Origin of the sequence: Chitinophaga sp. YIM B06452, assembly GCF_039655965.1 — a bacterium.
GTDB lineage: Bacteria > Bacteroidota > Bacteroidia > Chitinophagales > Chitinophagaceae > Chitinophaga.
This window is the reverse complement of the sequence record NZ_JAWLKY010000003.1, coordinates 634386-749728: the sequence shown is the minus strand read 5'-3', so window position 1 is coordinate 749728 and position 115343 is coordinate 634386. Positions and strand designations below refer to the sequence as shown.

Genomic DNA, 115343 nt, shown 5'->3' with positions numbered 1-115343 from the left:
GCTCAGCAAAGTGTCATTAGGTTTGATAGCGCCCTGGTCGAGGAACATTACATAGCTGTAATACCCCTCGCTCTTGCGGTTGCTGCGGGTGAGGTTGGTTTGCGAGGTCCATTTACCGGATATCCTGTAGTTCACCTGGCCATACAGGTTCACGGTGGGTGTACGGTTGGTAAGATCGTTGCTGGTAAAGGAACGGTTGAAGTCTATGCCCGTCTCAGCCGGCGTACGGTATATCAGCTGGCGGGTCCTGTTGAGGAACACCATCAGCGTGTTGGTGCTTTCGCCGTTGTAGAACTCGGCGTTCACGTTAAAGGAAAGCCGGTCGTTCACCTGGTAAGAGAAACTTGGCGCAAGAAATACCGATTTACGGAACCCTGCGTCCTGGAAGGAGCTTTCGTTGTGGTAAGCGCCATTCACCCTCAGCAGGGCGGTTTTGTCTTCATTCAGCGGGGCATTGAGGTCCGCCGTGATGCGGGTAAGGCCAAAGCCGCCGCCGGTATAGGACAATTCACCGCCAAAGTGATCGTAAGGTTTTTTGGTCACGATATTGATAAGCCCGCCGAAAGAGATCAGGCTGCTGCCGAACAATGTGCCCGAAGGGCCTTTGATGGTTTCGATGTGTTCGATATTGGCAGGGTCTATGGAGCCATTGGTAAGACCGGCAATGCCGTTGATCATGGAAGGCTGTACAGAAAAACCGCGCATGGTAAAGAACCCTGCGCCGTCGCCGGGGCGGCCGGTGGAGCTCCAGAGCCTGGTAACGCCGGGCGCATTCCTCATCGCATCGTCGAAGGTGGAGATCACCTGTTCCTTCATCAGTTCCTGCCCTACCGTGTTATATACCTGTGGATTTTCCAGGTTTTTGATGGGCAGGCGGGCGATGTAGTCGCTTTCCCTTTTGCCTTTCAGCTGGGTGCCTTTAATGGTCACTTCTTCCAGCTGCGTGTTGGACAATTTTAAACTGATGGCGATCTCCGCAGTACGGTTAGCAGAAACCTCCACTGTTTGTTCCGTAGTCTCAAAGCCCAGCAAGGATACCTGGAGAGTATAAGAGCCTGGCTGCAGGCGGCGGATATTGAATTCGCCTTTCACATCGGTCACCGCGCCGCGGTTCTTGTTTTTGATCTGTACGCTTACCATCGGAGCAGGCTGGCCATCGCTGGTAGATACCGCGCCTTTGATATTCCCCGTATTGGCCTGGGCAAACGCAGCGCCGGAGAAGCCCGCGATCATCATCAAAATAATCAGTAGTCGTTTCATCATATGAGTTTAAATAGCAAGGATCATCGGTTCCCGGTCATTAAGCATAAAAAAGGCCCTTGCGGGAAACAAAGGGCCAATACAGATGCGGAAATCCGCCGCAAAGTTGCGATACGGGGAATGGTAATTGATGTCGGAAAAGGAATAATGTTTACGCAATCGGGAAAAATATGATCGCCAGGATGTATGACGTTCCCGATCATACGTCTCTATAAATAAATAATTTTCAGTAACTTAGAATGCACCCCATGTTTCATTCATCATTATTGTTATTAATCCTATGAGGAATCTTTACCTTTCACTGATCGTCGTTCTGGCCCTCCCCGCGCAGCTTTCTGCGCAGGACGCCAATTACTGGTCTTCCAGCTACGGCCCCGCCGGCTTCTTCATGCCGGGTTCTGTGATCGCGCAGAACAGGGATACCGGCGTCATGTTCTACAACCCCGCGCTGCTCGTAAACACGCAGGGCAGCACCACTTCGCTCAGCGGCACTATTTACCAGTGGCAATCCATCCTGTTCAAGAACGGTCTGGGCACCGGGCTGAACCTCCGCTCGTCGGGCACCAGCATCGTTCCGATGGTGGCTTCGCATGCGGTTCCTATTATCAAAAAAAGGCTGCCTTTCACGCTTGCCTACGCTATTGTGCACACTCCCATTATCGACTACAGCGTTACGCAACAAAAAGACGTGCTGCAGGATGTGCTGGACAATTCCTACAGTCCCGGCACTGAAACCTATATCGGGCAATACAAAGCGGCGAACAGGATAGACCAGACCTCCCTTCAGCTGGCCGCGGGTATGCGGCTGGGAAAAAAGATAGCCGTTGGCGTTACTGCGGAAGGCATTCTTCAAAAACAATCTGTGACGGTCGACTTTACTTCCCGTACCATGATGAATCCCGCCGGGCCGGATACCATACTGGCGCCCATCACCACTGTGTCAGAAGATTATACGGCCAGTTACAGGCAGATGGGCGTAAGAGCGAAAGTCGGGATGGCATGGGAGCTTTCGGACAATCATCACGCAGGCCTCCTGGTGACAACACCCGTTTTGAGGCTGGGCGGCAAAGGCACCGTTGTCTCCAACCTCGAGGTAAGCAACTTATACCTGGCAGGAACGGGTATCAATTTACTGGCAAGCACGCGGCAGACCGGCCTGCGGTCCGGCTGGAAGAACCCGCTGAGCATTGCTCTTGGCTACACTTATCTTCATAAAAGGGGACAGATATATATCGTAGCGGAATATTTCGCGCCCGTCAAAGCATACGACGTTCTCACCCCTAAACCGGCAGCCTTTATCAGGCCGGACACGGGCAGCAATAATGCAAGCGCCGGTTTCCTGCGGCTCAGCGACGAGCGCCGCGGCGTGCTGAACGCGGGCGTAGGTGCCAGTTACAGGATGTCGAACGCTGTGATGCTATTCGCTTCTCTACGGACGGATTTTACTTATGATAAAGGGGAAGGCCGCTCTCTTACTGAAGGGTATAATATCAACGTTACGGATTGGAATTTGTACCACGCGCAGGTTGGCGTGAACCTGCGGCACCGGCGCTATAACATCCGCACAGGGCTGATGCTGGCCTATGGCAGCACGAATGACTACCCGCAAAGCATCAACCTAGACCATCCTGATGAAAGCAATTTTCTTCTCGGCGATGCAGGCCTAAGCAAAGGGCGCACCCTGCATGCGGGCCTGCTGGTTTCGTATATCCATAACTTTTAGTACCAGCCGGAAAGTTGCGCTACAGGGCATTTAAAGCTCAGCCGACAACGGCGGCAGGTAATACTGCTCCCGGTATTTGTTATATTTCCTGCGATAGGCGCGGTCCCGCTTTAAGCCTACGGCAGACATGACGCCGCTCTTCTGCACGATGATCCAGTAATTGAAGATAAATTTCCCGCGGTTCCGTTCGGTAAAAATGAAAGAGGGACGAGTGATGCGGGAAGGAAGAATAAGGTTTGCCAGCCAGGTTTTCACCGCGGGCATCAGGCGCCATTTATCCGGGTGATGTTTGTCCCTGATCCGAAGCCGCAGGTCGCTGTAATAAAAATGCATCTGGCCGTAAGCCGCATAGGTATTGCCTTCCCAGGTGCTGAAAACGGTATCTATCCGGCCTTTCGTGATACTGACGTTTCCCTGCGGCATGGCGTCGCGGCCCAGTTCGGGCAGTTGGATGGGCGACACATCCAGGCGGGCGCTGAAGCCGGAAAGGCTGTCGGCATACGACTCCCTGTACATCAGCCGGCGGATGCTGCCGTTGAATACAGTGCCGGAAGCGTATACCAGCAGGGAATCGTTTTTGCCGAAGCGGTTACCCAGGTTCAGGATGGTGCCCTGCACGTTTTTCAGTGGTATTTCATTCCAGCGGTCTGTTTTCGCGGGGCGTTCCGCGTAAACGATCGTGCTGTTGGAAATGGCCACCGTATCGATCCTGAACGGCGCGGCGATCTTCTTCAGCAGCGCCGTTGGCATTTCCTTTGTAACGCCTTGTTGTAGTGGCATATGCTTGTCCCGCGAAACGGTCATTGCCAGGCTGTCGAGGGTCATTTTACCGGCGTGCGGCATGGTATCGCCAATGCGGGCGGGATCGAAGCCGGTGATGGTGATCGCGCCGCCGTTGACGGTGATATAATCCTGCTGCCATTTTTCTTTCCTGAATGTTTCCTCGCGGCTGAGGCGGGGTTGCATGGATATGTCCCGGATATGGAGTGTATTGCCCGCCCATTGGAAACTTCCGGCGCCTGCATGCAGCTGGTCGTTACTGAAATTCAACTTCCCTCCTTCCGCAGACAAAGCGGGCAGCAGGTTCTTCCAATTGAATTTTTCACCGTGATGCAGCCGGATGGCGGTGGAAGGCAGTTTCCCGGCAAGCTGTTCCCCTGAAATCGCCGCGGCACCTTTCTCAAACTGAAATCCGCCACCTTTCCAGGAAAGCGCTGCCAAGGCGGAAAAGGTCTTGTCATTTATTTCAACAGCCGATAATTGAAAATGGCTGTATGGCACTGCCAGGTTTAATCCCGGCCGGGTTACCTGGCTATTTTCCAGCAAGACCTCTGTAGTGGATAATTCCAGGCCATCTCCCTTCGTCTTCACATCTTTTACTTTCACCTGTAAGCCGGTATGCAATTGCATTGTATCCTCCTGCCCTATGCCGGTATAATTCACCTTTGCATGATCAATATTGATTTCACCGATATGCAGGGAAAGCGGGATCTTCATCGGAGACGGAGTTTTTTTGACCGTGTTGCTTTTCTTTGAAAGTAATTCCACCTCCGCATTATCTGCATCGAGGTATGGCATTTCCAGCCTGCTGAAATCACTTGAATGAACCGGCAGCCTGAATTTCAACGCGGGCAAGGCAACTTTCGCAGTACCTGAAACGAACCGGATGTTGCTGACATTACTTTCCTTCCCGCTGAAAATAGCCGCAGCGCCCGTTTCCAGCGAAAAACCGGGTTTCTTCAATTGTACCGCAGATAGCTTTAGCTGTACATCTTTCCAGGCAAAGAAATGTTCTTTAGTATGCAATTGTTCAACCAGCAACCCACCTCCCTGCGCCTGCAAGCTACCATCCGGCGCAGCCTGGAACAGCCAGAACTGATCCGCCTCCAGCTTTGCCACGCGGATAACCGGCAGTGGATGTTTCGGTGGTGGTTGTTTTTCTTTTTTACCTTTCCCCGGCAAATTAACAGTGATGCTGCCTGCCCTGAAATAATCCACCTGGATATCCCTTGTTTGCTGGAACACGTCCCAGTCAAACACCTCCCAGTAAATATCATCCGCGCGCAAATGCATACCGCCGGGCAACTTCACATCCAGCCGCTCGTTCCAGTTGCGACGCAGTGTGCCGTTGAAGCGGTAATTGTGCGCGGCTATGTTTGTCCCTTTCAGTGAAAGCTGCAAGCTGCCGATGCGCAGGTCTGGAATGGCATGTTTAATATCTACCAGCGAATCGCTGAGAAAAAGTTTATCCAGCAAAATATGCGCATCGATGGCCCCGGCTTTCAGCGCTGTGCCATGTTCCCCGCCCGCTTTATAGTTCAGCTCGCCATTGCGAAGGTGAAAATGCTCCACATGCACCATTTCCCTGATGCCATGCAGTGTTTCGTAAAAAACGTCCAGGTTTTTGGGAGGCGCTTTAATAGAAGCCGCACGCACAGGGCGGCTGCGCTGCTGGTGCACCGTGATCACGGGGTGGATCAGCTCGGCTTCATCGGCCTTGAGATGCTTTCGCATCAACGATTCCAGGTCCACGTTCTTCAGCCGCAGCGCCGGCGCGGTGGCCGTCACCGTTTTGCCGGCACGATTTTTTTCCGTGGGCATATACGCCACGCCTTTGAATAAAATACCGTCGCGCTCAATGGAAAACTCATCAATGCGCATCTGGTAGAGGCTGTCCCGCGAATAAAAGACCATCTCCCGTAGGTCCATCCGCACGCTGTCTATGCTAAGCGGGCGCTGCATCTGCGGGTTTACACGGAGATTATAGATACGGAGGTTGCTGTTGCGGCTGGCCGCCTGGCGGCCTTGGAGATGCACATCCGCGCTCACCACATTGATGAACCCGATCTGCAGAAAACCGAAAGGCATGCGGTTGACCGCTTGTAACGTATCGCGCCTGCCGCCGCTTTTACGACCGGGTGGAACTGTCAGCACGGGGTTCAGGCAGGTGAGCGTGTCTATCAGCAAGCGGTTGTGCTGGTAAAGCGCAGGCAGGTGGCGGGAATTGAAAAATATTTTGTCTGCCTGCAGGCTAAGCCCTGTACCGCCCGTTGAATCCTGTTCAGTGTAATTGATGCTATCAAGCTCAAGCCGCTGCCCCCGGCTGTCGAACCGAAGGGAGCTGAAACTCACGTCCTGCTTTCGTTTGGGCAGTATCCAATGCTGGCGGCCCAGGGAAAACACTACCCTGTCTGACCCGAAAAGATGATCATCTTTATTATTGATCTCCGTGAAGTTCTGCAGGTAGAGGTTAATGTCGTTCACATGCAATGCCAGGCTGTCTTCCACGAGGTAATCATATGAACCGTTGCGCATGCTGAAGGAATGCGCGTTGAAATGCATGAGCGTTTTTTGCAGGATGTCCAGGATGTCTGTCCCTTTGAAGCCGGCACGCTGTTTTGCCGGTTGCGGCCTGGTATTCATTTTCACATGCGGGGAAATAAAGGCCAGGCTGTCTACGACGATCTTCCGGTTCAGCAGCAGGTCTTTCCAGGAAGCGAGCGAAAAATACAGTTCCGGCATTTCGATATCATAGGCCGTAGGCGCATGCTGCCGGTCGATGCAATGCACCGAGGAATGCCGCAGGGTAATGGCCCTTTTCCCGAAAGACACTTCGGCGCTGCCTGCATCGAACACGTATTGCCCTTTCGTCTGCATTTTTACCGCGTACCGCAGGCTTTCCTTGAACCGGTAAGTGATAAGGTAATACAACACGGCGATGCACACGAGGATGGCAACTACCAGGAAGATAAATATCCGTTTGAGGGCTTTTTTCAAAAAAAAATGATTTATATGAACTCACCCGCACCTGGTTCCGGGGACAGTTTGGGTTGATCCTTCCGTGCCAGCCAGGAGGTGAAGATCGTATAAAAAACCGCGAGAATGATGGCGCCTTTGAACATGCCGGTAAATCCCCATGCCGCAAGCCCGCCTATCACGCCGAGGAACAGCACGAGGAAAGGGAGCCTTCCCCCGCTTTTCGCGATCAGTATTGGCTTCAGCACTGCGTCGATCAGCAGTACGAAGAGGCCGTATACCGCGGCAAAAACCGCCGTGCCGGTATGCCCCTCCACCGCGAGGATCACGACCAGCGGCAGCCACACCAGCAAAGGCCCTACCTGTATGAGCACGAGGAAGAACACGAGCGCGCACAGCAATATCTTGAAGTGCAGCCCCGCGATCACAAACCCGATCCATGAAATAAAAGCCGCTACAAAGGCAGTGCCCATCACGCCAATGGAAACGCCTTTGATGGCGTGGGTGGTAGCATCCAGCAGGGCCAGGCCGTCGCGGCGGCCCAGCAGGTGCTGCAGTGTGGTCTTGACCGGTTTCATCACTTTGTCGCCGCTTGCCAGCAGGATCGCTGAAATGATAATACCTAGAACGAATTGCAGCGCGGTGCCTACTACGCCCGCCCCTCCTGTCAGGATGCGGTGCAGCACATGACGGATCTGCTGCTCGTACCCCATGAGGGCTTCCTGCGGGTTTTCCTGTAAATGCTGCCAGAACGAAACCACCGAATCGCCCACCACCGGCATCTGCGTGACCTGCGCCGGCAAAGGCGGCAGCCCATGGGCCTGGATGTCTGCATAAAATCCCAGGATGTCCTTCATGTGTTTTCCCATTGCGCTCACGATATACACGACCGGGAGGGCCACGATAATGATGAGGATCACAGCATACAGGGTGGAAGCGAGCTTACGCCTTCCCCCCATTGCATTTGCGAGCCTTTCGTAAGGCGCCGCAAAGGAAACGGAAAAGATCAATGCGAACGTGAATACGCCGAAGAACACCTTCAATACGTCGTACAACGCGAAAAGCAGGGCCAGCAGGAGCAGCAACACCAGGATCGTTTCGATGATGCCGCGGGAATTGGGGAGGTTAATGCGCATGCGGTTAGGATTGGTAACTAAATATAATAAATTTGGGCATACGCTGTATGGGAAGATGTTTATTACCAGGTATTTAAAGACAAAACGCTTCCCGGTGATAATCCGGAAAGCGCTTTGAGAAATGTCCGTTATAATTTGACGACCAGTGTATGGAGTGCTTCTTTCACCGAAGGGATAGATGTGCACACCCGCGGGTCCATGATGTTTCCACCAAAGTCGTTGCTTTCTTCCGAGGCGGATGCGACTGCTTTCTGCAGCTGGTCTTTCAGTTCAGCCGGCTGGTATTCCGCCAGCGACCAGATACAGATGACCTGGAGAAATGTTGTCTGTTTTGGATCGTTGATGATCTTCAGCAGCGCTTGTTTGCTGGTGCCGGTATTGGCGGCGGCCAGGGCCCTGGCTGCTGAAATGTTATTATGGGAATTCTCCGGGTCGTTGAGGAACGGTAGCAGCAGGTTTTCATCCACCTTCAGCCGGAGGTGATAAACGCATTCCATGGCAACATGCTGCAAAAAGAAAGTGCTGATCTCTTCTTCGCCGAACCCCGCGGGAGCTTTGCTTAATTGTTCGCTGACAAACTTCGAAAGGTAATCTTTATCGAAAGGCAAGCCGTGGTAATGGTTAAAGACAGCCGTCATAGTTTTTTCGTAGACCTCAAAAGGCACCAGGGCCTGGTGGTAACTGTGCCTGTAGCTGGCCCTCACTTTCCCGTCCCGCACATAATCGAAACCGGTGGTAGGTGTGGCGATGCAATATTTCCCGTCTTTAGCCTGGCTGATGAAAAAGAAGCAGCTGTCTGCCTCAGCGATGCGGAACTCCGGGCCATGCTCGCCGGATATGCTGCAAATTTCCAGCAGGGAGAAGCCGGTGATCACCAGGCTGTCTTTTAACGTTTTCCCGCCGAGTGCGCGGATCACGCTGATCTTTACGCCTTTTTCCGGGTCCGAGGAAATAACTTTGGCAAGTACAAAGGAAGTGGAAGACCGGATCACTTTATCCACCCATGGTTCATTCCATGTGGTGGCATGAGCGCGGGCAACGGTGAGGGTAAGGAAGAGAAGTAATAGGGATACCGGCTTTTTCATGGAATTTTATTTTCATATAAATATACATTTTTCCGGTTGGCAGTGGTATATTTATGCACCAACAAAATATATGATCCCTACCGATAGTTTCCGTAAAAACTGGCCGCTGGTATTTAGCAAACGTAACAGTTTCTCTGAAAAAGGGCTTATTCCATTCAGGTTACCTCTCTCGATCAGCCAGTTCCTCCTTGAATTCGGCCTGCCGGACAGCGCTGCGCCGTGCTTATCTTTCGTGGGGAACCGGCAGGAAAATGAGTATGGGTACGGTGCTATCTGCCTATTGAATGAGCGGTATGATTTCCTCAGCGACAAATACAATACTTATATTGTCATTGGCAGCGATGGCAGTGGCAATCCAGTCGTTTTAGATACAACTAGGGATAACTTGGTTGAAGTACTGGATCATGAAGACTTGTTTGAGTCAGCTTATTTCGTAAACTCCTCGCTTCCACAGATGGCGGCCTGCCTATTAGTCTACCAGCAATTTATAAATATTGCCAACGAGGAAAACAATTTTGAAGGACCGGACAATTTCACAGATTCGCAGTATAAAAAACTGAAAGCTGCATTAGAAGAGATAGACACTGTATGCATCAGAAGCGGGCTGTGGCATGATGAATTAAACCTCCTCCTTGTTTACAGAGAAGACTCACAAAATAATTCATCGCTTTAACAGATTCTTACTTCCCGCTTGTCTTCTGCAAAGCCCGCCCGCTCCATTTTTCCACGAGCAGGAAACCTTTGATGCTGATAAAGATCACCGGGGCGAATAACAATGCGATCAGAATGTGTTGCCAGAAATGCGGGAAGAGGCGGAATAAATAGAACAGACCAACCACCATTGCCAGGCTGACAGCGCCCCAGGTATAATTCATGATCTTAAAGCGGCCGGGCGTTTTCACCACGGCAATATCTTTAAGTTGCATGCGCGCTTCCGGGAAATTGCGGTAAAACGAGGAGGAAGCAGCAAAGAACTTGTCGCGGGTGCCGTCCCAGCCGGAGGTTTCAGGCAATGTACTTTCAAACGAAGGCTGAAATTGCGCTACGTCGGTATAAAACGCCGCCAGCTTGTCCAGGAATGCATCCGGGGTATCATAAAAACCGGTTAACTGTAAAAGGTCAATGAAAAGCGTATCGTCTTCGCTGGGCTGCTTTCTAAGATAAGCCAGCCATTCATCGTAATAGTCCAGCAGGTCAGGGTATACCTCTGCTATGTATTCCCTTCTGCGCCGTCCGTTCTCCAGGGCCCGGGGCCTGCTGACGCGGATATCCGTATCGATCTCTTCGTCTTCATGCTCCGGCTGGTAAACTTTCCTGTAAACGTTGCGCACGCTTTCCAGGTCTTTTTTTTCCAGCAGCAGCAACCAGAAATGCGCCAGGGAATTGTTTCCTTCGAAAAGGACTTCCTGCTGCCGGCCGGGTTTATTGATGCTGAGATATGATCTGTTTCCCATGCAACGGGTTAAAATTGTTTTACTAAAACTGCCACCACTTTTTCTTCGGCGCCGCCGGTTCTTCCCTGAGGCTGTCGGGCGCGGGAGGCGGTTCCACAGGCGCTTCCGGCGTGCCGGGCGGATCGCCGTGGAGCATGTCGTAAGGATAATAGGGACTGCCTTTCAGCTTTGCATCATCCAGGTTCATCACTTTGGCGATGGCGGCGCTTTCGAAGCTCCAGTATCCCAGGTATGCATTCCCCGGTTTTTTATGTGTGCCGTAATCGTCTTCCAGGTTATCACGTGTATAGTAGAGTTTGTGAAGATATTCATACAGATCTTCCGCGGCTTCGGCCTTATTGGATTTCGTTGCTTCCTTCAGTTTTTCGAGGGCGGGATCTTCCGGCCACAGCAGTTCCCCCGGCAGTTCGTAAGTGGGCTGAACATACCGCAGCAGGAAACTTACGAGGTAATCTTTATACCCGACATCAGCCAGTACGCTGCCAAGCCCCTGCAGCGCTTCCTTTGCGTCCAGCAGCACGCCCATGGAAATCATGCTTAAAAGCTGCGAGTAGATCAGGCCGCCGCCGTCCGAATAATCCGCATCCGGCTCAACGCAGTGCGCATAAGCGTCCAGCATTTCCTTGCAGGGCGCAACGAGGCTCCTCACCGGGATTCCCTGGGAATATGCCATTGAAATATACGCGCTCAACCCGTCAGCCAGCACATAGTACTCCATCCGGTAAGGCTGCGCTTTGGAAAGCAGGTCTTTCTTTTTCCCGTCCAGCGTTACTTTTAGCCTGGCTGTCGCTTCCCTGAAATACTGTTCATCTTTGAAATGATCCCTCAACATATCTTTCATTTAATTTAAAACAAGCTCCCGATCCAGCCACCAATGCTGCTGCCCGCAATGCCGCCGATGATCCCCCCGACGACCCCTCCCACAATGATCCCAACCGGCCCCCCGAGCGCGCCCACGGCAGCGCCTATCTTTGCTCCTACCAAAGCCCCGCCCAGTGCGCCAACAGCCGAGCCGGTAGCTTCTTTCGTCTTTTCCCCGAAATGGCCTTCTTCCTGGTATGCTGAATAAATATTGTATCCTTCCATCACGATCCCTACCACGATGGCGCCACGCCCCACTACCTTGCCCACTTTGCTGACCGTGGAAGCATTCCGCACCAGGAAGTCGTTGGCGGCGCTCACCGCCTTGGTTCCCTGGATGCTGCGCGATACACTGTTGATCGTATTGGCTGCTTTGGAGCCGCCTCTCACCACGTTCGCCGGTTCCAGGTTTACTTTATTCCCTACATTGCCGTTCCGGTCTACCTCATGATACGAAATTTTCCCTTCAGGGTCAACACCCGCTGCCAGTCGTTTCAGGCTGGGATCGTTGGTGTTCACTTTGTCGAGCACGCGGGCCGCGTCGTCGGCCGGCAGCGATTGCTGCACCCTGCTGGTACCGGTAGTTTGCCCTTTGGACAGCCAGTGATCGCCCAGCTGCTTGCCGCTTCTTTTGGTGCCGGCCAGTTTAGGCTTACCTCCACGGGTGGCGAACTTCCCATCGGCAACGATATCCGTAGTACCTTTCACATCTTTCGCGCCGATGTCGAGACCATTCTGGCCGCGGCCCATGTCTGTGGAGTTGATCACATAACCCTTTGCCTTCAGGTCCATTTTAACCCGCTCCTCGCCATACATGCGTTTGAAGTCGCCTTTACTCGCAGCGATCTCGTCTACCGTCTTACCTCTAAAATATTCTTTTTCTATGTCTTTTAACGCTTTCGCGCTTTCCGCGAAATTCTCACCGAGGAACATGCCGCCGCTGTTCATCCCGAAACCCAAACCGGTAGTGGCCGCGGCTGCCGTGCTTCCGCCTGAAGGCACGTCAAAATCCACTTTCACTTTCCCGCCTTGTTTGCAAAGCAGGCAGGCGTCTTCGAACACCAGTTTATAACCGTTCACTTTCACGCCTTCGTTGCATTTATCCCAATAAATTGGATCCGGCTTGCAGGCGCCGCCGGTAACGGAGCAGGAGCCCATCGGGAAAATGTTCTCTCCCGGCACCATGTCCATTTCACTGGCCAGGTTCTCCCCGTAGATGCGGGTATTGTTGTGATGGGTCACCAGCAGGCGGGAAGGGGCACTCCCTTTGTCGCAGGTGAGCCAGCTGTTTGCAGGAATATATTTTTTTGAGCCCATGTTTGAAAATTTTTGACCAGGTCAGGCTTCAGCCTCCGCCTGGAATAATTTTTCCGGATGCCGCGCTTCCGCCTCCGATACCTGTGCCAATGTATGCGCGCCCGTGATACTGTACCAGTCGGATACTTTCGTTTCCAGGAACATTTCCGCCTGCGTCAGCCAGTGTGCGCCGTTGTAATGAAACTGCTCTTCCATGGCCACTTCCAGCTCTGCCCTGATATTAAAGACCCCGGTAAGGTCCTTCAGCATACGGGCGAACGCCTTCCTGTCGAACTGCGCAGCGTCCAGCGCTGCATTATTCACCAGGCTGTAGCGGTGATGGTGCAGTTCATATTCTTCCTCCCACCGCGATTCCATCAGCAGGGGCAGGTCTACCTTCCCGAAGTATTGTTTGAGCACAAAAGGCTTGCGTTCCAGCGGTTTCTTCTCTGCATAATTATCCCGGAAAAAGAAACGCCATGCGCTGTATCCTTCAAATGCCTGCATAAACCGCTGTTTATCTTTCAGCAGCCTGGCAGTCTCCGCGATCATGTTATCCGCAGCCTCTTTGAGGTGCTTATATTTTTTTTGCATCCTCGCCGCGAAAAAATCTACCCATTTCTGGTACAACGCGGCAAAGTTGCGTATGTCCTTCAGCTGGCCGTTGTTATCCAGTGCCAGCACCAGCGGCGATTGCAACTCGTCCATGTCTGCCGCCCATTCGTGGATCTGTATGGTACCCTGCATCTGCTGCGACAGCAGAGTGTATTCCAGCAACATTTCTTCGCCGTTCCTTTCCAGCGCCTGCAGCTTTACCAGCTTGTGCTGCACAAACTGCATCACATGCGAACCGATCGCCGTCCTGTTGGCGCTGGTAATGTGATAGTACACATACGAACCGGGCGAAGGCCTGTCTGCGTTGAACTGCATGGCATTTAACATTGATTGATCTCCACTTCGTTCGCGATGATATTGGCCATGGCGCCACCGTTTGCGGTGAACTTGTCCGCCGCCGTAAAGGTGATCTCTTTCGAATCCAGCTTGGTGGTGCCTGCTGCGGAATTGATCTCTACGTTCTTGGCAGTGGCGGTCAGGGAAATGCTTTCCGTATCCGCCGTGCCTGAAATGCTCTTTTTCGCGCTGATGGCCACCGTTCCTTCGCCGCCGCCCTGCTCGCCCGGCTGGGCGTTGATGGCGATGCTGTTGCTGGAATTGACGATAAAGTCTTTCGTATTGATCGTAAACTTCTGCGGTGCATTGAGCGTAATGGAACCGTCGCCATGCATGGTGAGCACATTGCCGCTGGGGTCTTTCACCACCACGCTGCCCTTGCTGTCGTCCAGCATCACGGTAGCTCCGCTGCGGGTGCTCAGGCTTTTCACCGCATTGGATGCTCCGCCGCCGCCGCCACTGTTGCCGTGATATACGCTGCCCAGCACGAGCGGCCGCGCAATATTCCCCTCCTCGAAAGCCACCACCACCTGGTCGCCTTTTTCGGGCACGAAGGTGAAGCCCCTGTTCTTGTTCACTTTATCGGAACTGCCGGCATTCGGCGATACGACGCGCAGCCATTCGCTCACATCGTTGCAGTTGCATTCCCATTTGAATTTCACTTTCACGCGCCCCTGCCCTTTCGGGTCTTCATTATCCTCCACGATTGCCAGCTGCATATCCGCCAGCGGCTTATCGTATTCCTTCACGGGTATCCGTTCCGAATCGGCCAGGATGGCTTCGAAGGTGTGGTAATAATGCCCTACGCCATCCAGGTGGTGATAAATGCCCGTTACCAGGAAACGGCCCAGCTGCTGAAGGCTGAAGCTAAGTGATTCTTTCACGCTCATGCTCACGTCCACTATTTTCCCAAGCCCCACCTGGGGGTTATCGCCGCTGGCCGTTACCTGCAACAGGTCTGCCATATTGGCTTTTTCCTCGTTCTGCACGTAGGAGTCGATCTCCTTTTTCGAATCGATGCGCACCTGCAGCGGTTGTGAATATATTTTGCTGTACAGCTCGTTCGAAGCGTTCACCGCATGCGCCAGGTCTGGCTGGCCACCCGGGGCAGCTTTGGCTTCGGCTTTAAAGAGCTGGTCTTCTTTGGGATTGTAGGCGAACTTGCGGCTCTTGAGGGGAGCCACCTGCATGGCGTATTGCAGGCTATGCAGGTCGCGGCCGTATACCAGCTTTACTTCCTCCTGTTCGTCAGGCTTACCGAAATGCAGCTTTACGCCGTCGTAATAAAACCATTCATGGTATTCGGCAGACAGGCGGTTGAGGAATTCATAGTCGCTTTCCCGGTATTGAATGAGGTAATCCACCGGTTCCTTGCGGGCCGGGTTGAGCTGGATGTTGAGGTCGTTTTCCGGCGCATCTTCCGTGGCCTTGCGGATCACGGCCGTAAGATCCTTATTAAGATAGGAACCAAGGTCCGGCCCGCGGTCTATCAGTATGCTGGGGCTATACCCACTCACGATCAAGGTGCCATGGTAGCCATGACTCTGAGACAGTTCCACGCGCGTCACTTTACCGGTGAAGAGCTGCTCCTGCCCGGCCATTTTACCGAATTGCACGGTAATGCTCTTGCCCATGAAGCTGCGTGATTTCTCCAGCGATATGATGCCGGGCGCGCCCATTTCATCGTGGTTGAAGCGCAGCTCGAAGTAATGATGTGCGTTGAAACGCTGCTCCAGCGTGAAGGATGAGAAATGAAGGATAGGTGTATCCTCTATGTTGATCTGTACATTCAGTTTTCCTTCCATCGGTTAACTTATTAGCTTGATTGTAAAATATCAGCCTTTCGCGGGCCATTTGGCGTAATAGCCAATTACTTTGTACTCGCCGTTTACACGGCCAAATACGAAGGCGAAATAACTCTCCGCGGTCCCGTTCTTTTCCGGGAACTGCATATATACTTCATACATTTTCGAAGCTTTGTCCGTACACTGCCGCAGCGCTTTGTAATAATCTTCCGGGCTCTGTGCGTCTATCTCAGACAATGCTTCCTCCTTTGCCCCCGGCAGCAGGCGGATCACATCCGGGGTAAAAATGTTTTTGTGGTAGCTGTTGAATTCCCTGCGGCTCACTTTGCCGGATTCCTTGTCCACATCCATGTTCTTAAGGTCTTCATTGCTCCATTGCTGCGCCGTTTGCAGCGGGAAGTACAGCAATGTTGCCAGCTGGCCGGGGTTATCCTGCTGTACGGCTTTCTGGAAAACGGCGAAGAAACGGCGGAACTTTTGTTCCTCGGGGTCAGACGATGATTGTTTTACCGCCAGGGCCGCAGCCGCCAGCTGCCGGCCGGTTGCTGATGTTTGCGCTGCTGCGGATGCGGGGACTGCTGTGCCGGCTGATGGCGCGGGAGCCGGTGCAGCCGAGGTGGACGGCGCAGCGGATATGCCTGTTGCAGCGGCTGTATCTGCTTTCACGGAAGCGGCAGCGGCGCCCTGCGGGCTGCGGGAGTTATGGCAGGCCTGCGTGGCAGTGACCAGGCAGCAACATAAAAAAGTGATATATAACCGGTATGATCTCATACTAAAACCTTGAAATATAGATCAGCCCTCTTTCCTCCATCCGTTTCAGGATCACGGCAGCGCCCATTTGCTGGGAAACCGCCTCTGCGTCAAACTTCCCGTCCTTCACATACTTCCCTTTCGTATAGTGGCCGGAAAAGCTCCAGAGATAAGGCGAGTTAATCTTTTTATATTTAAAATAACCGAAACCGTTATATGCTTCCAGTTTTCGAAGCAGGAAAGGCAATATCCAGTTCCGCACTTTATCGAAATTCATGAACCGCAACGCATCCACGGCGCTCTCTTCGAAAGTGAACGGCGGCGGATGCCCTACTTTCGGCCTTCCTGAAGGCACCTGCACTGTATACCCGGTGAGCGGGTCGCCGTTATGCAGATGTTTATTAAAGCTGAAGCTGCACTCCAGGTAATGCACACAGGCGATAAAATACCAGGGGATACGGCCGGAGTTCATCGAAAAGAAATCCGGTATCCCGTCGTTAAAGCCCAGGTCGAAAGGATTGGCCCTGCTCCCGGGTGCCGGCTTGTTGCTGAGCAGGTCCGGCAACCGGAACGGCTTAGGGGAAAAATCCGGCATCTGTATGTCTCCCGGCTGCATCAGGCTCCGGGCGTAACGGAGCGGCTGGAAAGCCGGCGTAATGCTGCTGAACGCCGCACCGGTTAAACCGGGACTGACCGCCGGCCCCTGCACCAGGCGCGATATCTGCTCATAACGTGAACGGTTGGCCAGCACCTTTTCATCGATCACCTTATCTACCTGCGCTACTTTTTCCGTCGCGATCACACAGGTATCGAACAGGTTGAGGTATTCGAGGTCCGAGGGAGTGGAAGGCACCGCGGCCTTCGCGGCCCGGGATTTCGTTTTTGTCTTCGGCCTGGCCTTGGGTTGAACAGTGGCTGAAATATGTTTTTTCTTCTTCATTTCCTCCTGATGCTGGAATATAGTGAGGTGTGCTGCCCGCATGGAGCAACACACCTGCTTTGTGTATTACAGATAGTGATTTACTTCGGCCAGTCGTTCACATGCTCCGCATTGCCCAGCTTCAGGCTTTGCGCAGAGATCACGAAACTGAGCGTCATCGGGTGGTTGCCCACTACGTTGATGCCTTCGTTGTACTGGATGATGTACCCGTTGCTGAAGAACAGCTCTTTCATCTTGGCGTCTTCCTCGGTCTTTTTGATGATCACTTTACCGGAGAAAGGCTTGAACTGGCTGTTCACCATCGACTCGATCACGGATGTATCTTCTGTTGATTCCACTTCCACGTGAATGGTTCCCCCGTAAACGCCGGATGAAGGACGGCCTTTGGCGTCCACATCGCGGTTGAGCGAAAAACTGCATTGCAGTACATCATATTCCTTGCTGCCCAGTTGCAGCGTTGCTTTAAATGCCATAGTGTTTCAAAATTTAAATGCTGCGAAAAAGATTGGTTTCACCGGCCTTTATGCACAGCCAGGCATCACATGCAATGATGTGAACGCGGCGGAGATACATAAGGTAACGGGAAAATTCAGATGGGAGGACTAGGCTTTGGCGTCCGGCCAGTCGTTCACGTGCTCTGCATTGCCCAGCTTCATTTTGCGGGCGGAGATCGTGAATTTTAGCTTCATCGGGTCAGCCCCGATCACGTTGATGCCTTCCGTGTATTTGACGATGTAAGCCCCTTCAAATGCCACTTCCTTCATCTTGGCGTCTTCTTCTGTCTTTTTAATAAGCACAGTGCCGGAGAATGGCTTGAACTGGCTGTTTACCATCGCTTCGATGATAGACGTGTCTTCAGTGGATTCCACTTCAACGTCGATAGTGCCGCCGTAAACGCCTGAGGAAGGGCGGCCTTTGTGGTCAACATCCCTGTTGAGGGTGTAGCTGCAGCTCAGTACATCGTACTGCTTACCTGCCATGTTTAATCTTGCATTGAATGCCATGTTAATTAAAATTTATAGGTCAACGAAAAAAATGAATATGGTTACGATTGATGGTTTCCGTATGATCTCCGTGGTTTCCTTTGGCAGATGTTGAGCTACAATTCTAGAGGTTCTTCCGAGTTTCAAACAATTTATCTGTTGGCTAAAAGTAAGCTAAAATATCACAGCAAGAATTTTAAAGGCGTTAAATTTTACATGAATTTTTGACCGAACGCATGCATCTTTCCTATCCATTTTTTTGCATAATCATTCTCCGGTGAATGTACATACCCGATCGTGCATGTACGCACCGGCATCACCCTGCAACGCTCCATCACATTGCGTTTGATGGAATGATAGGTAGGTTGTTTGTTCACCTGCCACTCCCGCCAGCTTTCTTCATCGAGTACAGACACAATCCGTGCCGATTTGCCCGGGTACCATCCCGGACCTGAAGGATTCCCGCCGCTCATACCCTGAGGCGGCACAAAAAGCCGGTCAAAGAAACCGGACAGCTTTGCCGGTATCGAATCATGGTTCACCGTACAGAAAAGCACCAGGTGCGTAGCCCAGCGTATCTTTTCCAGCGCAGCCTGCAAGTCCGGCTCCAGTGGCGTGATCTGGTTAGAGAATTGTTTATTGCTGTTGAACTTAAGGTCCATAATAAACAACTCCTTCACCATCGCCCCCGCCTCTTCGGCGCCCTGCCGGTACGCTTTGGCAAATTCATGGTTGATGCCCGCCTTGTCTGCATCGCCGTGTAAAATTAACAGTTGCTTCATGTTATATCTTGCAAATATAACATTCAGCCATTCATATCAAAGGCCTAGGCCTGGGCCGCATACTCCGTATTCCAGGTGGTATGCTCGTCCTCCCCTTTATGCCCGTCCAGCTTCACCACAAAGCTTTTCGCCGGAAAATAAGGAGTGATATGTATATCCAGGTGGATGCGGTCTTTCTGCACCTCATCCCGCTCAAAACGCATGATCTTGAACCGCTCTATCAGCCTGTCAGGCCCCTGGATGCTATCCAGGAAACGCACGATCTGCTGGCGCAGGTCGCTCTCGGTTTTCGTGTTCCAGTTCTCAAATGCACGGCGGTTCAGGAAGTCGAACAACACCTTCGTGATGTAATCGAACACGCGCACCACGGAATAGGTCTGCAGCCCGATGTTATCCCCGTTGAACAAGGTCTTCGCCGAGAAGGCCATCACCTTACCGTATTCATTCACCATCGGCACCAGGCCCAGCCTTTCCAGCTGGGATATCTCGCTCTTCTTCAGGTCGAACCGCACCCCGTCTGCCTCGTTCATCCCGCCATGTTTTTTCCCCGCCGTTACCTGGCTCATCAGCGTGTAATACATTTTACCCGCCAGCGCCGCAGAGCCGGGCACATGCAGGTCGTCTTCCTCTCCCGCTTCGTCAACCTTGCCGCGTCCTACCAGCCAGTTGCAGGTCATGATCACGTTGGAACGGAAGGCGTCGCCGCCGGTAAGATTAGCCGCGGTGAAAAGATCTATCACATCATCAGGCTGGTCCAGGTTCACGAAATCCGTTACCAGCATGGTCTTGTTGGCATGCGCGATCTTCGCCCAGCGCTCCAGCACCTTATTGGAACCCAGGTAGCCGGGGATCACCAGCAGGGAATAGTTGTCCCGCAGGTCCAGCCGGTCGTAATTCTGTTTCAGCTCCGCCGCCACATGTTCAATGAAGCGCGGGTTGTCCAGGTCAGCCAGCTGGTCTATGGACGCATTCAGGATGGCCACATTCACCAGCTTATCGCTTTCCGTATTCTTATAAAAAAGATGCACGGTACGGTAAGCCTGCTCCAGGTTGCGCGTAGCGTCCAAAGCCAGGCCGATGTTCTTTTTCAGCAGGCTGTCTGACTCATCCGCCTTTTGCTGGCATTCATCTTTCAGCTCGCTGAGAGCCCCCTGCTTTTGCAGCAGCTCCTGCCATATTTCAATTTTTTTGAGCAGCTCTTTTCTTTCCGTGGCCTTGTCCTGGTCTGTCAGGAATATTTTTTTCCGGGCCTTGCGTTCGGGGTTGAGGTTCTGCAAACCGTCAAGGATGGCTTCCAGGAAGTCGAACCCTCCTGCCTTGACCAGCTTCTGCAAACTTTCGTCGAGCGATAATGCGGTGGTTTCCGTTGGAACGGCATGTTGCAGGGCCGGCTGGTCCTGCCTGGTTTCCTGCATTCTTTCGTTAGATGCTGACATGAAGTACGGTTTTAGCTGTCCAGCAGCGGAACAGCGGGTATTAATTATAGTATATGGTCCTTTTCTAAAAGGTCAAAACAATCGTCGTGTATCAGGTATGCTGCTGTAGTTCTTTAGCAAGGTTTTCCAGCGCTGCCGCGAAGGCCTGGCGGGTCTCCGGGTTCTCGAGCGTCGCTTTCAGCGTTTTATTGGTCTTCAGCTGGCGTATGATGTTCAGGTACATATCGCTTTCCACTTTGAGGTTGCGGAGCGTATCGCTTTGCTGTACCAGGCTCTTCACGGAAAAATCACCGAGGTGCTCAAACCGTAAGGTCTCATCTTTCACTGAACCGTCATTGTTCTCAAAACTTACGCCCACACTGGGTTTGAAGTGCCTGAACACTTCGTCTTCCGTTTTGAGTCCTTCCACTATTTCAGGCTTCACGGGTTCGTTGTCGGTTAACTGCTGAATAAATAAGGTCTTGTTGGGCGATATGTCTACGAATGCTTCCGATGCATCCACTTTACGTTCGTTTCCGCCGATTTCATAATTGAACATATCTGAACTTTTTTGAGATAATAGATTAACAAAATTTACGGGTCTATATAAAAATAAGTTTTTTGTTTCAAAACATTTTCAAAACGACATTAATTTTTTACGATGACGCTATCGTCCATTCCAGTTCCTCACTTCCTTCCCTCAGCCCCACTTTTATTTTCTTCCCCGCGCCCAGTTCGCCTGCGATAATATGGCGCGAGATAGGTCTTCTCAGCTTATTCCGGATCACGCCGGATATCTGCCGCGCGCCGTAACGGGGCGTGAAACCGCTTAGTGCCAGGGCTTTTCCGGCCTCTTCGGTGATCTCCAGCGAAATGTGCTGGCGCGCCAATGCCTCCAGTAAACTCTTCAGCTGTATATGAAATATTTTCACCACGTTTTCTTCGGTGATCGGGCTGAACGGAACGATCTCCGATAACCGCGCCAGGAATTCAGGCCTGAAATGACGCGTCATCAATTCCATCAATTGCACACCAGTGGGAATGTTATTGTTGTTAAACTGTTCGGTGACCCACTCGCTGCCAATGTTTGAAGTGAACAGGATAAGCGCGTTGCTGAAATCTCCCTCCTTCCCCAAACGGTCATGGATAATGCCTTCGTCCATGATCTGGAGAAAAATATCGAACACGGAAGGATGGGCTTTTTCAATTTCATCAAACAACAGTACAGCATAAGGCTGCTGGCGGATCTTGTTCACAAGCAGGCCGCCTTCTTCATACCCCACATATCCCGGCGGAGCGCCATACAGCAACGCGGCCGAATGCTCTTCCTTGAACTCGCTCATGTCGAACCGGATCATGGCCTTTTCGTCGTTGAATAAAAATTCGGCGATAGACTTCGCCAGCTCCGTTTTCCCGGTGCCGGTAGGCCCCAGCAAGAAGAACGAACCAATGGGCTGCCCTTTCTTTCCCAAACCGCTCCGCGATTCAAGAATGGCGGCAGACAATGCTTTCAGCGCATGGTCCTGCCCCACTACCCGCTGCTTCAGGTGCGTTTCCATGTTCATTAGCTTCTCCTTCTCTCCTGCCTGTATCTTGCCGATAGGTATGCCCGTCTTGAATGCCACCACAGCCGCAACGTCCTGCGGGCCGGCGCTTTCCGTTCGTGTGGCGGCAAAACCGCTCAAGGCATCCAGCATGCCGGCGAGATAATCCTTACCGGGCTCCCCATCCGGCGGCGCCGCATCATGGCGGCCCAGCAGCACGGGACTGAGCCGCCGGCGTATATCCGTGTATACTTTGGCGGCATCGGGCTCTTCCTGCAACAACAGCCGTAGCTGTTCCAGTTCCTGCACGGAGGTTTCGTTCATCATCTTGATGGCGGCCATCGTTCTGTCCAGCAGGTCAAACGCTGCATCGGGCAGGCGGCGGTCTTTCATATACCTGCGCGCCAGGCGCACGCATTCCTGCACAGTGCCTTCATCTGCTTTCAGCTGGTGATGCTGCTCGTACAACGGCAGCTGGCATTCCAGCATGCGCGTGGCAGTGGCATCGTCCGGCTCTGCTACCTGCACGATCTCGAAGCGGCGGCTGAACGCTTTTTCAGGCTCTATCAATTTCCTGAATTCTTCGATAGTGGTGGCGCCGATCACGGTGATCTCCCCCCGCGCCAGTTCCGGCTTGAGCAGGTTGCCCGCCCCGCTGCCGATGGAACCTTTCGGGTCCAGCAGGCTGTGTATCTCGTCGATGAAAAGGATCACTTTGCCGGAGCGCTTGATCTCCGCAATGATGCTTTTCAACCGGTCTTCTATTTCCCCTTTGTAAGCCGCCCCGGCGATCAGGCTGCCGGTATCCAGTTCCATCACGACAGCTTCTCTCAGCGCTTCAGGCACATGACCGTTCACGATCTGCTGCGCAAGACCATCCACCAGCGCGGTTTTCCCCACGCCTGCATCACCGGTGATGATCACGTTGGGCTTGGTGCGGCGGCATAATATTTCCATCACCATACGCAGTTCCGCATCGCGGCCAATGATCGGGTCCCGGTGGCCGCGGCGTGCTTCAGCGGTCCTGTCTATGCAATATTTGGCCAGCGCCCCGGTGGGCGCTGCTTCGGGTTCCGCTACTGTTGTTCCGTTCACCGCCGGTGCGGCATCGTCCAGGTAATGACTGATGAGCTCGCGTTCCTTCAGCGGGTACGATTTCATCTGTTCTGCCGGGAAACCCGTATTGGGCTTACTGATAGCGGCCAGCACGCAGATAGGTGTGATCAGGTCCAGCCCCATGCGGAGCCTTACGTCATCGGCTTCTTCCAGCACAACGGACACTTCCGGCGTGCCTTTTACGTCGGATGAAAGCGTTTGCGCGTTCGGATATTCGTCCATCCGCACTTCCGCCCACTCCTGCAGGTAACCCGCATCTTTGTTGATAGCCTGCAGGAAAGGCCGCAGGCCGGTTTCACGGTGCAGCAGCCCTGCCAGCAGATGCGGCGGGCCGTAACTGGCGTGCTTCCGTTCCCGCGCCAGGCCCTGAGCCACGTGCACGGCATGTTTCACGGATTCGCTGAGGTTCAGAAAGTTCATGGTCATTCGTTTTCTTTTGCGGCTGCCACAGACACGGGTTCTTTGCTGCCATATTTCCAATCCTGCTGCACTACATAGAAGTAAGGCCTGCCATTGGAAATAAAATAATCGCCGGTTTGCAGCTGCACTTTCAGCACCTGGTTGCACTTGCGCAGGTAGGTCACCAGCTGTTCAAACTCTTCGCTGCTCATGCCGTTCTTAATGCTCTTCACGGAGAAACCGCCCAATGCGCCTGCGTCTACCGGCATGCCGGTTGCTTTTTCTATGTATGCGGGCAGCTTCATATTTTTTACCAGCGATTTGGTGGTGCTTCCTTTCCATTGACTGCTGCCATAAGCAACGTAAGTGCGGTACAGCATCTTGCGGAAAGCCTTGCTGTCCTGCTCCAGGTTATCGCCGCTCAGCCGCGAAAGCAGGTCCGTCAGCTGCAGCATTTCATCATGGCTCAGCAGGATAGCGAACTGCACGGGCGCGTTTTTCGCCACGATCCCTTCCTTAGCGTTCACGTCAAAATAATATTTGAAAGCATTATGCGGCAGCTGTTCGCCGAAATCCCGCGGCAGTGTGAGGCCGGGTTGATTGATGCTGTTCATCACGGGGTCGGGTATCTTTTCACGGAGACGGCCGGAGGTCATGAACACACTGTCCAGCGAGGTGATGATCTGCCGGTTATCTGTATATACTTCCCCGAGGAAGCGGTCCAGCGCGATCATCATTTCACGGTTCGTTTTCACTTCGCCCCTGGCGGGAAACACGATAGCGCCGGGAATGAGGCTGCCCTCGGGATAGTTGAGATAATACGATACCGAATCTGTGTAAGAGGTGTTGAACTGCTGGGTAACGGCCAGGCCTTCACCTTTCACCATCCGCAGCTTTTTATTCTCCGCCTGTTGCTGGGCAGCCCTTTCAAGCAGCTGCCGCGATTCCAGCACGAAGTTGTTGAACGAGGGATCGAACTTGTTGTATACCTGGAAAATGAGCATGCGCGCGTCTGTTTCGGTAAGCCCGCGCACCAGCTGATCTTCCGTGCTCACGCCTTTCAGGTTGCCTGTGCTGCCCGCCACGATGATGAGGTTCGTTTGCATCTGGTATTTTTTCAGCACGTTGATGGCCTGCTGCAATCCTTCATAATAAGGCTGGTTCGTCACGGTACCGTTGCACTGCTGCGTGAGCGCGGCCTGCTGGTTGATGAAATCCACGATCCTGCTGTAATTGCCCGTGGGCTCAAAGGTGTTCATCCCTTTGCTTTGGTAGCAGCCTTCGCTGCCGCGGTATACCACTGCGCCGAAACGGTATTCGTAACCGGCGTATGATTTTTTGCCGAAGATGTCTGCAAAGTTCTGGATGGTATTGGTGATGCCTGGAAGATAATTTTTCATGCTGCTGCCGCCGTCCACTACAAACATCACGTTCACGCGGTTGCCGAAGCGGCGCAGGCGGAGATAATTGTTGTAATCGATGCGCGTGCCTTTGATATTGATCACCGTGTTGCTGGATTTGTCGAACACATTACCGGCAACGGAGGAAGGAAAAGCATGCGCCATAACGCCCAGCCCCTTGTGCTGCATAACGGGAATGGAACGGAAAACGGGGTTGCCGGGCGGCAGCAACGGGTCGTATTCAAAATTGCCGCCGCTGGGTTTGGCGGGCGTGAGCCTGCTGCTGAAATACCGCGCTGCGGTGGAGTCTTCGTCGTAGGTAGACACCCGTTCGTTGCCCACGTACAACCTGCTGCCCCAGAGGTGCACTACGTCGGCAGATACCCAGCCGGCCACGGAAGCGGCCGCACTGTCTGCCGTCAGCTGGCTGGCATGCCCTACCAGGGCCTTGCGCCGGTCTTCCGAAAATTTATAGATATATACGAGGTCGTGCAGTTTCAGTTTTTCTGTGGCTTTCGCCTGCAATTCGGGCGAGTTGAATACGATCACGGAATCGTGCGCGAAGTAGAACTTCGGGCGGGCAATGGGGTCGCCGCTGCTGATGATGGTAACGGCTTTGATGGGGAAGCCGGTGCGTTCGTCCGTCAGCGCTTTCTGCCACATCAGCACTTTGTGCCGCGGGATCCAGCCGTAGCTCACGGCTTTGCGTTTATCTTTCAGCTTGGTGCCTTTCAGTACGGAAGGATCGTATTTCACCAGGCGCAGGTACCCCTCTTTTTCATCGCTTACGAAAAAGGGCTGCATAAAAGCGAGCTTTTTGAACACCAGTGAACCGCCGGGTGAGGTAGTAGTGTAATTATCTTCCCGGTCGGAAAAAACGATCCAGGCCGTGGGCGCCGCTTTGCCTGACGGGTCTTTGGTTTCGGGCGTAGGGTTGCGGAAATTCCCCGGCATGCGCGTGATCCGCTTGCCGGCGTAGAACTGTGCCTGCGACTGAAGGCAGCATATAACGGTTAATACAAAAAGGATCCCTCTCATTGCTTTACTGGCATTTATATACAATCGTAAATATCATTGGCGGCGATGTTGTTTCACCTGCACCAGGCTCACGCATTTGGAAGGCGAAAGGGTGAGGCTTACTTCATCTATCACCACGTTTTTGCTGAACGTGAGGCCGATGCAGTAGGAATAAAAATCCGTGTTCTTTTTTCCTGTTTCGTCCTGCGCCTGCGCGGTGGTCTTTTCGCCGTTGCACAGGTATTTGCGGACGAGATAATAATAATGCGTATTGAAATTGGCCCCGTTGGCAATGGCCTGGAGCCTTGTTTTAAAATCGTCCATCAGTGCCTGCCCGCCTGCATTCGGGTCCACCAGGCCAATGTCTGTCAGCGGCTCGGTGATGGTGAGCACGGTGTAAACGGGAACGGGACTTTTATCCGTCTGCAGCGACACCGTGTATCTTCCGGGCGAACGGTAGGTGTAATAAGCGTTGCGGCCTTTCGCATCCACGCGGCCTGTTTCCCCGAAAGACCATTCGAAGATATTGGCTTCGCCTTCTGCTTCCAGCCGCAGCTGCATGCCGGTTACGCCGGCGGTGGGCCCTGAAATGCGGATGCTGTCTGTCAGCGCCATCGGCACGGTATCTTTCACCACTACGGCAAACTGCTGCTGCAGCTTCCCGTCTACCGTGAGGCGCACCAGGTAAGTGCCTGATTCCCGGAAGCGGTAGTAGCCGCTTTGTTCCTTCGATTTGCTGCCATCGCCAAATTCCCATTTCCATTCCGATGAGCCGGGCGTATTATCTGTATACACGAGGTTTTCGTTGAGGAAGATCTCGTTGCGCAGCAGGTGGGCGTTGATCTCCCGGTTGCCCATCAGCAGCTTGATGAGCAGGAAAACGACCGCCAGCAGCAGCACAGCGAGGATGATGTAGAGATAGATCCGGTTCCGGTTGTCCGTTTGTACGGCCTTATGCTTCGTAGTTCCTTCCATTGAGTGGTATCAGTTGGGTTGTTGGCGGTTTCGGTTGATGAACGCTTCCTGCAGGCCGCGCTGGGAAAGCTTGCACTGCTCAAGGTCCTGCTCCAGCTTCCGGATATTCCGGTAATTGCCTCTCAGCTCTTTTTTGTCGTAGAAAAGGATCTCCAGCAGCTGCGCTTCCTGATGGAAGGTTTTGTACTTGAGGTCGTGCGCCTTCCGCTGGTAAGCCGCTTTGATGCCCGCGATGGAGTTGAGGATATCTGATTCGAGGAACAGCGCGGTGACCGTGGGATCGAATTCCATGATCCTTTTGTAGGTGGAATCCACGGCCGGCTGCACTTCGGCTACGGCCTGCGCAAATTGTTCTTCTTCCTGTATGCGCTGCGACAGCTTTTCTTTCATGGCTCCGCCGCTGTGGGCGCCTGTTCCGAACAGGAGCCAGGCCAGCAGCCCGGTGGTCAGGATGGTAAGGATGAGCAGGAAGATGAATTGTTCCTGTCTTTCTTTGATGCTCAGATGCGCCATTTCAGACGATGCTTAATGAGGTAATGAATGAAAATCAAAATCAATAACGGTTCAGCTTTTTGATAGCACTTTTCGTGGCAAGGCCGCATGCATCCAGCTGCTGCCGCAGGCTTTCGGTGCTGAAGCGGGTTTGCGACAGCGAATCTTTCAGGCTGGCGAGGGCCACTACCTGCCGGGTCATTTTGCCGTACAATTCATAACCGGGCGCGGGCTCTTCGCGGTTGGCTTCCAGCAGGCCGCGCACGCGGTTGTTCTCCACCTGCACGCCGTTGATCAGCAGCGCCTGGTTGCTCAGTTCGCGGGCGTCGGAATTTACATACTGGCTGAGCGCGCGGAGCTTGTGCAGCACCTGGTCGAAGCGGCCGGTAAGCTCTTCGCGCTGGTAAGCCTGCTGGTCGTACAGGCGGGCCTGCGCGGAAAGCAGCTTCAGCTCCTGGCGGGCGGTGATGAAAAAACAAGCCGCACAACCCACTACAAACAGGATCAGTACTACAAAATGAATGATGAAGTTGAAATATCCCTTATTCAGTTCATGCTGATTGACAGGTTTCATAAATCATGGTTTCAGGCTTTCGGATACGGCCAATGTTTGGGTAACCGGGTTATACACTAATGGCGCTTGGCTCTTCTCTTTTATATGGTCTGTTCCGCTTGGTCTTTCTTTGCGCGTACCGGGCTTTTCATATTAAGGTTAACTAATATGCAATGATTTCCCGTGTGTCCGAAGATACAAACAAATATTATGCTGGAAAATGAATTTATCGCGAATTTATTTAGATTTGAATGAAGTAACCCGTTAACCGCATGAGTGCCATATTCTACAAAAAACCTTTCGACCTCCGCCGGCTGTATGCCCACCAGCCCCTCGAAACCTGCGATACCGGCGTTTCTATCAGCCAGCATATTGAACTGATCATTTTTTCCCGCTTCGGCGAGCACCGCTTCGATCCGGGTTTCGGTTGCGAGATATGGGAGCTTGATTTTGAATTGATCGTAAATGAATCCATGTGGGAAGAGAAGATGGCGCAGAGCATCAAACGCAGCGTGCGCGAACAGGAAAAGCGGCTCACCGGCGTGGATGCGTTCCTGAAAGTGGAAGACGTGGAGAAGGTGTTCCCGCTGCGGCGCATTACCGAGATCAAGAAAAAGGCGGAGGTGACGGTGACCGGAAAACTGGCAGATACGGGAGAAAATTACGTATTCACCACGGCACTCTTTTTGAGCCCGCTCTCATCAGAATAAACCATGCAGTTCCCATTACATTATACATCCAGGGAAGATATCCGGGCGCGCATGCTGCAAAGCGCGGCGGAGTTCTGGGGCATCCGCTCGGCCGCCGAGCTGGACCCGATGGTGCGCCTCCTTATTGAAGCGCTCAGCGCAGAGCTGTACAATCTCGCCAACGACCTCCGCAATACCGAGCAGCGGCTGCTGGGCAAGCTGGCATCCCTGCTCACGCCAGACCTGCTTACTGCTCCCCTGCCCGCACATGCGCTCATGCAGGCCACCCCGCTGGATGCTTCGGAAACTTTGCCTGATCATACCCACTTCGTATATGGCCCGCGCAAGCAGGGTGCTAGCAGCTCGCAGGACGTGTATTTCACCCCTGCCGTGCCCGCACGCATACACGATGCGCAGGTGCAATACGTGGCGACGGGCAACCGGTTGTACCAATACGACCTCAAAAAGGGGAAAATATTGCAGGCCGCCGGTTCCGGCTTTCTCCCCGCCCGCACCATCTGGCTGGGCATCCGCGCTAATGGCGGGATCTCGGGTGAAGAAGCATTCCCGCTGTATTTCAACTGGCCCCATTTTTCCTTCGATCATGAATATTATAAATTACTGGCGCTCAGCGAATGTTCCGTTAACGGGGCTGCGTTGAGCCAGGATGCGGGCTTCCCGCATAACGGGGAGGAATTGCTTAACGCCCGCGGGCTGCTGAACAAAACCATTGCGTTCGACACCATGCCCGTGATCATCCGCGATGTGCTGGAATATTACAAAGATCATTTCCTCACGATTCATATCAATTTCCAGGAGCACGAACCGCTGAAATATCCTGCCGCATTTGAACAGGTGTTCAACACCAACGATCTCGGCAAGCTGCAGGACCCGCTCACCTGGCTGCGCATCACCGTGCCTGCGGCCTTACAGCAGCCGCTGCTGGACAATATGGACGTGTCGCTGAATACCTTTCCTGTATTGAACCGCAGGCTGCATAAGATCAAGCACCGCTTCAGGGGTGTGGGCAGCATCATTCCCATCAAGCCGGAGCCGAATGAATATTTTTTCAGCGTTCACCAGCTGGCAGACAGCCGGGGCAAACAATACCATCCTGTTTCGTACAACGACGGCGCCACGCAGGAAGAAGACTCTTACTCTGTGCGATTGGGCGGCGCCGAGCGGTTCGACAGCCGGAATGCGCGCGAGATGATCGATTACCTGTTCGAGCTGCTGCGCGATGAAAGCGCGGCCTTCTCCGCCTATGGTTACGATTTCCTGACGGACGTGCTCCGCAACCTGCGGCAGAACATTGCCCTCGTGGAGCAGAAGGCCAAGCACAGCCTGACAGACATGACCGAATCTACCCGTTACGTGATCGTGAAGCCGCAGCAGGCGGTGGAAGTGATGTACCTGGAATACTGGACCACCCAGAGCGAAGCGGCCCACCAGTTGAGAAGCGGTTTACCCCTGATACAATTTGAAGGAGCGGGCACACGCGCCGATTCGCTGCAACTGGCCAGCAGACCTGTGGGCGGGCGGAAGGCGGCGGACCAGGGTAATTTATTGCAGGCTTACAAATACGCGCTGATGACGCGGGACAGGATCGTAACCGAAGATGATATCCGCAATTTCTGCCAGCACGAACTGGGGCAGCGCGTAGCTTTCGTGCAGGTAAAACGGGGAGTGATGGTATCGGTTCACCCGAAAGAAGGCCTCAAAAAAACGACAGACATCCACATCACGCAGGCGCCCAACCACCCGTATACGCAGGAGGAATGGGATCTTGCCGGCAGGCAGCTTTTGCACAAGCTGAACACGCGCAGCGGCATACATACCAGTTACCGTATTTTCCTTGATTAACCTGCACACCGCCGGTACGGGGATTCCGGTATCGCGCAATGCAAGATACATGCCGTTACCCTGACGCGTTCCGGTTAATCCAGCAACGTCCAGGAGCTGCGCACACGGGTTTGCTCTACCTGCTTCTGTTCCGCCACTACGATATTCTCTTTCCGCTGGCCGATGAACTCAAGGCTGGCCAGTTTATTCCAAAGCGCCGCCAGCACCTGCATGCAGCCGTTCACCTGTTCCATCGAATGGCGGATATTGTAATGATCGTACACCACATCGATCGTACGCATGAGCAGGTCTTCGAAGTTGCCGGGCGTCACGTCTTTCCATTCGTAGAAATATTTCAGCATCTCTTCTTTTTCCCTGGCCCCGGGATAGTGCAGCGAAGTGTGGAAGATATGCGCGAGGTTGGAGAAACAGTTTACCAGCGCAATGGGCGGCTGCTGATGCACCATGTTGCGGTAAGAAAAAAACACCTGCGCGATATAATCCAGCAAACGCTCCGCCAGCATTTTAATGTTGACGGCCAGCGGCGTCCGGCTGTCGCGCGCGGAAACTTTTTCGATGATGCGCAGGCTGCTGATCTGTATTTCGTTGAGCAGTATGCTGAAGCGCTCATAATATTGGATAAGCCCGGGATGGCTGATGATGGCGGCGGAGGGTGGGATGTAGAGATCGTTCACCGCCGTGCGGCCGTTCTGCCGCGTCAGCTGCCCGATCACCAGGTGATGCAGGCCCATTTCCGCCGCTTCCACCTGCGCTGCCGGCAGCATGTTCAGCTCATATTGATGCACTGCATACGGATGGCGGGGCGGCGTTTCCTCCGGGTCCGGCACGCCGGCGGGTACGTGTTCGTACGGGTTCATGGCCAGTACGATGGCGTATTGCACGGCTACGCCTTCCGCTTCGTCTTCCCCGGAAAAAGTAAATTGTTTCACCAGTTGATGGTCATATTCCTCCGGCATAAAATGGAACCGCACCCCGCCGGATGTAATGGCGTTGCAATGCCGCAGGCGCACTTCCACCTGGCCGGCCATCCGCTCGGTGATCTCGAAATCGCAGGACAGGCGCCTGCCGCGGTAGGGCGGCAGCAACCCGAAATCATAACTGCGGAGAAAAACGGAAGCCTGGTCGCGCAGTGAATCCGTAACGTGGTTGCCGGTATCAACAAACTGGCGGCGGGAAATTTTCATTCCGTCCACCCAATTTACAGCATGGTGTTTTACAGGATATAACATAACAATCCGATCTTGAACTTTTTTCGGTAAATGCGTGTCTCTACAATATCACCACGCGGTCTTCGCCGGCTGCTTCGTGCTGCAGGCGGGTGACCCTCCTGGCAAAAATCGTGTGTTTCTCTTTCACCAGGTTCTTCTCCATGGTGAGCGCCGGGTCTATAAACTGTTTCCTTTTAAAGAAGGAAGGCTTCAGGTAAAAGATCCACCCATAGGCTTCGCCTTCTTCCGAACGGTAATGGATGCCGTTGCGGGGAAACTTCAGGTTATAATCGTCTATGAATTTTTTGAACCACACCCCGAAATTCATGTCGGGCGGGGCTTTTACTTTCACTTTCAGCGGCGACGGGTCTGCCGCGCCTTTGAACAATTCCACTTCCAGCACTTTCAGCTTATCCAGGTCCACATCATACATGTCCAGTTGGGGCGCTTTTTCAGGATAATACCATACGGAATAGATCTCCGAAGGAATGCCCGTCATCGCGATATACGTCCACCAAAACACCGGCGGGACGAAGAACGCCAGCACGGAAGTGCCTGCCAGCCAGCCATAATTGAGCCCGTTGAAGAACCTGAACACCAGCTGGAACAGGTAAACGCCCAGCAGGCCAACGATCAGCCCGAGCAGGATCAGCATGCCTTTGCGTTCGGTAAGGGCCTCGGGCATGTGCCGGCTGAGGAGGATAACGGCAGTAATACCCAGCAACAGGTATGCCACTTGTGCGAGCATATAACCCCAGGGCATAAATTGCAGGCCCAGGGCGCCTAAAAATCCGGGGAGGCCCAGTACCAGGCCGGTTAAAAGCAGCGTGACCACCAGCCGGCGGCTGCCCATGATACGGTTCTTCTTGTTCAGCACCACCATTACCGCAGCCATAATAACAGCAATAAGCGGGAACAAAATATAGCTGACGAAGGTCGATTTTACATCCATAGTCTATGGTCAACAAATTATAACAGGAAAATACGGAATAAACGCAAACATATTCCTGTAAAGGGTTAATTTTCCGGTAAGTTTACCGGCAGCACCTGCGGGATGCAGGATACAAATGTAAGGTTATGGAGAACAAAACGGTGTTTAATCTCAATAATTTTGAAACGGACTACAAAGCTTCCGTACTGGCTGCAGAGCTGGTGGAAGCGGGTTACAGCCTGGAAGACATCTTCATCTGGCCTTCCGGCAACAGCCGCCGCAACTTCGCGAAAGATGTGCTGAGCGTGGACTGGTTCACACCCGCAGCAGGCAACAGGCAACTGCTCTGCATCAGGAGCAGCCGCGAGGGACTGTACGACATGCTGCCTGAAGGGCTCTTCCACAAGCCCGTTCCGTACTCTTCCACGCGCACTACCGAAGAGATCATCGACCAGATCAAACGGCATAAGCAGGAAGAAAAGGATGCGCGGAAATTTTTCCTCCCGCTGGAAGCCGAGATCAACCTGTTCCGCATTCTCATTGAGCTGAGAGAGAATAAGATCGACAAAAAAAATATTTACGACGACCTCATCCGCATCTTCCAGCCTGCCTGGGAGATCTTTGATCTGCTGGACCAGCAGCAGGCCAATATTTTCCTGCACATGATCCCTTACCTGCAAAATACCCGCGGCGATATCAGCAAGCTGGCAAACATCACTTCCCTCCTGCTGCAAATGCCCGCCGCGATCCAGGTCCAGCCTGCCCGTTCCCGCAAAGCGGAGGCTTACCTGGCAGGCAACCGCGCAGGCGAGTGCACGCTTGGCGTAGACATGATCTGCGGCGATTCTTTCCTGGAAGGAGATGAAGAAATACTGATCACCGTAGGACCTGTGTCAGCCCAGGAAGCCCTCCGGCTGCTGCCGGGCAGCCGCCTGGACAAGATCGTGCAGTGGCTGGTGGCATATTTTGTGCCGGCGGATATGGAAGTAAGGCTCGAATCGGTGATCCGTGAAGAAGAAAGGACCATGGTGCTGGGAAGCGAAAGCCCGCTGGGTTATGCGTTGCATCTGGCGGGGTAAAACAACCAGCCTACTTAACCACCACCAGCTCCTTCCCCGGAATATCCACGGTAATGCGCGAGCCCAGCCAGTTGATCCACATGATGCCGTCATAAATAAGCCCATCCACGAACTGCGCGCGGAAGTTTGTAACCTGCACCGAAGGCACATTGGCCACGGCCAGTTTTGTTACCTGCGCGCGGTATGTTTTGGAGGCAAATGCTGTATTGATCTCGCTTTTGCGAACGGTGGAATCCTGGGCTTTCAGGCCCAGCCGTTGCAGGTATTTTGAATTGAAACGGTACACGTCTTTGCCCGCCCCGCTGTCAAGACAAAGCTGCAGCGTAAGCGAATCATTTACCCGGAAATACGCGAAGATGTCCAGCGCTTTGCCGCGGGATTGTTCCAGTTGGAGAGGAATGCGCTCGCCGGCCATGCGGGCGTTGGATAGGGAGCGCTCCGTTTCCAGCACCAGTTCTTTTTTAACGAGGTCTATCGTGAAAGGCTGCTGCTCGAAGAGCTTCAGCGAAAGGATGCCATCCAGCCCGCCGAGATTGATGTCCAGGAAACTCACTTCGTCTTCAGATTTTTGCAGCGCGCCCAGCTGGAAATTATAGACCTTGTACAGGTCGATGTCCAGCCGCTCGCCGGTGGCGCGGAAAGCGGTAAAACCACCGTCTACCGCGGCTTTATGTGGTATCTTCTCAAAGAAGGATTTGGTGAATACAGTTAGTCCCGCCCCGGTGTCCAGTATAAAATTCCCTTCCACCCCATCCACCTTCGCTTTCACCGTGATATGACCCGATTCCATCACCTGGATAGGTACCTGGCTGTGAGCCGCCAGTATGGTAATGATCATGAAGTTGGCCAGGGTAATGATCCTCTTAAGCATGGTCTGATTCGTTTCAATAAAGATAAATAACAAAATAATAACCTGCGCTTTACATAACGGTCACATGCCTTTTCTACTCTTGCGCCATCTAAAAACCTATATGGATCGCGTATGAAATTAAAATTCATGTTACCGCTTGCAGCGATGACTGCATTTGCCGCCTGTTCAAAAGATGACACCAAAAACCCTGAAACCGAGACCAAGGAAGATGCTTCCACCTTCGAAGCAATCGGCACAATAGACATCGGCGACAAAGGCGCAGCCGAGATCAGCGCCTACGACCCCGCCTCCAAACGCCTTTTCGTTGTAAAGAACGACGGCACCAACATGATCAAGATACTGAACCTCGCCGATCCCGCCCACCCCGTGGATCTGAACCTGGACATACTCACCAACAGCGGCGCCGTGAACAGTCTCGCCGTTCACAGCGGTAAACTGGCCGCCGCCATCGAGGCTACAGACAAAACGCAGCCCGGCCGCGTGGTGGTATACAACACCGAAAACCTCAGCGTTATCAAAACAATTGCCACCGGCGCTTTGCCGGATATGGTAACGTTCTCGCCTGATGGAAAATTCATCCTCACCGCCAACGAAGGCGAACCCGCTACCGACTATTCAGTGGATCCTGTAGGTTCCGTTTCCATCATCAGCGTAGACAACAATTACAGCGTAACGAACATTGATTTCAGCAGCTTCGAAAGCCAGAAAGACGCGCTCCGTCAAAAGGGCTTCCGCATATTCGGCCCCAACGCCAGCTTTGCGCAGGACATAGAGCCGGAATACATCACCGTTTCCCCGGATTCCAAAACAGCCTGGGTAACGCTCCAGGAAAACAACGCCATCGCGAAGATCGACCTGGCTACCAAAACCGCCACCGATATTTTCCCCCTCGGCTTTAAGGACTATAATACAGACGCCAATGCCGTGGACCTCTCCGACAAAGACGGCGCCATTACCTTCTCCAAATCACCGGTGAAAGGCATGTACCAGCCAGACGCCATTGCAGTGCTGCAAAACGGCGGCGGCATTCCCCACCTCTTTACCGTAAACGAAGGCGACGTACGCGAGTGGGACGCTTATAAAGAAAACGTCCGCATCAAAGACCTCCAGCTGGATCCCACCGCATTCCCGAACGCAGCCGCACTGAAGGCAGAAGCAGCCCTGGGCCGCCTCAACGTCACAAAGACCCTTGGCGACCTCAACGGCGACGGCCTTTACGAATCCCTTTATTCCTTCGGCGCCCGCTCGTTCTCCGTTTGGAATGGCAACACCGGCGCCCTGCTGTTCGACAGCAAAAACGAGCTGGACGTTAAAGCCAAAGAAGCCGGTAAATACGACGACGCCCGCAGCGACGACAAGAGCATCGAGCCTGAAGGCATTACACTCGGCGTCGTGGGCGATAAGACCATCGCATTTGTAGGCCTGGAAAGAGTGGACGCTGTAGCCCTTTACGACGTGACCAATCCCGCCGCCCCCGTTTTTATAAAGATCCTGGAATGCGGCGACGCTCCTGAAGGCGTGCTGTTCGTGGACGCCAAGAACAGTCCCAACAAAAAGAGCCTGCTGATCGTGAGCAGCGAAGACGATGGCGTGGTGAAGATCTATGCCCCGAAGAACTGACACCCCTTATATTTATTGATGGAACCGGCTTCGCAGCTACGCGGAGCCGGTTTTTCTTTTGGATTTTTGATTACTTTAGCGGCTCACCCGTTCCGCATGCAAAAACTGCTTTTCGTCATACTGCTTACCTTTTCCACGGCTGTTTCCGCGCAATACAACGTCCGCCCGCTGGATTCGCTCATCAACAAAGAAGAGCCGGCCTGGCCCATAGTGAAAGGCTGGATAGATTCCGCCACCAATAAGGTACAGGTGCTCCCAGTGGATACCGCCAAAGCAAAAAAGGCGCTGTACGACACGCAGGTGACCACCCGTTCGCCCATGGGCGCCGTTATCTACGAAACCGGCGGCATCCTGGTAGACGGTGGCTGGATACGCATACTCGGCTCCGGTAGTGCCAAACTTACCCGCTCCGTCCCTGATTGGAACAGGGGTAAATCGTTCCGGGAAAACGGGGAAAGGCCGCTATTCCTGCTGGTGGCAGACGATGCCATCGGCGGCTTCTTCGCCATCAATGGCGGCAAGTTCGGTTTCAACCAGGGCAATGTATTTTACCTGGCGCCGGATAACCTGCAGTGGGAAGACCTGGAGATCAATTACACGGACTTCCTCCTGTTCTGCTTCAGCGGCGATGTGGACGGCTTTTATGAAGGCCAGCGATGGAAAGGCTGGGAAAAGGATGTGCCGAAGCTCGGCGCAGATAAGTCTTTCCTGTTCACCCCTGCCCTCTGGGTAAGGCCCGAACGCGAAGAAGGACAACGCGCCAAAAAAGCGGTTCCCGTGGAAGAACAATATAAAGTGATGATGGACATGCGGAAACAGTTGAAGCTGGAGTAAGTTTCCTAAAATATTTTTGCGAGCCGAATTTGCTGCTGACATACGGCTGTCACACCCCCATATTTTCTTTGTACTATTAAAACCTGACAACATGCAACAAGTAACCTCTCTTTCACCGATGACCTCTTTAATGCAGAATTATGCAAATTACAACCTCTGGGCCAACGACCGCCTGGTGAACTGGCTGCGTACCAAGCCCGAAGAGGTGGTGCAGCGCGAAGTGCCTTCCAGCTTTCCCAGCATCCAGAAAACACTATGGCATATCTGGGAAGCGCAGCAATACTGGCTGTCTATCCTCCGGAAAGAAGAAACGGCGCAAAGCTACAGTGAATGCAATGGCAGCCTGGAAGACACCTATTCCGGCATCCTGGCGCAATCCAAAGAGCTGGCTGACTTCGTGGGCGCTATGTCCGGGGACGACATTCATAATACCACGCTCATTGTGAGCCCCTGGTTCCAATCTGATTTCCAGAATTTCGAATACATCATGCATGTGGTTACGCACAGCACCTATCACAGGGGCCAGATCACGACGATCGGGCGGAACCTCGGGTTTACGGATGCCCCGATGACGGATTATAACTTCTATAATGTAATGGGTAAACAGGAACGCAATTGAATAAATGCAGGACATTGCCCTGCTAAAATGCGACGCCTATTGTGATGTACCAGGATCATTTTTTTGATTTCGACGGCAGTGTCGTGTCCTGCATTTGCTTTTCTGGCCTGACAAATCCTGTTCATCATTTTCCAGTCCCCGTTGGCATACGCCCTCATTTCAACCCGCATCAAATCCCGAAATTGCGGCCATGAACATCACGCGGTACACATCTGCCCACCGCCAGGCCTGCCTGGAGATTTTCGAAAGCAACCAGCCTCGTTATTTCGCGGAGGAAGAAAAACCAGGCTTCATGGAGTGGCTGGATGACCATACAGATGAAAATCCTTATTTCGTCATGAAAGATAAGGATGAAACGGTGGCCTGCGGGGGAATTTTCTTAGACAGCGAACACAACGAAGCCGGCCTCGCCTGGGGGATGGTGCATGGCCGTTATCACAAACAGGGATATGGCAAACAATTCACGTTGTACCGCCTGGCGCTGCTCAGCGAAACCTGGCCGGGCGCGGTACATAAGATCGAAACCTCCCAGCATACCGAAGGCTTCTATGCAAAGATGGGTTTTCAAACCATCAAAATTGAAAAGAACGGTTTTGCGGACGGCATTGATAAATACATCATGCACCTGCTGCCAGCTAAATAATTTCGCCGCGCCATACTACTTCCTTACCGTGCCGGAAATGCCCGGATAGTGAAAAGAGATGTATTTTTGATGGGTGCCCTGGAAACCTATCCCTGATACATTTAATTTTGACGGCAGATGCATCACTCCCCCGCTTTCCTGAAAAATTCGCTGGTTATTTGGCTGATAGCCGCACTGGCATTGCCCTGCGCCGGGCAGCAGGCGAAATACAAATACGACCTGCCCATGCAGCGGCTGCTGCTCAAATTCGCGGGGCTCTATCTCCGGGAAGCCAACCAGGGTTTTATAGACCTGGACAGCGCCATGTACCTTTCCGCCGCAGCTCATCACCTGCCCAAAAGTTATTTTTACGACGAAGGATACAATACCGGCGCGCCGCTGCCGGGGTATAATGACTTAGTTAAGGGTGATCCCGCGCGGGCAGCCGCCCTCCTGCGTACCATCGCAGGGGAAGACCGGCTGAAGCTGCTGGTGCAGCTGGGCGGGTATTACCTGCACAAACCCCGCACCCTGCCTGCAGATATGCAGAATGCGCTGTATTACGCCTCACAGGCCGCCGCCCTCAGCGACTCCCTCCGCATCCCGCTCTGGCGGCAGCAGAGCCGCATCCTGATGGGCTGGTACTACGAGCAGGCAGGCGATGCCGCGCGCAGTCACACTTTTTTCCGCGATGCGGTAGCACAGTGCCGCGAAGTCGGCAATAAGGCCGCGCTGGCCAATGCGCTGGACAACTACGGCTCCGCCCTCCCATTCCGCGACACGATGAAAGGACCGTTGCTGCAGGAAGCCCGCGCTTTGTATACCACGCTGGGCATGCCCACCAAGGCCCTGGAAATGAAAGCGAAAATACTCGCCATCCACTTCTGGCTGGGCCCCTTCATGCAGGCCAGGCAGGAGCTGTATGAAAACCTGGAAGAACAGAAAAAGATCGGCTTCCTGCATACACAATACACCGAAACCACCATCGCTTTCGTAGAAATGATGACCGGCGGCATGAACAGAGCGCATGCCTACGCGCTGCAAAGCATACAGTCTATGGAACGGACCGGCGACACGGCGTTTTCCGATTATTTCTACATCCGCCTGGGCAACATATACGAATACATGGGCCGCTTCAACGAAGCCATCGCACTCTACAACAAAAGCCTGACAAGCAGCCGCCCGCGGAATGCCGCCTGGTTCAAAAGTTTCCTGAGCGTGATCAACACCATGGAAAACCGCGGCCAGGGCAAAGAAGCACTGAAATACCTGGAAGACATGTTGCCCAGGGCCCGGCCGGATAACCTGCTGGACACCATGCTGCTGGAACAGGCGATCCTCACATGCCTGCAGCAGGTCGGCCGGCAGAGCGAAATGGAAACGCACATCCAAAGCATGATCGATGCGGCTGACCGGCTGAAAGACCCGCAAACACAGGCTGAAAGGGCGGTTTCCTATTCAATGGCCGCCTGGCATTATGCCATTGAGGGAAACTTCAGCAAAGCCAGGATAAACCGGGACAAAGTGCTGGCCATGCGGTCTGAGAAAGACCGCATCTTCACCCTCCGTTACATAGAACTGGCGCAGTATAAGATCGACTCTTCCGAAGGGAAATTATTGTCTGCCATCGGGCATTACAGGGAATACAGCCGGTTGACCGATTCATTCTTTAATCTTTCGAAAGCGCGGGAGATGGAAGAATTACAGGTCCGGTATGAAACCGCGCAGAAAGAACAGAGCATTGCATTCCTGGAAAACGAGAGCAAGCTGCAAAAAAGCGCGCTGGAAAGAACCACCCTGCTGCGCAACATCACCTTTGCCGGCGTGTTCCTGCTGCTGGCATTCCTTGGCCTGCTCTACAACCGGTACCGGCTGAAACAACGCACCAACAAACAACTGGAACAGCTTGTCGAAGAAAAGGAAAGCCTGCTCAGTGAAAAAGAATGGCTCGTGCGCGAGATCCATCACCGCGTGAAGAACAACCTGCAGATCGTGATCAGCCTGATGAACATCCAGAGCACTTATCTCGAAAGCGGCGCAGCACTGGATGCCATCCGCGAAAGCCAGAGCAGGATGAACGCCATGTCGCTCATCCACCAGAAACTCTACCAATCATCATCCCTCGTGTCCATCAACATGCGCACCTACATCGGCGAGCTGGTGCGTTACCTCATGGAAGGACTTGGGCACGGCAGGCGCATCACGCATGTGCTGGATGTGGAAGACGTGGAGCTGGACGTGGCGCATACCGTACCGCTTGGGCTTATCCTCAATGAAGCCGTGACCAATTCCATCAAATACGCTTTCCCCGGTGAACGCGAAGGCGTCATCACTATTGCCCTGCAACAGGACGGGTACGAAGAGTGGACGCTGACAATAGCAGACAACGGCGTAGGCCTGCCGCCCGGTTTCGATATCCACGAAAGCAGCAGCATCGGCATGACGCTCATCACCACGCTCACCGAGCAGATAGGCGGCACGCTGGACCTCAGCGAAGGGCCCGGCCTGGCGATCACCATCCGGTTTAAAGTGGATGTCCCGGTCAAGGCCCGCACAGCGGCGGCATTGTAAAAGAAAAACAGGATCAAAAAGAAAGCATATGCGTGAAAAGATACTGATCGTGGAAGATGAACTGATCGTGGCGACAGACCTCAGGCTGCTGCTGGAGAAACACGGCTTTTCCGTTTGCGGCGTTGCCCGCTCCTACCACAAAGCCATGGAGATCATCGAAAGCAGCCGGCCGGATATGGTGCTGATAGACATCTTCCTGAGCGGTACTTATACAGGCATCGATCTTGCGCGGAAACTGAAGAAGGAGAACATCGCATTCATTTATCTCTCTGCCAATTCGGGCGAAGATATTTTAAATGCGGCGAAGAAAACACAGCCTTACGGCTTCCTGGTAAAACCTTTCCGGGAAAAAGACCTGCTCGCCGCTATCGAGATCGCGCGGTTCAGCCACGAGCACAGTCATGAAACACAACTTTTCAAAGAAAATATCTTCCGGTCCAAAACCGCTGCTATTGCCGGGGAGCGCGCCAGCTGGCAGGATAAGCTGCAAAAGGTCTGCAACGTATTGCAGCCGGTGATCCCTTACGACCTCATCACCTGGTGCACCGAAACGGCCTGGCTGCCCAACCAGTGCATCAGCTTTTACAGGATGGGATATGAAGAATACCAGGCCATCGGCATGGAAGAACTGCTGCGCATTACCGGCCGCAACGTGGAAGAGCTGGCCGCCCTTCATGCCGCGATGCCCGTGGAAACCATGCCTGTGGTGTACGACGAAGCCGCGTTCCGCCAGCTCAACCAGCAGCCCTCCATCAAAAGCCTGCTGGCCAAAACCTTCCAGCTGCAATCGCACCTGGCTTTGCCGCTGCAACTGCCCGGCGGGGAAACCGTATCTCTCTGCCTTTACAGCAAGCGGCCCGATGCGTACAGCTTCAAACACATCGCCGTGTTTAACCGCCTGCAGCCTTTCCTGCTGCAATTCGTGAAGCAGATGCAGGAAGAAGAAGGCTCACGGCTGGCGCCGCAAAGCTCCGCGCCGCCCCTGCATGCGGCAGACGGCCGGGACTTTGAAGGCATCATCGGCAACAGCCACCTCCTCCTCAATGTATTTGACCTCATCGCGCAGGTAGCGCCCTTCGAAACATCCGTGCTGATCACCGGCGAAAGTGGCACCGGCAAAGAAAAGATCGTGGATTGCATTCACCGTCGCTCCAAACGGAAACATAAACCTCTCGTGAAGCTCAATTGTGCCGCCCTGCCCGTCACCCTGATAGAATCCGCGCTTTTCGGCCATGAAAAAGGCGCTTTTACCGGCGCCAATGAAAAAAGGACCGGAAAATTTGAACAGGCAGACGGCGGCACCATTTTCCTGGACGAGATCGGGGAAATACCGCTGGAGCTGCAAGGCAAGCTGCTGCGCGTGCTGCAGGAAAAAGAGATCGACCGCATCGGCGGCAGGGAGCCGGTAAAAATAGACGTGCGCATCATTGCCGCCACCAACCGCAACCTCGAAAAAGAAGTCGCGGAAGGCCGCTTCCGGCTTGACCTCTATTACAGGCTCAATATTTTCCCGATAGACATACCGCCGCTGCGGGAGCGGAAAGAAGATATTCCTGCCCTGGTAGATCACTTCATACAATCCTTCAATAAAAAGACCGGCAAACAGGTATCGGGCGTTACAGACAAAGTAATGAAAGCGTTCGAGGCCTATCACTGGCCCGGCAATATCCGCGAGCTGGAACACCTGGTGGAAAGAGGCATGCTGTTATCGCGCGGCAGCTATATTGACGACGTTGCCATGCCCGCCGCCGCGCGCGGGCAGGCGCCAGCGCAGGAAGAAAGCCGTGTCAAGACCATGCAGGAAAACGAACGCGATCATATCATTGCCGTGCTCAGGAAATGCAAAGGCAGGATCTGGGGCGCGGGCGGCGCGGCGGAATTGCTCAACCTTCCTCCTACTACTTTGAATTCAAGGATCAAAAAGCTGGGCATACAGCGGGAACTGTACACCTGAGCGGGAATTCACAATTCAGGTATAAATACGCAAATACATCCGGGATAATTGAGGGACATTTGGGTAAATGTTAATCCCAGGTTATGATATCCCTCCAATCGATCAAGTTCAACCACAACAGCAGCTCCTGCAATACGGACGCGCTCACGATCCGCAGGAATGCCTCCCAGGCCGTGAATGTACCGGAATGGGTGGACGGGGTAAGCGTGAACCCCGAAGACAGTCCCGCCGCATATAGCATTGCGGACACGGCCGGCAACACCATCACTATCCAGGCAAGGTTCCTGAGCACGAACCCTGAAATAACGCGCATACAGGTGCGCGCACTGGACGCTGTGACGGACCCTCCCGGGGAAACCGGCTGCGCAGGCTTCATTGCGAAGCTCATCCGCCGTTTCATTAAGGCAGTAGTTGGCAATGTGCTCGGCGAAGTGCAGGAACGCTGGGTAGACCTCACAGCGGGCGATTCCGGCTTTGTTGCCTTTAACCTCATCAACACTAATCTTGCCAACGCCCGTGTAAGCAAACGCACCACCGAATGGCGCTGGCAATACCGCCTGAGCGCCGGCGATCCCTGGCAGGAACTGCGCCACACCCTGCACCGCATCTACGTGGTGCTGGGCACACCCACCCTGCCCTGGGTACAAACCGCCGGCAGCACACAATTGCCCTGGACCGAAGTGCTGGACTACGCCTGCGATTGGGGCATACTGGCCAATACACCGGACGAAGCCGGCGCCAAAGTAACCGAACGCGTGTATGCGCTGGGCCCCGGAACCATGTCTTATGATTGTCCCGGCGGCGGCGCTACGCACTACGCGCTGGGCAGCTTCGACTGCACCAAGTTCCTGGAGCTGCTTCGTGGCGGGCCGGGCAACGGCCACCTGGTGAATTGCACCGATTGCGCCACCATTCTTTCTACCTTCGCCAATATACTCGGCTGCGACCTCTGGCAAAGCCGCATGCAATCCGGCTTCAAGTTGAACCCATTCATCGCCATCGGCTACAATGCCTGGTATCCCGGGTGCAGCAACTGGCTGGGCACATCTTTCAACTACCACGAAGTGGCCTGGAAAGGCGGTTGCACCGCTTCAGACCCCGTGTTCGACGCATGCCTGCAACTGGATGCCGACGCATCGCCCGACAGTGCGCCGCATACGCCCATGCTGGCAACCAACCTGGTATTTGGCGATTGCAGCAGCCTGGGGTACCGGCTTCGCCTTTCGCCCAACGTGGCGGGCGGATGCAGCAATTGCAACCCCGCGCCGGGAACACGCCAGCGGAGAGCACTCATTTAATTTCTAAACCTGAACATCATGGCACAAACATATCAACCCGAAAAATGGAACGTCTCCAAAAACCTTTTCATCTGGCAGTTCAGGCTGAGCGGCAAAGAGCTGCCCGGATGGGCGCTCGCTGAAATGAAAGCCAACCAGCATTTCCGGGATCATGTGGTCCAGGAATATTACTGGCGCCAACAGGAGAAGAACAGCATGATCAAAACCGACGTGATCGCCACGGCATCCTGGAAAGAAGCACAGGAGGTCTTCCGCGGCATGTTGCAGGAACATATGATCATGCAACTGCCCACCGTACCCGATAAACTGGCGCTGCTGGGAGACGTGGCTTACACCGGCCCCATCGAAGATATCAGCAACATGCTTTTTTTACGCGCCAACATCATCGTGCGGCTGAACAGCATCGGCCGCGAAACCGTGAAAGTAGACCAGTTTGCTTTTGATATAGACGGCCTTTTCACGCGCAGCAGCGAGCCGGGAGAACGAAAAACCAGGCCCGGGATCAGGAGCTTTGAAGCGGAAAAAGGAGAAGCGCGGGCGGGGGAAACAATCGCGCTGAACCTCCGCGCAGAAGACCCGCTGCAACGGCCTTTATGGTACCGGTTCACCACAGATAACGGGGAAATTTCCCAGCAGGAAGAAAGGATCATCTTCACCGGCGAAAAAGCAGGAGACGCCAAAGTAACAGTGCAGGCGGTGAACGCGGAGGGAGATACAGAGCAGAAAAGTGTCAGCATCAAAATAAACTGAAAATAAACGATGGAGCAGGAAGGCATTGCATGAAGGGGACATTGGCCGTCCCTTTCTTTTGTTTTTGTATCCATTAGAAATTCATTTTGTTTCGGACAATTTCCCATTCAGTGTTTATACCAGATTCATATTTTTAAAGCATCTTCAGAATGTTAAAAATAAAGCTACAATGAACCCTTTGCTGAATAAGGGGACAACGCTGTTTAAAGACTTTTGAAAAGTTGCCCTGGAACCATTGTTTTTAATCACGAGAGACTTAAAACTCCATCCGCATCTATGGATTCTTTCAGCCTTTTGTTACTTGCTAATTTCAGGAGTATAATACCTGAGCACCATATTGCATTTGGAAAATGTTAACTTAAAAGTTATCTTTGTATTTTGGAAAAGGAAAGAAAAATCATATTTTCCAAGAGGTACTTTACTGAATTTTATATAGCTCAAACCCGTAAGGTTCAGGAAAAAATAGAATTTGTTTTGCAATTGATCCGTACCGTAGAAAAGGTACCCGGTAAGTTCCTGGCACACATGGAAGGAACAGACGGGTTGTTTGAAATTCGCGTAGAATGCGAAAGCAATATATTCCGGATATTCTGTTGTTTCGACAAAGGGAACCTGGTGATTTTATTTAACGGCTTCCAAAAAAAGACGCAAAAAACACCAGTCCAGGAATTAGAGCAGGCCCAAAAACTTCAAAAGGAATATTTCCTGCAAAAACACCTGCAGGAAAAAACCGGGAAACACACTATCCAAAAGCACAAACCCAAAAAATGACAGCGATGAACAAAAAAGATAAAATCAGGAAGGCCGCATCGTTTGATGAATTGCTGGATGCGAAATATGGCAAGATCGGAACTCCGGATCGTGAAACGTTTGAAGAAAAAGCACAGTATTTCGTGATCAGTGAGATGCTAAAAGAAGCCCGTAAAGCGGCAAACCTCACCCAGGAACAATTGGCGGAGAAAGTGGGCACCAAAAAGAGTTATATTTCCCGGCTGGAAAATGGTAAATGTGATATACAGCTTTCCACTTTATATAGAATTTTCGAATTCGGCCTGGGTAAACGGGTAAACCTCCTGATCACCTAACTACGGCATTAAACCCTTTACGTTGTAGTAAAAAAGCATCAAAATGGCTGTCTCCCAAAAGAAGACAGCCATTTCCGTTTATCGCAATACAGCAAATGAAACCCGTTGAAATATTAATGCGTGCACTCGTGAAAACCGTCATTAGCCGGGTAGCTGAAGAGGTTCACCAGCCGCCAGCGCGCTTTGTAGAGGCCCAGCGAGGTGTTTTTGTATACTACTGCACCCGCGATGTCGATGATCTGATCTGTTCTCCATGTTTCTCCGCCGGCGCCGGTGGCGCGGGCAAGAATAGTTGCGTAACCTGATGGCCCGGAAGAAACGGATTTCACTGCGCTTTGTGTTTTCTGCAGCGTGAATGCGCCGGTCACTACATTGAATTTGTAGATATGCCCCGAGTTCGTCAGCCAAAGATCCGTAGTGCTGCCATGCACGGGGAAAAGATCGTGCGCATTGCCTTCCGGCATGGTCCAGGTTTTTTTGAGCGTGAGGGCCGGGCTGCGGCAGCTGTTGTTGTAGGAATACACGCGGAGGATGTTTTTACCGGCGGCATACAACTGTTGCCGCGCGTGGTCCCACACTACGTTATGCACGTCTTCAAAAGCGATGGGCCCGGTCTGTGCAGATTCATCGTTGATGTAAGTATCCGTTACGAATATTTTCAGGTAGCCGCCGGTGGTGGAAGCGGTCACGATGTTGCCGTTAGGCAGCAGCTCAGCCGAATGCGTGTTGCCGCCGGCATAGTCGTACCAGATCGCTTTCTTGGAGCTGATATTGATCAGCGCAACTCCTCCACCGGAGGCAGTGGCGAGAATGTAATTGTTATTGTACACAAGCTTGGCTTCGCTCAGGTTGGAAAACCAGCCCTGCGCGCCGCTGCGGATCATGGCGTAAGACGCGGTGGCCTTCCATTCCCAGGTAATCGCGTTACCATTGGCAACGTCTACCATAATAATGCGGGCATTTTTCTGGTCGCAGATAATGATCTCCTTTTTGGCCGCGGCTTCGGCTTCAACAACTGCTTTCGTATCGATCTGTTCAGAAGAGGGTGTTACTGGCTGGCTGTCCCTTTTGCAGGATAACGCCATCAAAAAGGCGGTAACAATAAAAAGTGATCTCATGGGTGAATGGTTTAGGGTGGAAACATTTAAAATGGTTAAAAAGAGAGGCGGTCTGCTGCATTAACGGGAACAAGTGAATGTACAGAATTCAATCTAATTAAAGCAAATATTAATTAATTGTAACCTTATTTGAAATGTTTCATAATTCGAAATGTTTCATTTTGAGTATAAAAGCGTAACAGCCGGCAATACATTTATTCAATAAATTTGCTCTAAACTTAATTGTATGCGTATCCCAATGATCATCCTGGTTGCCGGCGCGGCAATCATCACCAGCTGTAATGCAGGCAACAAACCCAATCAACAGGCAGACAGTGCGGCGGCCAACACATCCGCCACTCCCGAAACCCCGGCAACAGCCACTTCCGCTGCGGCCGCTCCCAAAACCTTCGACATCAACAGCGTGCCGGTGTCCGACAAACCGCTCGGCGCCTTCCCTTATTTCAATGTACCCGAAGGCTATGAAAACTATGAGAAAAACAAGATCGTAGACTACGACCGCTTTCATATCTGGACAGGCGACCATTTTGAGGATCCGGAAGGCAAGATCTTCTGGAGCCGCATCACCGCGAAAGGTGATAAGGCTTTTTCAACCCTGGAAGTCATGAAAAGTTTCGATGAACTGATCACGGGAGCAGGCGGTGTAAAAGTTACAGAAAGCAAAGTGCCGCAGGATTCCGTATCCGCCCACATCACCGAGAATAAAAAATTGACCTACCTCAGCGGCTGGGGCTTCATGGGCTACGAACCCACCACCACTTACCTCCTGCGCCGCGCAGACCGCAACATCTGGGTGCAGATCACACCCGGCGATGACGGGGCTTCTATCGGCTGGGCCGTTGTAGAGACCAAACCTTTCAAACAAACCGCTACCCTCATCAAAGCGGATGAAATGAAAAAAGAGCTCGATGCCAAAGGCCACATCGCGCTTTACATCAATTTTGATACGGACAAAGCCACCATTAAACCTGAATCGCAGCCGGCAATAGACGAGATCAAACAATTGCTCACCGGCAATGCCGGGCTGAAAGTGCTGATAGAAGGCCATACAGACAACAGCGGCACGCCCGCGCACAACCTGAAGCTCTCCGAAGACCGCGCGCAATCCGTAAAAGCCGCGCTCACCTCCGCAGGCATAGACGGCGCGCGCCTCCAGGCGAAAGGGCTTGGGCAAAACAAACCCGTGGCTGATAATGGAACCGAAGACGGAAAAGCAAAGAACCGCAGGGTGGAGATCGTGAAGATCTGATATAATGTCATCGAAAAAGAAAAGCCCCGGCTGCAACCGGGGCTTTTTGCTGCGGGACATCCAATAAAAAAGGCCACCCTTGGAGGCAGCCTTCGTATATATTCCTTTCAATAAAATCCCTATTCCAACACCTTCTTCAGGTTCTGCAGGCTTTCATCAAAGTCTTTCCCGATCATGTTTTCCATGTTCATGAACAGCAGCATGAGGTTCATGGGATACTTCATGCGGCTGGCGGCCGTCCAGGTCACTTTTGTACTGTCTGCGCCTACAGGGCTTGTGTAAAGCCTGGATTGCAGCACGCCTTCAAAAGGTTTAATGAACACCACTTCGTAATCGATCCTTTCATTATTCACGATCTGCTTGATCTCCTGGCTGCCTTTGCCCACGCTTTTATGCTCGCTGTCCCAGTGATACACGAAGCCCTGCGTGGCGTCCGTGCCTACGAATTCCTTTTTCATGCCCGGGTCCATCATTACGTACTTGAAATAATTTTCCTGGTTCCTCAGGTACTTTACATAATCAAATACGACGGGCACCGGTTTGTTGATAACCACTTCCCTGGAAATGGCATAATCCTTACGGGAAAAAAGGCCGATGATCAGCAGCAGGGCGATGAGCCCCGCAAGGATGAGCAGGATGGTGATGAGGATATTCATTTGGTGTAACTGTTTTCATGAATGTACGAATTTGCTTTCAGCTGCCCGTACCGCTTCCAGGAAAAATACGATACGAACATAATAGCCAGCATGATCATCGGGAAGATAATGAAGAATGGCTCCGCCCCTACGAACGACCATGAAGCGGTAGCGCCGATGCACTGGAAAGCAAAACCCGCATAGGCCCATTCTTTCACCGCATGGTATTTCGTTTGCAGGAGGCCGGCAGCGCCCAGCAATTTGGCAACGCCGGCGATGGTCAGGTAGTATACCGGGTAACCCAGCATGTTCATCGCATCAACGCCGGCCTGCTGGTGCGTTACACCGCCGATACCATCTACTATGGCGAACAGGGCGAAAAAGACCGTGGATATCCAGTACGTGATTTTAATTGTTTTAGGTTTCATAAGTTAAGATGTTTTGTTACTGCAAGTTTAGGACGAATTCCATTGGCACATGATGTGCGATTAAGACAAAAAGAGGGTTGAATACGACACCTGCCTTCCCCATTATTGATCTGCCTGCGCATCCTTCGTAAAGATGAACATCGCGGCGAGTATCATGGCCGTAAGGATAGAAGCAATGGTACGCACGGTGTTAAGCATGTTCCAGGGCTTTTCGAACTGCCTGCGCCAGCCGCTCAGCTGCTCCGCCGAAGCGCCATCCAGCTTCAGCGCGTCCAATGTATTGTTTAACGGCACGTTGCCCGCAACGGTCACGCCGAACACGCCCGCCACATACATCACAGACGCGGCCAGCAGCCACCAGAAACGTATGTTGTTGCGGCCGTAATGCATCCAGGTGCTGGCAGGGAGCAGGAATACAGCGCCCATGAAACTCAGGAAAAACAAAGGATTGAGAATGGCGCGGTTGATGGATTGCATGGACTGGAGATATACGGTGTCTGATAAACGGCCCAGGCCCGGGTTCACGGACACGGCATAGGAGTAGAAAAGTCCTGCCGCCAGCACAGCGGCCATAGTAGCGAGGAAGAGTGTGATATTGACGATCATGGTGTGGATTGTTTACAGCAAAGCTAGGCTGCCTGCGCGCCGGAAAATAGAACAAAACCGCCAGCGCCTCAAAATCCTCCTGACCACAACGGTTTACCGGTTCACAGCAGTAAAATTCTCCATTACCTCGGGCGTTTTTTTACCAAACTGGAAAGGCGATACACCGGCAAATTCTTTGAAGGAACGGATAAAATGGCTCTGGTCCGCATACTCGTTGCCAAAGGCCACATCCGACAGTTTTTCATATTTCAGTTTGCGCAGCTGGCTCAATGAAGCCTGAAACTGCGAAATGCGGGAGAACATTTTCGGCGGCACGCCTACGATCTGCTTGAACTTGCGCTCGAAGCTCCTTTCGGACAGCTGCAATTCGTCGCGCAGTTCCTTGAGGGAAATGGCGCCTTCGGAATGCAGGATGCGGGCGAGTGCGTGCTCCATGGTCTTGTCTACATCCTTGGCATGGCGGCGCACGAGGTTGGCCACGTAATCGGTGAGCAGCTTGACCTTTTCGTCCAGGCCGGGCGTTTCGCCCAGCTGTTGTGTGAGGGAACGGGCGATCTCCGACAGGGGAAGACAACCGTTGGTGAGCTCGTCTGCCCGCAGGCCGAATACAGACCGCAGGCCGCTGGGGCTGAAGTAAATACCGATGGTACTGAACATCCCTTCCACCTTCACTTCCGCGTGAGAAGTGGATTGACCGTAAAGGAGAGCGCCCGGCAATTCTTTGTCGTTCTTGAACATCACACCTTTGTCCGTATCCTGCAATATCAGGCCCGGGCAGCCATCTGCTAAGGTCCTGAAAGTGCTGTCACCGTTCGGGTGCTCGCTTTCCAGTATCCAGAAATGACGGATATGATCTTGTAAATGCGGTGGAGGAACCAGTTGCCGGTATTTCATATACCAAGAGTTAGGTATAACAAATATAATGTTTTTTTATAGTAACAGGAGGTGTAAAAAAGCCATTCAAGGGGGTTGATCGCGACAAGCGGCAGCGGTAATTTTAGGGTATGAAACACATATCCATCCTCGTGCCCCAGGGCCACACCAGCGTAGTAAACATCGAAGGGTCGCTGCAGATCCTTTCAGAAGTGAACGGCTTCCTCGCCACCTTCGGCAAAGACCCGCTCTTTACCATCGAGCTGGTGGGCCTCGTTAAAGACAACAGCCAGCGCAACGGCCTCTTTTCCATCCGGCCGGATAAGCTGGTGAGCGAAGTCAAAAAAACAGACCTTATCATTATCCCCGCCATGCATGGCGACCAGTACCAGGCGCTGGAACTGAACAAGGGCTTCATTCCCTGGATCGTGGACCAATATAACCGCGGCGCCGAACTGGCGGCCTTTTGCATCGGCGCATTCTTTCTCGCCGGCACCGGTCTCATGAAAGGCAAACAATGCGCCACCCACTGGAAGCTGGCCAACGAATTCCGCAACATGTATCCCGATGTGAACCTGGTAGACGATAAGATCATGACCGGGGAAGACGGCATTTACACCAGCGGCGGCGCTTATTCCTGGCTGAACCTCACGCTTTATCTTATTGAAAAATATGCAGGACGCGAAGTGGCCATCCTTGCATCCAAAGCTTATATGATCGATATAGACCGCACCAGCCAGAGCCCTTTCATTATGTTCGAAGGACAGAAAACGCATGAGGATGAGCCCATCAAAAAAGCACAGGAATACATCGAACAGAATTTCGAGGAAAAGATCACTGTAGACCAGTTGGCAGCCATGTTTGCCCTGGGGCGGCGCAACCTCGAAAGGCGTTTCAAAAAAGCCACTTCCAACACCGTGGTGGAATACATCCAGCGGGTGAAGATAGAGGTCGCCAAAAAAGGACTCGAAACCAGCCGAAAAAGCGTGAACGAACTGATGTACGACGTGGGATACAACGACACCAAGGCTTTCCGCACCGTGTTCAAACGCGTAACAGGGCTCTCCCCCATCGAATACCGCAACAAATACAACAAGCATGCGGTATTGGCACAAGAGGCCTGAAATATGTCGTAATTACCCCTTCAATTTGTCGGGAAAGCAACCCGCTGTTTAGTATAAACCCAGCTACCTTTACATGAGTAATCAGGCACGGATCCAGGGCATACAGATGCCCGCGGGTCCTGCATCAAACCCAAACGAGCTCATGTCGAAACAATATAAACTTCTTCTTTATTCCCTGGGGATCAACGACCGGCAGCTGCACGCGCTCAACCGGCTGGTGGGCAAAGAGCCCGCCGCCATCAAACTGGCTTTTATCGAGAACGCGGCAGACGTGATACCGCAGTCTGAAGGCTGGGTAAAGGCCGTACGCGATTCATTCAGGCGTAAAGGTTACCAGGTGGAACCGGTGGACCTGCGGCTGTTCCGCAACCGGCCGCAGCAGCTGAAAGACAAGCTTTCCGGCAAGGATGTGATCTGGCTGGGCGGCGGCAACACCTACTACCTCCGCTGGATACTCCGCGCCAGCGGCGCCGATGAAATGATCCGGGCGCTTGTGGCCCAGGGCAAAGTGTTTTCCGGCTGGAGCGCGGGCGCTATTGTAGCAGGCCCAACCATAGAGTACTTCGACGGTATGGACGACCCCGGCGATGCGCCTGAACTGATCCTCGAAGGATTGAACCTCACTAATATCATCGTGATACCCCATATAGACAATGCCGATTTCATAGAAGGCGCGCATCATGCCAACATGGCCCTGCAGGCGGCCGGGTACAATACGCTGCCGCTGGGAGACGAAGAAGTGCTGGTGATATCCGGCGATGATCAGCGGATCATCGAATAAGCCGTATACAACACTTGCCGCCTGTGCATTTGAGAATTTTGCGGTAATTTCCCCTTTTATTCCATTCGGGGATGACCATTTCTACCATGACAGATTCCATTCAACTCAGGCCGGTGAACGTAACCCGGTACGTGACCCCGCTGCGCGAGGGCGGAAGCCTGCCGGCCATTGCAGAGGCAGACGACGGATTTTTGTACGTACTCAAATTCCGCGGCGCGGGCCAGGGCATTAAAGCATTGATCGCAGAGCTGATCGGCGGGGAAACCGCGCGCCTGCTGGGCCTGAAAGTGCCCGAGCTGGTATTCGCCTCACTGGACGAAGCATTTGGCCGCACCGAGCCTGATGAAGAGATACAGGACCTGCTGAAAGCCAGCACCGGGCTGAATCTCGGGCTGCATTACCTTTCCGGCGCGATTACTTTCGACCCGACGACCGCCACTGTAGACCCGCTCACCGCTTCGCGCATCGTGTGGCTGGACAGCCTGCTGACCAACGTGGACCGTACCGCCCGCAATACCAATATGCTGCTCTGGAACAGGGAACTGTGGCTGATCGATCACGGCGCTTCCCTCTACTTCCACCATTCCTGGACCAATTGGGAAGAACAGTCCAAAAAACCTTTTATCCAGGTGAAAGAACATGTGCTGCTGCCTTATGCCAGCCAGCTGGCCGCGGTAGACGAAGCATTCCGCGCCATATTAACGCCGTCGCATATACGCAATATTGTGGATCTAATTCCCGATGAATGGCTGGTTACACACGGCGAATCGCCGGAAGCATCGAGGGATGTGTATTACAACTTCCTCACCACGCGTTTGCAGCATTCCCATATCTTTTTAAACGAAGCACAACATGCCAGACAATCACTTATATGAATATGCGGTGATCCGTGTTGTGCCGCGGGTGGAAAGGGAAGAATTCCTGAACATCGGCGTGATCGTTTTTTGCAAGCACAAAAAATTCCTGCAAACCATGATCACCATCAACGAGGAGAAACTGCGGGCGTTCAGTCCTGAACTGGATATTGACGCGCTGAAAGAATACGCGGCCGCCTTTGAAAAAGTGACCCGCGGCGAAGGCCCCATCGGCCAGCTGGACCTGGCCAGCCGTTTCCGCTGGCTCACGGCCATGCGCAGCTCCATCCTGCAAACTTCGCGGGTGCACCCCGGCCTCTGCGGTCACCCGGAAGAAACGGTGAAAAGGCTGCATGCGGAACTGGTGCTTTAACAGCGGATTTTTTATATTCATCGTAAATACGGACCAATGAAAATTCCCTGTACCCTGTTATTGTTCTGTATGGCATACGGCTGCGCCGTCACCACCCATAATGCGGAAGGCAGGCGCTGCTTTAAACGACACAAACGGATGCTGGTAAAAGCCCATTTCACGGGCAAATTAATGGACCAGTACATCAAACTTTACCGCGGCAACTATTACAAGGCCTACGAAAGAGTACTGGGCCTTTCGAAGATCGCTGAATCCACCGGCCGTTACAGGCTTTCAGGTGATACCATCTTCCTGTTTCCCTGCGATTCGCTGATCAGGAACTGGTCAGACACACTGCGGATCGATTCAGGCAGCATCATCGTGCCGCTTACGGATATGAACCATTCCTATTCCCTGACCATCGAAAAAGACCGTCGCGCGCCGAAATAAGAACGGGGAGCTTGCGCCGCTCCCCGCTCTTCCATACGTCCACCTGGTTCCAAACTGTCTTTGCATTGGTTCCCGTGCTATACGTTTCCTTTCCTGTAACCATTATTTGTTAAGCTGCGTCCCTCAAAGCCTTCACTTCGTCGTGGGAAGCCCGCAGGGACTGCATCTGGGAAGTGAGCACACCCCTGAGATATGAGGGGATGCCGTCTTCCTTCAGGGCCATTTTGTAAGCGTTCTGCGCGGCGTCTTCCCCGGCCTCACAGTTGGCAAGCACCGTTTTGCGGTCGTTGCCGGTAAAGGCCGCCCTTACGTCCATCCAGGCGCGGTAGATCTTACCGCTGGTGGTGGTCCCTGTTTCAATTTCACTGCCGGCGGCGCGCACTTCGGCTGCCAGCGTTTCCCTGATGTCCTGGCTTTCACTGATCATGCCTGTAAACAGTCTTTCGAGATCGGTATCTTCTGTTTTTAATTCCTTCAGGGCCGTCTGGTACCCTGCAATACGATCATTATGAATTGCGATCAGGTCATTCAGGATGCCGGTTGTTTCTTGTTGCTCCTTCATAAAAATGGGTTTTAGCTATGAAAACAGGGGCCAGAAACATGCCAGCCGCCCAAACCGCCTGTTTAAGGCTTGTTTTGGCCGGTTTTGCACACTATGTAGACATCCATCCATGGCGCTCCCTACGCATTTCGGGGGCAATCTGCCAAATAATGCCTAGCTTTGCACGTTTTATATATATTATCAATACATGAAGACGTATTTCAGGCTTTTGTCTTTTGCTAAACCGATTGGAAGATATGCGATCCCCTATATTTTATTTACGCTGATATCCGTGGTGTTCGGCACGCTGAATCTTGCGCTGGTGGCGCCTTTGCTAACCACGCTGTTTGGCATCAACCAGAACCCGAACTGTCCTCCTGAGCCCCCCGTTAAGCCTGACAGCTATTTTGATGTTTTCAAGACGATGAATTATTACGCCGCCGAGCTTAACTCCAAAGTGGGAATCCAGCAAACCCTTCTCTGGGTTTGCGTAGTCATCGTTTCGTCTGTACTGATCAGCAATATATTTAAGTACCTCTCAGAAAAGACCATGGAAAACCTCCGGATACATACGCTGCTGAACCTCCGGAAATCCGTATTCAACAACGTTATGAACCTGGATCTCGCCTATTTCAACAATGAAAGGAAAGGCGACATCATGTCTAAGGTCTCCTCAGATGTGCAAACCGTGCAATTTTCGGTAACAGGCACGCTGCAGGTAATTTTTAAGGAACCTTTAACATTGCTGACCTACCTGATAATGCTGTTCCTTATTTCCTATAAGCTCACTCTTTTTTCCATGCTGGTAATACCGGTAGCGGGCTGGCTTATATCCAAGATCGTAAAGCGCCTGAAACAGCAGGCTACCGAGAGCCATGAAACATATGGGAATATGATCAGCTACCTCGATGAAGCCCTTTCCGGCATCAGGATCATCAAGGCTTTTAATGCCACTCCTTATATCAAGAACCGTTTCGATAACGAGAATAAAAGGTATAGCGGCATCATCCGGTCCATGGCCAAAAGGATACAACTGGCCTCTCCCGTGAGCGAATTCATGGGTGTGCTGATGGTAGCCGGTATCGTGTATTATGGCGGGACCCTTATTACCGGCAAGCAGAACCAGGAACTGAACCCGGCGGAATTCATCGCATATATTGCAATTTTCTCCCAGATCATGCGCCCCGCCAAGGCCATTTCACAGTCATTTTCCAGCATCCACTCCGGCATTGCGGCCGGTGAGCGCGTGCTGAACCTCATAGACACCAAACCCACCATCGTAAACGCCCCCGATGCCAAACCCATCACGGAATTCAAAGACCAGATCGAATTCCGGGACGTAACCTTCGGGTACCAGGAACGCACCGTGCTGGACAGGGTGAGCTTCAGCATCCCGAAAGGCAAGAGCGTGGCGCTGGTAGGCCCTTCCGGCGGAGGCAAAAGCACGCTGATGGACCTTATCCCCCGGTTTATCGAGCCCTGGAGCGGCGAAGTGAGGATAGACGGGCATAATATCAAGGAATACACCATGGAGTCCGTCCGTGATCTCATGGGAATAGTCAACCAGGATACCATTTTATTCAACGACACCATTTTTAACAACATTGCTTTCGGCAACCTGTCTGCCACGCAGGAAGAAGTAGAGGCGGCGGCCCGCATCGCCAATGCCCACGAATTTATTTTAGCCGCTGATAATGGCTACCAGACGCGTATTGGTGATCGCGGGGTAAAACTTTCCGGCGGCCAGCGCCAGCGTATCTGCATTGCCCGCGCCGTATTGCGCAACCCGCCCCTAATGCTGTTAGATGAGGCTACATCCGCGCTGGACACGGAATCCGAGCGCCTGGTACAGGACGCCCTCAACAACCTGATGAAAAACCGGACCTCCGTGATCATCGCCCACCGTTTAAGCACTATCCAGAGCGCCGATCTGATCATTGTCCTGGAACAGGGCCGGATCGTGGAAACTGGCACCCATATTGAGTTATTGGCAAGGAATGGTCTTTATAGGAAGTTGATAGAAATGCAGACTTTTAGCGGCAGTTGAGAAAAAATAAATATATACTCTTTTTTCATAACTTATATTTTCATATTTTTAAGCGCGTGCTGTAACATTTCCGGACGATCCCCGTTATAAAAGGGAACGGGAGCGCCGAAATCCTGACTATAACTATCGACCAAAGATGGTCTGCAAACGACCAATCTTTTGTAAAACCTGAATTAATCATCCTTGAATGGAAAGAAAAACGTTCAAAGTAGGATTGCTGATTTCAACCTACAACTGGCCCAAAGCGCTAGACACAATTTTTGCCAGCATCCAAAACCAAACGAGAATGCCGGACGAGATCATCGTGGCCGATGATGGCTCCGGGCCTGCTACAGCGGAGGTGATCCGCCGCTGGGAAAACATCCTGCAGATCCCTTTCAAACATGCATGGCATGAAGACGACGGGTTCAGGAAAAGCATCATTCTCAACAAAGCCGTTAAATTATCAGAAGTAGATTACATTATTGAAATAGACGGGGATATTTTACTGCATCCCCGTTTCGTGGAAGACCACGTTCGCCATGCACGCCAGGGCCAGTTCATCCAGGGCGCGCGTACCATGATCAGCGAAAGCAAAACAGGCGAGATCCTTTCACATGGTTATTCAGGCCCGTTTCATTTCTTCAGCACGGGCATCGGCAGCAGGATCAATTCCCTGCGTTTGCCCTGGTTGTCTTTCATCTTCAAGATAACCAAACAAAAATCCACCAACACCAAGGGCTGCAACCTTGCATTCTGGAAAGAGGACTTTATTGCCATCAACGGGTACAACAATACCTTCAATGGCTGGGGCTCTGAAGACAATGAGTTTGCAGCGCGGCTGATCAATGCCGGCATCCTTAAAAAACGCCTTAAGATGGCGGCGGTATGTTACCACCTTCACCACAAGTGCAATTCAAAATCAGAAGTGATCGCGAATGAGTACCGCTACATGGAAACGATCCGTTACAAGATCATTTCCTGCCTGAACGGCTACGCGGAAGTGTAGTACCAGATGAGGATGATCAGCAGGGGGTAGAGCACCCACTTCACCAGTTTGTAAGTATTGGAACGGTAAAACTGTACTTTCCGGATGACGCCGTTGTAATTGAAACGTTCGGTGATGCCGGTGAGGCGCCCCCTTGAAATATTCCCCCAGAACATCCCGGCTTCCTGGATCAGCCTGAGCGCCAGCAGGTAATAATACACTGCAATGCCGGGTTTGGCTTTCCTTTTGGCAGACTGCACAGCGCCGGCAATCACTTCTATGACTGCCGCACCGGCAATGAACCAGCCGATAGCCGGCAGCAGCGAAGGTTTCACGATAGCGGCCACGATGCCCGCCAACAGCGCGAGAAAGACAGTTTCGATCGTATTGGGAAAATCGTGGTAAGCATACCTGGGATTGCGTTCGGGCAGCAGGCTGTTGCCCATGCCGTAACGGAAAGGCCGCTTGAAATTGACCGCTTCGTTGTTCCACCAGGGATGCTCTACGGCTGCTTCAGGCAAAGACCGGAAGTCCATATAATTATTCCGCTCGCGGATATTGATAAAAAAATCCACGTCCTCCCCTCCTCCCGCTTTCGGGTATATTTCAGAGAAACGTACATCGCCCATGGCTTTGCGGCTGATCATCATGTTGGCGGTAGCGCCCCATGCAAAACCGTCCCTGTCTTTCGCGATCTTAAAAATATCCATGCTGCCGCTGGCCACAATGGCATGCGAAAACGGCTTTACCGGCGGCGGCATATTCACCAGCCCGATGAAACCTATCTCCCGCGGGTGTTTGCGGATAGCGTCCGCATAAATCTCGAGGAGGTTGGGCGGAACGGTGATGTCGTCGTCCAGGAATAATATCCATTCGGCGCTGCCCATTTCCATGGCTTTGTTGCGGGTACGCGCCGCGCCGAGATTTTCAGGATTGATGGAAAGGAACACCCGCTTATTGTCTACCAGCTGCTGAATGGCCGGCGAGGGGATGATAGATGGATTGTCTGCCACGAGAAAGAACCTGATCACAGTATCCGCAGGCTTTTTCAGGGAAAGGATCGGCAGCAGGTAATGCTCTTCCAGCCTGAATGAAGGTATAACTACATCAATTTGAACGGACATGCGGATATGTTGTATTTAGATCAGTAAAAAAATGCGGAAAGCCGCGCGCAAAGCTACTATTTATTGTGGTTTTTCTGGTATATTTCAACCTGCGGGCACATGTTTTGTTATCTATTTGTAACACCGCACGCTCATGCAAAAGATACTTGTACCGACAGACTTTTCAGACACGGCATTCAACGCCGCCCGCTACGCCGTTTCTTTCGCGCGGCAGGCAAAGGCAACAGACGTTGTGCTGTTTCACGCCTATGGCATTCCCGCCGAAGCCACCAGCACCGTATTCGCCATGATCCCCACCGATACGCCGGAATTCCGGCAAGACCTGGACCGCAGGATGCTGCAGGTGAAGCACGAACTGCAAAGCCTGCTGGCGGAATATGTGAATATCGAAACACAAGTGAGCCCGCTAACTTTCCTGGAAGGGCTGCATGATGCGGTAAAGGATGTGACGATATCGGCGGTAGTGATGGGTATTGCCGGGAAAGGTCCGCTGGAACAGCGTTTCATCGGCAGCAACGCGCTCGACGCAGCAAATGCCTCACCTCTTCCGCTGGTGATCGTACCGCATACGGTGGAATATGAAAAGATCCATCGCGTGCTGTTTGCCTGGAATAAAAAACAGCCTTTGCAGGAGCACCAGGTAACCGCCATCCGCTCCTTCGTGGCCGGCCTCGATGCAACGCTGGAAGTAGTGCACGTATCCACCGGCGAAAGCGGCGGCGAAGCGCCGGAAGAGCTGCTGCGGGCATTTGACCTTTCGCCTGCCGCCTACCATGAAGTGCAGCATACAGACCATGCCACCGGCATACAGGAATACGCGGCAGACAGCAACGCGGACCTGCTGCTGGCCATCCCCGGCGAATATGGTTTCTTCGCCGATCTATTCCACAAAAGCGTCACTAAAAGACTGGCCTTTAATGCGGACGTGCCGGTCGTGATCATCCGCTGATGCGGGCTGTTATGGAATAAACGCGATGCGGCATCTTTATGAAAAAAAACCGCATGCGCATTATTATCCTACTCACCTGCCTGTGCTGCACACAACCGCTTTCCGCCCAAACGAAAACCATTCACGTGCTCGTGGCCCTCTGCGACAACAAATACCAGGGCATCGTGAAAGTGCCCGCCCGCATCGGCAACGGGCAGGACCCTGCCAATAACCTTTATTGGGGCTGTGGATACGGCGTTAAAACATTCCTCAAAAAACAAACAGAATGGAAACTGCTGCGCACCATCCCCAACCCTTCCGCCAACATTTATGAACGGCTGGTCTTTCAACATAAGAACAAAGATTGTTTCCTGGTAGCCGACGCATATAATGGTGCGCACATGAAACAGACCGTTTCCACCTTCCTGGATTATGCCGCGGGAAAACAACCGCTACCCATCAGCGAACCTGTTATCCGCGCGGGCGGAGATGCCCAGCTGATCTGTTTTGTAGGCCACAACGGGCTCATGGATTTCGAATTGACGGAAGCGCCCGCCGCCGTGAATAACCAATCCAGGCAGGTGGCGATATTCGCCTGCGCCAGCAAACCCTATTTCTATCACGCCATCAAAAAAACCGGCGCCCTGCCGCTCATCTGGACCACGCACCTGCTTTCCCCCGAAGCCTATACCCTCGATGCGATGGTGGATGCGTGGCTGATGAACGAAACGCCTTCAGCGATCCGCGAAAAAGTGGCGCAGGCTTACCATCAATACCAGCGCTGCGGCATCAAAGGCGCCCGCAACCTTTTTATTACTGGATGGTGATCATCATTTTTTGACACGAGTGTGTAGTATACAAATCCCTTGATTTGCAGTATCTTGCCCGCGAATAACATCCCCTTACTTATGCGGAGAGCGCTGCTGCTGATCTGTTTTATGGCCTGGCATATCCCATGCCTGCGGGCACAATACAACCTTAGCGTATTGGAAGATACCGCGCGTACCCTCACGGCCCAGCAGGCGCTGGATATCTATAAGAACGGCGGCTTCAGCAAACTGGAATCCGCTTACCTCAACCCTGGCTTTACCAATTCCGTGTTCTGGATCGCACTGCCCGTGCGGGATACCGCTGCCGCGAAAGATCTTGTGCTGCTGGCAGACAATGCGCACATCAACCACCTGGAATGGTATGCGCTGAAAGACAGCCTGCGGCTGCTGGCTGTTACCGGCGATTTCCATCCTTTCCGGCAACGGCCCCTGGTGCACAATACCTTTGCCTTCCCGCTGAATGATGGCGCGCAGCTTTATTTGCTGAAAGCGGATAAACATCATGAGTCTCTCCAGGCGCCGCTGATCATCCGCAGCAGGGCGCAATTACAGGCACAGCAGACCAGCGAAGCGCTTGTAAACGGCATACTTACCGGTATCGTATTGCTCATTATCCTTTTCGGCACCTTCCTGTTCATTACCACCCGCGATAAAGTGTATGGCTGGTACGCGCTGTATGTATGCAGCATGCTGCTGTGGATATGGGCGAACAAAGGGCTGGGGTTCCATTACCTCTGGCCGGATTCTTATTTCTTTCCAAGCCGGGCCAGGCCTGTATTTGTGCTCCTCAATCTCGTGCTTTCCCTGCAATTCCTGAAAGGCTTCACCGGCATCCGGAAAGGCCACTGGATGTATGCGCCCTTCATCGTTTTCCAGGCGATATGGCTGATCATGCTCGGGATGACGCTATGGCCGGTGGACTACACCCGGTTTGTACAGACCAATTTTTACCTGCAAAGATCACTGCCGCTTTTTTCGCTGCTGGTCATCGGCTTCATCACTACCGGTCTCATCATGCAGGCGGTGAAAGGAAACCGCCCCTCCATCATCTACCTGGCCGGCATCAGCGTGCTCATCGGCTTCGCCACGCTCGAAACCCTGTATCACCTCGGCAAAATTCAGCTTCCTGAATTCTTCGCGCACTTCGGCATGTTCACCGGCGTGGTGCTGGAAATGATCATCATCACCTTCGGGCTTGCCGCGCGCTTCAACACGTACCGCAAAGAAAAAGAAGCCGCGCTGCTGGCCATGAACGCCCAGCAGAAAGCATTGACAGACACCATCGTGACCGTGGAAGAGAACGAGCGCAAAGCACTGGCAGACCGCCTGCACGACGAGATCGGTTCCATGCTTTCCCTCGCGTCGCTGCAGCTCAGCGCCGCGCAGGAAAACCCGCTGGGCAGCGAAACGAAATTGCAGCATGCGGGCGATCTGCTGAAAGACGTCAGTCATACTATACGCAACATCAGTCACCAGCTTACACCGGTGGCGATTGAAAAATACGGGCTGCTGCATGCCATCGAAGACATGGCGCAGCTGGCCAACGCTTCGGGCAAGATACATATAGAATTAGTGCTGGTGGGCTTTTCCGGCGAAAAGGAATACCCGCGCAACTTCCAGCACACGATATACCGCATCATCCAGGAATTATTGCAGAATATCCTGCGGCATGCGGGCGCCAGCCACGCGCTGATCCAGCTGATAGAGCATGAGGATGCATGCTCCATTATCGTGGAAGACAATGGCAAAGGCATGGAGAATGGCGCAGCGGCGCCCGGCTTCCTGCGCAGCATTCATTCCAAGGTCTCGTACCTTGACGGCATCTTACAAATCGAGAGCGAACCCAACCAGGGCACGATGGTGAACATAGACCTGCCGTTGCCCGGTAAAAACTGAGCTTATGGAAAAACTACGGATCATTATTGCAGACGATCACCAGTTGCTGATAGACGGCCTCATAGCCGTATTGCGGGAAAACCCTGAATGGGAGATACAGGAACCGGTGAACAATGGCCGCCAGCTGCTGGAAAGGCTGGACAGTGCGCCGGCAGACCTGGTGTTGCTGGACCTGAACATGCCGCAGCTGGATGGTATCCGCACGCTGGAGATCATGCGGCGGCAGCATCCGTCCGTAAAAATACTGGTGCTCACGAACTATAACCAGCCGCAGCTGCTGAACGAAGTGCGGAAGCTGGGCGCAGACGGGTATTTGCTGAAAAATTCCCCCGCTTCTGTTTTAAAGACCGCCATCGCCACCATCGCGGAAGGCGGGTCTTATTTTGAAGTATTGCAGCCGCAGGAAACCAATATCCCTGCCTACTTCCTGGATGAATTCATGAAAAAATACCAGCTCACCAAACGGGAAGTGGAGATCATCAGGATGGTGGGCAGCGAGCTGACCAGCCGCGAGATCGGCACGCAACTGTCCATCAGCGAATTCACTGTAAACACGCACCGCAAAAATATCCTGCGCAAACTGGAACTGAAGAATACCCCGGGGCTGCTGAATTTCGCCAAGCAGCACGGCATCCTATAACCGCCGCATCACCTCAAGGCAGGCGCGGCTGTTGTGATAAGGGCATTTCCAAAGGCCTGCTTTGTCTTCCGGCAACTTCTGTTTGTCTGCGTCTATTCCCCAGCACCATTCGCCATGCTCTTTGTCAAGGATGTACGACTGCACGAATTTCCAGGAGCCTTCCGCGAGGCGGAGATATTTTTCATCCTTGCTGATCTGCCAGGCGTTCACAAATCCTGTGATAGCCTCGGCCTGTGGCCACCACCGCTTTTCAGCGGTCAGCTTTTTGCCTTCCGCGTTCAGCTGCTGCCAGAGGCCGCCATCTGTATCCAGTCCTTCTACGGCGGCGTCAGCCATGCGGATGGCCAGCGCGCGGAATTTTTCTATCAACGGTCCTTCCCCTAAAGTTTCGGCCGCCAGCAACAACAACCAGCTGGCTTCAATATCATGACCGTAGCTGAGCACGTCGCCCAGCGGGTTCCATTGTTCGTCAAAAAAAAGTTGCAGGTGCCCGGTCTGTTTGTTTACGATCTTGTCGTGGAATACCAGCAGCAGGCCGCGCAGGTGGCCTTTCAGTCCCGCATCCGGCCAGACGGAATACAGCGCCGTATAGGCTTCCAGGATATGCAGCTGTGTGCTCATGGATTTTTTGATGCCAGGATCGGCGCCGGGAGAAGAGAACGCTTTCCAGTCGCGGGTAAACACTTCCTGGTAGCCGCCATAAACACAATCATACCCATACAGCTGGATCAGGCTGTACAGGCCGATAGCCTTTACCCTGGCCTCTTCCAGGCCCGTTGCCCTGTAATATTCGCTGAATGCGTAGAGGGTGAAAGCGATAGCGTATACCTGCTTCTGCGTCTCAATGGGATGGCCTGCATAATCCACGCACCAGAGCACGCCGCCAAATTCTTTGTCTACCAGGTAAGTATTGATATAATCATAAGCACGCTGCGCCATTCGCAGGTAGGCGGGTTCGCGGGTTGCATGCCAGGCAGCCGAGAAGGTCCACAGGATGCGCGCGTTCAGCACCGATCCTTTCAGCGCAAAACGGTCCGGCGTATTGTCATTCGCCAGCCGCCCGTAAAAACCGCCGGATTGTTCATCCACGGTATGTTTCATCCAGAACCCCAGTATGTTGGTCAATTCCTGTTGTAAAGCCGGTTTCAGATCGGTATGCATATGTAGGAAAACAAAATAACCGGCTCAATTGTTCCCGCAAGAACAAAGGCCGCCCGGTAGCCTCGGGGCGGCCTTTGGCGATAAAAATATGCAGCAGGCCGCTAGTGTACATTAGGTTCCAGCCGGGTAATAGCCAGCTTTCGGTCGGTTTCAAGCTCTTTGATGAAAGGCAGGCCGCCCTGGATATACAGCCTGCTGCTCAGTTCCAGGTAGTTATCCAGCTGGAAGAACATCGCCGCGCGGTTGCTGCCCAGCAGCTTGATCATCCTGCGGTAATAGCGGATCTGGAGCGACACGAACTCCTTATCATTTTTGATCGTGTTCTTCGTCAGTTCCGTCATCATTTGTTCGTCTACCGTCTGGAATTTTTCGTTGTACAGCCGGAGAAGGTAATTCCTTCTTTCTGTGAACGGGGCTTTTTCAGTTTCGTATTGGGTCAGTACTTCGCCAAACTCCGTTTGTTCGCTCCGCGTGATGCGCAGGAAATTGGAGAAGAGGGCTTCACGCGTTTTGCCGAACAGCCGGAAAATAATATCGCCGTCTGATGCGGCGGCTTCTTCGGCGGGGGCTTCGGTTTGTGCAAGCAGGGGCGTGCCGGTCAACTGTGCTCCCAACAAACAGATCAATAACAGATTTCTCATACTTCATAACTTTTATGGCAGTGCTTCCACCGCCTGTGGAGAGAGGCAGGTGCTGAAATATTTATGCCGGGGCGGGCGCTTCAAAGCTTCAGGGTAATTATGCCGTAATGCTGGTTAAATGTTCACCTGTTGATTTCATGCTGTATATGCAAGAAGTTTGCCGCGTTTTTACGGACTGTTCGCTCACTATGGAGGATCCGGTTGCAGAAGGCTAACGCTGTAGAAAAAGGGCAACACCGGTGCCATATGCATGCTTTTTTAACATGAACAAATGGAACGTTGATGCTTAAGGGTGGTTTTGTTGTAACGCCGGGCAAGGAAGGAATATTGTACGTGGAAAAGAGAAAATAACAACGGGCAGAAAATGATGGTAAAAGATGAATTCTAAGGTTCCCGCTGATTTTTTTGCAAATCTTCATGAATTACTGTGTTGACTGAACGGCTTTCCCGGTTTCGCAGGCTTTGCGTTTGAATTGTGCAAAACAACCGTCAATTTGAATATTCCCTATTTTTGCAGTTGATTTAAAAAACGACCAACAATGCGGAAAGGATTTATTATCAGTGCGGTCATCGGGATCATCGGCGCATTCCTTTTGGGGTATTATGCCAGTCCATGGTGGTACGTGCTGCTGGCCCTGATCATCACGCTTTTTATTATGGGGATCAACGACATGCGGCAGACCAGCCACTCCATCATGCGCACCTACCCGGTGTTTGGCAGGATGCGTTACTGGATGGAGGCCCTCCGCCCCAAAATGTACCAGTATTTCGTAGAATCAGATATAGACGGGCGGCCTATCAACCGCATAGACCGCTCCACCATATACCAGCGCGCCAAACGCGAAATGGACACTATGCCTTTCGGCACCCAGCTGGACGTGTACGAAGAAGGATATGAATGGATGAGCCATTCTATTTCCCCTAAAGATTTTCACAACCTGGACCATAAGCCCCGCGTAACGATCGGCAACAAGGATTGTAAGCAACCTTATTCCGCCAGCATCTTCAACGTATCCGCCATGAGCTTCGGCTCGCTCAGCAGTAACGCCATTGAAGCGCTGAATGCGGGCGCGAAGATCGGCAACTTCGCCCACAACACTGGCGAAGGCGGCCTGAGCCCTTATCATCTCAAGCACAACGGCGACATCATCTGGCAGATCGGCACCGGCTACTTTGGTTGCCGCGACGATGAAGGGAAATTCTCCGACGAGCTGTTCGCCAAAAACGTGGCCGCGCCGCAGATCAAAATGGTGGAGCTGAAATTGTCGCAGGGCGCCAAACCCGGCCATGGGGGCATCCTCCCGGCCAAAAAGAACACGCCCGAGATCGCGGCCATCCGCCACGTAAAACCCGGCACTACCATCTATTCCCCGCCCTATCACAGCGCCTTCACCAATCCGAAAGAACTTGTGCAATTCCTGCACCGTATGCGCCAGCTGTCAGGCGGCAAGCCTGTCGGCTTTAAGCTGTGCATCGGCCGCAAAAGCGAATTCATCGGCATCTGCAAGGCGATGCTGGAACTGGATATTTACCCGGACTTCATTACGGTAGACGGCGGCGAAGGCGGCACCGGCGCTGCCCCGCAGGAATTCTCCAACCACGTGGGCGCTCCCCTGCTGGACGGGTTGGCATTCGTGCACAATATGCTTGTGGGCTTCAACATCCGCCAGCATATCAAGATCATTGCTTCCGGGAAGATATTGTCCGGCTTCCACCTGCTGCGCGCCATCGCCCTCGGGGCAGACGCCTGCAACAGCGCCCGCGCCATGATGATGGCCCTCGGCTGCATCCAGGCGCTGCAATGCAACTCCAACAAATGCCCGACCGGAGTAGCCACGCAGGATCCCGCCCTGTCCATAGGCCTGGTGGTAAGCGATAAAAAACAACGCGTGGCCAATTACCATGGAGACACCGTGAAGACCTTCGTGGAGCTCATGGGCGCCGCCGGCATAGACGACTATAAAAAACTGACCCGCTCGCATATCTACCGCCGTGTATTCATGAACGAAGTGCGCACCTTCGAGGATATTTTCCCGTCGCTGGAGCCCAGCTGCATGATTACCAACAAGATCCCGGAGAAATACAAACAGGATTACGAAATGGCGCATGCAGACCGCTGGTATTGATACGACCGTTTTGTAAAAAAGCGGCTGCTCCGTCAAAAAGGGGCAGCCGCTTTTTCTTTGAATATCAATCCATTTCCCGGCCTGCAAAATAACGGCAGCCCACTGCGGTAAGAATATCAAATTAAATTAATATATTTATATTAATAACGTTTGATTACGCATATGAAAGTGAACGAGCGATTCAACTGGGCAGTGGAAATGCTGCATGTGGACCCGGACGACAGGATACTGGAGATCGGGTGCGGGCATGGCATTGCAGTATCTCTCATTGCGCCGCGGCTGACGAAAGGCTTTATTACCGCTATCGACATTTCCCCGGCTATGATAGACAAGGCCATCAAAAAGAACGAAGGGCTGAAAGCCTCTTTCATCAATGGTTCCCTGACCGATGCCCCGATAAAGGACCGCCAGTTCGACAAGATATTCGCCTTTAACGTGAACGTGTTCCATAAAGACGCCGAAAAAGAGCTGGACCTGATCCGGGAGTATCTTGCTCCTTTGGGCGCGCTGTACATCTTTCACCAGCCCCCGCCCACAGACGACATCGAAGTGGCCAGGTCGTTTGCCGACCGCATTTCCGGCGAGCTTAAAAAAGGCGGTTACCTGGTCAGGGATGTGCTGTATAAGCGCATCTCCCCCAGCCCCTGCGTTTGTATCATCTCCCAGCCCGCCGCTTTGCGGAAACCAGCATCCGCCGTAGCCTGATACCATTCCGCACCCCAGCGGGAATTTGCCTACCTTTGTACCCTTTAGTACAAGCAGCTGCGCATGAAATTTGAACAATACCGCATTTCGGAAGAATTAAAGAGAAGCCTGGAAGAACTGGGTTTTAAAAGGCCCACAGACATACAATACAAGGCCATCCCCTCCATCCTGAAGGGAGACGACGTACTGGCCATTGCGCAAACCGGCACCGGCAAAACCGCCGCTTTCGCCATTCCCGTCATCCAGCTTTTACAGCAGCAGGGCCGTTCACGCACCAAAGGCGAGGTAAAATGCCTCGTGATGGTGCCTACCCGCGAGCTGGCCATCCAGATATCAGACGTGTTCAAACAACTGGCAAAATACACCCGGGTAGACATTATGGGCCTCTACGGCGGCGTGGAACAGGAAGCCCAGATCAAAAAGCTCGATAAAGGCGTGGATGTGCTCATTGCCACACCCGGCCGCATGTTCGACCTCATCAGCCAGGGCCACCTGGACCTCAGCCACGTGCAAACCCTCATCCTCGACGAGGCAGACCATATGCTGGACCTCGGCTTTATCCGCGATATCCGCGACATCATCAAACATCTCCCCCGCCGCCGCCAGACACTGTTCTTTTCCGCCACTATCGACGAAGAGATCAAGGACCTGGCGTATTCCATTGTGCGCAATGCCATCCGCATCCAGATATCGCCTGACGATCCCGTGTCTAAGAACGTGAACCATTCCGTGGCCTTCGTGGAAATGGATGATAAAAGGTTCTTCCTCGAAAGGCTGGTGCGCGAATTCCCTGAGAACAAGATACTCGTGTTCGTGCGCACCAAAGTGCGGGCGGAACGGGTAGCCGCCGCCATGGAACGCGTAGAGATCAAAAGTCTTGTGATGCATGGCGGCAAAGAACAAACAGACCGCCTGAGCGTGATGAATGAATTCAGGAAAGGCGATGTGCGCATACTGGTCACTACAGACGTGAATGCCCGCGGCATCGATATTCCCAACGTGGATTATGTCGTGAATTACGACCTGCCGGAAGAACCTGAGAACTATGTTCACCGCGTGGGCCGCACCGGCCGCGGTGTGCAGAAAGGCCAGGCCGTATCGTTCTGCGCACCCGAGGAAAAACCGCTGCTGGAAGCCATTCAGAAATATACCGGCAAAGAGATACAGGTGATGAAGATCAACAAATCCGATTACCGGGAAACTATCAGCTTCTCCGAAGAAGCCCCCAACGATAACTGGAAGCTGCTCATAGAACAGCACGAAAAAACCATGAAAGAGGCAAAAAGAAAAAAGAAAAAGAAGTAATTGATTATTTTTAACGGGAAGCTACTCCCGTTAATATGATCAAAAAACTATGGTGCTGCCTGCTGGCAGCCGCAGCATTCTCCACGTATGCCAACGCACAGGAAAAAGGTACCTGGGTATCACTGTTCAACGGCAAAGACATCAGCAACTGGTTCGTCAAGATCCACCACCACCCTGTGGGTGAAAATTATGGCAATACTTTCCGCGTGAAAGACAGCATGATACAGGTGCGTTACGACCAGTACGGCGATTTTAATGACCAGTTCGGGCATCTTTATTTTGAACAGCCTTATTCCTATTATCATCTCCAGCTGGAATACCGTTTCGTTGGCGAATGGTACAAAAGCGCCCCCTCGTACACCATCCTGAACAGCGGCGTGATGTTCCACTCGCAGGACCCGCGCACCATGCCCGTGGAGCAGGATTGGCCTATCTCCATCGAAATGCAGTTCCTGGCTGGCCTTGGCGACGGCCAGCCGCGGCCAACCGGCAACATGTGCTCACCCGGTACCCACATTGTGTACCAGGGCAAGCTGGATACCAGGCATTGCATCAACTCCACCTCCAAAACCTACGAAGGCGACCAATGGGTAAAGGCGGAACTGATCGTACTCGGCGATTCGCTCATCACCCACATCATCAATGGCGACACTGTGCTGCAATATTCCAAACCGCAGATCGGCGGCCCGGTAGTGAACAGGTTTGATCCCGCGCAAAAGAAAGACGGCAAACTGCTGTCTTCCGGTTTTATCGCCCTCCAGAGCGAGGGCCAGCCCATCGACTTCAGGAACATCAGGATCATGAACCTGGAAGGCGTTGTGAATAAGAAATAATGCCACTACAGCAGATAAAAGCGGATGCAAAGACGCAAAACGCCCTTTGCATCCGCTTTTTTGTTATCCGTTTAAGCGAATAATTTTTTATTTTTAAAAGCAGTTTTTCTGCTGACATACAGCTGTCATAACCCGTCCGGAAATTTGTTTCATCAAACACACACTTATGAAACAAGCTATCATTTTCCTGACTATTGCTGTAATCGCATTCACCGCAAACGCGCAACCCAAAAAACCTGACCATATGACTGTAAAACCCTTTAAGATCGACGTGCAGCAAACCGTGCTGGACGATCTCCAAAACCGCCTCTCCCAAACCCGCTGGCCCGACGCGCCCGAAAACATCGGCTGGAAATACGGCACCGATCCCGTGTTCCTCAAAAGCCTCGTTGCTTACTGGCAAAACGGTTACGACTGGCGCAAACACGAAGCCGCGCTCAACAAATTCCCGCAGTTCACCGTGGAAATAAACGGGCTCACCATCCACTTCCTGCACATCAAAGGAAAAGGCCAGAACCCAAAGCCCTTGCTGCTTTCCCATGGCTGGCCGGATTGTTTTTACCGCTTTTACAAAGCCATTCCTTTATTGACAGAAGGAGAGCAAACTTATGACGTCGTGATCCCCTCCATCCCGGGGTTCGGTTTTTCAAGCCATACAACCACGACGGATGATAGCGCCGCCAAAATTTTCGCGACGCTGATGAAAGACGTGCTCGGCTACAAAACCTTTATGGCAGCCGGCGGAGACATCGGGTCCGGCATCACCAAGTCACTCGCCAACCTTTATCCTGAAAACGTAACAGCCATCCACCTGACGGACGTAGGTTACCCGGATGGTTCGGAAGATTGGAGCACGATGTCCAAAGCCGAGCAGGAATTCGGGCAAGTCATCCAGCAATGGTGGTACAAGGAAGGCGCCTACGCGATGCTGCATGCCACCAAGCCGCAAACGCAGGCCTATGGCTTGAATGATTCCCCCGCCGGCCTTGCTTCCTGGATCGTGGAGAAGTTCAATGCCTGGCGCACACCAGGCGGCACTATTGAAGATTATTTTACCAAAGACGAACTGCTCACCAATATCATGATCTATTGGGTGACCCAAACGATCAATTCCTCTATGCGCACATATGCTGTAGACGTTCCGCAGCAGCTGGCTTCCCACCAAAAGGTGAATACACCCACCGGCGTGGCCGTGTTCCCCGGAGAGGCGCCGCTGCCCCGCGAATGGGCCGAAAGGAAAGTGAATGTAAAACGGTTCACCATCATGGAAAGAGGCGGACACTTTGCCGCCCTGGAAGCGCCGGAACTGTGGGTGGGTGAATTGAAGGCGTTCTTCGGCAGCGATGCCGCGAAATAAAATATAAGGGATACTTCAAACAAAAAAGGAAGGCTGCATATCGCCTTCCTTTTTTTATTAAGCAACTTTCACCTGCTGTGAGGCAAAGAACTTCGCCACATCTTCCCAGGTGTCGTACCGGTTATAATCTTCGTAGTTCACATTATGCGGCGCGGTGAACAGCAGGCGCTCGCCTTCAAAATAGCGGAGGTTCTTGTCGTAGTCGTCTATCATGTAATCCGCTTTCACAATGGTTTTCAGGCCGCAGAATACGATGTTCTTCCAGCTGATGAAGGGAAAATGTTCCTTCAGCCAGTCGATCTTTTCCGTCAGCGATTGCGGGAATTCCACTGCCGCAGATACGATGAACACTTCATAATCTTCCATCAGCGAAAGGATCACTTCCTGGCTGCCGGGCATTACCGGCGCTGTTCTGAAAAAACCAGGAGTGTGTAAAAAATGGTGCACGATGCCTTCCTGGGGGAAACCGGTGGTTTCTGGCAGGCCTGTCAGCTGCTCCTTCGTTACACGTTCGCCTGTGCGTTCAAAATACCAGTCGCAGTAATGCTGGTTCAGATCCGCCATCACACCATCCATGTCAATTGCAATTCTCTTTTTTGCCATATTCTGCTATTTGATGCAAAGTTATGCAACATTTTCGGATATTCCAGCATTAAATCCGCGTTATTTTACCTAAATTTGCAAGAAACTGCAAGATTATGCTGAAGGAAGAACGCCTGGATTATATCCTCAGGAAGCTGAAAACGGACCAGAAAGTGTTGCAAACGGAGCTGAGCACGGACTTACAGGTATCTGAAGATACCGTCCGCCGCGACCTTGAATCTCTCGCCCAAAGCGGCCTGCTGATCAAAGTGCGGGGCGGCGCCATTCCCCATTCGCCCAACCCGCTCAACTTCAAAGAGCGTATTAACCTGCACTCCGACGATAAAGTGAATATGGCCCGCAAAGCGCTTTCGCTGCTGCACGACGGGCAAACCATCATACTGGACGGCGGCACGTCTACCCTTTCATTGGTAAAGCTCTTCCCGCCTCAATTACGGCTCACCGTCATTACGAACAGCGTGCCCATCGTGATGCAGCTGATAGAGCATCCCGGTGTGGAGGTGATCTTCACCGGCGGCCGCATATTCAAGGAATCACAGGTGGCCGGCGGGCTGGACACGATCCAGATGCTCCGCAGGGTAAGAGCGGATATTTGTTTCCTCGGTGTATGCAGCCTGCATCCCCTGCTCGGCGTAACGGGTATGGACCTGGAAGAATCCGAGGTAAAAACAACGATGGTGGAATCAGCCCACCGCGTGGCCGCACTGGCCACCGGCGACAAGATGGGAACGGCGGAACCGTATAAAGTTTGCGGCATCACGGATATAGACATTATTGTTACAGACGATCCCAACCAGCCGTCCCTGGAATCTTACCGTGAGCTGGGTTTACAGGTGCTGTGATTTCTTTTCGGTAACCGGCGCCTGCTTTTCAGGGATAACGCCCTTCGATTCCATTTCCACCTGTTCCACCCAAACCGCGTAATTGTTGGGATAGATGCGCTCCCCTTTCTTTTGCACATATTGCCGCGTGAATTCCGCCCCGAAATAAAGGATGGCGGCGGAATAATATACCCAGATCAGTAATATTACAATGGAACCGGCCGCCCCGTAAGTACTGCCAATGCTGCTGTTGCCAAGATAGAAGCCGATGGCGGCCTTCCCGGCCATAAACAGCACCGCGGTGGTGATAGCGCCCACCCACACATGTCTCCATCTCACTTTCGCATCCGGCAAAACTTTAAAGATCACCCCAAACAATCCCGCGATAGTGGCAAAGGTGATGATGAGATTCACCGCATACACGACCAGTACCGTTACTTCAGGAAAGACCTCGCTTAACCTCGCCAGCATCACTTCGATCACACCGTGTATCACTAGACTGACCACCAGCACAAATCCCAGGCTCACCACCATGGAGAATGACAACAATCTGGTCAGCAATATTTTCACCAATCCTCTTCCCTTCCTGGGCTTGGCTTTCAGCCGCCAGATGAGGTTGATGGAATCCTGTATTTCCGTGAACACGCCGGTAGCGCCGACAATAAGCGTAATGAAACCGATGATGGTAGACCAGCCCAGGTCAGGCGAAAGCGCGGAGTTGCGCACGATCTCCTGCACCTGTGTGGCCGCCGCGGGGCCCAGCAAGCCGTTCAGCTGACCATACAGATTGCCTTCCAGCGCATCCCTGCCCAGGAAAATATCGCTGAAGTACAGCACGATAATAAGCATGGGAGCAATGGAAAAAACGGTCGAATAAGCCAGGGAGGCGCTTAATTTCAGCACTTTGTCGTCCATAAAATCCGATCCGGCGCATTTGAACAGCTCCCACCAGTGTTTCAGGAAGAAGGGCTTTTTCATAAAAGTGGGTAGCACAAAAACGGGGCCATCCGCCATAAAAAAACAACCGTCCCCGGAAGAGGACGGTTATTGTGTTGCTCACTGTATGTCAAAATCAGGATTCAACTATAGACATGATCAATTTAATTCCCTTGCCCGAATGCGGGACTGTTCTTATCGAACCATAAACGTTGTGTGCTGAGTGCGGGCACGCCCCTGTCTCCGGGTGTAAAGCCCTGCGCCTGCTGCGCGCTTTGCCAGTTGACGTTGTTGGTGCCCAGCGGCGGCTCGTCCAGCGGGTACCTGCGCGGGATGGGCTCGGTCCATGCATTGCGCGGGTAGTAGGTTGAATTATTTTTCGGGTAACCGGTCCTGCGCACAAAAGTGAATGCCTCGGTTGCAAGCCGGTAAAAGTTCAGGTATTGCTGGATGTAGATGCGCTCCAGGTTATTCACCCCGTTGAATTTCACATTGGGATGCGCCAGGTAAGCCGCGATCTGCGCATCGCCGTCGCCAACGAGGCCGGTAGTGGATGCCGCTGCTACTGCGATCTTGTTCATCGTGCGAATGGAGCTGGTAATCCCTTTGATGTACCATTGCTCGGCCGTTCCTTTCGTGTCGAAACCGGCGCCGTAACCTTTCTGGATAAACTCCGCGATGTAAAAGGCAGTTTCGGCTTCAGTAACCATGTAATCCAGCATCTTACCCGTCGTATTGGTGCCATAGCGCGGCGCGAAGAACTTTTTGTTGATGTTGCCGATCAGCTTCCATTTGCTCCAGTCGCTCACGTTGAAAGTATTTTTATACCAGTTGGCCGTGGCCGGATCTGTCGTCCAGTCTGCCGGGCCTCCCTGGTACCTGATGAGCGGGTCGTTGATATTGATGAAGGCCGGAAGGGTCTTGTTATATTTGGTAAGCGTGTCTTTGAAGGAACCTACAAGATCATTCGGGCTGAAATAAATAGGCAGCCGCGGATCGTTGGTGGATTTGAGGAAGTTGATGATAGACGATGTGCCGAAGCGCGGGCTGCGGTAGTCGATGTCGTTGCCGATCGGGTTCCAGTCAGGCCGGTCGTATACAAACTGCGCAGCGTCATTGTCGATAGGCCCGATGGGGTCTTCCATCACTTCCCGGAATACGCGTTTGGCCACATTCACGTCTGCTCTTTCGTACCGCATGGCGATGCGCAGTTTAAGGGTATTGGCCAGTTTGATCCATTTATTCCAGTCGTTGTCGTAATAAAAATCCGCTTCGCGGAAATCCAGCTGGCCGGTGGCCGGTTCAGACAGGGAATCGACGGCGCTGGTCAGTTCCGCCAGCCAGGTGTCGAACAACACTTTCTGGTCGTCGTACACAGGCCTGAAGTTCTCTTCCGTTCTGCCTTTGATGGCTTCGGTATACGGCAGGGAACCGTTCATGTCCGTAGTTTTGAGCGCATGCAGTATGCCCACGATGTAGGTCACTGCGCGAACGTTGCGGTAACGCGGGCGTTCGGCCCGCATGTCCACCTGCCTGCGGATCTCCACGAGATTGGGCAGCACGCTGTTATACAGCACGCGGTAGCGGGAATTGATGTTCGTGCTCAATTCATACGGATCGGTGGTGAGGTGCTGGCTGAAACGCAGCAGTTGTTCGAGGTTTTCCCAGATCCATTCGGTGCCCTGGTAACTTTCGATATTTTCCAGCGAGTAGGCGAACAGCGCATTGACATCCGGCACGGTCACCACGCTGGGATCGGTGTTCAGCTCGCCAAAATCCTTTTTACAGGAAACGGCGGCAAAAACTGTTGTGCAGATGAAGAGTGTATATATCGTTAACTTTTTCATGTTGCTTCGTTTAGGTATGACCGTTAAAATCCTGCGCGGATCGTGAATACGAATGAGCGCATCATCGGTGGCACAAATCCTTCTTCCTTGTTTACGCTGGTTCTGTTCGAGTTATTGGAAGCCGGGTTGATGTTATTCGGCAGTGAATTATAAAGATAGAACAGGTCGCGGCCGATCAGGCTTACGCCCAGGTTATTCAGGTGCAACCTGGAGGCGATCGTGGAAGGCAGCGTATAATTCAGCGCCACCTGCCGCAGGCTCACCCAGGAATTCTTCACTACCCAGTAGTCCCCTACCGCAGTAGAGAAGGAACCATAACGGTAACTGTATTGCGGGAGGTGCGTAGGCTCCACATATCCTTTTTCGTATGCTTCCCTGAAAGTCATCCCGCTGACATCCACATCTGTGCCGTTCGGCTGCCTGATCATCTGGCCATTGTCGAATACGCCATCCGGGATGATGCCATCGTCGTAAGTACCGCCGTCGTCAGAATATTTGCTGGTCCATGAAATGCCGCCGTGCGCAGCGTCGCGGCCCTGCAGGGAGGATTTGAAGATGCCGGTGTGCGTGCCGTAGCGCATGGTGTGCATCACCATATCCCCGCCGATCTTGGCATCCAGCAGGATGTTCAGCGAGATGTTCTTGTAACGGAAGGTATTGTCCCAGCTGCCGCGGAAATCAGGGTTGATATCCCCTACGTCTGCCCATTCGTTGCTGCGTTTGGGAAAGGCCGCACGCGCATCCGAACGCCAATCCAGCACCACTTTCCCATTGTTCGGGTGATCGATGGGTTTGCCGCTGCCGTCTACAGCCTGGTATTTTTTGGAGCTGATGCGGGTACGGATCACACCATAGGCGCCGCCCACTTTCGCATAAGGGATCTGGTCGTTCCCGCCGAGGCCTTCATCGTCCAGGGCGTAGTATTCACGGTCCTGGTAAAGCTCTACGATCTTATTACGGTTGCGGGTATACGTTAAAACGGTATTCCAGTCGAAATCTTTTGCTTTAATGGGAGTAGCGTTCAGCGCCAGTTCCACGCCTGAGTTCTGGATATTGCCGGCGTTGATCAGCAGACTGTTCACGCCTGATTCAGCCGCGGCGGGGATGTTGATACCCTGGTTGAAGGTATTGTCCCGGTAAATGGTCGCATCGATGCCCAGGCGGTCGTTCAGGAAGCGAAGATCAAGACCGCCTTCTATGGCACGTTTGCGGAGCGGTTTGATGTTGTCGTCCACCACGAAGGTCTGCCCGTTCTCATCCACGAAAGTGAGCATGGGCACATTGCGGCCCAGCGCCTGCGAGAAGCCTTTCAGCTTGAAGCCGGGATTGATCAGGAAAGGATCAAGGTCGCCGCCCAGCCAGGCGATATTGCCGCGGAGCTTACCGAAAGAAATGAAGGACGGGAGCTTGAACGATTCGGTGAATATCCAGGAAAGGCTCACAGCCGGGTAATTGTAGAAGTTATTGCCGGTGCCATCTGTATAGGTCAGCGCCGAAGACCAGTCCCCGCGCCAGGTAGCCTGCAGGAACAGCATTTCCTTGTAGGCAAGGTCTGCGCTGGCGTATATGGAATTGATGGTTTTCTGCGTCCTGGTGCCGCCCTCTGCTTTCTGCGGCTTCTTCGAGTTCTCCAGGAAGTAGTTGGCCGGGAATACCAGGCCGCCTTCAGTTTGGGAAAGATTGTAGGTCTGCTTGTAACGCTGTGTTTCGCCGCCGATATAACCGTTCAGCGAAAGGTCTTTAGACAGCTGTTTGGTGACCAGGCCCATCCATTTCAGGAAATAGCTCCTTTTCAGGGAATGCCCCAGCGCATAAAGCCCGCCGGAAGTATTGTCTGACCCGGTAAAGAGGTAACCCTGGCCCAGTTCCTTGGTTTCGTTCTTGATGGAAATATTGTTGAAATTGCCTTCCAGCTGCATCCGCAACCACTTATTCAGTGTAGCCGTGATAGTGAGCCGGCCTCGGAACATCTGCTCGTCCTGCAAATAGTTGTTCTCGAAAATGCGGAACCAGTAATCCGCGCCGGGCACGAAGTTGGTCTCGTTCTCATCGTATACTTTCGGAACGCCACCCAGCTGGCTGGTGTATTTGCTGCGCTGCATCCAGTATTTCGTATCGTAGTTCCTCGGGAAGATCCAGATGAAGTTGTTCAGGCCCAGTTGCGGGGGATTTTCGCCTTCAATGGAAGTGTAATCCGCGCCTGCATCCAGGGTGATAAAGCTGGTGAGGTTATGGGTGGCTCGCAGTGAGAAGGCGTTCTTCAGCATCTTATTGCGAAGGTTGATGCCTTCTGCGTCGTTGCGGGAATAAGACAAACGGAAGGTGGATTTATCCGTTGCCCCGTCTACCGCCACGCTGGTGAGGAAGCCCACACCGGTCTGGAATGCGTCCAGGTAGTTGTTGGGTGCGGCTTTATATTCCGTCCAGGTGCCGTCGTAGTTCAGCACGCGCTGGTTGGCAAAGCGCGGGCCCCAGTTTTCCAGCTCGCGGTTCTTTTGCGGGTCTATATAAGGCTCGCCGTTGGAGTTGGTAGGAAATACTTTGGTTTGCCATCTTTCATTGTCTTTATAACCAGGGTCGCGGGTATCTGTGAAAAACGCGCCCACGGTGCCGCCGCCATATTCGTTCTGGAAATCAGGCCCGGCATAGGGATGCTGGATGTTTACAGATTGTGAAACGGAAACGCCCCAGCCTTTTTTCGTACGGCCTTTTTTCGTGGTGATCAGCACTACACCGTTGATGGCGCGGGTGCCGTACAACGCGGCAGCAGCGGAACCTTTGAGCACGGAAACGCTTTCAAACTCTTCCATGTTCAGGTTCTTCAGGTCATTCCCGAAATCCCGGCCTTTGCCGTCGAATGCATCGTTGTCCAGGATCACGCCGTCTATTACGAAAATAGGCTGGTTGTTAGTGCTCAGGGTAGAGTTACCGCGTATCAGGATGCGCGAGTTGCCGAAGAGGCCGCCGGAACCCTGGTCGATATTGATCCCCGCCGCTTTACCCTGCAATGCGTTGATCGGGTTCACTTCATTGGTCTGCGCCAGCTCGGAGCCTTTTACTTCGGTCACGGAATAACCCAACGCGCGTTTTTCTTTTCGTACGCCCAATGCCGTTACTACTACTTCGGATAATTCTTTTTTGGATTCCTGCAGCACCACATCATACACAGCGCCGCTGCCTACCACCACTTCCTGCGTGGCAAAGCCGATGGCGGTGAACACGAGGGTGGCGCCTTCGTCGGCGTCCAGCTCAAAACGCCCGTCCGCATTCGTAACGGCCCCTTTGGCAGTGCCTTTAACGGTCACAGTTACACCGGGAATGCTGGAGCCGTCTGCCGCTTTCACAGCGCCCGTCACTTTTTTGAAAAGCGCGGGGTCGATGGCCCGGGTGTTGATCACCATTTTCATCCCGTCCTTTTGTATGATGATCTGGTTGCCTACAGCTTCGTAGCTCACCTGGTAAGGAGACAGCAATACTTCCAGCACATCGCCAAGACGTTTGTCTTTCACGTCTATGCTCACTTTGTTGTTGAGCGGGATGGTCTGCGTGGCATAGGCGAATTTGACTGAAGCGGCCTGTTCTATTTTTGCCAGCACATTCTTCAGCCCTTTGTTGGACATAGACAGCGATATTTTTTTGTCCAGCACTCCTGCTGCACTGCGTCCGCCGGCGGAGGCTGGCATGCTTGCAACAAGGCATAGGAAGGACAACAACAGCGCTACCCTGATCTTTAGAAAGAAGGTATTCATACGCGTACTATTTTGGTTGACAGTAAAGTAAATTTCCCGAACTATTGACCGGCGGAGTTCCCACATCCATGGCCGGTGATCCGCACAACATCCTCATCTATCTCGTATGTTGCGCTCAGCACTTTCGTAAGTATGTCTAATTTATCGTACATCGATCCCTTATCCAGGGCAATCGTAATTTTGCATTTTGAAAAACGTCCGCGGTCGTACTCGAATGCTACACCGTAAGTACGGGTGAGCACGCTGATGATCTCATCCATGGAAGCCTCGTCATAATACATCGTTTCCCAGGCCGGAACGGGATTGGCCAGCAGTGCGGGCGCAGGCGGGGCGGTCTTTTCCAGCCGGTTCTGCTTCGCATTGAATACGGCCTGCTCGTTCATCTCCAGGATGCAGGTTTTGTCTTCCTTATCCTTTTCCTGCCTTACCACGGCCACTTTACCGGAGCGGACAGACACGGTCACGTCGTTTTGCGCCGCCACCCGGAAGCTGGTACCCAATACTTTCGTCACGATCCCGCCGCTCAGCACCGAAAAGGGTTTGGCAGCGTCCGGCGCTATTTCAAAAAAGGCCTCTCCTTCCAGCGTCACTTCTCTTTTCCGTTTGCCCAGGAGGCTATGGTATTTCAATTTAGCGCCGGGGTTGAGCGTTATACGCGAACCGTCTACCAGGTAGACTGTTTTAAGCGTATTGCCGGTGTTCTGCACAGATATGTCTGCGTGCCCGTTCCGCGCCATCAGGATGCCATTCTCGTTCACAATCGTACTGGTCTGGGTACGGGTACTGAGCGCATACCAGCCGCCGGCGAAGCCCAGCAGTGCCAGGATAGCGGCTGCGGCGGCATAACGCCTGTACCAGGGCAGGCGCGGGCGAAGTTCTGCCTGCATATCTTCCCATATCTGTTCAGCCAGCGCATGGCTGCTCATGGCTTCATGCTCCGTTTCGTGGATTGTCCTGATCATCTCGCGGGAACGTTCTACCAGCGCCTGGCGGTCAGGATGTTCGTTCATCCATTCCTGCCAGTAGGCATGACCTTTTTCGTCTGGATGCAGCACCCAGCGTACAAATTCATCATTCTGCAATAATGCTTCCAGTTCCTGTTGCGAATACGACATACGGACTTAAAATTATGCGCGGTTAATTACAAGTGTACCGGGGAGCGTTCCGATACTCACTTCTTTGAATATTTTTTTCAGAATAAGCCAAACAATGTAAAGATGAGCCCGGGGCCAAGTATTTCTCTTAATTGAACAATAGCCCGGTGTAAAAGGTTCACGGCCGATTGGTAGTTTACGGCCATGATCTCGGCAGCCTCTTCCGTGGTGCAGCCGTGGTAAAACCGGAGGTTGATAATTTCCTGCTGACGGCTGGGCAGGCGGCCGAGGGCATGGCGGATGCGTTCACGGCGCTGTTGTTCGCTTTCAGCTTCCAGGCGGTGCTGCTCGGCATTGTCAGGGTCCGCCTGGTCGGGCAGTTCGGAATAATAACGTGTTTTTACTTTGGCGTTTCGCAGCAGTTTATAACGAAGCGCCTTCAGGAGGTAACCCCTCGCTGACCGTACAGATTGTAGTTGCGTTCTGGAGCGCCATAGCTCCACAAATAAATCCTGGATGACATCTTTGACCACCTGCTGTTCGCCACTGATCCGCATTCCGTAGGCTATGAGCTGTTGTATGTGCTGATGGTACAACTGCGCAAATGCATCCCGGTCCCCTTTCCTGAAATCCTCCCAGGCCGGATCGCCGGCAGCAGGTGTTTTATCGTGTTGCGGCATGCTGGTTCGGCTGCTTTCTTGCAGAAAGGTAGGGATATTTTCGCAGAACTTTAACATTGGAATGACAGGGGATAATTTGAACCTATTTAATTTTGCACAATCTAATTTATAACAATGGAACAGTTGAAATTCGATCACCAGGTATGTTTCCCCCTGTACATGCTTTCCCGGCAGGTAACCGCCCATTACAGGCCGCTGCTGGAGAAGCTGGACCTCACCTATCCGCAGTATCTCGTGCTGCTGCTGCTCTGGGAGCACAAGCTGCAAACGGTTAAGGACCTGGGCGAAAAGCTTTGCCTGGACAGTGGTACGCTCACCCCCCTGCTGAAACGCCTGGAGAAAAAAGGCCTCCTCACCCGCTACCGCTGCAAGTCAGACGAGCGCGTGGTGGAGATCGTGATCACCCCCGAAGGCATGAACCTCCGTAAAAAAGCCCAGAAAATTCCCCAACAGCTGCAGGCCAGCCTCAACCTGGACGATAAAGAACGGGAAAGCCTGCACAAACAGCTGCAACGCTTGATGGACAAGATAAAACCGCTCCAGGCGCCTGCGGAAGAAGACTAAACGATCAATATTCCAATAACATAAATCAAAAAAGATCTGACAATGGTTAAAGTATTGTACACCGCCACGGCAACAGCCACCGGCGGGCGCGACGGGCAAGTGGCCACCAGCGACGGTATCCTGGACGTAAAAACTTCCACTCCCCTGGAGTTGGGCGGCCCCGGCGGGGCTTTCACCAACCCCGAGCAATTGTTCGCAGCGGGCTATGCCGCCTGCTTCGACAGTGCGTTGAACCTCGTGATCCGCAAATCGAAGATAGCCACCGGCGTTACCGCGGTAACCGCGCATGTGGGCCTTGGCCAGAATGGCGAAGGCGGCTACGGCCTGGCCGTAACGCTGGACGTGCTGGTGCCCGGCACCGGGCAGGCTGCTGCTGAAGAGCTGGTCGCAAAAGCGCACCAGGTATGCCCTTACTCTAATGCAACGAGAAATAATGTTGAAGTGACAATTAACACCCGCGTATCATGAAAAAAGTGAAACAGATCACCCTGGCCGCCCGGCCCAAAGGCATGCCGGACGCATCCATTTTCAGGTTCGATGAAGTGGTGCTGCCGGAGGTTAAAGAAGGAGAACTGCAGCTGAAAGGGCTATATTATTCCGTAGACCCTTACATGCGCGGCAGGATGAACGATGTGAAGAGCTACGTTGCGCCTTTCAAAGTGGATCATGCGCTGGAAGGCGGCGTAGTGGCGGAAGTGCTGGAGAGTAAAGACGGCGCTTTTGCCCCCGGCGACCTGGTGCTGGGCCCCTACCTGCCCTGGGCTACTGAATTTGTAGTGCCCGCTTCCACCGTCAAAAAGATAGATACCAGCCTGGCCCCTCCCAGTTATTTCCTGGGCGCATTGGGCATGCCCGGCCTCACGGCTTATTTTGGCCTGCGGGATATCGGGAAGCCCAAACCCGGTGAAACCCTCGTTGTATCCGGCGCCGCAGGAGCGGTAGGCCTGGTGGCAGGTCAACTGGGCAAACACCTGGGATTGCGCGTAGTGGGTATTGCCGGTTCCGGAGAAAAAGTAAAGATGCTGAAAGAAGCATACGGCTTCGATGAAGCGCTCAACTACAACACGCCCGATCTTGCCGCGCAGATCGCCAAAGCCTGCCCTGACGGCGTGGACATTTATTTCGACAACGTAGGCGGCGCCGTAACGGACGCGGTAGTGCCTAACCTGAATTTCTTCGCAAGGATACCGCTTTGCGGGCAGATATCTTCCTATAACAACACCGAACCGCCTGTAGGCCCGCGCATCCAGCCCACGATGCTCACAAGAAGCATTATCATGCAGGGTTTCATTGTGCGGAATTATGGCGGCCGGTACGCGGAAGGCATTCAGTACCTGGCCCCGCTGGTGAAAACAGGTAAGATCAAATTCACGGAAACTGTCGTGGAAGGGTTTGAGAAGATCCCGGAAGCCTTGCTGGGATTATTTTCCGGTAAGAATACAGGGAAAATGATCGTGAAGGTATGATAAACAAAGAGGAGGCCGTTCAGCCTCCTCTTCGCTTTTATATAATATGTCTGTTTATTATTTCACCCCAAACTGGTAGATCGTTGTTTGTGTATACTTTTCTCCCGGTTTCAGGATAGTGTTCGGGAATGTAGGCTGGTTGGGCGAATCAGGGAAGTGCTGGGCTTCCAGGCACAGGCCTGCATGTTTCGCGTAAACAGCTTTGTTGCGTGTGTGCTGCAGCGAGCCGTCCAGGAAATTGCCGGAATAGAACTGGATGCCGGGCTCGGAAGTAAAGATCGTCATGAGCCTGCCTGAAGCGGGGTCATGCAGCGTGCCTACCTGTGCCAGGCCTGCCTTTTCCTTCGGGAATACCCAGTTGTGGTCATACCCGCCTTTCACGGAATCGATGCGGGAGCCGATGCGTTGCGGCGTGGTGAAGTCCATGGGCGTGCCTTTCACTGAGTCGATCTTTCCCAGGGGAATGAGCTTGTCGTCTACCGGCGTATAGCCTGGCGCGTCCAGCTGCAGCTCGTGATCCAGGATGGTGGGGCTTTTGCCGGCAGAGAGATTGAAATAAGTGTGCTGGGTGAGGTTTACCGGCGTGGGTTTGTCTGTAGTAGCCACGTATTCGATCTTCAGCGCGTTCTGGCTGGTGAGGGTGTAGATCACTTTGGCATTCAGATTGCCGGGGTAGCCTTCTTCCCCGTCTTTGCTCTGGTATTCGAGCAGCAGACTGCTGTCTCCAGGGAGCGGCGTTACGTTCCAAACCACTTTATCGAACCCTTTCAGGCCGCCGTGCAGTGAATTGCCGTTGTTGTTCGCGGCAAGCTGGTAGGTGGCGGTATCGATCTTAAAGGTCGCTTTGGCGATGCGGTTGGCGTAACGGCCTACCAGCGTGCCGAAATACGGGTTGCCGGACTGCTGGTAGCCGGCCAGGGTGTCGTACGACAGCACAACGTTGCCGGGCGTGCCATCGCGGTCCTGTGTGATGATGTCCGTAATAACGCCGCCGTAATTCAGGATCTTCACTACCATCCCGTTGGCATTGGTAAGGGTGTACTGCACGATCTCCGTGCCCGAAAGATTGCCGTAAGGCTGTGATGTGAGCATAGTACCGGTTTTCTTTTCCTCCGCCGCGTTGTTACAGGCCGAAAAGGCCAATACTCCGCCGGCGGATAAAGCCATAAATGTGAAAAGCTTTTTCAACATGACGTGAAAATTTTTAAATAAGGGTGGATGTAGTTTTAAATATCCGGATTAAATCCGGAAAATTCCAGCTATTTTTCGGGAATGTTCTATAAATTGTCTGAGCGACATTTATTATAATTGATCCGCGTTAAACTGATACAACATTGAAAATCTCCCAATACGCCGGTAAAAACAAGGTGCTGGTGGCTGTAGACTGCATTATATTTGGATTTGACGGCACAGAAATGAAACTCCTGGTCATCAGGCGGGGTTTTGAGCCGGAAAAAGGCCGCTGGAGCCTGATGGGGGGCATCATCCGCCCCACCGAAACGCTCGATTTCGCCGCTGCCAGGGTCTTAAAAGAACTGACCGGGCTCGAAAACGTATACATGGAGCAGTTGCACACCTTCGGGGAAGTGGAGCGGGACCCGGTGGAAAGAACGCTGTCTGTGGTGTATTTCAGCCTCATCGACGTCAACAAGTTCAAAAAGCAGATCAACCAGGATTTTCATTCCGAATGGTTCCCCCTCAAAAAACTCCCCTCCCTTATCTTCGACCACCGCGACATGGTGGAGCTGGCCAAACAAAAACTGCGCTACAAAGCCGCCTTCCATCCCATTGTATTCGAGATGCTGCCGGAGAAATTCACCCTTCCCCAACTGCAAAACCTCTACGAAGGCATATTTGACACGCTGATGGATAAACGGAACTTCTCGCGCAAAGTGCTTTCCACTGGGCTGCTCATCAAACAAAAAGACAAAGAACGCCTGAGCTCCAAGCGCGGCGCGTTCTATTACAAGCTGGACAAAAGGAAGTACCAGACGAAGTTCAATGCATTCCTCAATTTTATTCCCAACCCGACTAATCTCGGGTAAAGGGAAGGGATCCAAAAATATTAAAGAAGGCTGCCCGTTGGAGCAGCATTTCATTTTTCCTATAATTTATAAAACCGCCAACTGGTCCTGAAATCCTTTTTCAGTGGCTGTTTCAGCAATATTGCCCTTACCATTTCCACCGGCATGGCGTTTTCGGTGATGATCGCGTCGTGAAACTCCCTGTAGCTCATCTTTCTCCCGTCTACCAGCTCCTTTTTCAATGCCTCAAACTGCAGCCCGCCGATCATGTAAGCCACCTGGTACAATGGCCCATAGCCGCCGGTAAAGGAGCGGCGCACTTCGCCTTCCGCATTGGCGCGTTCAAAATTCACGCGGTTCACCAGGAAGTCGATGCATTGCTGCGGCGTCCATTTGTGGGTATGATAGCTGAGTGAAAAAATAATGCGGGCGCAGCGGTGCATCCGCCAGAACAGCATGCCGATGCGGTCTTCAGGGCTTTGCGGAAACTTCAGGTCCCACAGCAGCCGCTCCCAGTAAAGCGCCCAGCCTTCCGTCCAGAAAGGCGTGCCGAAGCGGCGGTAGGTGCGGTAGCGGCTGTTCATGAACTGTTGCATGGCATGGCCCGCCAGCAGTTCGTGGTGAACGGTGGCGCGGGAGAAATGCGGGTTGTTGCCGCGCATGCTCATCATTTTATCTTCATGCTCCATGGTGTTGGTGGGATAGGAAATGATGAACTCCTCCCCTCCCAGGAAAAACGGCGCCACCAGCTGCCTTTCGGGGCTCATCATGCTCATCCGCCAGGTCTCTTCCGCCAGTTCGGGAATGGTGATCAGCTGGTTCTTTTTGATGAAATCAAGCGATTCGTTATATAATTTCATCATGGCCTCAGGTTGTTTACCTGCGGGCACATAAGCATTCTTCACCTTTTCCATGGCCGCTTTCCAGTCTTCGCCGAAGCCCATTTCGCGGGAGGCTTTCAGCATTTCCGCATCGCACCAGGCGAATTCTTTATTGGCAATGGCGATCAGCTCGTCCGGCGTGTAGGGGATCATTTCTTCTTTCAATTGCCGGATCAGCTCTTCATTCCCGATCGGGTTGCCGATAATGCCGCTGCCGTCATCCTTTTGGGAAACGGCATTCTTTCCTTTGCCCTGGAAGGCGGCCGCATAAGCGTTCAACAGGCTGTCCAGCCGCTGGTAAGGCATGGGGATCCACCAGCTGAACAACGGATCGTAGCCGTTATAAAAATCGTAAGCGCTTTTGAGGGAAGCCTGCAGGCCTCTTGCCACACCGGCAGCACGGCGGCTGAGCGCCAGCGAAAAGGAACTGTCCTTTTGCAGCGCGGCTTTTTTAACCAGCAGTTCTTTGGCAATGCTGTTCAGCTCGCCTGCCAGCTTTTCCGCATCCGGGGCGGCACCACGACGGCGGTTGCGTTCTATCGCATAAATGCGTTCTGCAAAAGGGAACCATTTTTCCACGGCTGCATATTCCTCCTTTTCTTCGTTTAGCCGGAACAGTTCGTCGTTGAGGTTCCGGTGGAACAGGATGTAGTCCACGCGGGAACCAACGGGCAGCTTGTCGAAGTCCAGCCGGTTGAGGCGCTGGAGATACTTATCCTGCAATACTTTCATTCTTTCGCGGCGTTCGGGCGTGTTGGGGATGGCGTAGAAGCGGGCCAGCGTGCCGCGGTCGGCATTGTATTCCACCATGATGTTGTTCACCTCGCTGGATTGCCGGTAGAGGTCCGTATCGGCAGACTGTGCATAGGCGGCGGATTGCAGTGCGATGAAACCAAGGCTGCAAAGGAGTTTTCTCATAAGTAAGTTTTAAAAACGTTCGGGTGCGAATGGCCGGATGTCCATACTCAGGGGCTGCCCGTTGGCCAGCTCGCTCACCAGCCTGCCGGTTCCCGCGCCCAGGCTCAGGCCCAGCATGGAGTGGCCGGTGGCCAGTATGCAATTTTCAAGATGTTTTACCCTGCCGATGTACGGCAGGCCGTCTGCCGAGCAGGGCCTGTAGCCGAACCACACCTGTTCGCGGGCCGGCATGGGAATATCGTAATCCGGCAAAAAGCTCTTCACGGTACGCAGGATGCCTTTCACGCGGTTCAGGTTGGGCGGCGCTGTCAGTGAAGTGATCTCCATAGTTCCGCCAAAGCGGATCTTGTTGCCGTTCATGGGCGTTACGGCCACGCGCCCTTCCGTCAGGATGGCGGGATGATTCAGCTTATACGGCGCGTCCTCGTAGGTAACAGAATACCCCCGGCCCGCCACCATGGGCAGGTTCACGCCCAGGCGGGCGGCCATTCCGCGGCTCCAGGAGCCGGTGGCTACCACCACCAGGTTGGTTTCGTATATGCCTTTCCGTGTTTTTACCTTGATGATCTTCCCATGCTGTTGTTCCACACCGGTCACTTCTTCGCCGGCAACCAGCTGCACGCCTTTGAGCGGCAGGTATTGGCGCAGGTTCTGCATCAGCTTGTTGGGGTACAGGTGTGCGTCGCATTTGAAATACACGGCGCCCAGGATGTTGAGGCGGGTTTGCGGCTCCATGGCCTGCACCTGTTCAGTTGTGAGGTATTCTGCATCAAGTCCAAGCTCCTGCGCCTTTTCGACGGTATGATGCGCATGCTCCTCGTTTTGTTTTGTCTGGAACATGTCCAGCAGGCCTTTTTGTTCGTAAGCGAAATCGAAACCCGGCTGCTGCAGCCATTCCTCATACATCCGTTTGCTCAGTACGGCGATGTCGCGCAGGGGAATGGCGCTTCTCTCCACGTGCGCGGCATTGGCGCTGCGCATGAATTTCAGGCCCCAGTCTATCAGCTCCCTGCTCAGGCGGGGCTTGATGTAAAAGGGGCTTTCGGCATCCAGCATCCACTTAAAACCCTGTTTGATAATACCGGGCGTAGCCAGCGGCACAAAATGGCTGGGACAAACGTACCCGGCGTTGCCGTAGGAACAGTTGTCCGAAAAATCCCCTTTATCCAGCACGGTCACCTCCCAGCCGCTTTGCTGCAGGTAAAGCGCGCTGGACAAGCCAATAATGCCGCCGCCGATGATTACACATTTCATCCTGTCTGTATTTAGCTTTTTGGTTGATCATAATACCTGGAAACCGTATGCATAGGGATCGTCTTCCGGGTCTATACTGATGGTGTTGTATCCATAAACCCTGGCCCAGCCTTCAATACCGGGCCTGATGGCGGGTTTCCCCGCAACGGTCGTTTCTTCTTCTATCGTGCCGGTAAACCGTGAGCCGATGATGCTTTCATGCAGGAAAGATTCCCCTTTCTTCAGCTTTCCCTTCGCATACCATTGCGCCATGCGCGCGGAAGTGCCGGTGCCGCAGGGCGAACGGTCTATCGCCTTGTCGCCGTAGAACACGGCGTTGCGGGCGGTAGACGTCGGGTCCAGCACGGCGCCCGTCCACATTACGTGCGAGCAGCCTTTGATGGTCGCATCGTCAGGATGCACGAAGGTGTATTTTTCGTTTATCCGGTTCCGAAGTTCGCGCGCCCAGGATATAAGTTTGTCTGCAGGATAATGCTCCAGCCCCGCAAAATTCTGCTGTACATCGATGATCGCGTAGAAATTGCCGCCATAGGCTACATCGAAGGTTAGCGCTCCCAGCTCCGGGCATTCCACGGTAAGATCCGCGGCTTCCAGCCAGGAGGGCACATTGGTGAGCTTCACCGTCTTCACTTTGTTGCCGATGGTGGTGTATTTGATGTCCACGAGCCCTGCCGGGGCTTCCATCTTCACGGTGCCGTGCGTTTTGGGCAACAGCAGTCCTTCTTCAATGGCGATGGTAATGGTGCCGATGGTGCCGTGCCCGCACATGGGCAGGCAGCCGCTGGTTTCGATGAACAATACGGCAACGTCGTTGTCCGGGTGATGCGGCGGGTAAAGGATGCTGCCGCTCATCATGTCGTGGCCCCGCGGTTCAAACATGAGGCCTTTGCGTATCCAGTCGAATTCTTCAAGGAAATGAGCGCGTTTCTCGCTCATGTTATTCCCTTTCAGGGAAGGGCCGCCGCCTGCCACCAGGCGTACGGGGTTGCCGCAGGTGTGGGCGTCTATACAAAAGAAGGTCTTTTTGGTGGCCTGTTTCATCAATACAAAATAAGAAAATTAATAAGATATCATGTATTTGTCCATTCGTTGTTCACTGTGCGCCAGATCCGCAGGGGATTGGCGTTTTGCAGCGCTTCGGGCAGCAGGTGGTCCGGGAAGTTCTGGAAACAAACGGGCCGCACCCAGCGCTGGATGGCGGAAGTGCCCACGGAAGTAAAACGCGGGTCGGAAGCCGCCGGGAAAGGGCCGCCATGCACCATGCTGGCACATACTTCCACGCCGGTGGGCACTTCGTTGATGATCACTCGTCCTGCAATACGGACGCAGCTTTCCAGCAGGTCCGCATGCTCCAGGAGATCTTCGTCCGTGGCCATAAGGGTCGCGGTGAGCTGGCCCTGCACACTGTTCAGCACCTGCTGCATCTCTGATTTGTTATTGCATTGCACCAGCAGGGAGAATGGACCGAACACTTCTTCCCGGAAATGCGGGTCGTCCAGGAAATGCTGGGCTGATATGGTGGCGATCATCGCAGTCTGGTCCGCTACGATGCGCACCTGCTGCTTTGTTGCGATGGCCGTGGCGCATGTTTCGTAATGCTGCCGGATGCCTTCATGCAGCATGGGCTGCGGTGAAAACTGTGCAATGTCTGTTTTGAGCTGTTCCAGGAACGCATCCAGTTCCGCCCCCGCCATGCCGATCATCAGGCCGGGGTTGGTGCAAAACTGTCCCATGCCCAGGGTAATGGACGCAGCCATCTTTGAGGCCAGCGCGGCGGCATTTTCTTTCAGCTTGCCGGGCAGCAGCAACACGGGATTGATGCTGCTCATTTCGGCAAATACAGGCACAGGAATGGGCCTTTCAGCCGCGTACTGCATCAGTGCCTTGCCGCCGCTGAGCGATCCTGTAAAGCCCACTGCTGCAGTGAGCGGGTGCGTCACCAGTTCTTTCCCGGTTTCGTTGCCCGGCGCTGTTACGTGCTGGATGGTATATGGAGGCAGGCCGCATATTTTAACAGCTTCCTGCATGGCTTCGAATACCAGCGCCGAAGTGCGCGGATGCGCGTAATGCGCGCGAATTACCACGGTACAACCGGCGGCCAGCGCGCTGGCCGTGTCGCCCCCTGCCGTAGAAAAAGCATACGGGAAATTGGAGGCGCCGAATACCACAACAGGACCCAATGGCACAGCCATTTTCCGCGTATCGGGCTTGGGCGGCGTACGCTGCGCGTCTGCCGTATCTATCGCCGCCGTCACCCAGCTGCCTTCCCGCAGAAGATTAGCAAACATCTTCAGCTGCCCGGTGGTGCGCGTTAATTCACCGTTCAGGCGCGCGGCCGGCAGGTTCGTTTCCTCATGTGTAATGGCGGTAAGCGCTTCGCGCCGGGTTTCCAAAGCAGCAGCAATGGTTTCAAGAAATATAGCGCGCTGTGCGGCACTGGTTTTTCCATATGCTGCAAATGCTTCGCCGGATAGCTGCAATACCTGGTGTATGTTCATAGTTCGTTGTTGTAATGCTTAAGACTGTATCCGTTTCAACCGCTTCATTTCCTCGCTCAGCGCAGGATTCGTGGAAACTGCTGCATATTTCCCGAGATCAGGGCGTGTGCTCAGCGCCTGCTCTATCGTTTGTGAAATGCGTTTCCTTTCTTCTCCTTCCAGCAAAAGCCTCGGTGCGCGCACATGCTCGGAACCCAGGCCGGTGTAAGCTTCCGCCAGCTTGATGTATTGCACCAGCTTCGGATGGATGTCCAGTTCCAGCAGGGGCATGAACCAGCGGTACAGCTCCAGTGCTTCTTTGATCTGGCCTGCTTTGATGAGATTGTACAGCACCACCGTTTCAGCCGGGAAAGCGCACACCAGTCCTGCTACCAGCCCGTCCGCGCCGGTTACCAGTTCTTCCAGCGTGAGCGTATCTACGCCGCATAAAATGCTGAAGCGGTTACCAAAACGGTTGCGCATGCGGATCACGTTCGTTACATCGCGCGTGGACTCTTTCACCGCTTTGATATTTTCACAGGCGGCCAGCTCTTCGAACATCGCGGGCGTGATCTCTATTTTATAATCCACCGGGTTGTTGTACAGCATAATGGGCAGATCCGTAGAATCGGCCACAGCACGGAAATACTGCACCGTTTCGCGTTCGTCAGACTTATACCGCATGGGCGGCAGCAGCATGAGCCCTTCCGCGCCCCATTGCGTTGCCAGCGCGGTTTGTTTCACGGCTTCGCGGGTGGCGCCTTCGGCGATGTTCAATACTACCGGTATCTTACCTTCCAGCCGTTTTACTGCAAATTGCACCAGCACGGCTTTTTCTTCCAAAGCCAGCGTGCTGGCCTCGCCCAGCGAGCCGCCGATAATAACCCCTGCTACGCCTGCGGCGAGCTGTGCGTCGAGATTTTTGCCGAACAGGTCCAGGTCCAGCTCATCGTTTGCGGTGAATTTGGTGGTGAGTGCGGGGAATACCCCTTTCCATTGTATCGCCATAGGAACTTTTTTTTTTCAAAAGTAGCGGGAAGTGCCGCGGCCCGCGTTACGTTTATTGATCAATATTACTCACTTTTTAACCTCTACAAAAACCACTATGTGCATAACGGTTAAATTTTGCATAATTTCAGGGTATGAAAGTCTTGCAGTTCACTATACCCGTAGCGCCGGATAAGAACGTCATCGTGCAAAAGGACCGGCTGCCTTACTTCTACCCGTACCTGCACCGCCACAACGAAATACAGCTCACCTGGATACAGCAGGGCAGCGGCACGCTCGTGGCGGACAACAGCATGCATGCCTTCCGGCCCGGGGAGATCTACTGGCTGGCGGGCAACCAGCCGCACGTATTCCGCAGCGATAAAGAGAAAGACGCTTCCGCGGAAGCTTTTACCCTGTTCTTCGACCCTAATGGCAAGCTCGCGCCGGTGTTTGACCTGGCGGAACTCAAGCCCATCCGTGCTTTCATCGATAAATTCCCACGGGGCTTCAAAGTGCCGGAACGCGCCGTTCCCACGATAGCATCTCTCATGCAGGAGCTGGACAGGTCGAAGGGTGCGCTGCAATTCACGGCCTTCATCCACCTGCTGCATCACCTGCGCGGTATTGCCGATCCCGAGCCGCTGGTGAGCGGCGCAAGACCCGCGGCGGTCAACGAACAGGAAGGCCTGCGCATCGGCGCGATCTACGATTATATCATGAAACATTACGAGACAGACATCCCGCTGGACGACATCGCCCGCCACGCCAACATGACGCCGCAGGCCTTCTGCCGTTATTTTAAAAAACATACGCGGCTCACTTTCGTGGAGTTCCTGCACGAAGTGCGCGTGCACGAAGCCAGCAAGCTGCTGGCGGCCGGCGCGGAAGAGAGCATCGCCACCATTGCCTACCGCTGCGGGTTCAACAGCATCGCTACTTTCAACAGGGTGTTCAAAACGGTGACAGGCCTTGCCCCGCGGGAGTTTGCGCGGGAAATGGAGGAATAAAAAAAGAGCATCCCAAATGGGACGCCCTCTTTCCTTGTATAAAACGCTATTGTACGCTCAGTTGTTTAGACTCGGTTTTCTTTTCCACGCCAATTACGCCGGTGTTGCCGCCGCCTTTCAGCGTCAGTTCCACGGGTGCATTGGTTTTCCAGGCGCCGCGGGTAAAGTCCGGGATATCGACGCTGGAAGAACGTTTGGAGATGGATTTTTCGCTCAGCGGAACGATACAGCTCCATGCTGCGCCGTCGTACACGTCCTGGTCCAGCGGGAGGCCGTTGCGCAGGCAGTCTATCAGGCGCCAGTCCATCATAAAGTCCATACCGCCGTGGCCGCCCACCTGCTTGGCCAGCTCGCCTATCTTCCGGATGATCTCGGGCGTGTATTCATCGTATAATTTCTTCAGTTCTTCCGGTTTGATCCATCCGTGGCCGAATGCGATGCGCTCGGGGCTTGGGTATTTGGAAGCAATGCCTTTGGTACCGCTCACGAGGTGGATGCGGGAATAAGGGCGCGGCGTGGTAACATCGTGCTGTATCATGAGGGTCTTGCCCTTGGCGGTGCGGATGGTGGTAGTGTTCATATTGCCGCGGTAGTTCTTACCCACGAATTCGTTGTAGAACGGATCTGAAGCGGCTTTTTCCTTTGCCATGTCTCCCATCATGAAATCATTGCTGGCCATGGATACGAGGTAATCCATCTTATCACCGCGGTTGATGTTCATGCATTGCGCGATGGGGCCGAGGCCGTGCGTGGGATAGAGGTTGGCATTGTGCGCTGCATTCTGGCGGAGCCTCCACATGTCCTGGTAACCTTTCTTTGAGAAATTCAGGTCGCGCAGGTCGTGGATGTACGCGCCTTCGGCATGTACCAGCTCGCCGAACATGCCCTGGCGGGCCATGTTGAGGGTAAGCAGCTCAAAGAAATCGTAGCAGCAGTTTTCCAGCATCATGCAATGCTTTTTGGTGCGCTCCGATGTTTCCACCAGCTTCCAGCAATCTTCCAGCGTAAGTGCAATGGGCACTTCAGAGGCGGCGTGGCAGCCATGTTCCATGGCATAGAGGGCCATGGGCGTATGCAGGTGCCAGGGCGTGGTGATATACACCAGGTCCAGCTTTTCTTTATCGATCATTTCCTTCCAGCCGTTTTCACCGGAATACTCTTTAGCGGCAGGGCGGCCCGATTTCACTACGGTGGCGTTGGATTTCGAAGCGCGTTCAGGAAGAAGGTCGCAGAGGGCAACGATCTCCACCCCGTCTATGAACGACATGCGCTGCACGGCGCCCGGCCCGCGCATACCCTGGCCGATGAAGCCGATCCGCACTTTGTCGATCTTAGGGGCGGCATAACCGCTCATGTTGAAACGCTGCTGCTTATTGGATTGTTCCAATGCTGCTTTAAGCTCGCGGTCGCTGGGCGCCGTGGGGCCGGTGGCAAAGGAAGGGAGGCCCATTGCAAGGGCTCCGGAGCCTACCGCCAGCTGGCGGAGGAAATTGCGTCGAGTAGCACTCATAATTTGTTGGTTGAGTTGTGGATTATGAAGTGGTTAAAATAGTAAAGTTTTAGGCTTTATCCATCATTTTTTGATGAACGCACGGATTCAGGTACAAAATTGCTAAATCAGGCTGGACGGGCATCTGCGCAAACGGTTGCGCAAATTTTACGGCTGTAAAAATCCCGTCATTGCGAGGAGCAGCAAGGGATTCCGTGCAGCAGAAAACGCGACGAAGCAATCTCCTTCNGCATCTGCGCAAACGGTTGCGCAAATTTTACGGCTGTAAAAATCCCGTCATTGCGAGGAGCAGCAAGGGATTCCGTGCAGCAGAAAACGCGACGAAGCAATCTCCTTCATGTATTGGAGTATGTCAAATTCAATGAAAGAGATTGCTTCGTCGCCCCTCCCGCATTAGCTCCGCTGCTCTCGCAATGACGATCTTTCGCTGCTCAGGAAAATACCAGCTTCTCCCCTGCCGCCAGTTCGTAAGGATCTTCGCCCGGTAAAAAAATGCGCGCGCTGTGCGCGCCCTCCAGCGTGATGTTTTCCCCATCCGCCGCTATCCAGTTGCCTTCGCGGAGACCTACTACCGGCGTGCTGTTTTGCGTATGAAATTCTTTGATCCGGGTTTCCCTCGTTTCGCCCATATGTTCCAGGCCGGGCACGGGGTCCAGGTAATGGGGATTGAGGTTAAAGGGAACGAGGCCCATGGTTTTGAAGCTGGCGGGGTAAACGATGGGCATGTCGTTGGTGGTTTGCATGCTCACCCCGCCGATGTTGCTGCCTGCGCTGCAGCCGAGATAAGGTTTGCCAGCATTCACGGCTGCGGCGAGCGCATCCATCAGCCCCAGGTCGTGCAATTGTTTTACCAGCAGGAACGTGTTGCCGCCGCCGGTAAAAAACGCCTCCGCCGTGCGGATGCCCTGCAACGGCTCATCGAAAGTATGCAGCCCTCTCACGCGGATGCCTTTCTGCTCGAACACGCCGGCAGCACGGCGGGTGTAATCATCATGACTGAGGCCGCCGGGGCGGGCATAGGGGATGAACACCACTTCGCCGGCTCCCGCGAAAAGCTTTGCTATTACAGGCTCCAGGTATTCCAGGTATTGTCCGCCATACAGTGTGGATGTACTGGCCAGTATGATCTTCTTTTGCATTGACCAAAAATAAAGAAACTCTCCTTTTAAGGGGAGAGTTTCTGATCCACATGTTACACCTGGTTTTTTGAATGGCAGGGTTGATAAACATGGTTCCGTGGGGTTACGCTATATGAGGTAGCAACACTAAATAAACAATTCATCGCTTCCTTTGCCCGCCGCCAGCACGGCCTTTTCGAAGCGGGCAAAAAGAAGAGGTACAGGGATTTCGGACCTGCTTTCAAGCCGTTGGTGGATGGCCTGCTCGGCAAGCAGCGACACCTTGAATACCGGGGCGCCTACCACCAGCACCGCCTGTTCCAGCGGATGATACCAGCGGTATTGCAAAGGCCATTCCCGGAACCGTTCGGAGGCTACTTTAAAAAGATAAGCTCCTGCATGAACAGCCAGCCATTGCTTCCTGTCGCGCTGCAATGCGCTGTTCCGGGCTTCAGCCAGCACCACATCCAGTATATCGAGGCTGTCCTGTTTACCATCCAGCCTGCATCCAAATCTTTCTTCATAGAAGGCAACGAACGCTTCCGCCTGCCGGTTTACCAGGAGGGTTTGCTCGATGAAAGGCCGTTGTGTCTGCCGGAAAAAGCGGGATAGGTGCATGCCTTCCGTTTGAATGATCAATTTAACATGCTTAACAGCTCTCCTTTTTGGTTATAGATCAGCGTAAAATCCGTCCCGCCGTTCTTCGGCTCTACATATACTGTGATCTTTAACCCGTCTTCAGGATCGTTGATGCGGCTGGGCATGGAGATAGCTACGGTGCTAACTACCATGTCCGTCATCTTCTTTTCTTTCTCCACCTTTTCGATGGAAGCTTTTACCAGGTCAGGGATCTTTTTCAGGTCCTGCACCTGCTGCAGCGTGAACATAAAGTCTTTGGGTTTGGCTTCTCCCTCTATTTCCAGGGTCACCTCGGCCTTGTCTTGCCAGATGCCTTTCTGTTTCATTTTCTCCATCAGTTTGTTGGAATTAACGTCTCCTCCTGTAGCCACGGTGCTGGTGCCGATGCCATCGTGGTAGCTCATGTTGATGCTGGTGTAGCCTGCATTTTCCCCGAATTTGTCTTTCAGTTCGCTGACGAGGGATGCGAGGTCTTCAGCATTGTCGAAGGCGCGGCCGCCGCCGCCGAAATACTGGCAGGATGCCAGGAGCAGTGCTGCAAATGCTGCAACGCAAAGTTTTTTCATGTTTACGGTTTTTAAAGGTTGTTCTCCGGGAGCGTATTCAATTGCGGCACAAACATAACGGGAATGCGGACGGGGAAAGGGCGGGAATACAAAAGCGCCCGGGGTTGTTTTAAATCCGGGCGCTTTTGATACAAATCCGCTGGGCGACAAACGCCGTCATTGCGAGGAGCAACAGGGAATTCTGTGCAGCAGGAAGCGCGACGAAGCAATCTCCCTCCTGATATTAACGTACTTCAATTTAGTGAGGGAGATTGCTTCGTCGCCCCTCCCGCTTTGGCGCTGCTGCTTCTCGTATTTTATTGATTATCGCGGCGGAAAGGGATGTCCAGCTCCACGCGGATACCTTCGCCGTTTTCAGCCTTTTTATCGATGATGCGCAGGCTGGCCGGGCGTTTGGTCTGTTTGCTCAGCATGCTCAGCCTTTCCTGGGTGATAACGGTGGAAAGGGATGTTTTTTCTTCCTGCTTTTCGGGCTGAAGGCCGCGGCCATTGTCTTCGATCACGCAATGCAGCACATGCGGGCCTCTTTTGATGCGGATAGTGATCACGCCTTTCCGCTCCAGCCGGCGCATGCCGTGCAGGATGGCGTTTTCCACGAAAGGCTGCAGCAGCATGGGCGGTATCAGCAGCCCGTCTTCTTCGTATTGTTCGTATACGTCAAGGTTGTATTCGAAGGAACCCTCAAAGCGCATGAGCTGCAGGCTGAGGTAGCTTTCGAGGGCGGTCACTTCATCTTTCAGCGGCACAAAGCTCTCGCGCGCGTTTTCGAGGCTGATGCGCACCAGCTTGGCGAATTTGTTGAGGTAACGGATGGATTTTTCCCGCTCGTCGTTCCGGATAAAGCTTTGCAGCACGCTGAGGGTATTGAAGATGAAATGCGGCTCCATCTGGCTGCGCAGCAAACGCTGCCGCAGCGAGGTTTCCCGGAGCTGCTGCTCCAGCTGGCGCCTGCGGTACAACAGGAACCCGATGGCCGCGATCAATACCAGGCCCAGCACCATGCTGGCGATGATCACCCGTTGCTGCTGCCTGATCTGCCGGTTCACCTTGTTCTCAAAAGCAAGCCGTTCTATCTCTTCGTCTTTCGCCTTCACTGCGTACTGCGTTTCCAGTTCCCGCGCCTGCACCACAATGGAAGAGTCTACTTCTGTCCTGTACGATTCGTAAGCGGAATCCATGAAAGCATATGCATCACGGTGCAATCCGCGCGCTGCCTGGTTCTGTGCCCTTTTGCGCCAGATCATCGTGATGATCTCCTGGTTACCGGCTTCTTTCGCCATCGTATAAGCGGTATCGAGATAAGCGGCGGCTTCGTTGTAACGCTCCAGCAGGTAATAGGTATCGGCCAGGCTGAACATCGACTGCCCGTCTACGCTGCCCAGTTCTTTATTCAGCGCGAGCGCCTTCAGCTGGTAAGGCAGGCCCTCGGCCATTTTACCCTGCTTGCCCAGCAGGATGCCGAGGTTCTCATATTTCACCGCGTCGAAATATGGGTGGGAAAACAGCGTATCGTTTTCCATGGCTTTAAAGAAGCTGACCGCGGAGTCTACCTGCGCCTGGTCTGTATAGTATTTGGCGATGTTGTTGGCGAAAACGATCTTCAGCTTGGGTTGCTGTGTACGTTCAAATCCTTCAAAAAGATATTTGCGGATAGCCTCGTAATCGCCTATTTCCATGTATATCTCGGACAGGCGGAGGCAGATGAGAGGCAGGCCGTTCGTATCGGCTTTCTGGGCGAGGTAATACGCTTCCCGGGCATAATGAAGGGCGCTGTCGTAGCGCTTCTGCTCCTTCAGCAGGTCTGCCAGCTGTATCTTGGCCGCGATAACGTGCCTGCCGGTGCTGTCCTTTTCCCTGGCCAGCTGCATAGATTCGTTGAGGAAGGTCCTGGCGCTGTCGTACTTTTCTTCCATGATGAACTGTACGCCCTTAAACCGCAGGTAAGAGCAGGTAAGCCCGACGTGATTCAGCTTTTGAACCGTGGGATACAGGCTGTCCAGCAAACGGCCTGCTTCCCCCGGGCGGCGGTCATGGAAGAAAGGATTGATGTCCGACTTCATATAAGCCAGGATGGAATCGGCGCTGCCAGGGTTCCTGGCGGCCTGCCGCTGCTTGCAGGCGGCGATGGCAAGGGGCAGCAACAGGACAAAGTATTTTAGCAGGGATGCATGGAGGCGCATAACGTGTTGTATTTTTTACCGGTTCCCGGTGAGATATTCCACTACATAGTCTTTCCGGCGGGTAGACACCGGGATTTCCGCGTTGTTGCGGAGGATGAGGTACCCGTCTTTATGATACCGGTCAATAAAGCGGTGGTTCACAAGGTATGACTGGTGGGGCCTGATGAACCAGGTTTCCGGCAGCAGCTCTTCATATTCCTTGATGGATTTGGAGACCACGATCTTGCGGCCGTCTGCCAGGAAAAACGTCGTGTAGCCGGCATCGCTCTGGCAGTAGATGATCTCTTCAAAGGCCACCACCTGCAAATACTGCTGCGAGCGCAGCACGATGCGGTTCTGCAGGCCGCCCTGCTTCAGCTGCTGTTGCGCCAGTGAGAGCTGTTCGGGAGCGGCGGGCCTGCTGTTGGTTACCCGGACCAGCGCCTGTTGCAGCTCTTCTTCGTCTACCGGCTTCAGGAGGTAATCCAGCGCGCCGAATTTGATGGCTTTGATGGCATAATCCTGGTGGGCGGTAATGAAGATCACTTTGCAGCCTGCGGCGGCGGGTTCGCGCAGGATGTCGAAGCCGGTGCCGTCTCCCAGGGAAATATCCAGCAGGAGGAGGTCCGGTTCGGTAGCGGGAATGATGGTACGGGCTTCCTGCACGCTGCCGCAGGTACCGGTGACAATAAAGCCGGGCTGCTGCTGTACAAGTGTTTGAAGGTCTTTCCGGATGGCGGGTTCATCGTCAATGATCACCACCCTCGTTACGGGAGATGGTCCGTTTTTCATACCGCTAAAGTATCGCTTTTTAGTTAACAGTACCAGCGGGAAAGCCCCTTAAAATTCGTAACTTGCCGGGATCAATAATACTAACGGACATGTCAATATCATCACAGGCGGAAATGCTGGGCATGCAGAAGGCCAGCGAAGCGGTGGCCCTCACCCTCAAAAGGATGCGGGAATATGCCAAACCCGGCATGAGCACGGCCGAGCTGGATGAATTCGGGCGGGCGGTGCTGGCCGCATTCGGCGCGCGTTCAGCACCCAAACTGACATATGGATTCCCGGGCTGGACCTGTATCAGCGTAAACCACGAGATCGCCCACGGCATTCCCACTCAAAAGACCATCCTGCAGGAAGGCGACCTGGTGAATGTGGACGTGAGCGCGGAACTGGAAGGCTTCTGGGCAGACAATGGCGGGTCTTTCGTGCTGGGCGAGGATCTGCACCAGCATCAAAAACTGGTGAATGCCTCGCGCGACATCCTGCGCATCGCCATTGCCAACATCCGCGACGGGGTAAAGATAGCCCAGGTAGGCGGCATCATTGAAGCCGAGGCCCGCAAGCGCGGTTACCGGGTGATCAAAAACCTGACCGGGCACGGCATCGGGCGCAACCTGCACGAAGAGCCGCATTCTATTGCCAATTATTACGACAAATACAACCGGACCAAATTCAGGAAGAACTCCGTGATCGCCGTGGAGACCTTCATTTCCACCAAAGCGAGCTGGGCGTATGAGAACGGCGACGGCTGGACGCTCACTGCCCGCGATGGCAGCTATGTAGCCCAGCATGAGCATACGATCGTGGTAACGGACGGGCTGCCGGTGATCCTGACCGGGGAGAACGGTATCTGGAATTAAGTCCCTCACAACTTCTTCATAGGCGCTCCGGGCAGTACCCGGGGCGCTTTTATTTTTAGCCGGGGTCTTTCCAAATATTTTATATATTGATAATAAATCCCTGACTATATGAATCCAACGCAACGCATTGCCTCTATCGACATTACCCGGGCGCTTACCATGTTGCTGATGATATTCGTGAATGACCTCTGGAGCCTTCAAAACATCCCCGCCTGGCTGGAACATACCGCTGCGGAAGAAGATGGCATGGGCCTCGCGGACGCCGTATTTCCCGCGTTCCTGTTCATCGTAGGCATGAGCATTCCCTATGCTGTCAGCAACCGCATCAAAAAAGGCGATAATACCCTGCAGCTGCTGCGCCATGTAACAGAGCGTTCCATTGCGTTGCTGGTGATGGGCCTGTTCCTCGTGAACGGGGAATACCTGGACCAGGCTGCCACGGGCATGACCCGGGGCGTATGGAACATCATCTGCTGTACCTGTTTCATTTTTATCTGGAACCAATACCCCGGCAAATGGCCGAAGAGTGCGCAGTATATCATAAAAGGCGTGGGCATCGCCGTGCTGCTGCTTATGGCCTGGATCTGCCGCGGCGGCGACGATGCGCAGCGCTTCTCCACTTACTGGTGGGGCATACTGGGATTGATCGGCTGGGCTTATTTTGCGAGCGCGCTTATTTATGTGCTGGGAAAGGGAAAATTTTCAGCGGTGTTCATTGGCTGGATCGTGTTCAGCGGGCTGAGTATGGCCACACACGCACAGCTGCTGCCGCGCGGTACTTTCCTCTCCACCCTGCTGGGCCCGCTGGATAACGGCGCCATGCCTTCGCTGGTAATGGGCGGCACCCTGGTGTCCCTGATCTTCAGGAGTTATATGGCTGCCGGCAAATGGACATCCGTAATCCCTTTATTATTGGGTATTGCCGTGGTATTGGCCACTGCGGGGCTGCTCACACGGCCCATCTGGGAAATTTCCAAGATACGCGCCACGCCCAGCTGGGTGCTGATCTGCAGCGCGCTCACCATCGGTCTGTTCGTTATTACCTACTGGCTCGGCGACCTTCAGCAAAAAGCCCACTGGTTCAAAATTATTAAACCGGCGGGTACAGATACCCTGCTTTGTTACCTCATTCCTTATTTCGCTTACGCTATCCTCACCATGACAGGCGTTTTCGCCATGGAAGCGCTCTCCGGCTGGGTAGGCATTCTCAAGTCATTGTTATTCGCCATTCTCATGATCCAGGTGGCAGGTTTACTCAATAAAGCAGGTATCCGCCTGAAACTGTAACTTTGCCGCATGATGGAAATTGCTAACGAATATATCCGAGTGCAGGTGAGCGCCCAGGGTGCAGAACTGCAAAGCATCGTACGGAAAGACAACCAGCTGGAATACCTCTGGAGCGGCGATCCCGCTTACTGGGGCAAAAAAAGCCCTATCCTGTTCCCCATTGTAGGCGGGCTGAAAGACAATACCTACCGCCACAAAGGCCAGGCATACCAGCTGCCCCGCCACGGTTTCGCGCGCGAAATGATGTTTAACGTGAACGAACACACGCCGTCTGCCATCACCTTCAGTTTGTCTGACGACGACAGCACACTTGCAAAATATCCCTTCCCCTTTACCCTCGCCGTGCGTTACGCCATCCAGGACGCCACGCTGAGCGTAAGGTATACCGTGCAAAACACCGGCGACGAACCGATGTATTTCTCCATCGGCGCGCATCCCGCGTTTAAAGTCCCGCTGGTGGAGGGTACCGCTTTTGAAGACTATTCCCTTCACTTCAACCGCCCCGAAACGGCGGGCATATGGCCCTTATCCGCCGCGGGGCTCATCGAAACGGCGCCTGTTCCCTACCTGGATGATGCTGTTGAGCTTCCCCTGCGGAAATCAATGTTCTACAAAGACGCGCTCGTGTTCAAGCATCTTGCATCAGACATTATTTCCATCCGCAGTGCTGAAACGCCGCACGGGCTGGAAGTGAGCTTCCCGGGATTCCCCTACATGGGCATCTGGAGCGCGAAAGACGCTGATTTTGTATGTATCGAGCCATGGTGCGGCATTGCCGATCATGTAACTGCCAGCGGCGAACTGGGGGAGAAGGAAGGCATCCAGGTGCTGGCGCCCGAAGGCATTTTCAAAAGAGAGTGGTCCGCGATCTTTTTCTGAGGTTAATATTTTCCAAATTTCGTTTATGCATATGGGTTTGACGAAGAAAGTCCGTCATTGCGAAGGTCATTGAAGAACAACTCGTCATTGCGGGAGAAATCCGTCATTGCGAGGAGCGAAAAGGGATTCCCTGCAGCAGGAGGGGCGACGAAGCAATCTCTTCCGCGGCTTGGAGTACGCCAATTCGACGCGAGAGATTGCTTCGTCGCCCCTCCCGCCTGGCTCTGCTGCTTCTCGCAATGACGAGTTGTTCTAAAATATACCTGGCCATCAGCATTTCAGCGTTTTCTTCTTTTTAGGCCCTCCCGGCCGGTTGCGCGATGCGTTGATATATTCTTCCGCGCCAGGCACTTTACAGGCAGTATTACCCATCAACACGGTCACCGGTCCTATCCTGCGCGCGGCTTCCATAGCTTCATCATGGAGCGCATCTACGTAAGTGCCCAGGTGGATCAGGAAGTTGTTCATCGTGTAGCGCACGCGGTTGGGCGCTTTGTGAATTTCCTTTTCCGCTCTTTTGAGCAGCTTCCGCAACTGCGGGATATCCAGCTCCCCGTCGGGTTTCAGGGAGGTGAGGCCGCTGATGGTGTTCCAGCCGCTGGTGGCCACGGATTCGTCTTTGTCGTCTATCCATTCCAGGCCCAGCTTCCAGGCGTCGGGGTGCTCTGCTGTTACCCAGGCTACGGTGCATTCGCTGATGCCCTGTGAATTGGCTTTCTGCGCCCACTTGCGCAGCTGCGCGGGCGTCATCTGCGCGCCGTCTGCCGCAAGGCCGGCCAGGTACTGCGCGTCGTAACCGCCGGTATCATAAAGCTGGAGGGCCAGCTGCTGGTCTTTTTTGATCTTTTTCAGGATCACCTTGAGGTCGGATACTTTGGCGCCGAAAACGGGTTCTTTCGCGCCGTGGTTCATCAGCGTACGCTTCGTACTCTCGCTGCCGGCGGAGGAGATGGCTTTGAGCGTTTCCTGCAGGGTCATGGTAGGGAGATTTGTACGGAAATTACGGTTTAATCTTCAATCAGGATACCCATTTTCCCGATCTGGTAATCACGCATGGCCTGCAACACTTCCGTTTCGGTGTTCATCACGAAAGGCCCGTTGGCGGCGATCTTTTCGTTCAGCGGCCTGCCGGAGGCGATGAACAGCCGGGTGTCTTCTTCCGCGGTAAACCCGATCCCCTCCCCGTCTTCACGGAACACCACGCAGTGAAAACCGGTGTACACGCTGGCGCCTTCCACTTTCAGCTCACCGTCTAACAGGTAAATAAAAGCATGATGATCTTCAGGAATGGGCAGGTACATGCTGCCGCCTTTTTTGCATTCGGCGGTGAAGGTATTAACAGGAGTAATGGCAGGTATGGGGCCTTTCACGCCGTTCAATTCCCCCGCCACCACACGCACTTTCACGAGGCCGTCCGCGCTCATCACCACCGGCGTATCCGCCGCATGCAGCGGGAAATAGGAAGGCTGGTCCATTTTATGGCCGGAAGGGGAATTCACCCAGATCTGTATCAATTCCTGTACGCCGCCGGTATCGTGTATATCCGCCGGCGGCCTTTCGCTGTGCACGATGCCCATGCCGGCATGCATCCACTGGGTGCCGCCTGCGCGCACCACGCTGTTGTTCCCCCGGCTGTCGCGATGATGAACGCCGCCTTCGAAAATGAAAGTAACCGGCGAAAAGCCCCTGTGCGGATGCGGGCCTACTCCGGCATGGCGCAGGGGGATATCATCGGGCACCTGCACCCGGATATGGTGCAGCAGCAGGAACGGGTCTATGCGGTCTGCATGGATGGAAGGGAACGGCTGCCGGAGGGGCGTGCCGTCCATATCTTTCTGGTCTGCGTAAAGCACTTCTTTTACGCTGCGGTATTTGTTCATGGGATCGTCTCCGGCTTGTACGGGATCATGGAAGGCGGGGATTATTCCTCCTGCGCTTCCGGCCCGGGTTTATCGGCATTCATATAAAAACTCAGCGCGCCGGAAGGGCATTGTTTCACCTGGGCGATGATGGCTTCCGTGGTCGCGTTCTCGACTTTTATCCAGGGGCGTTCTTTCGGCTGGAATACCATGGGCAGCCCCCTGGCACAGATGCCCGTATGGCGGCAGATACGCGGCTGCCACACCACGGTCACTTCACCGTTGGTATATTCTATTTTCGCTTCCATATCAGTTTGATTTTTTTACAGCAGGCTGCGCTTAAAGCCTTTGAACTCCTCGCGGAGCTCGATAAAGAGCCGGTCGAAGGTATCCATATCGTCCTGCAGCTTGTTATGTAACATGTGCAGCTGCGCATTGTCGCTGGTGTCTTCAGACATCATTTTGTCTCCCTTTATTACCTGTTGCAGCAGGTCGTTCACCACTTCCTTCTTGCGGATGAGCGAATTCTGGAAATGCTCCACTTTCGCGGCCTGGTCGTTGTTCAGGCGCTGTGCAGCCAGTTCCGTCAGCTCTTCCGTGAGGGACTTGATCTCTTTTTCATTCAATAACAGGTCTTTCTTCCATTCCTGGTGCAGGCGATGGAGCTGGTCGTAGTTTTCTACAGGCATAAAATAAAAACTGGATTAATTAAACATTGATACCATGCGCCAGGAGTTTTTTCCATTCCGGGTGCTTTCGGATATAGGTGGCCACGTAAGGGCAAAGCGGCACAAGTTTAAGACGGCGCTCTTCCAGGATGTACAGCACTCTTTCCACGAGGGCGGAGGCGATCCCTTTGCCTTCCAGCGCCGGGGGAACTTCTGTATGGGTCAGGAAGATCTTGTTCCCGCCGAACATGTATTCCACCTTCGCCAGATGCCCGTCTACCTTCGCCTCGAACTGGCGGGCATTCACATTATCAATAACTTCCAACAGCTTCGTTTCCATGATGTCCTTTTAGGGGGTATGACCAAATCTTGTGCCGTAACAATAAAACACAAAGTTACGTAAATGGTTCCGTCCGGAAATCATTAGCATATTCATGTATGTTTTGAATTCCTCATTTCTGTTGTACGCGCAATGGATTATTTTTGCCGGATGCAAAAAAGTTTAAGCGAGCGCGACCAGGCGGTGATCTGGCACCCTTATACGCAGATGCGGACGGCCCCGGCGCCTGTGGGCATCGTGCGGGGCGAAGGCGCCCTGCTGTACGACGAGCGGGGCAACAGTTACCTGGACGCTACGTCCAGCTGGTGGGTGAACATTCACGGCCATGCGCATCCGTATATCACGGAAAAGCTGGCGGAACAGGCGGCCCGGCTGCATCATTCCATCTTCGCGGGGTATACGCACGAACCAGCGGTGGCCCTCGCGGAAAAACTGCTGCCCGTGCTGCCCGGCAGGCAGGCGCGCGTGTTTTATTCGGATAACGGGTCTACCGCCGTGGAAGTGGCCCTTAAAATGACGATCCAGTACTGGCAGAACAAAGGCATTGCCCGCAAGAAAATACTCGCATTCAGGAACGCCTATCACGGGGACACGTTCGGCGCCATGAGCGTCAGCGCCCGCAGTGTGTTCACCCGCGCTTTCGACGATTACCTGTTCGAGGTCGTGTTTATTGACACGCCCGGCGAAGAAAATATAGAAACCCTCCTGGCGGAGGTCTCCAGCCTGGCGCCGGAAGTGGCCGCATTCATCTTTGAGCCGCTGGTGCAGGGCGCAGGCGGTATGCTCATGCATTCACCTGAGCTGCTGGACAGGCTGCTGGCCCTTTGCAGGGAAAGGGGCATCTTGCTGATCGCCGATGAGATCATGACCGGGTTCGGCAGAACAGGCACCAATTTCGCGATGGAACAGGTGAAAACCGCGCCGGATATGATCACCCTGTCTAAAGGGCTCACAGGCGGCACCATGGCGATGGGCATCACTACCTGCACACAGGAGATCTACGAAGCCTTTTTGAGTGATGATAAGCTGAAAACCCTCTTCCACGGCCATTCTTTCACTGCCAACCCGCTCACCTGCGCCGTAGCGCTGGCCAGCCTCGAGCTGTTCCTGCAACCGGAATGCCGCGCCAACCGCGAGCGGATCAACACGCTGCACCGGCAGTTTGCCGTAGAACTGGCCTACCACGGGGATGTGGACAATATCCGCACCCTGGGTACCATCCTGGCTTTTGAAGTGAGCACCGGCGAAGAGGACGGCTATACGAACAACCTGGCCGGCTTCCTTTCCCGCTTCTTCACGGAACGGCGCATCATGCTGCGGCCGCTGGGCAATACGCTGTACATCCTGCCCCCCTATTGCATATCGGATGAACAGCTGGCCGCCGTCTACCAGTCCATCCTGGATATGCTGGAGGAATATGGGAAGCAATGGCGGTAAATCCCGTATGAATGAAGGAACGCTTTTACCGGCTGGGATGATCTCATATAAATTTTTATTTAATGAATTTTACTACGGTTCCCCTACGGTATCCCTACTAAAGCCCTACTAAAACCCTACTAAAGCTATACTGAAGCAACGCCTTTACCCTCTTGTCCCATCATTCCATATAAAAAACCGGTCCGGCAGCAATTAAATGCTGCCGGACCGGCGAATGATCTTTTTTGCGTATTCTTTCGGGATCCTAGATCTTGATGGGCACTACGGCTTTGGCATCGTCCCACTCGAACACCAGTGAGCCTTTGGGCAGGCTGAAGGTCAGTTTTTCCACGGTGGAAGCTGTTTTCTGGCGGGGAACCTTTACCTGGAGCACATCTTTATCCTTATTTTTCTCGTAATCATAAGCGCCGGGCTGGCCGGTTACGCTGTTCAGGATAAAGGTGAAGTCTTTTTCCTCGGGAATGATAAAGAGAGCGTAAGTGCCGGCTTTAACGGGCTTGCCGCCGAAAGTAGCGTCTTTCTTGAAAGTGATGTCTGTGGATTTGTTGGCACCGGCACGCCATACTTTTCCGTATTTCTCAAGTTCACCGAAAATCACGCGGCCTCTCTTAGACGGCTGGCCGTAAGCAATTTCAACGTTGTCGCCGGTGGCGGTTACGCGCGGGCTCTTTGGAGGATCCTGCGCCAGCACGGTGGAGGCGGTAAGCAGGAAGGCAAGGCCGAATAACATACTTTTCATAAAATAGGATTTGATTTGAATGAAATGGAAATTTACGCCGTTCACTTCACAATTACCATACCATTCAAATAAAATCACTTCCTTTCACACATACTCCTCAACCGGTTCAGGCCCTCCTCCATGGAGGAACCATAAAGGCGGTCCATCAGGAAACCGCGCAGCTTCCACCAGGGCGCGAGCCCCACTTTGGCTTCCAGGCGCCATAAAATGGCCGTGCCATTGCCATCGGTAGTGGGTTTCAGCTCGATATACCCTTTTACAGGTTTCATAGAAGGATCGGTCATGTTGAATTCGATGCCTTTGGCAGGATCGGCCGCTACCACTTCTACCCTCCCGGAAGCCGCGCTGCCGGCGGTATTGCTCCAGGTATACCAGGCGCCCAGGCCCGCGGAGGGGTCTGAATATTGAAGGAGGATATTGCTGCGGCCATTGTAAGCGGGGTTCCAGGGGTTCCATTGGGCCCAGGTCTGCAGATCGCTGATCTCGGCGTATACCTTATCCAGCGGGGCGTTGATGGAGCCCGAGCGCTCCATGCGGGCGGTGGAAGGGAAAGCCAGGGATAATAAAAAGACCAGCACGCCTAATACGGCCACTGCGGCCAGGAACATCTTTAAGAATCTCATAATTGTACGAATGCGGGCCAAAGCCCAATAAAAAAGGGCTTTCCAGCCCTTTTTTATAACAAAATTACCGGTTGCGGGTTTTATACTTCACTCAATCGTTTCAGGTTGCTAAGGCCTTTTTCAAAGTCGCTGCCCACCCATTTGTCCATCAGCTTGCCCATCAGTTTGCGAACCGGGTTGTGGCCCATATCCGCTTCCATGCCCCAGGTAACGAGCGTGTCCGTTCCGGCAGGCCTGAACCTGAAATAGCCTTTTGCCGGGCCCCGTTGCAGGAAGTTCATTTCATTGGCAATATACTCATTCATCCGCGATTCCGTGATCTTCAAACTGCCTTTGCCAATGTTGCGGCTTTTCCAGGACCAGGCGGCTCCCGGGCCGGTGTCTTCAGGCGAATATTCCTGTTTCATCTGTGGGTCCGCCCCATGCCACGGGCTCCATTTGGGCCAGTTGCGGAGCGTGTTCACGAAGCTGAATATCCTGCCTGCGGGGGCGCGGATGAGTAAGGATCGTTCCACTCTTACGCGGGAGGGCAAATACGTAGCAAATACAAATAATCCCAACACTATCACAGCCAGAGCCCCCAGGGTAATCATTAAGGCTTCTTGTTGCATAACGCGTGTTTTAAGGATGGAGAAGAACGTAAAAGTTACGTTCTTTCCGGCAAAAAACCCACAATTATTCCCAACGGAAAACTTTCACCGCCAAGGCATAAACAACAATACCCCAAACGGACAGGATCAGCACCTGCGGCCCCAGGTTCCAGAGGTGCTGCCCCTCGAAGGCCACCTTGCGCAAAGCATCGTTCAGGTATGTAAGCGGCAATACTTTACATATAGGCTGCAGCCAGCCGGGAAACACGTCTATCGGGAAAAAGGTGCCCGCCAGCAGGAACTGCGGCAGCGTGACCATATTGGCCAGCGGCGGGATGGTGCTTTCGGTTTTGGCAATGCCGCTCACCACGAACCCGAAACCCATGAACACGATGAGCCCGAACAGGCACAGCAGCAACATTTCGAGGAAAGTGAGGAAGCCGTGCACCAGCGTGAAACCGAAGAGGAAATACCCCACGCCGATGATGATAATGGAGCCGAAGGACTGGAACAGCAAACGGCTGATAGCCTCGCCCAGTATGATATACATCCTGCTCACCGGCGTAGCGAAAAAGCGCTTCAGCACCAGCGTCTGCCGCAGGCTGAAGAACAGGAAGGCCGTGCCGAACACTGCCGCGCTCAGCAGCGAAAAGCCCAGCTGGCCGGGAAGGATAAAATCGATGCGTTTATAAATGCGCCCCGGTACCGTTTCAGGAACGATCCTGGCTACGGAAGGGCGTGGAAACTCGCGGTCATTGGCGATGTTGATGCCCGTGCCCAGCATATTCATCAGCATGCCGGTGTTTTCGGGCGTGCTGGCGGTGGAGGTCTTTACATGCACGGTATATTGCGGCGCGGGCGCTTTGCCGCCGGTATCTATCTTCAGGATGGCGGTGAGCCTGCCTTTAGACAGGTCGTCTTCCATCTGCTCCGCCGTGGCCGTGGTCACCAGCCTGATGTTCCTGCTGAGCCGCAGGCCCTGGTAAACGGGGTTCAGCGTGTCAGACGCATGGTCTACCCCCACCCTCACGGAGCTGCCCCCGCCCCCGATGAAGCCGAACACCATCGTGAACATCAGGGGAAAACCAAGGCTGAATACGATCGCGGAAGGGCTCCTGAACATTGCCCGGATGCTTGCCCTGGTGATCGACCACATTGCCCTGCCCTGGTTATACTTTTCTGCCATGCGTTTTTCTTTAGATGGACGCAAAACTAGCAAACGCCCGGCAATTATTCACGGGAAAAGGAAAGGCTCCCGCCGGGCGGGAGCTTTCGAACTTAAAACCTGGTAAACCTCAGTGAATCAAAAGTTTATTACAATCCATCCAGCGCGGTGATCTCGGCCTGTATGGCGCTTTCCGTGGTTTCGGCAAGCGTAAGGGCTTCGTCCATACCGTTGCCGATGGTGATATCTTTTTTCACGAAATAGTACCTGCCGTCTTTGATGGAGAAAGCGATCAGGCGGCCCTGCGCGCCAACGGGCATCATGTTGTCGTAGCTTTTCACGCGGTTGGCGCCGTCGGGCGTATAGAGCTGTGCTACTACGTTGGCATTCTTTGCAATGAAGAACACAAAAGTTTCACCGCTAAAGGCCCTGAAACTGGCCATGCTGCCGGGATTGTTAGGCACGGATACTTTCACGGTGGTTTTCGGGTTGGCCCAGGACCAGAAGATGTCGCAGTTCACCCAGCCAAGCTGCCCGAAATCGAAAGTGAATTTGTTATTCTCCATTTTCACATCCACCTGGCCTGCACCCTGGCGCGGCGGCTGCCAGGCGAACTGGTTGCCCTGCACCGTGTCTGCCCCTACCCACAACTGCGTACCGCCATCGCGTTTGGCGGGCACTTCCACCCTGATGGGCACTTTCAGCTGCCGGTCCACATTTTCGCCATTGGCTTTTACATCCACCAGGAATGAGCCGTCTGACTGCAGCGGCGCGCCGGAGATGTGATTGGTATTGGCGCCGAACAGCACGATGTCGCTGCGTTTGAGCAGTTCCACCGCTTCCACGCTGATGTTGCCGGTTACGGCTGCGCCGTTCTTAGTGAGTGAACCGGCCGGGAAAGTAATTTTCACGCCACCTTTGAGGGATATTGTTTTGGGGAGATCAGTTGCATTGAAGGTAAAAGATTGTACCTGCGGCCCGATCTTTTCCAGGAGGTCGCGGGTATCCTGTACGGGGTTGGCGGGCGGGGGCGCATCGTTCTTTTTACATGCGGCAAATAATGTAACGGCTGCGAACAGGGCTGCTAAACTTTGCTTTTTCATGTGATATCGATTTTAGTGAGTGATCAAATTTTGCTTGTTTGGAAGTAGATCAACAGGTAGGAATGTTTGTTACCCCCGCTCTCAAAATTTTATTCATAAAATCAATAACCGATAGTTAACAAATTTGGGGGAAAGGGGTTAGGGAACATTTATTAAGTTGCGTAAGCATCATATCTAAACCAATCCATCAACCAACACCGGGGTAAAGCCGGCAGTAAAACCCGACTGAATTATGGCAGAACTGAAAAAACAAGAAACCGCCGCGGAACCGTCCGGTTCCATGGAAAAAATGTGCGCGTGTTATGATGAGATACTGAAAGGCCTCCAGGAGTTCGATCCTTTCAGCGCTTCACAGATCCTCTGCAATGTGATCAACGAGCACATCAAGCGGCTTACCAGCGTGATCCGCCATCACAACGAGATCGCGGAATCAGCGGAAAAAAGTATGGAAGCACTGGCAGACGGCCTGCGCCGCCTGCGCATACAGGCGCAGAAAGTGGTAGATGATAATCACAACAACGTGATCAGGCTGAGCCCCGAAGAAAGGGACCCGATCTATTCAGAAGAAGGCTGAGCAGTACAATGTTGAACTTACGGTAAAGGCATTTCTCCCGGGAGCATGTATTAACGGGGCACTAACATCACGAAACGGTCTTTTTCATTCATTTGCCCGTCCCGCTCCTGCAAATGGGCCACCAGGTTTTTCGCGTCCTTCCATTTGATCATCACAGGTCCCCAGTTTTCGGGCTGCCGTTCCTGGACTAAGATGATATTGTCTCCCGCCACCCTGAACAGCTCGAAACCATTGGTGGTAAAACCCGCTACAAGATCGGAATTGCTGCAGATAAATGATCTTTTATCCGGCGACAGCTGCGGTATGCTGACCGTATTTATCTTCGCGCCCGTTACGGCATGCACCAGCATGCAGTGGTAGTATTCATATCCAATGACATATACCAGGTATGCTTTCAGCGCGGGAATGTAATCCAGGAAACGGTACTCCGCATCATTGTAATCCGCGCCATCATCCCCCTTCGAATGGCTCGTCACCAGCACTTCCGTTCTGCCATCCGCCAGCTTCAGCAGCAGGGAATCGCCCCGGCGTGAAACCTTTCCCGCATAAGGAAGGATGTTCTTTTCTTCTGTTTCCGGCCGCGGTTGGTAAGCCGGAACAGCCATGAACTCAGCCGGGGCAATATCGGTGACCGTATACAGAACATCCCCGATCGTAACAGTATCCCGCTCGCCCCAGTCTTCCGGATCTACCGGCGGCGGGGCCACCCATGCTTTTTGCGATGTATCCGGTATAGCCATCGTGTCCGGCACAACAGCCGGTTCTGAAGTTTGTTGATTTTCTTGCTTTTGCTGCGTTTGCTGGCAGGCGGTTAACATCAGGGCAAGGGACAGGAACCATTGTTTCATAGGTATCATTCTTTGCAACGAATATAAAAAAAGAAAAAGTGAAAAGCATGCCGCTTCTCACTTTTCCAGATCGATATATGATGCAGTGGAATTCGCTTATTCGATCACCATGCTGTAAGGCAGCTTGGCCTGTACCTCGCCGGTGGTAAGGGCGCGGAGCTTTTTCACCGTCTGGTAGAACGCATAATCTGCGCCCAGCTCTTCCTTAAGCGCGCTGGCCCTCGCGCTGCCGCCAACGCTTTTCATCAACCGGTCCAGGGTGTTCCTTGGCCTGGGATAGGCGGAGATCTTCACTTCGGGGATGTTTGCCATTTTAGCGGCGCAATCCACGGCAGCCTGTATGCCGCCCAGCCTGTCTACCAGCCCCATCTTCTGCGCCTGCACGCCTGTCCACACACGGCCCTGTGAAATGCTGTCTACCACAGCCTGGCTCAGCTTGCGGCCGTCTACCACGCGTTGTTTGAACGTGGCGTAAATGGTGTCTACCGAACGCTGGAACAATATTTTCTCTTTGTCTGTCAGCGGGCGGGTGGTGTTGCCGGCATCGGCATATTCGCCGGTCTTCACGCCGTCGAAAGTAATGCCGAGCTTGTTGTTGAAGAAACCCTGCATGTTGGGCACGATCGCGAATACGCCGATGGAACCGGTAAGGGTATTGGGTTCCGCGAAAATGGAATCGGCCATGCAGGAAATATAATAACCGCCGGAAGCTGCGTAGTTGCCCATAGAAACCACAACGGGCTTGGTTTTCCGCGCAAGGCTCAGCTCGCGCCAGATGCTCTCGGAAGCGAGCGCGCTGCCGCCGGGAGAGTTCACGCGGAACACGATGGCCTTAATGTCTTTATCCTGCCGCACTTCCCGGATCACTTTCACGTAGTCTTCACTGGCTATCTGGTCTTCACCGTTGCTGCCGCTCACGATATCGCCATCGGCATAAATGAGCGCCACGTTGCCGCTGTGCTCATACAGCGGGTTGGCGGAAAAATAGCGGTTAAGGGAAATGAAATTCACTTTTTGGTCGCCGCTGAGGCCCAGGCTGCGTTTGATCTCATCCATCACCTGGTCGTTGTACTTCAGCCCGTCCACCAGCTTGTATCTATCCGCGTCTGAGGGTTCCATGATGAGGCCTTCGTTGGCGTAACGGTGCAGCGTAGCCGTGTCTATCTTCCTCGCTTCGCTGATGCGCAGCAGGAAATCGGCATACAGGTCGCCGAGGAAGGCGGTGGTCTGGATGCGGTTGGCTTCCGTCATTTTGGTTTCGCGGAGCGGTTCGGTGGCGCTTTTGAACTTGCCGTTGTAGAATATCTGCAGCTGTATCTCCAGCTTTTCCAGCGTGCCTTTCAGGTACATCATGGTAATGGAGAAGCCGGCGAAATCGATGAAGCCTTTGGGATGAAGGTATACTTTATCGGCTGCGGAAGCCAGGTAATAAGCGTTTTGCGTGAGGGTCTCCGCATACGCATATACGAATTTTTTGCTTTTCTTAAACTCCATGATCGCCCTGCGTATCTCTTCGCTGGAAGCATAACCGTTGCCATTGCCGTCGGCCTTCAGGTAAAGGCCTTTCACGTTATCGTCGGTAGCGGCGTTGCGGATCAGGCGCACAGCATCAAAAAGACCGGGTTCCTGGGAGGGATCGTCGCTCAGGAAAGTGCGGAGCGGATCTTCCACCCGCTGTTCGCGGAGGCCCTGGCTGAGGTCTACCACCACTACGGCATTCGAGCCGGTCACCACTTTATCACCGGAAGATGCCAGCCGGGCAAACACCATGAGCATAAAGAAAAAGGCGAGGATGGAAAAAACGATAAGGGCTACAAAGGACGCCAGGAAGAATTTTAAGAAACTGCGCATGAGGATATTAGTTTAGACCTTGGCTCATTGGAGAAAAGCAGTTATACCCTCTTCCACAGGCCCCAGGTTGCAAAAACGCCATTAATTTTCTCAAAAATAGGGAATATAGCTACTTTTGATCCGTCAAAAATACATGAATACAGCAATATTACTTATAGGTGGCAATATGGGAGACCGCCCCGCGTACCTCCAGGAAGCGGTAAAACTGCTGCAGGAAAGGGCCGGCAGGGTGACGATGGAGTCTGCCATGTACGAAACCGCGCCCTGGGGCGACGTACAGCAGCCGGATTACCTGAACCAGGCCCTGGTGCTGGAAACCCCGCTGAGCGCTGTACAGCTGCTGGACGAAACCCTCCGCGTGGAAAGGGAGATCGGCAGGGTAAGAAGGATCAAATGGGGATCGAGAGTGATCGACATCGACATTATCTTTTTTAACCAGGAAGTGATCACGCTGCCGCACCTGAAAATACCGCATCCGCAGATGCAGAACCGCCGGTTTGTGCTGGCCCCGCTCCAGGAGATACTCCCCGGCTGGGTGCATCCCATCCTGCAACTAACCGTCAGCCAGCTGCTGGAAGTTTGCCCGGACCCCCTGCCAGTGCATAAATACACCGCTGCCGCCCACTAACGCATGCAATACCGTTTTATTACCATAGAAGGCAATATCGGCGCGGGGAAGACCACCCTGGCACTGAAGCTGGCAGAACACCTGCAGGCGCGCCTGATATTGGAAGAGTTTGCGGATAACCCTTTCCTCCCCAAGTTCTACGCAGAGCCCGAACAATATGCCTTCCCGCTGGAACTGTTCTTCATGGCCGAACGGTATAAACAGCTGAAGGAAATGCTGGCTACCCGCGACCTGTTTGCGCAATACACCGTGAGCGATTACCTGTTCGTGAAAAGCCTGCTGTTCGCCAAAATGAACCTGAAAGAAGATGAATTCGGGCTTTACCAGAAGCTGTTCGACATCATCAATCCCCAGCTGGCGCAGCCGGACCTGCTGATCTTCCTGAATGCGCCTGTGCCGAAGCTGCAGCAGAACATCCGCAAACGCAACCGCAGTTACGAGCAGCAGATAGCGGACAGCTACCTGCAGAACGTGCATAACATGTATATGCAATACATCCGCCAGCACCCGATGCGTACGCTGATGGTGGATACCACGAAAATGGA

Annotated in this window: 108 protein-coding genes (2 of these 108 cut by a window edge); 45 read left to right on the top strand and 63 right to left on the bottom strand. The window is 53.3% G+C overall.

All coding sequences use genetic code 11. The features are described 5' to 3' along the window. Nucleotides 1-1260 carry the 5' portion of a TonB-dependent receptor gene (locus tag R3I13_RS19855; protein ID WP_346319712.1) on the bottom strand. Its footprint begins 1164 nt before the window's first position, so 1260 of the gene's 2424 nt are visible here — the first part of the coding sequence; the start codon lies at nt 1258-1260; its stop codon lies off the left edge, out of view. 280 nt (nt 1261-1540) lie between these two features. Here R3I13_RS19855 and R3I13_RS19850 point away from each other — a divergent pair, with 280 nt between their 5' ends. After that, nucleotides 1541-2983, top strand: coding sequence for a hypothetical protein (locus R3I13_RS19850; protein WP_346319711.1), 1443 nt, complete (start codon nt 1541-1543; stop codon nt 2981-2983). Nucleotides 2984-3013: 30 nt separating this feature from the next. Here R3I13_RS19850 and R3I13_RS19845 read toward each other — a convergent pair whose 3' ends face one another. The 3 genes from R3I13_RS19845 to R3I13_RS19835 form a co-directional block, all read right to left on the bottom strand. After that, complete coding sequence (locus tag R3I13_RS19845) at nt 3014-6760, bottom strand: hypothetical protein (RefSeq protein WP_346319710.1); 3747 nt, start codon at nt 6758-6760, stop codon at nt 3014-3016. 11 nt (nt 6761-6771) lie between these two features. Continuing rightward, a complete protein-coding gene (locus R3I13_RS19840; RefSeq protein WP_346319709.1) occupies nt 6772-7875 on the bottom strand; it encodes an AI-2E family transporter in 1104 nt (367 codons plus the stop codon). A gap of 128 nt (nt 7876-8003) precedes the next feature. Then, nucleotides 8004-8960, bottom strand: coding sequence for a hypothetical protein (locus tag R3I13_RS19835; RefSeq protein ID WP_346319708.1), 957 nt, complete (start codon nt 8958-8960; stop codon nt 8004-8006). On the opposite strand from R3I13_RS19835, the gene R3I13_RS19830 reads away from it, so the two are divergent. After that, nucleotides 8959-9633 (top strand): SUKH-4 family immunity protein, encoded by a 675-nt coding sequence (locus R3I13_RS19830; RefSeq protein WP_346319707.1) that lies wholly within the window; start codon nt 8959-8961, stop codon nt 9631-9633. The two genes, R3I13_RS19835 and R3I13_RS19830, sit on opposite strands and share 2 nt — an antisense overlap. Before the next feature lie 7 nt (nt 9634-9640). Here the strand turns inward: R3I13_RS19830 and R3I13_RS19825 are convergent, their stop codons facing one another. The 17 genes from R3I13_RS19825 to R3I13_RS19745 all read right to left on the bottom strand — a co-directional run bounded on the left by R3I13_RS19825 (nt 9641) and on the right by R3I13_RS19745 (nt 27714). Next, nucleotides 9641-10414, bottom strand: a complete 774-nt coding sequence (locus R3I13_RS19825) for a hypothetical protein (RefSeq protein WP_346319706.1) — start codon at nt 10412-10414, stop codon at nt 9641-9643. 22 nt (nt 10415-10436) lie between these two features. Beyond that, a complete protein-coding gene (locus R3I13_RS19820) occupies nt 10437-11246 on the bottom strand; it encodes a PoNe immunity protein domain-containing protein (protein ID WP_346319705.1) in 810 nt (269 codons plus the stop codon). Nucleotides 11247-11260: 14 nt separating this feature from the next. Then, nucleotides 11261-12592, bottom strand: a complete 1332-nt coding sequence (locus tag R3I13_RS19815) for a PAAR-like protein (protein ID WP_346319704.1) — start codon at nt 12590-12592, stop codon at nt 11261-11263. A gap of 21 nt (nt 12593-12613) precedes the next feature. Continuing rightward, nucleotides 12614-13501, bottom strand: a complete 888-nt coding sequence (locus R3I13_RS19810) for a hypothetical protein (protein WP_346319703.1) — start codon at nt 13499-13501, stop codon at nt 12614-12616. 5 nt (nt 13502-13506) lie between these two features. Next, complete coding sequence (locus tag R3I13_RS19805; RefSeq protein WP_346319702.1) at nt 13507-15327, bottom strand: phage baseplate assembly protein V; 1821 nt, start codon at nt 15325-15327, stop codon at nt 13507-13509. 30 nt (nt 15328-15357) lie between these two features. Then, complete coding sequence (locus R3I13_RS19800) at nt 15358-16098, bottom strand: hypothetical protein (protein ID WP_346319701.1); 741 nt, start codon at nt 16096-16098, stop codon at nt 15358-15360. 1 nt (nt 16099) lies between these two features. Continuing rightward, nucleotides 16100-17017: a hypothetical protein gene (locus R3I13_RS19795; protein WP_346319700.1), complete on the bottom strand. Its 918-nt coding sequence runs from the start codon at nt 17015-17017 to the stop codon at nt 16100-16102. Between the two features lie 80 nt (nt 17018-17097). Continuing rightward, nucleotides 17098-17490, bottom strand: coding sequence for a type VI secretion system tube protein TssD (gene tssD / locus R3I13_RS19790; protein WP_346319699.1), 393 nt, complete (start codon nt 17488-17490; stop codon nt 17098-17100). A gap of 129 nt (nt 17491-17619) precedes the next feature. Continuing rightward, on the bottom strand, nt 17620-18021 hold the full coding sequence (tssD, locus tag R3I13_RS19785; protein ID WP_346319698.1) for a type VI secretion system tube protein TssD: 402 nt from the start codon (nt 18019-18021) through the stop codon (nt 17620-17622). A gap of 191 nt (nt 18022-18212) precedes the next feature. Continuing rightward, the gene (locus tag R3I13_RS19780) at nt 18213-18782 is read right to left on the bottom strand and encodes an NAD(P)H-dependent oxidoreductase (protein WP_346319697.1); all 570 of its coding nucleotides are present in this window, start codon (nt 18780-18782) and stop codon (nt 18213-18215) included. A 44-nt stretch (nt 18783-18826) separates the two neighbouring features. Continuing rightward, complete coding sequence (locus R3I13_RS19775) at nt 18827-20218, bottom strand: DUF5458 family protein (RefSeq protein ID WP_346319696.1); 1392 nt, start codon at nt 20216-20218, stop codon at nt 18827-18829. Between the two features lie 91 nt (nt 20219-20309). Continuing rightward, nucleotides 20310-20756, bottom strand: a complete 447-nt coding sequence (locus tag R3I13_RS19770; RefSeq protein WP_346319695.1) for a hypothetical protein — start codon at nt 20754-20756, stop codon at nt 20310-20312. A 97-nt stretch (nt 20757-20853) separates the two neighbouring features. Then, nucleotides 20854-23283, bottom strand: a complete 2430-nt coding sequence (locus R3I13_RS19765; RefSeq protein WP_346319694.1) for an ATP-dependent Clp protease ATP-binding subunit — start codon at nt 23281-23283, stop codon at nt 20854-20856. Next, nucleotides 23280-25694: a type VI secretion system protein TssR domain-containing protein gene (gene tssR, locus R3I13_RS19760; RefSeq protein ID WP_346319693.1), complete on the bottom strand. Its 2415-nt coding sequence runs from the start codon at nt 25692-25694 to the stop codon at nt 23280-23282. The genes R3I13_RS19765 and tssR overlap by 4 nt, the downstream gene beginning before the upstream one ends. A 33-nt stretch (nt 25695-25727) precedes the next feature. Next, entirely contained in the window at nt 25728-26648 is a 921-nt protein-coding gene (locus tag R3I13_RS19755) for a PKD domain-containing protein (protein ID WP_346319692.1), read from the bottom strand. A 9-nt stretch (nt 26649-26657) separates the two neighbouring features. Next, nucleotides 26658-27161: a type VI secretion system TssO gene (gene tssO, locus R3I13_RS19750; protein WP_346319691.1), complete on the bottom strand. Its 504-nt coding sequence runs from the start codon at nt 27159-27161 to the stop codon at nt 26658-26660. A gap of 40 nt (nt 27162-27201) precedes the next feature. Next, nucleotides 27202-27714, bottom strand: a complete 513-nt coding sequence (locus R3I13_RS19745) for a hypothetical protein (protein ID WP_346319690.1) — start codon at nt 27712-27714, stop codon at nt 27202-27204. Between the two features lie 251 nt (nt 27715-27965). Here R3I13_RS19745 and R3I13_RS19740 point away from each other — a divergent pair, with 251 nt between their 5' ends. Together R3I13_RS19740 and R3I13_RS19735 are read left to right on the top strand one after the other, a co-directional pair. Beyond that, on the top strand, nt 27966-28403 hold the full coding sequence (locus tag R3I13_RS19740; protein WP_346319689.1) for a GPW/gp25 family protein: 438 nt from the start codon (nt 27966-27968) through the stop codon (nt 28401-28403). 3 nt (nt 28404-28406) lie between these two features. Further along, complete coding sequence (locus tag R3I13_RS19735; protein WP_346319688.1) at nt 28407-30245, top strand: type VI secretion system baseplate subunit TssF; 1839 nt, start codon at nt 28407-28409, stop codon at nt 30243-30245. A 74-nt stretch (nt 30246-30319) separates the two neighbouring features. Here R3I13_RS19735 and R3I13_RS19730 read toward each other — a convergent pair whose 3' ends face one another. Next, nucleotides 30320-31429, bottom strand: coding sequence for a hypothetical protein (locus tag R3I13_RS19730; RefSeq protein ID WP_346319687.1), 1110 nt, complete (start codon nt 31427-31429; stop codon nt 30320-30322). An 85-nt stretch (nt 31430-31514) separates the two neighbouring features. Continuing rightward, complete coding sequence (locus tag R3I13_RS19725) at nt 31515-32405, bottom strand: TssN family type VI secretion system protein (protein ID WP_346319686.1); 891 nt, start codon at nt 32403-32405, stop codon at nt 31515-31517. Nucleotides 32406-32530: 125 nt separating this feature from the next. Between R3I13_RS19725 and R3I13_RS19720 the strand changes: the two genes are divergently transcribed. Then, a complete protein-coding gene (locus tag R3I13_RS19720) occupies nt 32531-33463 on the top strand; it encodes a type VI secretion system baseplate subunit TssG (RefSeq protein WP_346319685.1) in 933 nt (310 codons plus the stop codon). Nucleotides 33464-33473: 10 nt separating this feature from the next. Here the strand turns inward: R3I13_RS19720 and R3I13_RS19715 are convergent, their stop codons facing one another. After that, nucleotides 33474-34334 carry an aspartyl protease family protein gene (locus R3I13_RS19715; RefSeq protein WP_346319684.1) on the bottom strand — a complete coding sequence of 287 codons (861 nt, stop codon included), beginning with the start codon at nt 34332-34334 and terminating at the stop codon, nt 33474-33476. A gap of 126 nt (nt 34335-34460) precedes the next feature. Here R3I13_RS19715 and R3I13_RS19710 point away from each other — a divergent pair, with 126 nt between their 5' ends. The 10 genes from R3I13_RS19710 to R3I13_RS19665 all read left to right on the top strand — a co-directional run bounded on the left by R3I13_RS19710 (nt 34461) and on the right by R3I13_RS19665 (nt 45687). Beyond that, entirely contained in the window at nt 34461-35954 is a 1494-nt protein-coding gene (locus R3I13_RS19710; RefSeq protein WP_346319683.1) for a choice-of-anchor I family protein, read from the top strand. A 96-nt stretch (nt 35955-36050) separates the two neighbouring features. Continuing rightward, nucleotides 36051-36788 carry a DUF2625 domain-containing protein gene (locus R3I13_RS19705; protein ID WP_346319682.1) on the top strand — a complete coding sequence of 246 codons (738 nt, stop codon included), beginning with the start codon at nt 36051-36053 and terminating at the stop codon, nt 36786-36788. 91 nt (nt 36789-36879) lie between these two features. Continuing rightward, nucleotides 36880-37407 (top strand): DinB family protein, encoded by a 528-nt coding sequence (locus R3I13_RS19700; RefSeq protein ID WP_346319681.1) that lies wholly within the window; start codon nt 36880-36882, stop codon nt 37405-37407. A 190-nt stretch (nt 37408-37597) separates the two neighbouring features. Continuing rightward, complete coding sequence (locus tag R3I13_RS19695) at nt 37598-38050, top strand: GNAT family N-acetyltransferase (RefSeq protein WP_346319680.1); 453 nt, start codon at nt 37598-37600, stop codon at nt 38048-38050. Between the two features lie 117 nt (nt 38051-38167). Further along, entirely contained in the window at nt 38168-40600 is a 2433-nt protein-coding gene (locus R3I13_RS19690; protein ID WP_346319679.1) for a histidine kinase dimerization/phosphoacceptor domain -containing protein, read from the top strand. Nucleotides 40601-40628: 28 nt separating this feature from the next. Beyond that, the gene (locus R3I13_RS19685) at nt 40629-42554 is read left to right on the top strand and encodes a sigma 54-interacting response regulator (RefSeq protein ID WP_346319678.1); all 1926 of its coding nucleotides are present in this window, start codon (nt 40629-40631) and stop codon (nt 42552-42554) included. A gap of 83 nt (nt 42555-42637) precedes the next feature. After that, a complete protein-coding gene (locus R3I13_RS19680; RefSeq protein WP_346319677.1) occupies nt 42638-43852 on the top strand; it encodes a hypothetical protein in 1215 nt (404 codons plus the stop codon). 18 nt (nt 43853-43870) lie between these two features. Continuing rightward, nucleotides 43871-44602, top strand: a complete 732-nt coding sequence (locus R3I13_RS19675) for a hypothetical protein (RefSeq protein WP_346319676.1) — start codon at nt 43871-43873, stop codon at nt 44600-44602. Between the two features lie 378 nt (nt 44603-44980). Then, nucleotides 44981-45373: a type II toxin-antitoxin system RelE/ParE family toxin gene (locus R3I13_RS19670; RefSeq protein WP_346319675.1), complete on the top strand. Its 393-nt coding sequence runs from the start codon at nt 44981-44983 to the stop codon at nt 45371-45373. A gap of 5 nt (nt 45374-45378) precedes the next feature. Next, a complete protein-coding gene (locus R3I13_RS19665; protein ID WP_346319674.1) occupies nt 45379-45687 on the top strand; it encodes a helix-turn-helix transcriptional regulator in 309 nt (102 codons plus the stop codon). Nucleotides 45688-45800: 113 nt separating this feature from the next. On the opposite strand, the gene R3I13_RS19660 is transcribed toward R3I13_RS19665, so the two are convergent. After that, nucleotides 45801-46805 carry a DUF6528 family protein gene (locus R3I13_RS19660; protein WP_346319673.1) on the bottom strand — a complete coding sequence of 335 codons (1005 nt, stop codon included), beginning with the start codon at nt 46803-46805 and terminating at the stop codon, nt 45801-45803. Between the two features lie 226 nt (nt 46806-47031). Here R3I13_RS19660 and R3I13_RS19655 point away from each other — a divergent pair, with 226 nt between their 5' ends. Continuing rightward, the gene (locus R3I13_RS19655; protein ID WP_346319672.1) at nt 47032-48054 is read left to right on the top strand and encodes an OmpA family protein; all 1023 of its coding nucleotides are present in this window, start codon (nt 47032-47034) and stop codon (nt 48052-48054) included. A gap of 119 nt (nt 48055-48173) precedes the next feature. Here R3I13_RS19655 and R3I13_RS19650 read toward each other — a convergent pair whose 3' ends face one another. The 4 genes from R3I13_RS19650 to R3I13_RS19635 form a co-directional block, all read right to left on the bottom strand. Further along, nucleotides 48174-48710, bottom strand: coding sequence for an SRPBCC family protein (locus R3I13_RS19650; RefSeq protein ID WP_346319671.1), 537 nt, complete (start codon nt 48708-48710; stop codon nt 48174-48176). Then, nucleotides 48707-49117, bottom strand: a complete 411-nt coding sequence (locus tag R3I13_RS19645) for a DoxX family protein (protein WP_346319670.1) — start codon at nt 49115-49117, stop codon at nt 48707-48709. Before R3I13_RS19645 ends, R3I13_RS19650 begins: the two co-directional genes overlap by 4 nt. Before the next feature lie 102 nt (nt 49118-49219). After that, nucleotides 49220-49723: an anthrone oxygenase family protein gene (locus R3I13_RS19640; RefSeq protein WP_346319669.1), complete on the bottom strand. Its 504-nt coding sequence runs from the start codon at nt 49721-49723 to the stop codon at nt 49220-49222. A gap of 93 nt (nt 49724-49816) precedes the next feature. Then, the gene (locus tag R3I13_RS19635) at nt 49817-50617 is read right to left on the bottom strand and encodes an AraC family transcriptional regulator (protein WP_346319668.1); all 801 of its coding nucleotides are present in this window, start codon (nt 50615-50617) and stop codon (nt 49817-49819) included. A gap of 110 nt (nt 50618-50727) precedes the next feature. Here R3I13_RS19635 and R3I13_RS19630 point away from each other — a divergent pair, with 110 nt between their 5' ends. From R3I13_RS19630 to R3I13_RS19610, 5 genes are all read left to right on the top strand, one after another. Further along, complete coding sequence (locus R3I13_RS19630; protein WP_346319667.1) at nt 50728-51720, top strand: helix-turn-helix domain-containing protein; 993 nt, start codon at nt 50728-50730, stop codon at nt 51718-51720. Between the two features lie 142 nt (nt 51721-51862). Further along, a complete protein-coding gene (locus tag R3I13_RS19625) occupies nt 51863-52501 on the top strand; it encodes a Type 1 glutamine amidotransferase-like domain-containing protein (RefSeq protein WP_346319666.1) in 639 nt (212 codons plus the stop codon). 71 nt (nt 52502-52572) lie between these two features. Then, a complete protein-coding gene (locus R3I13_RS19620; RefSeq protein WP_346319665.1) occupies nt 52573-53376 on the top strand; it encodes a HipA family kinase in 804 nt (267 codons plus the stop codon). Further along, nucleotides 53354-53728, top strand: a complete 375-nt coding sequence (locus R3I13_RS19615; protein WP_346319664.1) for a DUF3037 domain-containing protein — start codon at nt 53354-53356, stop codon at nt 53726-53728. The genes R3I13_RS19620 and R3I13_RS19615 overlap by 23 nt, the downstream gene beginning before the upstream one ends. Nucleotides 53729-53764: 36 nt before the next feature. Continuing rightward, on the top strand, nt 53765-54157 hold the full coding sequence (locus tag R3I13_RS19610; protein ID WP_346319663.1) for a hypothetical protein: 393 nt from the start codon (nt 53765-53767) through the stop codon (nt 54155-54157). Nucleotides 54158-54266: 109 nt separating this feature from the next. Here the strand turns inward: R3I13_RS19610 and R3I13_RS19605 are convergent, their stop codons facing one another. Then, nucleotides 54267-54719, bottom strand: a complete 453-nt coding sequence (locus R3I13_RS19605; protein WP_346319662.1) for a PA2169 family four-helix-bundle protein — start codon at nt 54717-54719, stop codon at nt 54267-54269. Between the two features lie 187 nt (nt 54720-54906). Here R3I13_RS19605 and R3I13_RS19600 point away from each other — a divergent pair, with 187 nt between their 5' ends. Both R3I13_RS19600 and R3I13_RS19595 read left to right on the top strand, forming a co-directional pair. After that, a complete protein-coding gene (locus tag R3I13_RS19600; RefSeq protein WP_346319661.1) occupies nt 54907-56745 on the top strand; it encodes an ABC transporter ATP-binding protein in 1839 nt (612 codons plus the stop codon). A 187-nt stretch (nt 56746-56932) separates the two neighbouring features. After that, nucleotides 56933-57733, top strand: a complete 801-nt coding sequence (locus R3I13_RS19595; RefSeq protein ID WP_346319660.1) for a glycosyltransferase family 2 protein — start codon at nt 56933-56935, stop codon at nt 57731-57733. Here R3I13_RS19595 and R3I13_RS19590 read toward each other — a convergent pair. After that, a complete protein-coding gene (locus tag R3I13_RS19590; protein WP_346319659.1) occupies nt 57718-58836 on the bottom strand; it encodes a glycosyltransferase in 1119 nt (372 codons plus the stop codon). The genes R3I13_RS19595 and R3I13_RS19590 overlap by 16 nt on opposite strands. A 133-nt stretch (nt 58837-58969) precedes the next feature. Between R3I13_RS19590 and R3I13_RS19585 the strand changes: the two genes are divergently transcribed. The 4 genes from R3I13_RS19585 (at nt 58970) to R3I13_RS19570 (ending at nt 63130) form a co-directional block, all read left to right on the top strand. Further along, on the top strand, nt 58970-59785 hold the full coding sequence (locus R3I13_RS19585) for a universal stress protein (RefSeq protein WP_346319658.1): 816 nt from the start codon (nt 58970-58972) through the stop codon (nt 59783-59785). A gap of 53 nt (nt 59786-59838) precedes the next feature. After that, nucleotides 59839-60591 carry a hypothetical protein gene (locus tag R3I13_RS19580; protein WP_346319657.1) on the top strand — a complete coding sequence of 251 codons (753 nt, stop codon included), beginning with the start codon at nt 59839-59841 and terminating at the stop codon, nt 60589-60591. A gap of 81 nt (nt 60592-60672) precedes the next feature. Continuing rightward, complete coding sequence (locus R3I13_RS19575) at nt 60673-62490, top strand: 7TM diverse intracellular signaling domain-containing protein (RefSeq protein ID WP_346319656.1); 1818 nt, start codon at nt 60673-60675, stop codon at nt 62488-62490. A gap of 4 nt (nt 62491-62494) precedes the next feature. Continuing rightward, nucleotides 62495-63130, top strand: a complete 636-nt coding sequence (locus tag R3I13_RS19570; protein WP_346319655.1) for a response regulator transcription factor — start codon at nt 62495-62497, stop codon at nt 63128-63130. On the opposite strand, the gene R3I13_RS19565 is transcribed toward R3I13_RS19570, so the two are convergent. Both R3I13_RS19565 and R3I13_RS19560 read right to left on the bottom strand, forming a co-directional pair. Then, nucleotides 63125-64291: an AGE family epimerase/isomerase gene (locus R3I13_RS19565; protein ID WP_346319654.1), complete on the bottom strand. Its 1167-nt coding sequence runs from the start codon at nt 64289-64291 to the stop codon at nt 63125-63127. The genes R3I13_RS19570 and R3I13_RS19565 overlap by 6 nt on opposite strands. A gap of 101 nt (nt 64292-64392) precedes the next feature. Continuing rightward, nucleotides 64393-64932: a hypothetical protein gene (locus R3I13_RS19560; protein ID WP_346319653.1), complete on the bottom strand. Its 540-nt coding sequence runs from the start codon at nt 64930-64932 to the stop codon at nt 64393-64395. A gap of 539 nt (nt 64933-65471) precedes the next feature. Here R3I13_RS19560 and R3I13_RS19555 point away from each other — a divergent pair. From R3I13_RS19555 to R3I13_RS19535, 5 genes are all read left to right on the top strand, one after another. Then, nucleotides 65472-67058: an FMN-binding glutamate synthase family protein gene (locus R3I13_RS19555; RefSeq protein WP_346319652.1), complete on the top strand. Its 1587-nt coding sequence runs from the start codon at nt 65472-65474 to the stop codon at nt 67056-67058. 162 nt (nt 67059-67220) lie between these two features. Beyond that, the gene (locus tag R3I13_RS19550) at nt 67221-67763 is read left to right on the top strand and encodes a class I SAM-dependent methyltransferase (RefSeq protein WP_346319651.1); all 543 of its coding nucleotides are present in this window, start codon (nt 67221-67223) and stop codon (nt 67761-67763) included. A gap of 63 nt (nt 67764-67826) precedes the next feature. Continuing rightward, on the top strand, nt 67827-69068 hold the full coding sequence (locus tag R3I13_RS19545; protein WP_346319650.1) for a DEAD/DEAH box helicase: 1242 nt from the start codon (nt 67827-67829) through the stop codon (nt 69066-69068). Nucleotides 69069-69103: 35 nt separating this feature from the next. Continuing rightward, nucleotides 69104-69901, top strand: a complete 798-nt coding sequence (locus R3I13_RS19540) for a DUF1080 domain-containing protein (protein WP_346319649.1) — start codon at nt 69104-69106, stop codon at nt 69899-69901. Nucleotides 69902-70067: 166 nt separating this feature from the next. Further along, complete coding sequence (locus R3I13_RS19535; RefSeq protein WP_346319648.1) at nt 70068-71258, top strand: epoxide hydrolase family protein; 1191 nt, start codon at nt 70068-70070, stop codon at nt 71256-71258. 57 nt (nt 71259-71315) lie between these two features. On the opposite strand, the gene R3I13_RS19530 is transcribed toward R3I13_RS19535, so the two are convergent. Beyond that, nucleotides 71316-71861 (bottom strand): 5'(3')-deoxyribonucleotidase, encoded by a 546-nt coding sequence (locus R3I13_RS19530; protein WP_346319647.1) that lies wholly within the window; start codon nt 71859-71861, stop codon nt 71316-71318. Nucleotides 71862-71956: 95 nt separating this feature from the next. Between R3I13_RS19530 and R3I13_RS19525 the strand changes: the two genes are divergently transcribed. Next, entirely contained in the window at nt 71957-72703 is a 747-nt protein-coding gene (locus R3I13_RS19525) for a DeoR/GlpR family DNA-binding transcription regulator (RefSeq protein WP_346319646.1), read from the top strand. Here the strand turns inward: R3I13_RS19525 and R3I13_RS19520 are convergent. The 5 genes from R3I13_RS19520 to R3I13_RS19500 form a co-directional block, all read right to left on the bottom strand. After that, complete coding sequence (locus R3I13_RS19520) at nt 72689-73660, bottom strand: YihY/virulence factor BrkB family protein (RefSeq protein WP_346319645.1); 972 nt, start codon at nt 73658-73660, stop codon at nt 72689-72691. The genes R3I13_RS19525 and R3I13_RS19520 overlap by 15 nt on opposite strands. A 122-nt stretch (nt 73661-73782) precedes the next feature. Continuing rightward, entirely contained in the window at nt 73783-75465 is a 1683-nt protein-coding gene (locus R3I13_RS19515; protein WP_346319644.1) for a SusD/RagB family nutrient-binding outer membrane lipoprotein, read from the bottom strand. A gap of 23 nt (nt 75466-75488) precedes the next feature. Further along, a complete protein-coding gene (locus R3I13_RS19510) occupies nt 75489-79214 on the bottom strand; it encodes a SusC/RagA family TonB-linked outer membrane protein (protein ID WP_346319643.1) in 3726 nt (1241 codons plus the stop codon). A 41-nt stretch (nt 79215-79255) separates the two neighbouring features. Further along, nucleotides 79256-80329 (bottom strand): FecR family protein, encoded by a 1074-nt coding sequence (locus R3I13_RS19505; protein ID WP_346319642.1) that lies wholly within the window; start codon nt 80327-80329, stop codon nt 79256-79258. 77 nt (nt 80330-80406) lie between these two features. Then, nucleotides 80407-80988 (bottom strand): sigma-70 family RNA polymerase sigma factor, encoded by a 582-nt coding sequence (locus tag R3I13_RS19500; protein ID WP_346319641.1) that lies wholly within the window; start codon nt 80986-80988, stop codon nt 80407-80409. A gap of 114 nt (nt 80989-81102) precedes the next feature. On the opposite strand from R3I13_RS19500, the gene R3I13_RS19495 reads away from it, so the two are divergent. The 3 genes from R3I13_RS19495 to R3I13_RS19485 are packed head-to-tail and all read left to right on the top strand — an operon-like array spanning nt 81103 to nt 83018. Next, nucleotides 81103-81552, top strand: coding sequence for a MarR family transcriptional regulator (locus tag R3I13_RS19495; protein ID WP_346319640.1), 450 nt, complete (start codon nt 81103-81105; stop codon nt 81550-81552). A 42-nt stretch (nt 81553-81594) separates the two neighbouring features. Further along, nucleotides 81595-82020: an organic hydroperoxide resistance protein gene (locus R3I13_RS19490; RefSeq protein ID WP_346319639.1), complete on the top strand. Its 426-nt coding sequence runs from the start codon at nt 81595-81597 to the stop codon at nt 82018-82020. Beyond that, the gene (locus tag R3I13_RS19485; protein ID WP_346319638.1) at nt 82017-83018 is read left to right on the top strand and encodes an NADP-dependent oxidoreductase; all 1002 of its coding nucleotides are present in this window, start codon (nt 82017-82019) and stop codon (nt 83016-83018) included. The genes R3I13_RS19490 and R3I13_RS19485 overlap by 4 nt, the downstream gene beginning before the upstream one ends. A 57-nt stretch (nt 83019-83075) precedes the next feature. On the opposite strand, the gene R3I13_RS19480 is transcribed toward R3I13_RS19485, so the two are convergent. Continuing rightward, entirely contained in the window at nt 83076-84209 is a 1134-nt protein-coding gene (locus tag R3I13_RS19480; protein WP_346319637.1) for an aldose epimerase family protein, read from the bottom strand. Nucleotides 84210-84352: 143 nt separating this feature from the next. On the opposite strand from R3I13_RS19480, the gene R3I13_RS19475 reads away from it, so the two are divergent. After that, complete coding sequence (locus R3I13_RS19475; protein ID WP_346319636.1) at nt 84353-85063, top strand: NUDIX domain-containing protein; 711 nt, start codon at nt 84353-84355, stop codon at nt 85061-85063. A 59-nt stretch (nt 85064-85122) separates the two neighbouring features. Here R3I13_RS19475 and R3I13_RS19470 read toward each other — a convergent pair whose 3' ends face one another. The 5 genes from R3I13_RS19470 to R3I13_RS19450 are packed head-to-tail and all read right to left on the bottom strand — an operon-like array spanning nt 85123 to nt 91580. Beyond that, complete coding sequence (locus R3I13_RS19470) at nt 85123-86841, bottom strand: DUF885 family protein (RefSeq protein WP_346319635.1); 1719 nt, start codon at nt 86839-86841, stop codon at nt 85123-85125. A gap of 9 nt (nt 86842-86850) precedes the next feature. Further along, a complete protein-coding gene (locus tag R3I13_RS19465; RefSeq protein WP_346319634.1) occupies nt 86851-88095 on the bottom strand; it encodes an FAD-dependent oxidoreductase in 1245 nt (414 codons plus the stop codon). A gap of 27 nt (nt 88096-88122) precedes the next feature. Further along, a complete protein-coding gene (locus tag R3I13_RS19460) occupies nt 88123-89136 on the bottom strand; it encodes a 4-hydroxyproline epimerase (RefSeq protein WP_346319633.1) in 1014 nt (337 codons plus the stop codon). 29 nt (nt 89137-89165) lie between these two features. Continuing rightward, entirely contained in the window at nt 89166-90593 is a 1428-nt protein-coding gene (locus tag R3I13_RS19455; RefSeq protein WP_346319632.1) for an aldehyde dehydrogenase (NADP(+)), read from the bottom strand. Nucleotides 90594-90611: 18 nt separating this feature from the next. After that, nucleotides 90612-91580 carry a dihydrodipicolinate synthase family protein gene (locus tag R3I13_RS19450; RefSeq protein ID WP_346319631.1) on the bottom strand — a complete coding sequence of 323 codons (969 nt, stop codon included), beginning with the start codon at nt 91578-91580 and terminating at the stop codon, nt 90612-90614. Between the two features lie 134 nt (nt 91581-91714). Between R3I13_RS19450 and R3I13_RS19445 the strand changes: the two genes are divergently transcribed. Further along, nucleotides 91715-92569: an AraC family transcriptional regulator gene (locus tag R3I13_RS19445; protein WP_346319630.1), complete on the top strand. Its 855-nt coding sequence runs from the start codon at nt 91715-91717 to the stop codon at nt 92567-92569. 46 nt (nt 92570-92615) lie between these two features. Here the strand turns inward: R3I13_RS19445 and R3I13_RS19440 are convergent, their stop codons facing one another. From R3I13_RS19440 to R3I13_RS19415, 6 genes are all read right to left on the bottom strand, one after another. Beyond that, the gene (locus tag R3I13_RS19440; protein WP_346319629.1) at nt 92616-94079 is read right to left on the bottom strand and encodes a Gfo/Idh/MocA family oxidoreductase; all 1464 of its coding nucleotides are present in this window, start codon (nt 94077-94079) and stop codon (nt 92616-92618) included. 431 nt (nt 94080-94510) lie between these two features. After that, a complete protein-coding gene (pepE, locus tag R3I13_RS19435) occupies nt 94511-95218 on the bottom strand; it encodes a dipeptidase PepE (protein WP_346319628.1) in 708 nt (235 codons plus the stop codon). Nucleotides 95219-95344: 126 nt separating this feature from the next. Continuing rightward, nucleotides 95345-95815 carry a hypothetical protein gene (locus R3I13_RS19430; protein ID WP_346319627.1) on the bottom strand — a complete coding sequence of 157 codons (471 nt, stop codon included), beginning with the start codon at nt 95813-95815 and terminating at the stop codon, nt 95345-95347. 17 nt (nt 95816-95832) lie between these two features. Next, the gene (locus R3I13_RS19425; RefSeq protein ID WP_346319626.1) at nt 95833-96402 is read right to left on the bottom strand and encodes a hypothetical protein; all 570 of its coding nucleotides are present in this window, start codon (nt 96400-96402) and stop codon (nt 95833-95835) included. A gap of 296 nt (nt 96403-96698) precedes the next feature. Next, nucleotides 96699-98582, bottom strand: coding sequence for a histidine kinase (locus R3I13_RS19420; protein WP_346319625.1), 1884 nt, complete (start codon nt 98580-98582; stop codon nt 96699-96701). A gap of 15 nt (nt 98583-98597) precedes the next feature. Further along, nucleotides 98598-99353: a LytTR family DNA-binding domain-containing protein gene (locus R3I13_RS19415; RefSeq protein ID WP_346319624.1), complete on the bottom strand. Its 756-nt coding sequence runs from the start codon at nt 99351-99353 to the stop codon at nt 98598-98600. 89 nt (nt 99354-99442) lie between these two features. Between R3I13_RS19415 and map the strand changes: the two genes are divergently transcribed. From map to R3I13_RS19400, 3 genes are all read left to right on the top strand, one after another. Further along, entirely contained in the window at nt 99443-100207 is a 765-nt protein-coding gene (gene map / locus R3I13_RS19410) for a type I methionyl aminopeptidase (protein ID WP_346319623.1), read from the top strand. 108 nt (nt 100208-100315) lie between these two features. Further along, nucleotides 100316-101494, top strand: coding sequence for a DUF5009 domain-containing protein (locus R3I13_RS19405; protein WP_346319622.1), 1179 nt, complete (start codon nt 100316-100318; stop codon nt 101492-101494). A gap of 9 nt (nt 101495-101503) precedes the next feature. Continuing rightward, nucleotides 101504-102373 (top strand): aldose 1-epimerase family protein, encoded by an 870-nt coding sequence (locus R3I13_RS19400; RefSeq protein WP_346319621.1) that lies wholly within the window; start codon nt 101504-101506, stop codon nt 102371-102373. A 270-nt stretch (nt 102374-102643) separates the two neighbouring features. On the opposite strand, the gene R3I13_RS19395 is transcribed toward R3I13_RS19400, so the two are convergent. Genes R3I13_RS19395 through R3I13_RS19375 form a run of 5 tightly spaced genes read right to left on the bottom strand, consistent with a single transcriptional unit; the run spans nt 102644 to nt 105240 of the window. Beyond that, complete coding sequence (locus tag R3I13_RS19395; protein WP_346319620.1) at nt 102644-103351, bottom strand: DNA alkylation repair protein; 708 nt, start codon at nt 103349-103351, stop codon at nt 102644-102646. Nucleotides 103352-103380: 29 nt separating this feature from the next. Further along, on the bottom strand, nt 103381-104253 hold the full coding sequence (locus tag R3I13_RS19390; RefSeq protein ID WP_346319619.1) for a pirin family protein: 873 nt from the start codon (nt 104251-104253) through the stop codon (nt 103381-103383). Nucleotides 104254-104294: 41 nt separating this feature from the next. Continuing rightward, nucleotides 104295-104540, bottom strand: a complete 246-nt coding sequence (locus R3I13_RS19385; RefSeq protein WP_346319618.1) for a (4Fe-4S)-binding protein — start codon at nt 104538-104540, stop codon at nt 104295-104297. 15 nt (nt 104541-104555) lie between these two features. Continuing rightward, a complete protein-coding gene (locus R3I13_RS19380) occupies nt 104556-104921 on the bottom strand; it encodes a hypothetical protein (protein WP_346319617.1) in 366 nt (121 codons plus the stop codon). A gap of 19 nt (nt 104922-104940) precedes the next feature. Then, a complete protein-coding gene (locus tag R3I13_RS19375; protein WP_346319616.1) occupies nt 104941-105240 on the bottom strand; it encodes a GNAT family N-acetyltransferase in 300 nt (99 codons plus the stop codon). 150 nt (nt 105241-105390) lie between these two features. On the opposite strand from R3I13_RS19375, the gene bioA reads away from it, so the two are divergent. Further along, nucleotides 105391-106677: an adenosylmethionine--8-amino-7-oxononanoate transaminase gene (bioA, locus tag R3I13_RS19370; RefSeq protein ID WP_346319615.1), complete on the top strand. Its 1287-nt coding sequence runs from the start codon at nt 105391-105393 to the stop codon at nt 106675-106677. A gap of 244 nt (nt 106678-106921) precedes the next feature. Here the strand turns inward: bioA and R3I13_RS19365 are convergent, their stop codons facing one another. The 5 genes from R3I13_RS19365 to R3I13_RS19345 form a co-directional block, all read right to left on the bottom strand. Beyond that, entirely contained in the window at nt 106922-107416 is a 495-nt protein-coding gene (locus R3I13_RS19365; RefSeq protein WP_346319614.1) for a DUF2911 domain-containing protein, read from the bottom strand. Between the two features lie 74 nt (nt 107417-107490). Further along, nucleotides 107491-108039 (bottom strand): SRPBCC family protein, encoded by a 549-nt coding sequence (locus R3I13_RS19360; RefSeq protein ID WP_346319613.1) that lies wholly within the window; start codon nt 108037-108039, stop codon nt 107491-107493. 80 nt (nt 108040-108119) lie between these two features. Beyond that, complete coding sequence (locus tag R3I13_RS19355; protein ID WP_346319612.1) at nt 108120-108554, bottom strand: SRPBCC family protein; 435 nt, start codon at nt 108552-108554, stop codon at nt 108120-108122. 160 nt (nt 108555-108714) lie between these two features. Continuing rightward, a complete protein-coding gene (locus R3I13_RS19350) occupies nt 108715-109815 on the bottom strand; it encodes an ABC transporter permease (protein WP_346319611.1) in 1101 nt (366 codons plus the stop codon). A gap of 128 nt (nt 109816-109943) precedes the next feature. Continuing rightward, nucleotides 109944-110897, bottom strand: coding sequence for a hypothetical protein (locus tag R3I13_RS19345; RefSeq protein ID WP_346319610.1), 954 nt, complete (start codon nt 110895-110897; stop codon nt 109944-109946). Nucleotides 110898-111129: 232 nt separating this feature from the next. Between R3I13_RS19345 and R3I13_RS19340 the strand changes: the two genes are divergently transcribed. Continuing rightward, entirely contained in the window at nt 111130-111471 is a 342-nt protein-coding gene (locus tag R3I13_RS19340) for a hypothetical protein (protein WP_346319609.1), read from the top strand. A 50-nt stretch (nt 111472-111521) separates the two neighbouring features. On the opposite strand, the gene R3I13_RS19335 is transcribed toward R3I13_RS19340, so the two are convergent. Together R3I13_RS19335 and sppA are read right to left on the bottom strand one after the other, a co-directional pair. After that, nucleotides 111522-112319, bottom strand: coding sequence for a hypothetical protein (locus tag R3I13_RS19335; protein ID WP_346319608.1), 798 nt, complete (start codon nt 112317-112319; stop codon nt 111522-111524). 96 nt (nt 112320-112415) lie between these two features. Beyond that, entirely contained in the window at nt 112416-114170 is a 1755-nt protein-coding gene (sppA, locus tag R3I13_RS19330; protein WP_346319607.1) for a signal peptide peptidase SppA, read from the bottom strand. Nucleotides 114171-114303: 133 nt separating this feature from the next. On the opposite strand from sppA, the gene folK reads away from it, so the two are divergent. Both folK and R3I13_RS19320 read left to right on the top strand, forming a co-directional pair. Then, nucleotides 114304-114798 (top strand): 2-amino-4-hydroxy-6-hydroxymethyldihydropteridine diphosphokinase, encoded by a 495-nt coding sequence (folK, locus tag R3I13_RS19325; RefSeq protein WP_346319606.1) that lies wholly within the window; start codon nt 114304-114306, stop codon nt 114796-114798. Between the two features lie 3 nt (nt 114799-114801). Next, a protein-coding gene (locus R3I13_RS19320; protein ID WP_346319605.1) for a deoxynucleoside kinase crosses the window boundary here: on the top strand, nt 114802-115343 show its 5' portion. It continues 82 nt past the right edge of the window; only the first 542 of its 624 coding nucleotides appear in the window; it begins with the start codon at nt 114802-114804; its stop codon lies off the right edge, out of view.

What these genes read in the sequence shown, in the direction of transcription:
- R3I13_RS19850 (WP_346319711.1), top strand. Translation starts at nt 1,541, where the DNA reads ATGAGGAATCTTTACCTTTCACTGATCGTCGTTCTGGCCCTCCCCGCG.
- R3I13_RS19840 (WP_346319709.1), bottom strand. Translation starts at nt 7,875, where the DNA reads ATGCGCATTAACCTCCCCAATTCCCGCGGCATCATCGAAACGATCCTG.
- R3I13_RS19830 (WP_346319707.1), top strand. Translation starts at nt 8,959, where the DNA reads ATGGAATTTTATTTTCATATAAATATACATTTTTCCGGTTGGCAGTGG.
- R3I13_RS19835 (WP_346319708.1), bottom strand. Translation starts at nt 8,960, where the DNA reads ATGAAAAAGCCGGTATCCCTATTACTTCTCTTCCTTACCCTCACCGTT.
- R3I13_RS19825 (WP_346319706.1), bottom strand. Translation starts at nt 10,414, where the DNA reads ATGGGAAACAGATCATATCTCAGCATCAATAAACCCGGCCGGCAGCAG.
- R3I13_RS19820 (WP_346319705.1), bottom strand. Translation starts at nt 11,246, where the DNA reads ATGTTGAGGGATCATTTCAAAGATGAACAGTATTTCAGGGAAGCGACA.
- R3I13_RS19815 (WP_346319704.1), bottom strand. Translation starts at nt 12,592, where the DNA reads ATGGGCTCAAAAAAATATATTCCTGCAAACAGCTGGCTCACCTGCGAC.
- R3I13_RS19810 (WP_346319703.1), bottom strand. Translation starts at nt 13,501, where the DNA reads ATGCAGTTCAACGCAGACAGGCCTTCGCCCGGTTCGTATGTGTACTAT.
- R3I13_RS19805 (WP_346319702.1), bottom strand. Translation starts at nt 15,327, where the DNA reads ATGGAAGGAAAACTGAATGTACAGATCAACATAGAGGATACACCTATC.
- R3I13_RS19800 (WP_346319701.1), bottom strand. Translation starts at nt 16,098, where the DNA reads ATGAGATCATACCGGTTATATATCACTTTTTTATGTTGCTGCCTGGTC.
- R3I13_RS19795 (WP_346319700.1), bottom strand. Translation starts at nt 17,017, where the DNA reads ATGAAGAAGAAAAAACATATTTCAGCCACTGTTCAACCCAAGGCCAGG.
- tssD (WP_346319699.1), bottom strand. Translation starts at nt 17,490, where the DNA reads ATGGCATTTAAAGCAACGCTGCAACTGGGCAGCAAGGAATATGATGTA.
- tssD (WP_346319698.1), bottom strand. Translation starts at nt 18,021, where the DNA reads ATGGCATTCAATGCAAGATTAAACATGGCAGGTAAGCAGTACGATGTA.
- R3I13_RS19780 (WP_346319697.1), bottom strand. Translation starts at nt 18,782, where the DNA reads ATGAAGCAACTGTTAATTTTACACGGCGATGCAGACAAGGCGGGCATC.
- R3I13_RS19775 (WP_346319696.1), bottom strand. Translation starts at nt 20,218, where the DNA reads ATGTCAGCATCTAACGAAAGAATGCAGGAAACCAGGCAGGACCAGCCG.
- R3I13_RS19770 (WP_346319695.1), bottom strand. Translation starts at nt 20,756, where the DNA reads ATGTTCAATTATGAAATCGGCGGAAACGAACGTAAAGTGGATGCATCG.
- R3I13_RS19765 (WP_346319694.1), bottom strand. Translation starts at nt 23,283, where the DNA reads ATGACCATGAACTTTCTGAACCTCAGCGAATCCGTGAAACATGCCGTG.
- tssR (WP_346319693.1), bottom strand. Translation starts at nt 25,694, where the DNA reads ATGAGAGGGATCCTTTTTGTATTAACCGTTATATGCTGCCTTCAGTCG.
- R3I13_RS19755 (WP_346319692.1), bottom strand. Translation starts at nt 26,648, where the DNA reads ATGGAAGGAACTACGAAGCATAAGGCCGTACAAACGGACAACCGGAAC.
- tssO (WP_346319691.1), bottom strand. Translation starts at nt 27,161, where the DNA reads ATGGCGCATCTGAGCATCAAAGAAAGACAGGAACAATTCATCTTCCTG.
- R3I13_RS19745 (WP_346319690.1), bottom strand. Translation starts at nt 27,714, where the DNA reads ATGAAACCTGTCAATCAGCATGAACTGAATAAGGGATATTTCAACTTC.
- R3I13_RS19740 (WP_346319689.1), top strand. Translation starts at nt 27,966, where the DNA reads ATGAGTGCCATATTCTACAAAAAACCTTTCGACCTCCGCCGGCTGTAT.
- R3I13_RS19735 (WP_346319688.1), top strand. Translation starts at nt 28,407, where the DNA reads ATGCAGTTCCCATTACATTATACATCCAGGGAAGATATCCGGGCGCGC.
- R3I13_RS19730 (WP_346319687.1), bottom strand. Translation starts at nt 31,429, where the DNA reads ATGAAAATTTCCCGCCGCCAGTTTGTTGATACCGGCAACCACGTTACG.
- R3I13_RS19725 (WP_346319686.1), bottom strand. Translation starts at nt 32,405, where the DNA reads ATGGATGTAAAATCGACCTTCGTCAGCTATATTTTGTTCCCGCTTATT.
- R3I13_RS19720 (WP_346319685.1), top strand. Translation starts at nt 32,531, where the DNA reads ATGGAGAACAAAACGGTGTTTAATCTCAATAATTTTGAAACGGACTAC.
- R3I13_RS19715 (WP_346319684.1), bottom strand. Translation starts at nt 34,334, where the DNA reads ATGCTTAAGAGGATCATTACCCTGGCCAACTTCATGATCATTACCATA.
- R3I13_RS19710 (WP_346319683.1), top strand. Translation starts at nt 34,461, where the DNA reads ATGTTACCGCTTGCAGCGATGACTGCATTTGCCGCCTGTTCAAAAGAT.
- R3I13_RS19705 (WP_346319682.1), top strand. Translation starts at nt 36,051, where the DNA reads ATGCAAAAACTGCTTTTCGTCATACTGCTTACCTTTTCCACGGCTGTT.
- R3I13_RS19700 (WP_346319681.1), top strand. Translation starts at nt 36,880, where the DNA reads ATGCAACAAGTAACCTCTCTTTCACCGATGACCTCTTTAATGCAGAAT.
- R3I13_RS19695 (WP_346319680.1), top strand. Translation starts at nt 37,598, where the DNA reads ATGAACATCACGCGGTACACATCTGCCCACCGCCAGGCCTGCCTGGAG.
- R3I13_RS19690 (WP_346319679.1), top strand. Translation starts at nt 38,168, where the DNA reads ATGCATCACTCCCCCGCTTTCCTGAAAAATTCGCTGGTTATTTGGCTG.
- R3I13_RS19685 (WP_346319678.1), top strand. Translation starts at nt 40,629, where the DNA reads ATGCGTGAAAAGATACTGATCGTGGAAGATGAACTGATCGTGGCGACA.
- R3I13_RS19680 (WP_346319677.1), top strand. Translation starts at nt 42,638, where the DNA reads ATGATATCCCTCCAATCGATCAAGTTCAACCACAACAGCAGCTCCTGC.
- R3I13_RS19675 (WP_346319676.1), top strand. Translation starts at nt 43,871, where the DNA reads ATGGCACAAACATATCAACCCGAAAAATGGAACGTCTCCAAAAACCTT.
- R3I13_RS19665 (WP_346319674.1), top strand. Translation starts at nt 45,379, where the DNA reads ATGAACAAAAAAGATAAAATCAGGAAGGCCGCATCGTTTGATGAATTG.
- R3I13_RS19660 (WP_346319673.1), bottom strand. Translation starts at nt 46,805, where the DNA reads ATGAGATCACTTTTTATTGTTACCGCCTTTTTGATGGCGTTATCCTGC.
- R3I13_RS19655 (WP_346319672.1), top strand. Translation starts at nt 47,032, where the DNA reads ATGCGTATCCCAATGATCATCCTGGTTGCCGGCGCGGCAATCATCACC.
- R3I13_RS19650 (WP_346319671.1), bottom strand. Translation starts at nt 48,710, where the DNA reads ATGAATATCCTCATCACCATCCTGCTCATCCTTGCGGGGCTCATCGCC.
- R3I13_RS19645 (WP_346319670.1), bottom strand. Translation starts at nt 49,117, where the DNA reads ATGAAACCTAAAACAATTAAAATCACGTACTGGATATCCACGGTCTTT.
- R3I13_RS19640 (WP_346319669.1), bottom strand. Translation starts at nt 49,723, where the DNA reads ATGATCGTCAATATCACACTCTTCCTCGCTACTATGGCCGCTGTGCTG.
- R3I13_RS19635 (WP_346319668.1), bottom strand. Translation starts at nt 50,617, where the DNA reads ATGAAATACCGGCAACTGGTTCCTCCACCGCATTTACAAGATCATATC.
- R3I13_RS19630 (WP_346319667.1), top strand. Translation starts at nt 50,728, where the DNA reads ATGAAACACATATCCATCCTCGTGCCCCAGGGCCACACCAGCGTAGTA.
- R3I13_RS19625 (WP_346319666.1), top strand. Translation starts at nt 51,863, where the DNA reads ATGTCGAAACAATATAAACTTCTTCTTTATTCCCTGGGGATCAACGAC.
- R3I13_RS19620 (WP_346319665.1), top strand. Translation starts at nt 52,573, where the DNA reads ATGACCATTTCTACCATGACAGATTCCATTCAACTCAGGCCGGTGAAC.
- R3I13_RS19615 (WP_346319664.1), top strand. Translation starts at nt 53,354, where the DNA reads ATGCCAGACAATCACTTATATGAATATGCGGTGATCCGTGTTGTGCCG.
- R3I13_RS19610 (WP_346319663.1), top strand. Translation starts at nt 53,765, where the DNA reads ATGAAAATTCCCTGTACCCTGTTATTGTTCTGTATGGCATACGGCTGC.
- R3I13_RS19605 (WP_346319662.1), bottom strand. Translation starts at nt 54,719, where the DNA reads ATGAAGGAGCAACAAGAAACAACCGGCATCCTGAATGACCTGATCGCA.
- R3I13_RS19600 (WP_346319661.1), top strand. Translation starts at nt 54,907, where the DNA reads ATGAAGACGTATTTCAGGCTTTTGTCTTTTGCTAAACCGATTGGAAGA.
- R3I13_RS19595 (WP_346319660.1), top strand. Translation starts at nt 56,933, where the DNA reads ATGGAAAGAAAAACGTTCAAAGTAGGATTGCTGATTTCAACCTACAAC.
- R3I13_RS19590 (WP_346319659.1), bottom strand. Translation starts at nt 58,836, where the DNA reads ATGTCCGTTCAAATTGATGTAGTTATACCTTCATTCAGGCTGGAAGAG.
- R3I13_RS19585 (WP_346319658.1), top strand. Translation starts at nt 58,970, where the DNA reads ATGCAAAAGATACTTGTACCGACAGACTTTTCAGACACGGCATTCAAC.
- R3I13_RS19580 (WP_346319657.1), top strand. Translation starts at nt 59,839, where the DNA reads ATGCGCATTATTATCCTACTCACCTGCCTGTGCTGCACACAACCGCTT.
- R3I13_RS19575 (WP_346319656.1), top strand. Translation starts at nt 60,673, where the DNA reads ATGCGGAGAGCGCTGCTGCTGATCTGTTTTATGGCCTGGCATATCCCA.
- R3I13_RS19570 (WP_346319655.1), top strand. Translation starts at nt 62,495, where the DNA reads ATGGAAAAACTACGGATCATTATTGCAGACGATCACCAGTTGCTGATA.
- R3I13_RS19565 (WP_346319654.1), bottom strand. Translation starts at nt 64,291, where the DNA reads ATGCATACCGATCTGAAACCGGCTTTACAACAGGAATTGACCAACATA.
- R3I13_RS19560 (WP_346319653.1), bottom strand. Translation starts at nt 64,932, where the DNA reads ATGAGAAATCTGTTATTGATCTGTTTGTTGGGAGCACAGTTGACCGGC.
- R3I13_RS19555 (WP_346319652.1), top strand. Translation starts at nt 65,472, where the DNA reads ATGCGGAAAGGATTTATTATCAGTGCGGTCATCGGGATCATCGGCGCA.
- R3I13_RS19550 (WP_346319651.1), top strand. Translation starts at nt 67,221, where the DNA reads ATGAAAGTGAACGAGCGATTCAACTGGGCAGTGGAAATGCTGCATGTG.
- R3I13_RS19545 (WP_346319650.1), top strand. Translation starts at nt 67,827, where the DNA reads ATGAAATTTGAACAATACCGCATTTCGGAAGAATTAAAGAGAAGCCTG.
- R3I13_RS19540 (WP_346319649.1), top strand. Translation starts at nt 69,104, where the DNA reads ATGATCAAAAAACTATGGTGCTGCCTGCTGGCAGCCGCAGCATTCTCC.
- R3I13_RS19535 (WP_346319648.1), top strand. Translation starts at nt 70,068, where the DNA reads ATGAAACAAGCTATCATTTTCCTGACTATTGCTGTAATCGCATTCACC.
- R3I13_RS19530 (WP_346319647.1), bottom strand. Translation starts at nt 71,861, where the DNA reads ATGGCAAAAAAGAGAATTGCAATTGACATGGATGGTGTGATGGCGGAT.
- R3I13_RS19525 (WP_346319646.1), top strand. Translation starts at nt 71,957, where the DNA reads ATGCTGAAGGAAGAACGCCTGGATTATATCCTCAGGAAGCTGAAAACG.
- R3I13_RS19520 (WP_346319645.1), bottom strand. Translation starts at nt 73,660, where the DNA reads ATGAAAAAGCCCTTCTTCCTGAAACACTGGTGGGAGCTGTTCAAATGC.
- R3I13_RS19515 (WP_346319644.1), bottom strand. Translation starts at nt 75,465, where the DNA reads ATGAAAAAGTTAACGATATATACACTCTTCATCTGCACAACAGTTTTT.
- R3I13_RS19510 (WP_346319643.1), bottom strand. Translation starts at nt 79,214, where the DNA reads ATGAATACCTTCTTTCTAAAGATCAGGGTAGCGCTGTTGTTGTCCTTC.
- R3I13_RS19505 (WP_346319642.1), bottom strand. Translation starts at nt 80,329, where the DNA reads ATGTCGTATTCGCAACAGGAACTGGAAGCATTATTGCAGAATGATGAA.
- R3I13_RS19500 (WP_346319641.1), bottom strand. Translation starts at nt 80,988, where the DNA reads ATGCCGCAACACGATAAAACACCTGCTGCCGGCGATCCGGCCTGGGAG.
- R3I13_RS19495 (WP_346319640.1), top strand. Translation starts at nt 81,103, where the DNA reads ATGGAACAGTTGAAATTCGATCACCAGGTATGTTTCCCCCTGTACATG.
- R3I13_RS19490 (WP_346319639.1), top strand. Translation starts at nt 81,595, where the DNA reads ATGGTTAAAGTATTGTACACCGCCACGGCAACAGCCACCGGCGGGCGC.
- R3I13_RS19485 (WP_346319638.1), top strand. Translation starts at nt 82,017, where the DNA reads ATGAAAAAAGTGAAACAGATCACCCTGGCCGCCCGGCCCAAAGGCATG.
- R3I13_RS19480 (WP_346319637.1), bottom strand. Translation starts at nt 84,209, where the DNA reads ATGTTGAAAAAGCTTTTCACATTTATGGCTTTATCCGCCGGCGGAGTA.
- R3I13_RS19470 (WP_346319635.1), bottom strand. Translation starts at nt 86,841, where the DNA reads ATGAGAAAACTCCTTTGCAGCCTTGGTTTCATCGCACTGCAATCCGCC.
- R3I13_RS19465 (WP_346319634.1), bottom strand. Translation starts at nt 88,095, where the DNA reads ATGAAATGTGTAATCATCGGCGGCGGCATTATTGGCTTGTCCAGCGCG.
- R3I13_RS19460 (WP_346319633.1), bottom strand. Translation starts at nt 89,136, where the DNA reads ATGAAACAGGCCACCAAAAAGACCTTCTTTTGTATAGACGCCCACACC.
- R3I13_RS19455 (WP_346319632.1), bottom strand. Translation starts at nt 90,593, where the DNA reads ATGAACATACACCAGGTATTGCAGCTATCCGGCGAAGCATTTGCAGCA.
- R3I13_RS19450 (WP_346319631.1), bottom strand. Translation starts at nt 91,580, where the DNA reads ATGGCGATACAATGGAAAGGGGTATTCCCCGCACTCACCACCAAATTC.
- R3I13_RS19445 (WP_346319630.1), top strand. Translation starts at nt 91,715, where the DNA reads ATGAAAGTCTTGCAGTTCACTATACCCGTAGCGCCGGATAAGAACGTC.
- R3I13_RS19440 (WP_346319629.1), bottom strand. Translation starts at nt 94,079, where the DNA reads ATGAGTGCTACTCGACGCAATTTCCTCCGCCAGCTGGCGGTAGGCTCC.
- pepE (WP_346319628.1), bottom strand. Translation starts at nt 95,218, where the DNA reads ATGCAAAAGAAGATCATACTGGCCAGTACATCCACACTGTATGGCGGA.
- R3I13_RS19430 (WP_346319627.1), bottom strand. Translation starts at nt 95,815, where the DNA reads ATGCACCTATCCCGCTTTTTCCGGCAGACACAACGGCCTTTCATCGAG.
- R3I13_RS19425 (WP_346319626.1), bottom strand. Translation starts at nt 96,402, where the DNA reads ATGAAAAAACTTTGCGTTGCAGCATTTGCAGCACTGCTCCTGGCATCC.
- R3I13_RS19420 (WP_346319625.1), bottom strand. Translation starts at nt 98,582, where the DNA reads ATGCGCCTCCATGCATCCCTGCTAAAATACTTTGTCCTGTTGCTGCCC.
- R3I13_RS19415 (WP_346319624.1), bottom strand. Translation starts at nt 99,353, where the DNA reads ATGAAAAACGGACCATCTCCCGTAACGAGGGTGGTGATCATTGACGAT.
- map (WP_346319623.1), top strand. Translation starts at nt 99,443, where the DNA reads ATGTCAATATCATCACAGGCGGAAATGCTGGGCATGCAGAAGGCCAGC.
- R3I13_RS19405 (WP_346319622.1), top strand. Translation starts at nt 100,316, where the DNA reads ATGAATCCAACGCAACGCATTGCCTCTATCGACATTACCCGGGCGCTT.
- R3I13_RS19400 (WP_346319621.1), top strand. Translation starts at nt 101,504, where the DNA reads ATGATGGAAATTGCTAACGAATATATCCGAGTGCAGGTGAGCGCCCAG.
- R3I13_RS19395 (WP_346319620.1), bottom strand. Translation starts at nt 103,351, where the DNA reads ATGACCCTGCAGGAAACGCTCAAAGCCATCTCCTCCGCCGGCAGCGAG.
- R3I13_RS19390 (WP_346319619.1), bottom strand. Translation starts at nt 104,253, where the DNA reads ATGAACAAATACCGCAGCGTAAAAGAAGTGCTTTACGCAGACCAGAAA.
- R3I13_RS19385 (WP_346319618.1), bottom strand. Translation starts at nt 104,540, where the DNA reads ATGGAAGCGAAAATAGAATATACCAACGGTGAAGTGACCGTGGTGTGG.
- R3I13_RS19380 (WP_346319617.1), bottom strand. Translation starts at nt 104,921, where the DNA reads ATGCCTGTAGAAAACTACGACCAGCTCCATCGCCTGCACCAGGAATGG.
- R3I13_RS19375 (WP_346319616.1), bottom strand. Translation starts at nt 105,240, where the DNA reads ATGGAAACGAAGCTGTTGGAAGTTATTGATAATGTGAATGCCCGCCAG.
- bioA (WP_346319615.1), top strand. Translation starts at nt 105,391, where the DNA reads ATGCAAAAAAGTTTAAGCGAGCGCGACCAGGCGGTGATCTGGCACCCT.
- R3I13_RS19365 (WP_346319614.1), bottom strand. Translation starts at nt 107,416, where the DNA reads ATGAAAAGTATGTTATTCGGCCTTGCCTTCCTGCTTACCGCCTCCACC.
- R3I13_RS19360 (WP_346319613.1), bottom strand. Translation starts at nt 108,039, where the DNA reads ATGAGATTCTTAAAGATGTTCCTGGCCGCAGTGGCCGTATTAGGCGTG.
- R3I13_RS19350 (WP_346319611.1), bottom strand. Translation starts at nt 109,815, where the DNA reads ATGGCAGAAAAGTATAACCAGGGCAGGGCAATGTGGTCGATCACCAGG.
- R3I13_RS19345 (WP_346319610.1), bottom strand. Translation starts at nt 110,897, where the DNA reads ATGAAAAAGCAAAGTTTAGCAGCCCTGTTCGCAGCCGTTACATTATTT.
- R3I13_RS19340 (WP_346319609.1), top strand. Translation starts at nt 111,130, where the DNA reads ATGGCAGAACTGAAAAAACAAGAAACCGCCGCGGAACCGTCCGGTTCC.
- R3I13_RS19335 (WP_346319608.1), bottom strand. Translation starts at nt 112,319, where the DNA reads ATGAAACAATGGTTCCTGTCCCTTGCCCTGATGTTAACCGCCTGCCAG.
- sppA (WP_346319607.1), bottom strand. Translation starts at nt 114,170, where the DNA reads ATGCGCAGTTTCTTAAAATTCTTCCTGGCGTCCTTTGTAGCCCTTATC.
- folK (WP_346319606.1), top strand. Translation starts at nt 114,304, where the DNA reads ATGAATACAGCAATATTACTTATAGGTGGCAATATGGGAGACCGCCCC.